Source organism: Candidatus Paceibacterota bacterium, assembly GCA_041666915.1.
Taxonomy (GTDB): domain Bacteria; phylum Patescibacteriota; class Minisyncoccia; order Phycocordibacterales; family PALSA-1337; genus C7867-002.
In genome coordinates this window covers 284,709-400,051 of record JBAYFZ010000001.1, presented here as the reverse complement: position 1 = coordinate 400,051, position 115,343 = coordinate 284,709, and the positions used below count along the sequence as shown (strand labels likewise).

The following is a 115,343-nucleotide window of genomic DNA, read 5'->3' as shown; positions in this document are numbered from 1 at the left end:
TCAAGGTAAAGGTTTGAAAGGTTCTATTGCTGGTTCTGAATATTATGTTGGTAATGTAAAACTCATCAAAGATTTGGGATTATCTTTTGACGTTTCCAAGATTGAACAATTTACTGCACAAGGGAAGACGCCAGTTATTCTTGCAAATAAAGAAAAAGTACTCGGCTTTGTCATGGTAGCAGATGAGATAAAACCACAATCCAAGCAAGCCATATCGGATCTTCATAAACTTGGTATCAAAGTAGTTATGCTCACTGGAGATGATGAAAAGGCTGCAAAATACATGGCAGGACTTGTGGGTATTCACGATGTTGTCGCTCATGTAATGCCAGAAGATAAATTGGCAAAGATAAAATCATTACAATCGCAAGGGAAAATAGTAGCAATGGCAGGTGATGGTGTGAACGATGCTCCAGCATTGGCTCAGGCCGATGTTGGTATCGCTATGGATACTGGTACTGATGTGGCAATAGAGTCAGCCGGCATCACTTTGCTTGGAGGAGATATCTCAAAGCTTGTGAAGGCAATAAAACTTTCAAAGATGACTATGAGAGGTATAAAACAAAATTTATTCTGGGCATTTATTTATAATGTCATAGGTATTCCTTTGGCAGCTGGTGTATTTTATCCAATATTTGGTTGGTTATTGAATCCAGTTTTTGCAGGATTGGCGATGGCATTTTCAAGTGTTTCGGTGGTGTCAAATTCATTAAGAATTAAAGCTAAAAAATTATAAAAATATGAAAGATTATAAAAATATGCAAAATAAATATAAATTCCATATTCACGGTATGCATTGTAATGCTTGTGTCCTTATGACAGAAAGTGAGCTACAAGATTTACCAAATGTTAGTTATGTCAAATCAGATCTTGGTAGCCATACAGTTGAGATTGCTGGAAATTTTGGTAACAAAACATTAGAACAGATTGCAGAAGAATTGACTGTACCGCTCAAACCTCACGGTTATACGGTTTCTGTAGAAAAATTGGTCAAAAAAGTGGATTGGTCTGATTTCAAGATAGCAGTACCAATAGCTTTTGGTTTTGCTGTTTTATTTGTTGTCCTGCAAAAGATTGGTCTCATCAATATGGTAAGTGCTGGAAATGTTACTTATGGTACAGCTTTTGTGATAGGTATTGTCGCCTCACTCTCTACTTGCATGGCAGTTGTAGGTGGACTTTTACTTTCTATGTCTGCAACATTCGCAAAAGAAGGTGACAAGATCAAACCTCAAGTAATGTTCCATATTGGTCGTATAGTCTCCTTTTTTATTCTCGGTGGAATCATAGGTGCGCTCGGTTCGGCTTTTACTCTCAATACTTCTGCAACGTTTATTTTAAGTCTGATTATTGGTATTGTAATGCTTGTTTTGGGTATAAATCTTTTGGATGTTTTTCCTTGGGCCAAGAGGTTACAACCATCAATGCCAAGATTCATTGCCAAACATGCTCATGGTGTATCAAAATTCAACCATACACTCACACCGCTTTTGGTAGGTACTGCAACATTTTTCTTGCCTTGCGGATTCACTCAATCAATGCAACTTTATACTCTTACAACAGGGAATTTTTTTACCGGTGGTCTCACAATGTTATCTTTTGCTCTAGGTACTCTTCCTGTCCTTGCTTTGGTAAGTTTCAGTTCATTTAGTATTAAAAATAGTTCAAAATCAGGAATCTTTTTCAAGAGTGCTGGACTTGTAGTTATAATGTTTGCATTATTCAATCTGATAAATAGTCTGGTTGTTGTTGGGATTATTCCGCCAGTATTCAATTTTTAGTACGTGTTAATATTAATACCATATGAAAGCAACCATTTTATCTATTATAGTCGCAGTTACCCTCATTGCAGGAGCTTTGTTATTGGTGAGAGGTGGTAATACGGTTACTTCAGGACAAGTTGCAACTAATGCAAATAATGTTTCTGTTATTGATGGAAAACAGATTATTGAAATAACCGCTAGAGGTGGTTATCAGCCTAGGAAAAGTATTGCAAAGGCAGGCATTCCTACTGTTATTAGGTTCAATACTAACGGGACTTTTGATTGTTCATCTTACGTACGTATTCCAAGTATGAATATTTCTAAAGCGTTACCACAGACTGGTTCTACTGATATTGATATTGGTGTGGGTAAGGTTGGTAAGCTTTCAGGAACATGTGGAATGGGTATGTATCCTTTTGAAGTTGAGTTTACTGTATCTCTTTAGTCTTGATACCCCCTAGGGGGGAGGGGGTATTAAAACTGAGAATTCGCCATCTACCGACTGGTGGAGCGAATCACGGTAACAAAAAAGCAACATTACATTAATGATGTTGCCTTGTCCCGCCTAACGTAACTTTTATCCGCCGTGACTTAGTACAGATCCTTCGGGAACCTTTTTCTCCTCAAGGAATTCATTACGATGTTCTCTTGCGAACCTCGCTGCTCCGCCAGTCATGGCGAATCTGATTATTAGCCACCCAGGATGTTGATCTAATTCTTGTTCGGTACAGTGATGTTCCTCACAAGTGCGCTGACGATTTTCTGGATCATGTATAGCTTGATCAAGCTCCGCTTTTCCTTGCAGTCTAAAGTTTAAAGTTTTCATGATAGACCTCCTTCCATGAAATTTTTTGTACAATTAACCGCTATGGGTAATATTACTCCTAATAGTAGGTACTTACTAGACCAAATGGTGGATAAATTACGAAAGAAGTCTGATGATAAGAGCTACCAATGCTATTACCAAAAGAGTGTGGATCAAGTTTCCACCAAAATTGAAGGTGAATCCTAGAAGCCAGAGAACAAACAAAACTATAATTAGTGTCCAGATCATATATTTATATTATTAATTAATAAACGAGAACCCTTTCCCATACAAAACTTTGAGCTTTTCTAGACCACGATGTACTTTTACGGCCAAGGCATTTTTAGTTTGTCCTGTCAGGAGTGACATTTCTTTGAGTGATAAATCTTGCACATAACGCATACGTATCACCTTTTTATATACTTCTGGAAGTTGTTTGATGAGAAGGATCGCCTTTTTGCCATCCAAGAAATTCACAAGATGTTCAGAATTGTCGTCACCGACTTCAAAGTCTTTTTCCAAGAGAGTATCTAATGAAGTAGCTTTATTCCTACGTTTACGATACTCATCAATTATTAGATTGTTCAAAATATGATAAAGAAAAGCTTTCATTATGTTAATTTTGCCTCCTTTTATGAGATATTTCCAAGTTTTCAAAAAAGTATCTTGCACCATGTCTTCGCCTACGGCACCGTCTTGTGTTTTGAAAAGGGCATACGAGTTGAGACCTTTATTGTAGTTATGGTGAGCTACGGTCAATTCCTTGTTTATTGATATTTTTCTTTCTATTGTCATATATATTGAGACGTATGTAATGACTTTTCATTACACAAATATTACAGAAGGCTGTAATAATAGGTAACATATCTATATTTTTAGGTGTGTAATGACAGTGGACGATCTTTTGTTCATTGCACAAGTATTACAGCAACTAGTAGGTATTTGTAACAAAAGTGTATCACATTTTTTGTTATTTGTTAAGATGTAATGAATAGAGTATTCCTCCGTCTTTATTAGTATGCAAACAGATAATAAAAAACAAATAGGATCAGATTTTTTTGAACGTTCATGGGAAGAAAGTTGGACGTATATAAAGACTGTAGTAGATGTTGTGCATGAGCCGGTTTTGATCTTGGATGCGGAATTCCACGTCATTGCTGCTAACTGGCCTTTTTATCAAATGTTCCACGTTGAACAAAAAGATACTGAAGGTAAGATTGTGTACGAATTGGGTAATGGTCAATGGAATATTCCAGCTTTAAAAAAGCTTTTGGAAAATATTTTACCAAAGCATACTTTTTTCAAGGGTTTTGAAGTGTCTCATTCTTTTCCTTTGATAGGTCAGAAAATAATGATATTGAATGCTCGTCAGATTCATGTCAAAAGGGAAAATACTTCTGAATCATTACCAGCAATCATACTTCTTGCTATAGAAGACGTTACGGATATGATGGATGTCGCCAAACAACTTGCAGATCATACGAATAAATTTGAGATAAAAATTACTGAGAGGACGTTACAAATGGATAGGCATATTTCTTCATTAGAGAAAGAGATAGGTGATCTTAAAAAGGGATATAAAATGTAGTTGTAATATTTTGTCTATAGAGACGGCATCTACTATGTAACAGTAAATAGCAGGTCGAGCTTTTTTATCATTTTATAAACAAATAAATAATACAAATATATGATTAATTTCCTCAAATCTAGTTTATTCGTTGGAGTTAGTTTAACGCTGATTATCGCTATGGCAATATTGGTCACCGCTCCACAAGCTAAGGCCTCAGAGTATCCAAATATCTTGGTAGGCCAAAATCTTACCGTTGGATCTCAAAATCAAAACGTTGTTGTCCTTCAAGGTTTGTTATCAGAGATGGGTTATCTTAATGTTCCCATTGGAATTCCATTCGGTTATTACGGTTCTCTCACTAGAGACGCTCTAGCCAGATATCAGGCTTCAAGAGGTGTCACTCCAGCTGTTGGATATTATGGTCCTATAACCAAAATAGCTATGCAGTCTGATTTCTCTTCACATGGTTGGTTATCTCTATTAGGTTGGTAAATCAGAGATAATGTACAAAGAAAGACCGCATACCTCATAGGTGTGCGGTCTTTTTGAAAAGGGAATTCAGGGCAGTATACTGCTGATAATATCTTTTAATCTGACGGGACTTTCATCCGCAGTCTTGCCGGAAAGTATGTTTTCGCTGATTATGAACAAACTACGGATAAAGAACAAAAGTGTTAAGACGACGAATAGTAGGGCAAAGAACCAGATCACCCAACTTTCCAAGCAGACACCTTCCATTCCACCTTCAATAAGGATTGAGTTTATTGTTGAGAGTATGAATAACCCAAAACAAGATACCGCTGAATATGTTACCGAACGGTAAAGGGCCGACAAACACAGTTTGAGAGAACCTTTCATTGAGTACCTTCTTTCTTTATTTGTTTTTGAAATTGGACTACAAAACAGATGTCCGTGTCAATTATAAGATATTGGGTGTTATTTGTCAATGGGCTATACGTATCTATTGACTATTTGCTATAACTATGCTAACATCAAGGGTAGAATGGTGTTTCTAGTAAGCGTTGCTTACGGAGTTTAAAACATCTAAATAGACAATCAAATTCAGTTTTTTAAAAATGAAAAAAACAGCATCTGATATTTTCGCACAATTTCGTGCGAAATTTCACAATCTTTATAACTTCGTGAAGACAGTTCATGAAGGTATAATCGCCTCTGGCAAGAGTACTCACGGTCATGGCCTTGACCATGATCTTACAGTTGCACAGTATGGAGCTAAGATCGCTCCAAATAAACGTGTTGGAGAGTTAGCGTGGGTTGCAGGACTCCTCCACTCTCTTGACCGTCATTTCTCTGCTGATGAGACGCGGAGATATGTTGAAGAGGGTTTGAGTATGGTCGCTCAACATTTCACCGCTGTTGAGATTCAGGAGATTAGAACGGCAGTGGAGGAACACTCCAAAATGAACCAAGACACTGACGGGATCGTTACGATGGTGATCAAGGATGCCGATCGGTTGGCGAATCTTGGCGCAATCAATCTGATTCGCGGTGGACAGCACCGACCATGCATACCGGCTTATATTCCGGAGACATTGGGTCAACTACATCCATTGTCAACATTCAGCCGACCGATGTCTTGCTTTGACGCCACGTTTTACAATCTTGAGTGGCGGGAAATGCTACGGCTACCGATGGCAAAGGAACTTGGAGAAAAGTATTTCCAATTCATCAAAGACTGGCAGGCCCTGGTGGTAAGTCAGGCTACTGAAGTGGGTCTCTATCCTTGGCCAAAGTAGGTCAGAATAGGTTGCGAGGAAAATATCATGAAAATCGTGCAGGACATACTGCGCGATTTTTTTTATTCAACCATAACCGCCGTTCCGTAACACAAAACTTCAGTCACTCCTTGTAAAAGCTCGGTAGTGTCGTAGCGGACACCGATGACTGCGTTGGTACCTTTTTCTTGGGCATGTTTCATCATGAGCCCGAAAGCTTCTTCTCGAGTTTTCTCACATAATTCTGTAAATAAGCTAATGTTTCCACCAAAAATCGTTTGTAATGAACCACCGACTGTACCAATAATAGATCTTGAACGAACAATAACCCCTCTTACTATTCCTAGATTTTTGACAATCTTTTTTCCTGGTAACTCAAAGGCTGTTGTTGTGTTTTCCATATTTTTTAAATAAATTAATTAATAATTACCCATCTTAAATCCTACGTATACCCCGACTATTCCGCCAATAGTAGTGAATAATACGGAAGACATGGAGAAAAGTCCTGCACCCCATAAGCTAGGTATAAAACCACCGATAGTTGAGCCTACGAATACCCCTATCCAGATCAATTGTTTTTGACTCATGGTCTAAGTATAGCAAATGATTTTTGATAAAAAAGTACCCCACCATGAGCACGGGCTCGTGGTGGGGAGTGATGGGGAAGAGTACCTATCCTTTGAAATGGTGGATTAGAACCATAATTGTAACTACAACACTGACGATTGCTATCCCAATTCCATATATGCACAGAGTGATTTTTTCACCGAAGAATGGTAATCGGAATAGGAGCATGTTCCAGTTGATGAGACTCATAGCGATGATGAAGGCGATGATTGCAAATTTGTTGCCACCATTACTCCATTCGCTTTTGAGGATCGGTCCAGCGGAAGTTCCTCCTGGGATCAATGCTCCAGCCAAGGCGGCTTTGATGATGCCCGCATTACCTGTGGTGGCGGAGCGGATAGCGTCGGGGTGTTTTGAATAAAAGGCCTCAATCTGTCCTGCTAGGATTGTAAACACTATTATCATTGGGAGAATTCTCCAGAAGAATTTAAAACCAATACCTAGACCATCTTTCAATAGTGTCATACCACCGATTTTGCCGTTAATTGCCATAAGTGCACCGCAAGCAATAATCAGAATACCGATATTTAAGAATGTCTTCATTAAATGTTCCTCCGTTTGTTATTTGTTGTTTTTTGTGAATATCAAATTGACTTGTTTCAGTATGATATTATATAGATATATAGTCAAATGTGATTGATTTGGGGATTTCATTATATAAAAAAAGAAACCCACCAGAACGGAGGGTTTCTCTGTTCGGGCGGGTTTGTGATACTACTGAGAGAATGATTTAGACTTGTGTTTTTGCTGAGCTTGTTGGATTGCCTCTTTCAGAATAGCGAGCATTTCTTCAGTAACTCCTGCTGGTGTACTCTCTTTCTTGTAGGTCACCGTGAAATTCTCACAGATCTTGATAGTACATTTATCCAAGAGCTCTGGGAATTCAATGCGTACAGCGCCCCAGAAAATGTTATGCAGCTGCCCGTGTCTCATGGCAATCTCGTTCCTGTCGGCCACGATTTTATCCATTTCCGCCGAGTGTTTTGCACATTTTTCGATGCGGGGGTTACCCTTTTTGTGCGATTCGGCATGTTCAGCCATTTTTTCTCTGATTTTTTGGTTGATACCGTTCAGGAGGTCTACCGATTTGCTGTATAGGTAAAACAATCTTTTCAGGTCGTTACTCATTACACCGACAGCCACTTCGCCTGAGGCCATTTTTTCCGTTTCAAGCTTTACCTTTGAGAGATTGACTTCGGCCGCTAACGCTATAATGCTTTTACTCATATCGTACCTTTGTATTCTATTTTGTTTTTAGTTTGTGCACTTGCTCAAAGTTACTTTGACGCAATTAGGAATATATTAGCACGTTAGTGGTATTTGTCAAATGGGAGAAAAATTTCATTATAAAAAAGAGAAACCCGTACAACAGGTTTCTGTGTGCGGGTTTCGTATGTTTTAGCGCGATGAAGGCGGGGACTCTGATATCACTTCTACAGCATCCACATTAACCCCTTAACCTTGAAGCGAGGAATAGTGATACGGCTACCATTACTATTCCAATCAACAGTATTAGTCCGATTACATATGTATCAAGGCGTATTATCGCGTGGAAGATCGCTAGTATCATGGACAAGAAACCGACCGCCACGAACATAATGCCAGCTTTTCCGAGGATTTGAGAAAACTTTTTCATAATCTAATCTTTCTTTTTTATTGAATAACTACTGGTACTACAGTATGACTTTCGGATTTGGTTGTCAAATGACGTAAAAGAAATAGGGGATTTATAAAAAAGAAAACCCGCCTCATGGTGTATACCACGAGATAGGTTTTTTGTTTAAATAATTTACTTCAAGAGCCTCAAAGCTCTAGAGAGATATTTTTCTGCTATATCCCAGTCAATCGGATCGAGAGGATTACCACTTGGTCGAAGTCTCCCTTGAGCATCAATGCTTAGATCAGGAAACATTTTGATGAGTGGTTCAATCATGAATAAGGTCTCATGGTTGAGGCCACCAGCAACGGTAATTCCAAGGTCTGGAAACTGCCTCTTGATTGCCGATATAAATGGAATGAGTCCCGTGGCGTCTATACAAATACCTCGTCCCATACTCTTGTCGAGCAAGACACGATGGATCACTCCTTCGTAATCCTTGAGTCGTTGAATAATCTCTGCAGGATTGTTGTTAGCTCCTTCAATCGCACCTCTGCCAATTTGAAGGATTACTTCAATTTGTTTTCGTGACGTATGTATAGCATCTGCGATTTGACCTGGATCTGGCCATGTCATGTCCAGTTGTACAGCATTGATACCGATACCGCCGTAACCGATTGCTCTAGACAGGTCACCGGAGAACCACACTTTGTTTTTATAGTCAGCATAATGGAGACAATTGTAAGTTTCACCAGAACCAAAGATGCTAGCAATCACCTCTTTTGGTGGAAAAACTTTTGACCATTCTGTTTCAATGTTGTTGAGCGTTTTACGGCTCATCATGACACCGACATGTAATTGTCGCCTGGAATCTTTAGGTTTTTGCTTGTGCATTATTCCGAGCATCCTTTGTACTTGCTCGAAATTGGTGAAATCGGTAATACCGATATAGGGAAGTAAGGGCATATAAGCTCCTTTCTTTGTTGAGTTGTTAAAGGACTATTGTGACTCTACGACTCTACAACAGAAAAGCGATTGAGGCAAGAAAAGTATTGGCGGATTCAATTTCCTGCTATTTGAGATATTTACCCGCAACACTCAGTGCGAAAGATGGAAGTATGATAAAGACACAAGTCATAAGTAATCTCATAATAAATTGGTTGACTGGGGCATTATCATTTTGTCCACCAAATAAGACCAAGCAAAGACCGACAATTCCGAAAGCTATTGAAGCACAGATGAAGATGCGAGTTGAAATTTTTTGCATGAATGATTATTTTAACGGATGAATAATTTGAATAATTTCTAGAATAAGATTGTCACGTATAAGTAGGTAGCAGACTATTTCAAATATGATTACAAGGGTAAATGCATATTTTGTTGGCATCTTTGAAGCGATCCATAGGCCAAGCATCATGAATATGATATCAGATAATGAATTGGCAATACTATCTCCAAGGTAACCTAGTGAAATTGTTGATTCTCTAAAACGGTTTATGATGATGCTGGAATTTTCAATAATTTCCCAAAATGATTCTATAAATACTGCGATTAGGAGTTTAGTTGAGAAAGTACTTTTTTTGAAATAGGGAATAATTGAAAGTAGGATCAAGAAAATTATACCGTGTGAAATGTGGGTCAAAGAATAAGCGTCAATAAGGTGTTGAGAATTGTGTATTGAATTTATATCAATTGACCAAATAGAAATATCGCCAGCTGGGCACCATAAATTGCGACCCATGAGAAGTTCAATGATTGCTACTAGGGCGAAAGTGCCAAAAATAATAATTTTGGAGTGTTTATTATAAAATTCTTGCATTGCTATAATTTTAACATATTAATGAGAAATTTTTATCGTGAGTTTAACCCTATTTCAGGTATAAAAAAACTCGTCTTCACCTGAAGACGAGCTATGGAAATTTTTGTGGCGTTACACTGCGGTGGTTTTCCTTCCACACGGTTTCTCTGGTTGTCTCCAGGTGACCTTGTCGGTCAGCGCATTTTTTCACGTCATGTGACGAACCCCCCTATGATCCAAAGAGAAATTCTCAAGTGGATCGCCCAGTCCATTCGTACTCGCTTTTTGTTCCGCCAGTAACAGTTATTTCTTACCCTTAATATGATGCTAGTTGCACATGCGCAATTCGCATAATAAGGGCAGAATATCGCTGTTACCTTTAAGACTACTTAGCTTTTCGAATTTTCCAGTTTGGAGGAGCAATTCTCCTTTCTTTTGCCGTTATGCCGTGTCAATAATGATAATCTTCACGGCGGGTTTTTGTACTAGATGTCCGTCTTTGAAGGACTAGGGTAGTATAGCATGTTGGTTGTTGTTTGTCAAGGATTGCGATTAGAGTGACAATTCAGGGTCTGGTAGGACATTTTTAGAACTTTTGGATGAGGTATGTTTTGGGTAAAAGAAAAACCCTCCATTTTACTGGAGGGTCAATCGCGCAGAAGTCTCAATGGTTGAATTTTTTTATTGCTTCAAGCATTTTTTCTTTTGAATTAGAAGCGCGGTCATAGATTGCAACCATAAATGGGTCATTAAGTCCCTGAAGCTCTCGGATGGTACGATCTTCAATGGTGTGTATGATGATTGGAAGCCGTGGGTCTTGTAGGCGTAACTTTTTGTATATAGCTACACCGGTATCTCTTCCACCATTTGTTTCCGATGATTTAAATTCACCACCATGAGCAAGTAGGTTGTCAGTAATGAGAAGGAAAGGTCTTTCGTCTTCTGGTTTTTCGAATGATTGAAGAACTTCTTTTGTGTTCCTACAAAATATCACTGTTAAACCAAGTTTTTCAATCATTTGAATACGATGAAGAGAAAAAATCTATCATTGTTCGCAAGTGCGACGTTTCTTCCTGATTTCATAATTTACCTTCGTTTTAATTTTGTTAGAGCAATTTAGACTTAAATTACATCTTTTAATCAATGTTGTCAACTTGGCTCCTAAAATTCCACTCTGAAGTGCAACACTTTCCGAACCTGAGATTATCATAACCACATTCTCAGACAGGGAATACATATAGAGGATGTACAATCAGTTATTGTTTATGAAAGCGATGAGAAGAAAAAAGAAACCCGCCGCGAACTGAAGCGATGGGCTTCGTGTTCGGGCGGGGGATTTATTTGGTAGCCAAGAGTTTTTCGAACTTTCGTCTCCATACTTTGCTATCTTGCCACTCATATCCTTTTGATGGAAGAAATACACTGATCTCCACTTTATCCTCCCTAGTCATACTATCGTTTCTTGTGCCGATAAGTTCTGGGAAAAGTTTCTCCAGAACAGGTTGAACACATGTGCTTACAGCAGTGTGGAAACCAGAGGTTGAGTAATAGTTGATTCCAGGAAAAAGTGTATGAAGGACGCCCATAGTGTTTGCGATTTTTGATTCCTCTTTTGTTAATAGTTTGTGAGGTTGGCCATTGATAAATGACCATATTAGTATTTTCTTGAATTTCATAGTTTTCATTTTCGTCCGTGACAGTTTCTTGTTTATCATAATTACTTTATTTAGGCAGATTGTTTGGACTGCCAGGGCTTCTTTAAGGCCACTATCCATGTATGTCAAAAAACTACTATGATTTTATCTAATCATAGTTAGAAACATGTGTCAATTATTTTTAGGTTGATTTGGAGTATGTTATAGATTATCTAAGTTCCATACAACTAAACCCTTTCAAGATTGACCGTTTTGTATTTACAGTCAACTATAGCCTTATAGTTAAATTTTGAAAGAAAGCTAATACCAGCGAGCGGCATACTGTCAGATATCAAAACATCGATGTAATTTTTCATGCCTTCCATCACGGCGAAAGCCAAAGCCGTGGGGACCTCCACGACTTGTCCGTTGGCTATACGAACATTTATGACACCTGTGACTTTCAGTCCCAATTCTTTTGCTATCTCTGGTGTGACTTGTAAATCACCGGTAAATCCTGTGTCCAAAATTACAAAAGGAGCCTGGACGGATTGACCCCAAGCTACAAGTACCGGAAAAAGCGGCATGTTTTCAGTAAAGACGCCTTTGATCATATTATTTGTATTCCAGAAATGACTTTGCCATCGTTTCTGCGACATCAAAACCGATTTTTACTACATAGAAGACTTTGTTAGGATGATTTTGTTTTGCGAGTACTACCGCCTCAGCACTAGTCTTTCCAAGATAAACCTTCTCGCTATCAACATCAATAGCCAAAAACTTACCCTTTTCCTTCGGATCATAGATCACTTTTATTTGCTCATATATAGTCTTTCCTTTTTCAGCGATTTTTTGGATGTCAGCTTTTTTTATGAGTTCCTCATTGTTTTGATTGTCGACCATAGCATTGATGAGATTAGATTGATAAGTTAACACTATTATACATCCACTGCAACATTTGTACACACAAGATTTATATTGTCGTTTTTCTTAAAATATACTAATATTTAGGTCTAATAAAGTTTTTATTAAAAGGCATAGAAACGAAAAATAATTGTATGAAAAAGACAAAATCAAAGCCAAAAACAAAAAAGAAAAATGCCGAATGGAAGGGTTTTGATGATTGTGCTATTTGTCAGGCGATGAAAAATGGGAAAGCAGATTCATTTGATGGTCTCATGGAAGCTTTTGACAAGCAGAATATTAAGAATGGACATATGGCTATGAGAGTACAAAATAAAAATGATCTTTACTATGATGCCATGGACGCACTGAATGTTGACGATTATGATTCTGCCGAAAAGATGCTACTAAAAGCAAAAGAAATGGATTCTGATTATGTACAGACGTATGTTGGGTTGGTTTCAGTTTACGGACGTCCGAAGGATAAAAATAAGGCGCTAGAAAATATTAAGATAGCTTTTGATAAAGTCTTGAAAAAGTTTCCAAAATGGCCCAAAAAGATAGAGTGGGGAGTTTTAGAAAATAGAGCCTATTTGAGAGCTATTCAATATAGGGCAGATATATATGGAGATGAAGGAGAAAAAGAAAAAGCTATTGAATTGTATAGGTTGTTGCTCAAATTAAATCCAAATGATAATCAAGGTGTTAGATACGTTTTATCTGGTATGTATGCTGGTATAAGTGGAGAAGAAGTAAATAAGATGTTTGACGAAGGCAATAAAAAGCAAAATTGGAATAAGTTAGAAAAACTAGTTGAAGTCCAAAATAAGAAATATAAGTTTTGGGATGAACCGAAAGATTAAATTACAATCTTATGCTTCCTGAACATGAGATTATCATAACCACATTCTCAGATAGGGAATACATGTAGGGGATGCACAATCGGTTGTTGTTTATGAAAGTGATGAGAATATAAAAAGAAAACCCGCCGTGAACGGAGGGTTTCTCTGTTCGGGCGGGTTACGCTCAATTGCGTGTCCGGTAAAATTTTACTTTCGCTCCATCTTCCGGATAGAAATAGTAGGCGGTATAGCCTGCTATGACAAGCGGAGAATTCGTCTCCATTGTCCAGTTTTTCAGGTCAACCGATGACTGGACTAGACACACCTCGTTCGTCTTGGTAGAGGTTACCAGGGTGCCGTTGCCGTAATCCGGGTCATTCTGGATCTTGAAGATTTCCAATGACACCTTCGAAGGTATTGGCTGATCGACGACGACCTCGGTTGCTATGATCGGCCACGCATAAGTGTCGGTCATAAGAGCGTTCCACGAAATCATATTCGTGAACACATTATTGTTGATGGCCGGATACCGTACGGTGGGATCATTTTGTCCCAAAGCCAAAATCAATTGGCTCATGAAGAAAATACCGACTAATATTGTTTTCACAAAGTTCCTTTTGTTAATGTTTCTGTTGTTCCGTGTAGATTATAGCATATGTAGGATATACTGTCAATATATATCTATTGAATTCTAGCCTGAAGTACTAATCTAGTGCACATATTGTTGATTTTCTTAGAATATGCTAATATTGTGACTGGATGTTAGGTTAAAACTAACTTCCAGCAACAATATGGATAATAAACCCACAAAAGGCGAATTTTTGGAGATCTTATTAAGATCACCCCAGACCATCTTTTCAACAAAGGATGTGGTTTTGATGTGGGGGGAACAAAATGAATCAGCGGCTAGGGTCCGTTTGAACTATTATGTAAAAGCGGAAAAGTTGATCAGAGTTCACAGAGGATTTTATGCTAAAGATAAAAATTACAATCGTTTCGAATTAGCAACTCGTATCTACACCCCATCATATATTAGCTTTGAAACCATTTTGACTCGTGAAGGGGTAAATTTCCAATATTACGGAAATATTTTCGTTGCATCATACATGAATCGAGAAATTACAATTGGTGATCAAAAAATTACTTTCGTTCGGATGAAAGATTACGTTTTGAGTAATTCAATGGGAATAGAACATACAAGTGGTATTGCCACCGCATCACGTGAACGTGCCTTTTTAGACCGTGTATATGTAAGCAAAGATTATCACTTTGATAATTTGCGTTCATTGGATTGGAATAAGGTGATGGAAATATTACCAATTTATAACAACAAGCGTTTAGAAAAGAAGGTAAAAGAATATCAAAAAATTATATGACATTAGATTACTCAAAACATAAGAATATCTTGTTACAGATCTTAAAAGATATCTATTCTGATACCTCTATTGCACCTTATTTGGGATTCAAAGGTGGTACCGCAGCTATGATGTTTTATGATTTGCCCAGAAACTCTGTAGATTTGGATCTTGATTTGTTGGATGAGACAAAAGAAAAGGACGTTTTTGAGAAAATAAACAAGATTGTAAGTAATTACGGCAAAATTACTGATTCATACATGCAGAGATTCAATTTAAAGAATGTTATCTCTTATGATACTAATGCTCAGAAAATTAAGGTTGAGGTGAATCGTCGCCAACTTGGCTCAAAGTATGAAATGAAAACATATCTCGGCATCTCAATGCTCGTAATGGTCCAAGAAGACATGTTTGCACATAAGTTGATGGCAATGTTTGAGCGAATCGGTAAGACAAGTCGTGATATTTTTGATGTTCAGTATTTTGCTAAAAATAACTGGCCTATTAACCGCAAGATTGTGGAAGAAAGATCGGGAGTTCCATATAAGGAAGCATTAGAGAAATGTATTGCCATGTTGGAGTCAATGGATAATAAACATATTTTAGATGGGCTTGGTGAATTGATCACTGATTCACAGAAGGATTCTGCTCGTGCAAAGTTAAAGACTGATACCATCTTTTTATTGAAAGTAATGCACGATAACGAAAAATAATTGTATGCCATCCCCGAACATGAGATTATTATAACCATATTCTCAGATAGGGAATACATGTAGGGAATTTACAATCAGTCGTTGTTTATGAAGGACATGAGGAAATAAAAAAGCCCGGAACCAAAGTGGTGGTTCCGGGCGAATTGACTCATGAAGTCGCGTACTTCATCGGGTGGAGACTAAGTACCACCAAACCTGTGGCGTGCAAGCTAGACATGCACATCGTGCCACTCTTTCTTTTGTGTCGGCAAAGTGCCCTCTGCCGGTGCTACTCGCAGGATCAGATAACTAACGAGCTTGCGCCGATGATGGGCTGAGCTTATGCTCAAGTGCCGACTTTTTTGATGTACCAAATCAACTGTTCGTTTAGGGGTATCTCCCGTTGACGGATACAAACCCCGAGAGCTAATTTACATTGCCTTTCGGCCGTATCGACAACCAGCTCACTTATCGTCGACTATGGTATCTTATCATATCCGTAGAGTTTGTCAAGTATGAATAGAACTGTTGGACGAGTTCAGAATTGTTAACTGGCAAAAAGTGGACAAGGAATTATTTTGTTTAAATCAAGTTTTATCGACAATCTGAATTTTTTCTTTAGGGATGTATCTGGCATAGAGCTTTGCTCTTCTTTCGTCACAAGCACAAAACCAATCTTTACCCTCTTTTTCCAATTGATTAATTATTTTTTCAAAAGCTGGCTTAAGCTCAATTATCGTAGAAAACGCTCCTTTGTTTGTAAGAGTATCCATCCATGAACTACCTTTTAATTCATCCTTTAAAGCAAAATTTACAGTCCACTTTCCGTCGATTTGTTCTGTTGCGAATACGATATATTCTCCGACGATAACTCCGATACTTTTATCACCATCTTCATCTTTAAATTCAAAAATATCATTGCTCTCGGCTGACAAGTTGGTCTCTGTGATTGTGTCTTCTAGACCTTCTAACATAATGTTTAAAAGTATATCATAAAAGTCAATATTGGCTCGCGCTGGCTTACGACTTTCGAACGATGGATTGTATAGCTAAGCCTGCGTGCATATAAATATATGAGCGACAAGAATATACAAAGTAAGAGAACAATGAATACACGGGATATGGTTATGATCTGGGCAGGTATGGTATTCGACGAGAAACTGCTTCGACAAAAGTATGGGCGTACCGGAAGATTCCCTAAATTTTCAACAGAAGAGGCTGTGTTGCTCACCAGAATCATCTTTTATAGACCATACAGGCGCCTAATATATGAACTAGTTGGCGCTCTTTATGATCAAGGTACAATTTTGTGTGCCAAGGATATGCGGAGGTTAAGGTTTCTGGAAGCGTATCTCACTTCTTGTAACGCTACACAAGCAGCAATTATTGCTGGTTATAGTCCCAAGAGTGCAAAACAGCAAGCTAATAGACTTCTTAAGACGATTGGTAATTACCGATTCTTGAGGCCGCAAGATGATAAATAAACGTATTAAAAATGTTTACTTTTGTTTACTTTTTGGCATCATAGATTAGTATATTTTTTCTATAAAAAGTGCTAAAGTTGACCACATAATGAAATCAGTTGCAAGTAGGAATGTAAAAATTGTTGTTTTCGTACCAGAAACCCATACCGATGTGGTTCGTGAAGCTATGGGTAAGGCCGGAGCTGGTAAGATCGGTAATTACAGTTTCTGCACCTTCTCCTCGAAGGGAACTGGTCGGTTCAGACCCGATGCGGGAGCGGATCCGCATATCGGCGAAGTTGGTAAATTTGAAGAAGTAGCCGAAGAAAGAATTGAGACCGTGTGCGCTCGTGAAAATCTTTCTGAGCTTGTTAAAGCAGTCAAAAAAATTCATCCATACGATGAGGTCGCCTTTGATATTTATTCTTTGGAAAATTTATGAAACCTCAAGAAATAAAAGAGGCCATACAGAGCTCGCACATAAATGTCCTAGTTGGGGCTGGTCTTTCAACACCGTTTTTGCCAATACTTGGTGATATTGAGACTCGTTTATCTAGCGAAAAAAAGAAATCTGAGCGGGTAAAGATAAAGAAGGAGTATTTTGAGAGAGTAATAATTCCTAATCTTGAAATTATTAGTAAATCAATAGCTAAAAAAGGCGATTTTGATACAACATGTAAGGCGTATAAGGATTTTTTTGAAATGCTTGCACGTATACTTTTGAAGCGCAAGAATACAATTCTCAGTAAGCAAGTTAACATATTTACTACAAACATAGATATACTGATGGAAACTGTTTTGGAAGATAGTAGTCTTGAATATAACGATGGTTTCAATGGTCGATTAAATGCTACTTTTAGCCTGAGTAATTTTAAAAAATCAATACAAAAAAGAAGTTTGCACTATGAGAATGTTTCAGAAATACCTTTGTTTAATCTTATGAAAGTCCACGGATCTTTGACATGGGAAAAGGTTGAAAATAAAATTCATTTTTCAAAGCTAGAACATTTCGATAAATCTTTGTTAAAAAAGGGACAACGAGCTTTTGAGGCTGGTTATGAAAGATTAGCAATAGTAAATCCAGAAAGGAAAAAACTTGAAGAAACGGTAATCGATGTAACTTACTACGAATTGCTCAGAATGTATTCAGGTGAACTGGAAAAAGAAAATACCGTTCTTTTTGTTCTAGGATTCTCTATGGAAGATGAACATATTCGAGAAATAACGATAAGAGCAGCAGAATCGAATCCTACACTAAAAATTTATGTGTTTTGCCACGGAAAGGATACGGATTCAAGTATGAAGACAAAAATGCAACTTGGAAAATTGAGGTATTCAAATATTGAAATCATTGAACCCTCAGATGATGAGCCAGCAAGTAGATTTAACCTAGAAAAAATCAATCAGTCGGTCCTCAGTGAAGTCTTAAATAGCATGAATCATGGAGACAAAGAGTAAAACAATTGAGCAAGAATTGATGCAAGAGTCGATTTTTATAATTGGCCGCGTTCTCTCAGTTGACGGTAGAATTGTTAGGGTAAAACTAAATAAAAATAAAAATCATTCGCATATTTTATTCGAAGGAAAAACTGTAAAAAATGTGTCTGTAGGTAGCTATGTAAAGATAGTAAAGGGTTTCGTGAGTATTATTGGAAAAGTTGAGGGCGAATTTACCTCTGAAGAAAAGTTTTTTAATAAAGAATACAACAAAGAAGAGACTAGGATAAATAGGGTTTTGCAATTGTCTCTCTTTGGTCATTTTGAAGGTAATTGTGTAAAGCAGGGTATAAAAGAAATGCCCTTGATCGATAATGAGTGCTATTTGCTAAATAGAGATGAATTTAATGTACTTCACCAGTTTTACAAAAAGGGTGACAAAACTATTGCGGTCGGCAGTCTAACAGAAGAGCCGTCACAAAAGATAAAGCTAGGTGTTAATAAATTGTTTGCCAGCCATATTGGTATTTTCGGCAACACCGGAAGCGGTAAATCAAATACACTTGCGAAAATATACACTGAGCTTTTTAAAACATTCTCAGATCAAGGTGATTTCAAAACCAAATCAGATTTTGTGATAATTGATTTCAATGGTGAATATACTGGTGATGAAATGATTACGAAAGACAAAGTGGTCTATGAGCTATCAACTGGTAAAAAAGGCAGTAAGAAAAAATACCCGCTTCCTAGAGAAAGTATTCACAAGACAGAAATCCTGTCTGTTTTACTGGAGGCAACAGAAAAAACACAAAAGCCCTTTCTCGATAGAGTTATACGTAATGATTATCTTGATGATAATACGACTTTTAATACTCGAGCTATTACAAGTATCGAAGATCTGTGTACTGGTGTTATTGATAAGAAGGATGGAAACCTTAGAGAAGGGGTAATCATCGAGCTTTTTAGAGACCTGATAAATCTTGTTACAGATGAGAAGAAGGATGATGTAATTGCACTTAAAAAAGATATTGAAAATAAACTACACTATCACTCCCTTACAAAGGAGTATTACTGGGACGCATCAAATGATGGCAATAATTACAACAATAAAAACCCTATATACGACACTCGACTTAAAACATCTGTGGATGCACTGGTCTTTAAGGCTGACGAATTTAGTAAGCTGAAATTGAAAATCGTTTTTAATTATTTTCATGAAATCGTAAAGGGATATTCAAACCAAGAACATATTGGACCATTAGTGGGCAGAATGTTCAGAAAGTTTGATATGTTGGAGAAACTGATTGATATTAAAGATAGCCCCGAATCAAAGAATCTATCCGTCATTTCTTTAAGAGATGTAAATATTGAGATGAAGAAGATTGTTCCGCTAATAATTGCGAAACAGTTGTACGAAAACAAAAAGGAGTCTGACAAAAAATCGCTACATATAATTATAGATGAGGCTCATAATATTCTCTCCACAATGTCTCAGCGAGAAAGTGAGACATGGAAGGATTATCGTCTAGAGACTTTTGAAGAAATTATAAAGGAGGGAAGAAAATTTGGTGTCTTTCTAACTATTGCAAGCCAAAGGCCTTATGATATATCAGCCACAATAATTTCTCAGCTACATAACTATTTTATTCATAGACTTATAAATGATAATGATATAAGCGCAGTAGAAAAAGCTGTCGCTTATCTTGATAAATTGTCATTTCAAAGCATTCCAATTCTTTCTGTGGGAAGTTGTTTTGTTGCTGGATTAGCTTCGGATATACCGGTTAAAGTCGATATTGAGCTTCTTGAGAAATCGAGACGACCAAATAGTGGTACCGTTGATCTTGAAGAAAGTTGGGTTACATCTAAGAGTAAGAACGATTAGTTTTTGCCTTGTTAAAATAGAAAAGTCCCCGTAATAAACGGTAGATATTTTTAGTTAGGTCTAATGATAAATTGATTTAATAGTTCTAGGTATTCCTTTTGTACCTCATCATTTACCCATTGTGGTCCAAGAGTGGATATTTTACCTTCATTTTTAATGATGTTACTACAGGAATCAAAATAGAAACCAGAAGGTGTGGCAAGAAACAATCTAACAAGTTTCCATTTCTTTTGAATTTCTCCTGCTAGCTCTAGTATAGCTTTATCGGTATGACCTGTTCGGTACTTGACTTCAACTAGAAAAACCTCACTTCTGTCATGAGATACAATTGCAAAGTCGGGAGCTGTTTTGATTGTATCAAAGACTTGAGGATATTTTGCCAAGTGTTGATACTGGACTATTTCGGGCAAAGTATTTTCATAACCGAAAGGTATCACAGTAAAGTGTCCAACCGTACGAAACATTCGTTCAAAGACAAGCTCAGTAATTTTTCCTTTAATAAGTTGTTCAGAGAAATCTTTTTCCGTTTGTATTTCATTGATCATAACCAATAGTATAATGCCAATAAAATCTTTAGTCCATTGTGACATTTTGAGACGCGTTTTTGTACATATTTAAAGCCAATAGGGCAGTTTTAAGTTTGACTTTTTATTATTTGTTAATCATAAAATTGCTATACACAGGTTTTATGCTTCCTTGACAAGCCGTTCGTAGTCTATAATATAATAACTCAAACACAAAAGCTCCCTTGCGGGAGCGGTTGTGTAAGAAAAACCACGTCAGGATTTTCTTGAAAATGCACTGGTAAAAGCCGGTGCATTTTCTATATCGATAGGAATCCAACGTCCAGAGATGGTTTCCCACAACTGTCCGTCACCGTACCTATCAACGGCGTTGCAGATCAACTTGAGACCGTCTTTTGACGGAAAGCAGATCTGACTTTTGTTTGTTTTCTGCATGGTATTGCAAAATCAAACTTCCTGGCGTTTCTGCCAGATAAGAGCTATCGACACTCTGCTTCTGCGGTATTAATTCCGCCAGAATCCGCACATCAATTCGTGATGTACAGATGAGGCGAAACAATACGCAAAAATTCCTTAGACCGGCACTCTTAACAAGAACTTCGAAAATAAATCCGATGTTCCCATTACTAGTGAACGCTAGCATGGGACATCACTGTCCCTGCTAGAGTACCCGTCTAAGGAATCTCGGGGATAACCGGTCGCTCTTGTGTGCTTGTTGTTCAGGCAAGCGAGCATGTGTTGTCAATTTCAACATTCACTATTGAATGTTGAGCAACATTATATCAACCAAATAGAAATAAAAAAACTGTGGATAGTGACTTACATCACATTTTTTCTTCGAGTTCAACCTTAAAGTCCATTCGAGGTTAAACAAGAATGGTAATTGGATTGTGCTTCTACGCTGGCGAGACTAAAGCTATCTGGAGAAGTTAAATCGGCATGAGGCGATAAATTTTCTTTTAATGTTGCACTGGTATAAAAACAATGTTTTTTAATTTGGCTTGGTCGCAACTGAAACCAATAAAAACCACTGATTATTAAAAGAATTATTATGGATAGATAAGCGTATTTCATAGCTTTATTATACACTATTATGTGGTGAAGGGAGACATGCATTACACGATTGTTAAAGAGCTGAATATTGGCATGGACGTAATAGAGTGGTATCCTAAACATACAACTGAATATGTATAAGTAGCCTAAACCAGAAATAAGTGATTTCTGGCATGGTGAAAAGTTAGTCAGATTAAGGACAAAGAACCCATCATGGGGTCGCCTTAATCTGCCATATCGGGAAACTGATATGAGGGGCTTCGGCCTCTACCCGTGGTGGGCTTTTTGTGTTTGTAAAATGATTTAAAATGTCTTCATTCAATGGTATAGGCACCATATATTATGGTGCGAGTAATAAGAAACCTGATGGTTCATATGTGGCCACCGAGTGGTTTATTATATTTTTTCTTCCAATCATACCACTTGATTCTTATCGATTATGGGAAGGTAAGACAGATCGATTCTTTTTAGGATTTTATAACAGTAGCAAGACTCAATATCAGAAACAGAAGGTCAACCTGGATAGAGCTCATGTTTTTAAAACATATTTTTATCTTTATCTAGCTATACCGTTTATTTTATTTCAGATATTTACAGGAGCTAGCGATCCAAAAATCTTATTGTTTACTATACCGATTTCACTAGTAGGACTAATTATTTTCATAAAAATTATAAAGATTAAGTACTTTGCAGAAAAAGAGATCGTAATTTGTAGAAAATGCGGCCAGCGACTAAGGGTGCCAGTCAATAAAAACCTATACGAAGATGTTAAATGTTCAACTTGCAAGCAGATAATTTACTAGGAAGTGTAATCAAATAACATGAAAAAATGCCCATTTTGTAAAAAAGAGATTCATGATAAGGCGATTAAATGTCCGTACTGCCTGCTTTCTTTAGTGGAAAGCATAGCAAATAATGCATCTAATCATTTTAGTGCTGTAAAAGAAACAGTCGAGAGCGACAAGTTTTATAAAGGTTACGAAGCAAAAATCAGACTGGTAAAAGACTATACCGCTATGGCCACAAGGTTTCTTAAAAAAGCTATCTTTAATAAATGTGTCGTAGTCGTTGCGGTGATAATTTTTATTGCTTGGGCTTATTCTGGCGATAGTGATTCAAACACCGGAGGAACCAAAATGCCATTGCCACAACCAACGTCATTACCTTCATTCATAACTCCGATTCAACATATCGACACAACGAAAATTGACCAACTTGGTAAGGAAGTAGAGTGTCTTCACATAGACACACCTACGGACAAATTAGACCCTACCACGAGAGCAAAGTGTGACGCCATGAAAGCTACCCAAGCTAAAATTAAAGCCTCATGTAGCGCTGGTGGCCTTATAAGCCTATTTGAACCGGATTATTGTACATGGCTTAACAAGTCTGACGAAGTATTTAATTCAACAACGACGGCACATCAACAATTTCTTAAGGACAGGCAAGCAGGTTTAACCGTCCCATATTCGCTTGATAATGGTTATGTGTTTAAGAAGGTTTCTAGTTATCTGGATGGTGATGGTCAACTCCTAATAAAAAACGGAACGAGCCATGACGCTGTAGCAAAATTGCTTCGCAACGGCACATCGATTTTCACAGTCTACGTCAGAGCTGAGAACACTTACACCATAACAAACATATCGGATGGAAAATATTTGCTTGCATTTATGCAAGGGGTGGACTGGGATACAGTAAATAAGACCTTCGTAAAAAGTGCTAACTCGCAGTCATTTGATGATATTTTTGATATTACAACAACGGAAGACAGTCAATACGTTAAATACTCAAAGTTTACCATTACACTCAATCCCGTGATTGGTGGTACTGCTGAGACGAGCTATATGGACCCTGCTCAATTCAATGCTTATTAAAAATTGGAAGAAAGTTTTGTAATAAGTACATATTTAGTTTTTTTGGATTAATCTTCTCTAGCTTAATAGTTAAATTATATTTATAAATGGAAGAAGTTGATAATAAATACATAGAGAATGCAATAAATCATCTTTCAAGTACAATTGGTGTTAAGGAATTTGTTGATCACCAAAAAATTATATCTTTAATTCTTTCAAAAAAGATAAAAGAAGCTATAAAGGAAATTGCAGGATATCTAGGTTTACCAATTGAAGTAAATTTGTCGTATGTACCAAAAGGATATAGTCCAAATACAAACGACGGATTCCGGAGCACTCATCTTGTAAAGACTGATTGGAGAGGTAGAGGTACAGGAGGTATCACAGCTCAGGTCTCTATCCCTGCAAACTTACCTTTCTACGGAACTTCGAGTATGATCAATTTTCCTATAAGCATTAGACTAAGTGAAAATTGTATTGAGAATCCATCGACACTAATAACTGTGATGGCTCATGAATTATCACATATCGTCCTATATTCATTGTTGCACAAGGAAAAAGATAATGAATTTTATACTGATATTACAGCAATGATGTTAGGGTTCGCTGATATTATGATGGTAGGAAGAAAGGTTGTGAAAACTTTTATTGACCACGAATATTTGTCTAGTCAAACAACTACACAGACAACCACTTACGGATATCTTTCGGATGATAATTTCTCTTTTGCTTATGGCTATATTAAAAATATCTTATCTATACATAAAGATAATAAAGTAAAACTTCTTAAGAAAATTGCAGAATTAAATAAAACTTTATATAAACAAAAAAAGAACTCTCTTATTTTAAGAGGTATCTTGGTTATCTTGATAAAAATCTAAACCAAAAAATATCACAAGAAGATGGTTATTGGTTGTTGATTTTTCATCAAGTTAATTATACTGATGATTTTGAATTGGTAATAGGAAGAATGGAGAAAGAGCTTAAGTGGTTTAATATCTCTGTATACAATATCAATCACTACGGTAATGCTTATGTTGAATATATGAAGAAAATTGAAAATCAGCTTAAGCCTATTGCAACCGATTTGAACTTAAATAATGATCGAGTCTGTGGATCTGTAATTATTCTAAAAAGATATGTTTCGATTTGTTATAGATTTCTGTCTTTCTTAAGGTTAACTTGGTAATGAGTGAAGCTTTGAAAATGTACTTAAAAGTAATATAAAAATCAATTTCTAGATAATAATTAAACAAATTTATGAGCAATAACACATCTAATACTCTTGGTCCCGATGAAAAAATCATTGATGCTCTGGATCTAGGAACGTTCAAGTTGACTCTGCGAGACTGGATTTTCGTCACAATCGCTATTTTGTTGCTATCTCTGTTCACGATGGTGCTAGTCAAGGAACTGATCTTATTAGTACCTAGTGCAAATGGTTCAATGACTTTAGTCGGGGGCATTTTTTGGATCGTATTCTCTGCGTGGCTTCTTCGAAGACAAATGAAAAAGTTTCGTGTCAATAAATCAAAAAGGTTTTTTAGAAACATGAAGATAATAGTTTGGATTGTTGCAGTGTTACCAACATTTTTACTATTAGTATCTGTTATTATATTTGCTTTAGGTGGTGGTTGGTCAACTAATGAAATATCAACACAACAAGGTATAACCCATGTGAGAGGTTACTATAATGACCCATTAGCTTTGATGCATGGGTATGCAGATCCACCCAGAAGTATTTCAATAAGATCAACTGCACAATGCAGAGATGGTACATTCAGCTTTGGTTTGAACCAAAGCAATTCATGCTCACACCGTGGAGGAGTATCTAGGTGGTTAAATAATTAAATGCCAAATATGTACGAATACGAAACCAGATACTATTCATATTATCGTGCAATTGTATATTTTATTATTTATTCTATAATCCTATTCTGGACAACCGGTATTACTTTTTTGAGTATTAGATCAATTTTCTATCTTCCGATCGGATTTGCATTAAGTGGGGCCGTTGCTGCAATGTTAATGTTTATTCAATATAGGATAGAAAAAAATTTGAGTCCGATTTTTTGGATATTTAACATTCTAATTGAAATTTTTGGGTATTATCTTTTTACTAAAGCATTATTCAACATGTTTTATATAGTATGATTATATTTGTAGTATCGAATAGATTACTAAGATGAGACATATCATTCGTTAACGATAAATTATATGACCTTCCACATCAAAGCTGAATACGCATGCCCGAAATGCTCTAAACAATATATACCATTCAAACGGGGTGTAGCGTGTTTTTGGTGCGGTTATGTTGACGATAATACCGAAAAATATCACGGCTTCCTCACTGATGTGCTGGTAAGTATGACCATCAATAAAATTAAATATGGACGCTATAGACCCAATGCGTGGTACGAAGGCTCTGTTGCAGATAGGGTCCAAAGCACTTGTTTCCATTTCTTTGATTGTCTAGAAAAAGAGAAGCCGGTCGATAAGTTGGCATTCTTGCATGAATATGTTGAAAAAATGCAAGTTGATACTGAACATAGCAGAGCGTTCATTGATGGGGTTCTTCTTGAACTATATAAACTCTATGCGGGGACGAAAAAGCCAAGACTTATACGTGGGAGGACACGTATTGGTAGAATGATTAGTAATTTATTGAAATCATATACTCATGGAAAATAACAAAGAACAAATCAAGGGTATTTAATAAAATGAACACATTATCATATAGAATAAATAAAGATGTTTTGTTTAAAGATCTCATTGCTAATAGCGGGGCTTTTGAAGTTGTGCTGGATGGCAATCCTCAGAGACGATTTTTTAACATTCAGGAATTTGAAAAAAGCCTAGAAAAAGATGGGTTTTATGAAATATGTCTCGGAAGATGTTTGATAAGTGCCTGTTGCGGTGTCTATGTAGAAGTTGTACATAGAGAAGATAAAGTAATTTGGAAAAGGTTTTTAGAAAATATGGATGGAGTTAGAGTGTCTGAAATACCAATTCGAATGCCAGATGGTAACGATGGATATGAGGTTCGTAATTTTCCATCTATGATAGGTAAACTAATAATATATCCTCCACTCGAGTTTAATAAAGAGGAATATGATAAGCTGGTTAAACAATTAAAAGCTCTACACATAGAAAACCTTGCAAAGAAATAGATTGAGACAAGTCTAATTTACGAAAGGATGAAAATCAGCTTAGATTATTCTTGGATAGTTTTCGAATAACTGTAATCAAATGAACAAAGATTTCAAAGCTCCATCATGGTGTCCAATTCCGCAATGTATTTTTGATGCTCGTATACGTGGCCACCTGTCGACGGAGTATGTAAATGTAACCTATAAATCTGAAATTGATGAAGGTCCGGGAATAGTATTTTGGGTCCACAGAAATAAAATCCTATCTGATGAGGAGACGAATAAGATAATTTACGTAGATTCGGGAGATATATCAGGTGGCTACTACGAAATCGATGGTAAGTGGATAGCATTCAGCCTGACTAAGTTCATAAAAACTAGAAATGACTCCGGAAATATCGTCTGGCATATCTTTGGAAGATGGTGCTCGGTCCCAGATGTGATAAGTGACGAAGGGGAGCTAATCAGCAGGTTTGAGGGTATTTGCATCCCATAGATATCTTCGTCGTATGCTTCAGGCTCTAAGGATTTAGTCGTTTTTTTATAGTCGCTCTAATTCTTTTGCGAGTGATACGCGGCGATTGCTGCGGCTTGTCCATCCAGTGTCGATGGATTGTCGTAATATGGACGTACGTTTTCCAAGTACGTCTGATAGGCTTTTTCGGCTTCCGCTTGGGACAGCTTGTGGTTCTTGACTAGAAGTTCCACTAGATCGCTCCCGTCCAGTTTCCTTATTTGTATTGAGTTTGTATTCATGCAGTCTAATGTTACTGCATTTACCACTTGTAAGGGCTAGTGTATCCTTTCTTTCCAGTATATGGGTTGTAATTGCCCTTGGTTGACCAATTATCAAGCCTGGTAGAGTTTGGTGACGTCTTGTAGTACGAACTTACGTAGGTGCCAGTAGAAGGCTTGTAGTAGCCACTAACTCTTGTTGTGCGAGCCTCGGCGTTATTGAAAGTAAATAGTAAAGCAAAAGCAAAGAATGTGATGAAGACTTTTTTCATGTTTTTATAGTTAAATTGACTTATTTATAATTTACAATATTTAATTTTAAATAGCAATACAACAAGATTGAATGTGCCGTCTTACATCTTTACAATCATTTGTTTGTATGATAGCTTTTTTCAAAACGGGTAATTTTTGGCTCTTTTAGGTAATTTTTGGCTCGTATTTAATTTTAATATATAACATCCATTTATTATGATAGGGAAACATACAACAATCTTTAAGGAAGTATTAATTTCAGAAATTGAATTAGATAGTAATCAGCCACGAAAAGAATATGGTAATCCATCAGAACAAGAAAAGCTTACTAGTTCTCTTAAGCAATTTGGACTTCAAGAACCGATAATGGTTACCCAGAAAGACGATAATCGTTACTTAATAATTGATGGGCATCGTCGTTATCTTTGTTTAAAAGGTCTGGGTGTAGAAAAAGCTATGTGTCAGATTTATCCAGATCTTGATGATGGAGAGTTAGAAATACGACGATATGAAAAACAGAATAACCGAAAAGGGTGGAAACCTATGGAAAAATCAAACTCCCTTCATAGAGCAAAGATAATGCTAGGACTTAAGAGTAATGAAGAACTTTCAAAACTTTTGAATCTCTCGAGGACAACTATTGCGTCGTCTCTTCAATTGAGAGAACAAAAATTAGATTATCTTGAGCTTATGGTTAAGTATGATCTTAAGGAAGTGTACCGGATGGAGTTCGTGAGATTGTGGCCAAAATTGAGAAAGATAAGAAACTTTGAGACGCCGGATATAATTAAAATACTCTTTGAAAAGGTTAAGCATCGTATTATTAAAAATGCTAAAGATTTTCGCAAGATACAGAAGATATTTGCCCGTGCCGCTGCCAATGAAGCCGAAATCTATAGATTTTTATCAGACCCTGATGCAACGGTAGCTGAACTTGATCGAGACACTATTCAATCGGATTTTTCTCTTCACATATTACAACTTATAGAAGAAGTAAAAAAGAAAAGGAAAAATGGTATCCCTTTTGATGAAAAAGAAAAGAATTTAATCACGGAACTTAAGAAGATTCTCTAGTATGCAATTTTTACAATCAAAACGAATATGGGTAGGAATTACGTATAACCGTCATTCTGCTGAAGATAAACAAGAAAATTCTGTTCCTATCCAAAAAGATCATCATGCACGTTTTGCTACAAAATTCGGTGGAGAAATTATTGATCATCTTGCTGATGAGGGTGTAAGTGGTTTAACGGCAAACCGTCCAGGTTTTCAAAGTCTTATGAAAGATTGGGTGCTTAATCCAAACGCACCCCACTTCGATTACATACTCGTATATGATGTTTCTCGTTGGGGTAGATTCCAAAACCAAAACGAAGCAGCTTATTACGAACATCTTTGCGAACAACATGGTAAGAAAGTTCTATACACAAGTAAGCCATTTCCAAGAGAGGAGCAAGAGATAACTGATAGTATCATTACGCCAATGGAACGTTGGATGGCCGCACAATACTCGCGACAATTGAGTGGTAAAGTTTGGTACGGTTGCATGAAGATTTCAAAAGATGGTTATTCTGCTGGTGGTACAGCCTGCTATGGTATGGTAAGGCTTCTTCTGGATGAGAATAAAAAACCTATACGTGAACTTAAAAAAGGTGAACATAAACAAATTAGTAATCAACGCGTTACATTTGCACCCCTTAATGACGAGACTACAGATGTAGTGAAAGATATTTTCGATATGTTTGTAAATAAGTGGCTTACCACAAGTGATATTGTCGATATTTTAAATGAGAAGAGTATTCCTTCTGCGAATGGTGGGGTATGGAGTAAAGGAAAAGTTAGTCATATTTTAGGGAATGAAGTTTATACTGGTACAAGACTTTACAATAAGACATCAGGTAAATTAAAGCAGAAGAAGGTAAAAAATCCACGAAATGAGTGGGCCATTGCTCCGAAAGCGTTTCCGGCTGTTATTGATGAGAAAATATTTTGGATGGCTCAAGATCGTCTCTTTTGGTCCACACCTTCGAGATGGAAAAAAGGTATTTATATGATACGTAAAGCACAGAATTTTGTTGAGAGAGAGATGAGAGAACTCCTTGTGAAAGAGGGTTTTAGTGTAGATGATGCTGAATCTAAAATAAAGAAGTTTCCTCTTGCTTATAGTGTTAATTCATATGAAGTCAATTCTGGTAAGAAGTCTACGATCTTTGTCATTGAAGAAGAAAAGAGGAGTTACGATAAAGTTTTTGCTGTTAGTATTACATTAGGTAAAAAAGAATTGATAGATGATGTTTTCCTTATACCGACAAATGTTTTTAATCAGTGCAATTTTGTTTTATTTTCAGATGACAATCAATATCTTGAGTATATTATTAAACCAGAAAATATTTATGAAAATATTATGCCTTTTGTTAAAAATATAAAAATATAATGAAAAAGCAGATACAGAAATATTGTAATAATAAACCACTTTTAAACTTAAATGATAGACATACAGCCATCTTTGAGTATAGGTATGGAGTAATTGACGGGATTAGACATACTCAAAAGGTTACGGGTAAGAAATTTAATATTAGCGATACTAGAGTTGCTCAAATTGAAGCAAAAATATGGTATAGATTAACTTTAATCTGAGGGCGCATCTTTCTTGAGGATTGGATACTTATCTGTTAGTATAATAAACATAGTGAATTCCATTAAGAGAAGAAGATAAACCGCAATAGCTGACAACCCAACTGGTTGTTGCTTTCTTGCGGTTTTTTGTTAGGTGTTATGCCTTCGTAGCTCAATGGACAGAGCAAGTCGCTTCTATCGGCAAGGTTGAAGGTTCGAGTCCTTCCGAGGGTACTGCTAGTTGTATTAAAGTTTGTACCCAATTGGTCGAACAGAAAGTAATGGTTTTAAACTAAAAAACTTCCTTTATTGAAGGAAGTTTTTTAGATAGATCTGGGAGGGCGGCAGTTCCTCCATTCGCTCTTCCTTCTAATGAAGGCGCGCGCCAGCTGGGCCTTTCTGGCGTCAGTATTCTTATATGTGATTATAGTATCAAAACCTGTTCTACTTATCAACGGAAAAGAATATAAAATATTATAGGAGTAAGAATAAGTGTGTATTGGATTATTTTGTATAATTGGCTTAGTTAAGCCATATTTAATTTTTATTTTAAACGTAAATGGCTGTTTTAGTATGATGGTCGTCAATGGTGAGTAAATCGTTCACACCATCATACACAAATGGTCGAAAATAATTCAAAATTAAATAATCAAGAAAATGACGTTATCGGATTGGCGTCGTTATTTAATCTACTCGCCGAGTTTGATTATGAGGATAAACAAAACCCCGGGATCAATACTGACACCTTAGTTTCGACCATTAAGGTATCAGTATTGGGTCCGGAACATAAAATCGTATGAGTAATAAACACCAGAGGGTAATTTATGGTTTGTTAGGTGATAAAATCGTAGCCTATCATGCTATTATTGCTAGAGCTTTAGGAAGTGTTAAGGCTGGAATACTAATTTGTCAACTTCTTTTTTGGGATGGTAAGGGAGCAGATAAATATTGGACATATAAAACTGCGGATGATTTATACATGGAGACTGCATTAACGAGAAATGAACAAGATACAGCGATTAGGATATGTAAGAATAAAGGAATTCTTGAAGTTAAATTAAAAGGTATACCCGCAAAAAGACATTTTCATATTAATAAAGAAAAATTAGTTGCTTTACTTTTAAGTTTCATGAATAGTACCAATCTTGTTTCAAGAAAAGCCGAGAACAGTGGTAGTGCTATATCAAAAACTACTTCATATAGCAAACAAATAAACAACACAAATATAGATATTCTTAATTACGGTAAGAAATATCTTAACAATAAATTTAAGGCCTAATAAATTTTTAGTAAATTAAGATAATATATAATTAATTAAACAAATGAAAACCGACTGCGTCATATATGCACGTGTATCATCTCGAGAACAGGAGGAAACCGGTTACTCTCTTGATGCACAAGAAAAGCTCTTGAAGGAATATGCAGGTAAAAGGAACCTTACAATATCAAAAGTTTTTAGGATCAGTGAATCAGCCAGTGGCAAGCAAATACGCCTTGTGTTTAACGAGATGTTGGAATATACAGTTAAGAATGATGTGAATATTATCCTCTGTGAGAAAATAGATCGTCTAACACGTAATTTGAAAGATGCTTCGATAGTTAATGACTGGATTCAGGAAGATGAAGCTCGTGAAGTGCACTTTGTGAAGGAGAATTCAGTAGTTAACAAGAATACCCGTGCTCACGAGAATCTGGTCTGGGATATGAAGATAGCTATTGCACGCTTCTACACCAACAATCTCTCAGAAGAGGTGAAGAAAGGTCAGAAGGAGAAAATCGCTCAGGGTTGGCTCCCATGTACGCCACCACTCGGATATAAGACTATTGGCGACAAGGGTCACAAAATACACGTCATAGATGAGGTCCGGGGACCGTTCATGAAAAAGGCTTTTGAATATTATGCTACAGGCAATTATTCATTGATGGCCCTAAGTGACAAGCTATACTCAGAGGGATTACGAGCAAGAAATGGTTGTCAGCTTGGTAAGTCCTGTTTACATGAGATACTAAAAGATCCTTTTTTCTATGGAGATATGATTTGGAAGGGAGTCTTGTATAGAGGTGGAAAACAGGAACCGTTAATATCTAAGGAACTGTTTGACTCAGTGCAAACAGCTTTGGTCCGGGACGGTGCGCCACATTATAAGAGGCGTCAGCATATATTCTCTAAGATGATTCATTGTGGAGAATGTGGCAGTACAATCTACGGGGAGGTCCAGAAAGGTCATATTTATTACTCATGTAAGCACTACAAGACTTGCTCACAGAGGTATTCGACTCGAGAAGAAGAAATTGAGAACTCGATCTTGTCTGTATTTAGAATATTTGAGGCAATTACACCTGTCGAAGCTGAGCAACTATATCAAAAGATCCGTGATGATCATAAAGGCGAATCTGAATACAAGGAGAATATGTTAAAAGCTCTTCAGGAACGCTATAACAGCCTACAGAAGCGATTGGACATACTTTATGATGATCACTTAGACGAGAAGATTACTAGGGACCGCTGGGAGTCAAAACAAGCGGAGATAATGTCTGAACAGGAAGGAATCCAATCACAAATTGCGAGACTCAAGAATGATGAGGTTAAATATTTCGAACGATACATTGATATTATTGACATAGCTCGAAGGTCCCGAGAGATTTATGAAAAAAGAAATCCAATGGAACGTCGAATGATTCTGAAGAAGATTTTTTCGAACTTAGTCATTAACAACGAAAAAGTGAGCTATACATTGGAGAAATCGGTGGAGATGATTGCTAAACGTGTTCAAGAGAAGATTGACTCAGAAAAGCTTTTCGAACCACAGAAAACCCTTGTCCAGAAAGGACAAAAGGGCGTTATTACGCCCCTTCATCCAGCTTTGCTCCGGAGACAGGATTCGAACCTGTGACCAATCGCTTACGTTTAATCCATTATTACTAATGGTACGGACTATATCATTCCCATATCGTGGCAATGCCACAGTTTAGGGACGAGGGGCTTCGCAAGAATTATTATATAAATAATTCAAGCTACTCCAAAATTGGATAGTCTCTACACCTTCCCACCATTTGGCGGGCTCGGCTCGGGATTGCCCACAATTACGTTTGGGGTTTCCCCGAATTCACCTCGTTATTCGATCTGCCTTTCGACAGAAAGCTGCATACTCTACAGGCGATCGCTCTACCGCTGAGCTACTCCGGAATGTATTAATAGACTTTCGTCTACGTTTCTTTTAATGTACTTACATGAGAAAATGTAGCACATCTAGCGACTGAAATCAAAAGCCATATCAAAATGTACATCCACGTAAAAGCCACTACAGGTGCTAATAAGGAAGAGATCAAGAAAATCTCGGCTGATCATTTTGAAATATCAGTCAAAGAGCCAGCTAAACAAAATTTGGCAAACAAACGTATAATTGCACTTGTTCAGAAGATGTATCCAAATACTTTGGTTAGGATCATCAACGGTCATCATTCTAGGAGCAAACTTATTTCCGTAGAAGAGAATGATTGATTATGCTAAAATTGATACAGGAATAGGAAAGAGTGTGAAAGAGATTGGTGCTGTGCGATTATTGCGATTAATATTTACCAATAGTTAATATTCAAAGACATGAAGATAAACATAAAAGTTACCAACATCACTCTTACTCCAGCTATTTCAGAATATGCCGACAAGCGTTTGCAAAAGTTTAATTCACTACTCGGCAATGATCCTACAGCTCTGTGTGATGTGGAACTAGCCAAGACAACCGAACATCATCAGAAGGGTGAGATTTTCAAAGCAGAAATTCACATCGTTGCCGTTGGTAAAAATGCTTATGTTAGTTCAGAGAGAAGTGATCTCTACACCGCTATTGATATGGCTCAAGAAGAAATGATGAATGAACTCCGTGTTGTCAAAAGCAAAAAAGTTTCTTTGCTCAGAAGGAGTGGTGCCAAGATGAAAGGTTTTGTAAAAGGTCTATGGCCTTGGGGTGATAAGGCTTAATTGAAAAAGTTGTAATGGACAAGAATTTCTTTAGTATGTCAGAAGCGAGACAGCCAGTAAATCAATGGCTTTGTATTGCTTTTATTTCTCTATTCTGTTTTTGGGTAGTCCTGTATTATTTTACAGAAAAAGCTTACATTCTAGGAGAATCTTATGTATCTTGGGATACTGTTTTTAGTAGTTTTTAAACTTAGTTTTACTCAATTTTTGTAACCACGAAGGAAGTCTTCGTATGCCATCTCTTTTGCGCCCTCAGGAATTACTTTCTGAATTTTCAATTGACCATCACTGAAACTTGCCTCAGTTATTTTTACACGGATTTCTTTGTCTTGCCCTGAGCCGGTCGAACGGGCGGTATGCTTCATGAAGAAATACGCTTTTGGCCATTCGTGGTAGGCTTGGATTTTTCTAAAATTGGTATAAGCGTCACCGGAGAGGTCAATTAACCCATCTTCTTTTGTAATCTTTTTTGTATATGTAGCAATGGAATGATCCTGTTCTTGCTCTTTGATTTCTCCCGCTATCCATTTTGGTAATATTTCTGCAAATAATTTTGCTCCTTCGTCCGCCATCATTGCTTCGTATTTTTCATAAATAGGCCATTCGGTTACCACAACTTCTTTCTTTGCTACGATTGGGCCGTGGTCCATCTCCTCATCTATTCTCATGATAGTCACACCAGTCTTTTTATCGTCATCCAACATTGCCGAAGGTAATGGGGAAGGTCCACGATATTTTGGTAATAGAGAAGGGTGGATGTTGAGGGTTTTTCTTGAAGGTAAGTCTATTATTACCTTTGGAATTATTTTGCCGTAAGAAGCGACTAGGAAAACTGGACATTTTTCTGAACCGTCCGTATTTTTATTTAATTTAATCAATTGATCTACGAATTCCTGATTCAATTTGGCTGGGTCATAAACAGGAATATTTTTTTCATTGGCCCATTGTTTGACCACGTTGGCTGTTATGATTTGTTTTCGTCCAATTGGTTTGTCTACCGTTGTTATGATGTATGAAGGGATCAATCCTTTACGAAAAAGTTGCTCGAGAACTATTACCGAGAAACGTGAGGATCCGAAGAAGGAGAAGGGGGTGGGCATAGTTTTTTGTTTTGTCATTCCCGCGAAGGCGGGAATCCAGGATTATTACGAATGGAAAGTTTGTTAAATGGTTTTTAAATACATGCTATTTATTGTGGTATTATCCTGGATTCCCGCCTTCGCGGGAATGACATAAAAAGCGGGAATGACAACATGTCCTTACTTCCTCTGCATCTCTGCTATCTCCTCCTCCGTCATCTCCCAAACTTCCTTTGCTTTATCTATAAAGAGAACTCCATTCAAATGGTCAATCTCGTGTTGGAACACTTGAGCCAAAACTCCACTGGCACCACGCTCTATCTTTTCTCCTTTTTCATTGTAGGCGGTGATGGTGGTGCGGACAGCTCTACGGACTTTGCCATACAACCAACGGACTGATAGGCAACCTTCTTCAACATCTTTCTTTTCTTTGGAGAGTTTTATTATTTCAGGATTGATGAAGACTAGGTCGGTAACGCCGTCACCTTTGAATGACTTATCAGCTTCTTTGAGTAGTTTGCCAGAGACAACGAATATTCGGAGATTTACACCTATCTGTGGGGCAGCGATAGCGACACCATCTTTTTGTAATGCCATAGAGGCACTCATATTCTTTATAATTTGAGCGATTTTTTCTCCGCCAATATCAGCCAAAGGCACATTCTTTGCCGTTTCTCGTAAGACTGGGTTGTCTCTTTGGACGATGTCTTTCATTGGGAAACTATAACAGAGAAATGATAGATTGCAAAATGAGGTTTTGAATTATAACAAACTCTCAGGATTAACTTTAACCGCTACATTTGGTGGCAATGACCTGAGTTTTTTTGCTAATTCATGATCTGGCCAAGCATGTGAAGCGATCTTCACGAGTCCGTGAATGATAGATTTACCACGAACAGTTGAAGTGAAAGCGGGGAAAATGTCTATCTCATGGGGTTCTAGGAATTTGGCAACATCGGCCATGGCGTTGGCGATAGCATCTTTCTTGCCTTCAATCGTGATCTTTACGAGTATAGAAAAAGGAGGATATTCAAACTGTTTACGTTCTTCCAAAGTCGCTCTGTAAAAGTCACTTAGATTTCCTTTCAGACCAAATTCAAAAACTTTTTGTTCAGACTTGCGAGTTTGGACTAATATAGAGCGTGTTGCTTGGGCACGTAGACGAACTAGGGTATACATTATTTTTTCTTGGATGCGAAAATCTGGCAGACTAAAAAGGGAATCCAGAGAGACGACAGCGACGTGGTCAACTTTATCATTATAATTTTGCATAGCCATCTCGGTACCTAGAAGAATATTGCCGGGTTTTGATTTGAATTTTTCCAAAGCTTCGCGAACTTGTTTGTCAGTTTTGGTTGAATCCGCATCTATTTTTATAATATCAACATCTGGAAAAACAGCTTTGATCTGTTCATATACTCTATCTATACCAATACCGAGTGGTGTGAGACGCCAACTGTCGCAGAATGTACAATTTTCATCAGCACTTCTCCTGTCTCCGCAAATGTGACACATAAAGAAGTTTTTACCAGTTTCTGGTGAGGTGTGTAGTACGACGGTTGCTTTGCATTGTCTGCACATTACAATATTCCCACAATCATCACAGATAGTGAGAGGAGCAAGACCTCGGCGTACAGCGAAAATGAAGAGCTGGGTATTTTCTTCGGTATTTTGTCTGATGAGAGCTTCCAATTCTGTGGAAAGAATTTTGAATCGGGGTTCGGGTGCTTTCGTTGAAGAATTAGAATCGCTTGAATCTATGTTAGTGGAGAAAGTTGAATCGGTTGAGAGATTTGGATTTCTTATTTGTTTTGAATTTGACGGAAGGGGTCTCATATCTATTAGAATATCTCTAGCAGAAGAAATGGAACGCCATTTGAAAGGTGAACCTTCTTCTATTCTTTCATTTTCCACAGCGTGTAATGTTTCTATGCGCAACATACTGTCAGCTAAATAGACTATCTGCTTGTTTCCTTTGGCGATGATGGAAAGAGCGTGACGAATATCTAGATATGGAGCTTTTTGTGATATCCAACCACGACCATTTTCTTTTTCTATGATCACAGTTCGTATATCACTGCGTGGCAAAATAGAAAATGAACCAGTTGAAACGATGACGACGGGATGCTCGGTTTCAGCTATAGCTTTCCAAGTATCAGCAACATTCTTTTTCGTTAGACCACTATGAAGTTTGAAGATGTAACCCTCAATACCTTTTTCAACTGCAGAAAATACTCGTTCGCAATCTTCAATAGTTGGTGCGTATATAGCGATTGATTTTTTCAAAGCAAATTCTTGTCTGATGAGACTGCGCCATGAACTCATCCTATCTGGATCATCACCTTGCACTGCCAAAATTTTCTCATTTCCTTTTTGGAATGTTTTTTGCTCTTTGTCGGCTGGAATAGAGAAGCTAGGTTGTGATGGTAATGGCGGAGCGATCTTGTTTGCGTTTTCTAATATGAGATCAGAAACCATTGTGTCTATGATAGCTCCTGCTGTCGTAGCATAATATTCTGCCAAAATCTTACATGATTCTATGAAAGAAACAGGGAAGAATGCGGTTGCTTTTATCTTATCTACTTTGCGAATCTCAAAGGAAGCTCTCTTGATGTCGGTTTTCAATTTTTCACCTAGTTCGGATTTGATGACAATAGCGAAAATGCTTTTTCTCTGTAATGGTACGGAGACAATAGCACCTACTGGGACATCTGAGGAAGTGAAATATAGAAGCTCATCAGCTATCTTGGAACGTGATAGTGGGATGACGGTGATGATGTTCATGGGTTATTTATAGCATGGGTTGTCTCTCATTATTACTATTGACAAACACCGTAATATGGTATATACTTGTATGAGCAATTATAGGGTTCTTTTACAACCTATTTGCGAACAAAAACATAAACAAAAAGCTGACTTGTTATGAGTCGGTAAGAAAGGAAGTTGACTATGAAAATCATACTCAATGGTACGTTGTTAAACTATCTGCTCGAGAAGCTCGACCAGATCGTGAATACTGAATCTCAGCATGAGATTCGTGTCCTGAAAGACCTCCTTGCGAAGTTGAAAAGTAAGGAGGCGGATACCTGGTGGGAAATGCTCAAAAAGTTCCTTCGTAAGGAACCTTGTTGGGTGGCTGATACGATTCAGGCTGTTAAAGATATAATCGTGACTTATGTTGTGGATTGCACTTTGTCTCTTGAAGAGATGATCAAGGCTGGTGATTACTACCCAGTCAATTCTAATATTACGAAGGAAAATTTTCCTATCAAGAGTACTGGTGCGGATGAGTGGGAATTTAAAATATTCCACTTCGATCTAACAATCTCGTCGGAAGATGCTGTTAATGGTATTAGAGCCGACGATACGGTTAATCCTTGGCAACCTGCGAATATTGAGCATCTACTTGTGTATGGGAAATATAATCCCAAAAAACATCGAAAGCTTTCGATTGTTGGTCTGGGCTCCGTTGGCTTGGTCGATGGCCACCGCCGCGTTCCGTGCCTCAGCGAGGATGATTCCAGGCGCGTCCTCTACCTCGGTTGGTGGGACTTTGACTGGCTTGCCTCCTGCCGCTTCCTCGGCGTTCGTAAAAAGGTCTCTAAGTCCTTGGGTACTTGTATCTAGGGTGTGTCCTTGGAAACTTGGACACTTTGGCTCTTGGTCTCATCTCGCATACTCATTGGGTGTGCGAGATTTTTTGTTGGTTAATTAATTATTCAATTTGTGAAATACTCATAAAAAGTTTAGAATAGCAGGGCATGAATACAAAAGAATCTTTTATCATAGAAGGGCTGGCGGGGGAGAAAAAGCTCAACGGCACCGTGGAAATAAACGGCGCCAAGAATTCTGCCTTGAAAGCAATGGTGGCATCGGTACTTTTCGATGGTCCAGTTGTCTTGAATAACATTCCAAATACTGACGATATCCATACAATGACCGAAGTCTTGAAGAAACTCGGAGCTTCTGTTTCTTGGCAGGGTGATAGCGGAAGCAAGACTCTTTTGATTGACGCTTCAAACTTCAAATCTACCGATATAGACATTGGCCTAGCAAAGACCATGCGAGCTTCAGTTGTTCTCACTGGACCACTACTCGCCCGTTTTCATAAAGTAACTTTTCCAGCACCGGGTGGTTGTGTCATCGGTGCAAGACCTATTGACCTCTTCACTAGTGGTTATGAGAAGATGGGTGCAAGTGTGACGCTCAATGATTCCAATTGTCTCTATGATATGAAGACGACCAAGTCTTTGAATGGTACAGAAATATTCTTTGAAAAGATTTCTGTCGGTGCTACCGAGACTTTGATGATGACCGCCGTTTTGGCAAAAGGCAAAACTGTTCTGAAAAATTGTGCCATGGAGCCAGAGATAGGCAATGTCGCTATGTGGCTCAATGAATGCGGTGCTAATATAAAAGGAATAGGTACTTCTACTCTAGAGATAGAGGGAACTGCCGGCAAACTCCTTTCTCCAAAAAAACCTTTCGTTACTATTCCAGATCGTATTGAAGCTGGTAGTTTCCTAATTCTTGGAGCTTTGTGTGCAAAGGATTTGGTCATAAAAAATTGTTGCCCTGAACATTTGGAGTCAGTCATTTCTGTTTTGAAAGATTCTGGTGTGCCTATAAAAACCACGGTTGGTAAAGATGGAAAGGTTGGAGAAATTATTATTTATAATAATTATGCGAAAAATTCTACCTTCAAACCTTTCAATGTTAAGACTCAAGAATACCCCGGTTTTCCTACAGACTTACAAGCTCAGATGGTTACATATCTCACTCAAGTTTCAGGAGAGAGTGGTGTCTTGGAAACTATTTTTGAAGGACGATTCAAATATGTTGAGGATTTGATCAATATGGGTGCAAACATTATTTCTATGAACCCAAGAGAAATTTTGGTAAAAGGTCCTACGCTACTTCGCCAACTGCCAGATGATGAGGAATTAAATGCTCACGATATTCGTGCTGGCTTTGCTGTCGTGCTCGCCGCTCTCGTTGGTGAAGGTAAATTTAAGGTCAATAATATTCATCTTATAGATAGAGGATACGAAAAGTTGGAAGAGAAGTTGAAAGCTTTGGGGGCGGATATTAGAAGGTAATTTTCCGGATGTGTGACATCAGGTTGACAGCATCTTATTTAAGATGTAAATTTTTGTTATCAAAGTAGTTCTTTGAAATATTACCGAAACCCTTCTATCGTTGAAGGAGAAACGTAATAGAATTAGAAAGAGAAAAATATGACGACGACTAAACAGTCTCATCAGATAATGGCTACGTTGGCGACAAATGTAGATTGGACTAAGGTTCAATTTGAAAGAGCTAATCTGCAGGAACAGCTAATTCGTAATTCGGTTGAAGCGGCGAAACAGTTTACCGATTTCCTCAATAATGGCGCCAGACTTCCTTTTGTTGAGCCGAGAATTCTCACTATTGATCGTTCTAAACCATTTGATCCCAATAGATTTTCTGTTAAGTCTGGATCTACGTATTACACCCAAAAAGGGTGGACCATCTGGAAAGGTCCGCTGGACGGCGATGGTCTAGATGGTGAAGAAGAACAAAATTCTCACTCGATAGTTTTAAAGGAAATTGACGTTAGTAAGGTTAAATTAGTGTTAGTAGATGGAAACGTCATTAGGGGTAATGCTAGGTTTTATCGTCTTAAGAAATATAATTATATTTGTCTTGATATTAAAATCCTCCAAACTCTTTTAGAGAATCAGCAATTTATTCCATCTCAATGGAAAAAAGAAACTAATGATGAAGTTACACTTATAACTTTTGATGGAACTATCCTTCGTAGTCCAGAAGGTCTAAGTCATGTCCTTGTGTTGTGGTGGTCTGATTCTACTTGGAGTTCAGGTCTTCGCGAAGTCAAAAGAAGTTGGTATGGAAGAAATTCCTTATCAGCCGTACTTGTAAATTAACATCTCATTTCCCGCTAGGTCCGACCTAGCGGGAAATTTATTTTGTGCTAACATCAGCCCTATGAGTATTTTTTCTCCGAAATTGGGAATTGATCTAGGTACGGCTAATACTTTGGTCTTTTTGCCTGGTAAAGGCATAGTCATGAACGAACCTTCGGTAGTCGCTGTTTCTCAGATAGACAAAAGAGTTTTGGCAGTTGGCAATGAAGCCAAAGAAATGATCGGTAGAACTCCAGACGACATCATCGCTTATAGGCCAATGAGAGATGGAGTCATTGCCGATTACCACATAACTGAAGCAATGTTGCGATATTTTATTGATAAATCTCTTGGAAAATTTTCTTTATTTAGACCAGATGTGATCGTCTCTGTTCCGGCTAGTATCAGTTCCACCGAGAGACGCGCTGTCATAGAAGCCGCCATCCGTGCTGGTGCCAAGAATGCTTATGTTGTAAAGGAACCAGTTTTGGCTGCTATCGGTGCTGGCATACCGATCCAAGAAGCAAAAGGTCATATGGTTGTAGATATTGGTGGTGGTACTACCGATGTTGCTGTTATTTCTCTTGGAGGCATCGTCGCTTCAACTTCAGTCAAATGTGCTGGTAATAAGATGGATGTTGCTATTACCGATTATATTAAAAAGACTTTCAATCTTGCTATTGGTGACCACATGGCAGAAATTATAAAAATTACTATTGGCTCAGCTGTGCCTCTAGATCAAGAACTTTCTATGATGGTAAAAGGACGTGATTATATTTCTGGTTTACCACGTTCAGTTGAGATCAAAACTAATGAGATAGTCAAAGCTCTAGCAACACCTTTACGAGAAATGATCAAGGCTGTTCGCGATGTTCTTCAAGAGACTCCTCCAGAATTGGCATCAGACATCATTGATCAAGGTATTACAATGACTGGCGGTTCCTCTATGTTACGCAACCTTCCTGAACTTGTCTTTCGTCGCACTGGTGTCAAAGCCCAGTTGGCTGATGAGCCTTTGCTTTGTGTTGTGAAGGGAACTGGCATTGCTCTAGATCATTTGGATGTCTACAAAAAGGCGATGATTTCAAAGAGGTAGTTTATCAAGGTCGCACCTTGATTCTGCTATAATACCCCCATGTCTCCTTCTTTTTCTATAAAATCACTTTCTCATCACGCGTATTGTTTGATAGGTGGAGATTCTGTCAGGGATCAGCTCGTAGTTATCTTGAATGAAGAGCACTCCATACCAATTCATGGCAATTCTGATTTGTTTCAAAAAAGATATGAGAATTTTACTATTGACGATGCTCGCGAATTGAAATTGGCTCACGAAATGCGACCAATACAAAATGAGGGTAAAAAAATTTTTATTATTACCGCTGACAATATAAATGTTGAAGCTCAAAATGCTTTACTCAAATTATTAGAAGAGCCTGCTGAGTATGCTCATTTTTTCCTCATAATCCCGGGGTCTCATCTACTTTTACCGACGGTCAAGTCGCGTCTTTCATTTGTTGAAATGATTCAGGGAAAAGGTGGAAAGAGTGGAGGGAATTCCGGTAATGATTCTGAAGTCACTGCTGACGCAAAGAAGTTTGTCAGTCTCAATCCTGCCAAGCGATTGGAAATGGTCAAAAATCTTTTGGATGAAATAACAAAAGAAAAAAAGACCAAGCAACATGCTATAAATTTCCTTAATGCAATTCAAGAAGAAGTCTATAAGAAAAAAGGTGTGGCAGGGAATTTGGAATCTTTGATTGCTACAGAGACAGCTAGGAAATATGTCAGTGATAGATCGCCTTCGTTGAAGATGTTATTGGAATATGTGGCATTGAATATCTAAGTGCAAAGTGAAAAATGCAAAGTGCAAAGTTGTAGTTATTTAGTGAATAGTGATATATGCTATAATGCAATTACTATCAATTAATCATTAAACCTATGGCCTACGATTTCAATCCGTTCAAAAAACAGCTCGCCAATACCGAAGAATGGCTCAAGAAAGAATTTACTCAGATTCGTACTGGTCAAGCATCGCCTCAGATTCTAGATGGAGTCAGGGTAGAGATTTACGGTGCTCCTATGAGTATAAAGGAGTTGGCTAGTGTCACTATTGAAGGCGCAAGGACGTTGCGTATTTCTCCTTGGGAAAAAGGTCAGACGAAGGATATTGAAAAGGCTATTACTGTCGCCAATCTAGGAGTTTCAGTAGTTGTAGATGATCAAGGTCTCCGTGCCATGTTCCCAGAGCTCACGGCAGATCGTCGTAAAGATGTTGCCAAGTTGGCCAAGGACAAGCTTGAAGAAGCCAAGAAACAAGTTCGTGGTCATCGCGATACTATTATCAAGGATTTGCAAGCCAAGGAAAAAGACGGTGGTTATGGTAAAGATGAAATCTTCCGTTTGAAAGGCGATACTCAAAAATTGGTTGATGATCTCAATAAAAAGTTGGAGGAACATTTTAATAGAAAAGAGAAGGAAGTGTTGGGATAATTGTACTGTGTCATTCCCGCGAAGGTGATTTAGCAAAATCATGTCGTATGGACCGGTGAATCCAGGATTATTACGAACAAATAATTAATTCACCATGTGGTAAACATGGATTCCCGCCTTCGCGGGAATGACAACGCAAGAAATTAGTAATTAAAAATTAGAAATTCATTTCTCTATGCTAACCGCCATAATCTTCCTCCTCGTCCTCGCAGTCCTCATCTTCGTCCACGAACTCGGACATTTCCTTTTTGCTAGATGGAACGGTATCAGGGTTGATGAATTCAAGATTGGTTTTGGTCCAAGGATTCTGTCTTGGGGAAAAAAGGAGACGAAATATGGTCTAAACCTTATTCCTTTTGGTGGTTACGTGAAGATTCATGGAGAAAATCCTGATGAGGAATCTATTAGTGGTTCTGATAAAGATAGGAGTTTTGTTAATAAAAAAGGTTGGCAACAGATTATGGTTTTGGTTGCTGGTGTTTTATTTAATTTTATTTTTGCTTGGGTTCTTTACATTATAGTTTTTATTTCTGGTGTGACTGCAGATCCTCAAGGTTTTGAAAGATATTCTTCTGATTTCAAGAATGAAAGAGTAATGATAACTCTCGTATCTCCCGGTTCTCCAGCAGAAAAAGCTGGTTTGAAAGTTGGAGATGTCATCGGTGACATAAAGGGAAGTAATGGAGAAAGTTTTTCTAGCATGGTCGTATCTGATGAACCATTTTCAAATTCTTCTATAACTAGTATTCAAGATGTAATAAATTCAAGCAAGGGAACTCCAGTTCTCATGACTTACAAGCGTGCCAATAATCTCGCGACTACTACCATAGAACCAATCGCTGGAATTGTAAAAGATAAATATGCTATCGGTATTGCCATGAGTGGTGTCGTTGATATAAAACTTTCTTTCTTCTCTGCGATTTATGAAGGTGCTCACTATACTCTCATAATGATTCGTGATACTGCCGTTGGTCTTTATAATTTTATTGCAAATATTTTCAAAGGTGATGCAAATTTCTCAGACGTTTCTGGTCCTATTGGTATTGCTGGCATAGTGGGCGGTGCTGCTGAACTAGGTTTTACTTATCTACTTATGATCACAGCTTTGATCTCCATTAATCTTGGAGTTATTAACCTCATTCCTTTTCCAGCTTTGGATGGCGGAAGAGTCTTATTTGTTATTATTGAAGGGGTTATCAGACGCAGACTACCGCCGAAGTATTCCAATGCGGTCAATGCTGTCGGTTTTGTTCTCCTTATGATACTTATGGTAGTTGTAACTTATAAAGATATTGCTAAGATGTTTAAATAATTTTGTTGTCATTCCCGCGAAGGCGGGAATCCAGTGTGTTACCATTGGGTTAGCGATAACTATTTATCCGTAATAATCCTGGATTCCCGCCTTCGCGGGAATGACACAGTGAGTTATAATAATAAAATGAAACAATCAAACTTATTTACAAAGACTCGTCGTGAAGCTCCAAAAGATGAAGTCTCCAAGAATGCCAAGTTGCTCATCAGAGCTGGATTCATCAACAAAGAAATGGCTGGAGTATATTCTTTTTTGCCATTGGGACTTAGAACATTAAATAAAATTATCGGTATTATTCGTGAAGAAATGAATGCTATCGGTGGACAAGAAGTTCATCTCACTGCTTTGCAAGATAAAAAAACTTGGGAAGCTACAAATCGTTGGGATGATGCTGTTGTAGACAATTGGTTCAAGACCAAACTCAAGAATGGTAGTGAAGCAGGTTTGGCATCAACACACGAAGAGCCTTTAACTTCTCTAATGAAGGATCATGTTCGTTCGTTTAGAGATCTACCACAAGCAGTTTATCAATTTCAGACTAAGTTTCGTAATGAAGAGCGAGCCAAGTCAGGTATCATGCGAGGAAGGGAATTTCTCATGAAGGATTTGTATTCTTTTAATGTTGATGAGAAAACTCATGATGAGTTCTATAAAAAAGCTCAAGCTGCTTATGTGAGGATTTTTGATAGGGCAGGTCTAGGTAACGAAACTTATATGACATTTGCCGCTGGAGGCTCATTCTCAAAGTACTCTCATGAGTTTCAGACAATTACCGATGCTGGTGAGGATACTATTTATGTTCATGATGGTAAACGGATGGCGGTAAATAAGGAAGTTTTAAACGATGAAGTCTTAAAAGATTTGGATATAAAGAGGTCAGATCTAAGGGAAGTAAAAGCTGTTGAAGTGGGCAACATTTTTAATCTCGGCACAAAATTCTCATCTGCTCTTGGACTTAATTTCACAGACAAGGAAGGGAAAGTCGCACCTGTTATTATGGGTTGTTATGGTATCGGTTTGCCACGACTTATGGGTACTATCGCTGAGATTTGGTCTGATGAAAAAGGATTGGTCTGGCCAGAATCAGTCTCACCATTTGCGGTGCATCTCATAGCATTATTTAATGAATCTGGAACCGTCAAAACTACTGCTGATGAACTCTACAAAAATCTAACTGCAAAAGGTATTGAAGTTCTCTATGATGACCGCGATTGTGGTGCTGGTGAAAAATTCGGTGACTCCGATCTTATAGGTATTCCTCGAAGATATGTCATCAGTGAAAAAACTCTCAAAGATAATTCTATTGAAGTTAAGGATAGGAGAACAGGGAAGGTTCTAATGGTGAAGGTGGAGAGTTTGTAGGGTGAGAAATAATTTAGATAAATAGTTTTCCGTAAATACGGTCTAGTTTTGTACCAAAGATATGGTGTTTTTTGTTACTTCTAATTTATTAATTAACTTTTATCAATATGGATCTACAAGAATTTAAAAAACAATATGTTCAAATAGAATTGGGTATTACTTCTGATTTCGGCAGGATTTTTACATTCATAGATTTTGGAAATGTGAATCATTGGTTTGAAGAAGATAAGCAAACATATGAATATGTTGCGCTAGCGGATGATGAAAAATTGGTTGTGGATTTAGAAAAATTACATGAATTTGTTCAACTATTTTCCGACAGCGAACGTTTTTATTATGGTTATGATCCACAAAATGCTGGTTCATTCGGTTTTATTCGTGCCACAAGGGAAATTTTTGGTAAAAATAAAGTGTTTACAAAACATATTCAAAAAATTAGACATTATCTAAATGAGATTGATACATTAAATAATACCCGAAATATTTATACAGATAGAAAAGGAATTTTTGTATATATTCCAAAATGTAATTTTGATGTTGAGATTAGTGTTGATGCGATTAAATTACTCGATCATTATGATACGTTCTGTTTATTTTCTGGTGACGCAGATTTTGTTCATTTAGCCAGATTTTTGAAGGGAAAAGGAAAGAAAGTGATACTTATAAAAGGTGGCAATATCACTCATCAATTAAAAGAGGTGTGTAATTTTGTTATAAATGCACAGGATATAAAGAAGTATATTTCGGTTGTAAAAAAGCAAAAACCTGGTATTAAACCAGGTCTTGCGGATCGTAAACCCGAATCCTCGGGCAGGACGATCTTAGAAGGATCGTAATTGAATAATAACGCCATCCGTCTAAAATTGCAATATTGTGACTAATTGATATCCCTTTACTTAATAGTTGACTACCACCGTCTTTCTGTATTAGTATAGGACATACATACTTGGCGCATTTCTTCGTTGTTTCGTTCGTTTGCTCCTGCGCTGTATATAAAAATACAGCTTGGTCGCAAGCCTCACTCACGTCTCGAAATGCATCCAAGTCTGTATGTCCTAAAATATTATGCCTCCACTCAATAAACTAACAACAAAAGCCAGAGAAGCATTGCGTAGAGCCCATGAATTGGCCATAGAAAGGGGACAAAACCACGTCAATCCTGTCCATTTACTATGCTCGCTCATACTCCAAGAAGAGAGTATGGTTGCTTCTATTTTGGATAAGCTTGAAGTGGACACTCCCATGCTTACCGATGTCGTCTTGGAACATATAGAAGCCCCAGAGGGTTCCAATGTCCTTTCTCCTTCATATCAGATTTACCTCACTCCAGATTTGGCTCAGATTTTGGACAACTCTGTGAAGGTTGCAACTGTTCTCAAGGATGAGTTTATTTCAACCGAACACATCTTCCTTTCAATATTTGATATTCCTTGCATGGCAAAAGATATCTTGAATAGATTCAAGATTGAGCGCAATGCTGTCGCAAAGATTGTAGAAGAGATTAAGACCAATCCACCTTCAAAAAACGGTGAACCAAAAAAGTTCAGAACTCTTTACAAATATGCTCGTTCTCTCACCAAACTCGCTCAAGAAAATAAACTTGATCCTGTCATTGGTCGTGATGCAGAGATCATGCGTATCATCCAGATCCTTTCTCGTCGCACAAAAAACAATCCTATTCTCATTGGTGAAGCCGGTGTTGGTAAGACCGCTATAGTAGAAGGTTTGGCTTTGCGTATGGCACAAGGTGATATTCCAGAATCATTGAAAGATAAAGAGCTCGTTTCTCTTGATCTAGGTTCTCTCATTGCTGGTACAAAATATCGTGGTGAATTTGAAGAGCGTCTCAAAAACATTTTGAAAGAAGTAGAAAAGTCCGATGGCAAGATCGTTTTGTTCATAGATGAAATCCATACCATCGTTGGTGCTGGTGCATCAGAAGGTTCTATGGATGCTTCTAACATGCTCAAACCTGCTTTGGCTCGCGGAGAACTCCGTGCTATCGGTGCGACGACATTGAAAGAATATCAAAAATATATAGAGAAGGATCCAGCTTTGACTCGTCGTTTCCAACCAGTTTTTGTCAATGAACCAAGTATTGATGATGCTATCGCCATTTTGCGTGGATTAAAAGAAAAGTATGAATTGTTCCATGGTGTTCGTATTACAGACGACGCCATCGTTGCAGCTGTTACTTTGGCTAGCCGTTATATCACTGACAGATTTTTGCCAGACAAAGTCGTTGACCTCATAGACGAAGCTTCTTCTTCTTTACGTATTTCTCTAGAAAATATGCCACCACAATTGGAAGAGACTCGTCGCAAGATTATGCGTTTGGAAATAGAGCGCGAAGCTTTGAAAAAAGAAACCGAGAAATCTGCAAAAGCTCGTATGGCTACTATTGAAAAAGAAATTGCTGATCTCAAAGAAGGTACTTCGGAACTTGAACTCAAATGGACAAATGAGAAGGTAACTATCACGGATATAAAACGTATCAAAAAGGAGTTGGAAGCTTTGCGTATAGAAGGTGAAGCGGCTGAAGCTCGTACCGATCTTGCCAAAGCGGCAGAGATTCGTTATGGCAGATTGCCAGCTTTGGAAAAAGAATTGGAGCAAAAAAATAAGCGCTTGAAGAAACTCCAATCATCAAGAAGGATTCTCAAGGAAGAGATTAATGCCGAAGATATTGCTGCGGTAGTTTCTCGTTGGACAGGCATTCCAGTTTCTAGAATGTTGGAATCAGAAGCGGTAAAGCTTACTAGAATGGAACAAGAATTAGAAAGACGCATCGTCGGTCAGAATGAAGCTGTCAAAAAGATTTCAGATACTATTCGTCGTTCACGCGCTGGTATCGCTGATCCAAATCGTCCTATTGGTTCATTTATTTTCCTTGGTCCTACCGGAGTCGGTAAAACTGAACTTACAAAAGCTTTGGCAGAATTCCTTTTCAATGATGAAAAATCTCTCATTCGTGTAGATATGTCAGAGTTTATGGAGAAACATTCTGTTTCCAAGCTCATTGGTGCGCCTCCAGGATATGTTGGTTATGATGAATCTGGTGGTTTGACCGAAACTGTTCGTCATCGTCCTTACTCGGTCATTCTCTTTGATGAGATAGAAAAAGCTCATCCAGAAGTTTTCAATGTGCTTCTACAAGTTCTAGATAATGGTCGCCTCACAGATTCCAAGGGACGTATCGTCAATTTCCGCAATACGGTTATCATCATGACTTCTAATATCGGTGCTCAACATATTGAGAAGATGGAGAAGCTCGGTTTTGCCAAAGAAACCGACAATCGTGATCGTGACAATTATGAAGAAGCCAAAAATAAGATCAATTCAGCTTTGAAAGATTTCTTCAGACCAGAATTCTTGAATCGTGTAGATGACATAATGATTTTTGATATTTTGTCTCGTGAATCTATAAAGAAGATTGTGGAGATACAGGTTGGCGAAGTCGTTAAACGTCTTGTTGATAAAAATATTGATCTCATCCTCACTCCAGCTGTTTATGATTATTTGGCAAAAGAAGGTTACAACCCTCAGTACGGTGCTCGTCCTTTGAAGCGTCTCATTCAAAATAAGATATTGACTCCAGTCGCCAACCTGCTCATTGCCGAGGAAGTGACGAAGGGTGGTCGCATTACTGTTGATTACAAAGCTGATAAGTTTAGTTTTGAAGTTAAGAAGAAACAAAAGGGTTCAAATCATATGGTTATGCAAGAAATGGTAGGACAGGGGAAATAATAATGATTTCAGGGTGTTTTTTACGGTATTTTTAGGTACTTGACATTAAAATCATAGTGTGCTAAGCTTTGTCTCAGAATGATTTAGAAAGTTTAACTTGTATCACGTAATAACGTGGAGTTAAACTGATTATTCTGAAAAACAACCAAATAAAAGGCCTCATATGAATGGACCTCCGAAAAACGCAACGTGCCAGTCCGGAATTAATTTCAACCTCAACCTCAACGTCTCCGTCGGCATCGGCGAAGATCGTCCGGCCAGCTAAGTGCCAGATGGTTTAGCAGATAACTAACCGTTAGTGTTCACACAGGTTGTGTGGATGCTAGCGGTTTTTTGTTTGTGGATTGCTTGACATTTTGCATATATAGTGCTATCATTGTGTTAGTATAGTTTTTTGACATTTTCTTTTGAATTGACCACATCTTTTAGGGCTTACTGAGTCTTGAAAGATGTGGCCAATAACGGAGCCACAGAAAACAATGTAGAAAGATTATTGTATGAGATGGTTTAGAACTTTTCTTTTAAGTGCGGTGATGGTATTTGCGTTTGCGTCGATGGTCATGATTATGACATTTGCGGTGTATGTTGATAAATGTAAATCGCCAAAGGTCACTGAAACACGTGCTGGTAATACGATGTACTGGGCAGAAGAAGTTTATGGAGCAACTGTCGTAGAAGTGCTGACTCCTACAGGAACCAATTTTATTACCCAGATAGTGAAGGTTCTCGACGGTGATTCAATTGGTGGTTTTGGTAAATATGTCGCCATCTCTTCTGTTGGTGAAAAACTTGCTGTGGGTGATACTGTTCAGGTGGCAAGATTCACGTATAAAGAGGAATTGGGTACTTATCAGACGGTGCGTGTTGCTCAAAAGAAAATCAAGAATTAACCCAACTTTCGAGATTGAATGTAATCTCGGCCTCACAGCAATGTGGGGCTTTTATTTTGCTCATTTTCATGTTAATATCCACCCACTATGCCCGCATCAAAAAGACCAAAAATAGTCGGTGAAGACAAGATCATAGTCAAAGGAGCAAGGACTCATAATCTCAAGAATATCACGGTTGAGATGCCTAGAAACACAATGATCGCTATCACTGGTCTTTCTGGTTCAGGAAAATCTTCTTTAGCTTTTGATACCATATTTGCAGAGGGACAACGTCGTTATGTGGAGTCACTTTCTGCTTATGCCCGCCAATTTTTACATAAAATGCAGAAGCCTGACGTTGATGAGATCACCGGACTTTCCCCAGCCATTTCCATTGACCAAAAGTCTCGTTCCAATAATCCTCGTTCTACCGTTGCTACCATAACCGAGATTTATGATTACTTACGCGTTCTTTTTGCTCGTGTTGGCAAGCCTCATTGTCTCGTTTGTGATCGTCCCATCAACCGTGTTTCCAAAGAAGAAATCATGGAAACTATTTTGAATACTGTTACTACTCGTGTTTCTAAAGCAAAAAAAGTTTATGGTGTAGATATTTCTGATGCAAAGATTCGTATTTATGCTCCGGTCGTTCTTGGTCGCAAAGGAGAATATTATCAAATGCTTTACGATATGCTCAGTAAAGGTTATGAACGTGTTCGTATTGATGGTGTTGTCCATAAACTTCGCGATCAGATTATTCTTGATAAAAATAAGAAACATGACATTGACGTTTTGGTTGATGAAATTTTCGTTAGTGAATTCAAACAAACCCGTTCGACAAGCTCAGGACAAACAAAAGATACCAAACAAGCTGATAATGCTCGTGAGAGATTGTCTGAAGCTTTGGAGAGGGCTATTCAAGAAGCTGATGGTTTGATCAGAGTTGAGTATCCTGGCGCAAATGAAGTCCTCATGTCCGTAAAATTCATGTGTCCTTACGATGGTTTTTCATACCCAGAGATAGAGCCTAGATTATTCTCATTCAATTCACCTTACGGTGCTTGTTCTGCTTGTAATGGTCTCGGAACAGAAAGTATTTTTAGTGACAAACCTTGTCTGACTTGTAAAGGTGCTCGTCTTCGTGATGAAGCTCTGCATGTCATCGTAGACGGAAAAAATATCGTTGAAATTACGGGAATGTCCATAGAAAAAGCCGTAGTATATTTCAAAGCTATTAAACTTTCTGAATCAGAAAAAGAAATTGCCAAAGTCGTTTTACGTGAGATATCCGATCGTCTTTCATTTATGGTAAATGTTGGTATTGAATATCTGACACTAGATCGCCGTGCCCATACTCTCTCTGGTGGAGAAGCTCAACGTATTCGTCTAGCTTCACAGCTCGGTTCTGGTCTCGTCGGTGCTTTATATGTACTAGACGAACCAACTATCGGTCTGCATCAACGTGATAACGACAGACTCATCAATACACTCGTCCGTCTTCGCGACCTCGGTAATACTATTATCGTTGTTGAGCATGACGAAGATACAATGTTCGCTTCTGATTATATGATAGACATCGGTCCTGGAGCTGGCGTTCATGGTGGTAAAGTCGTCGTTTCTGGATATCTTGATGAACTTTTGACTGCCAAGAAAAATACTTCTAATTCAGCAACCTTGGCATATCTTCGTGGTGAAAAAGTTATTCCTTTTTCTACATCTCGCCGTGAACCAAAAGGTAAGATCATGATACGTGGTGGTCATGTTTTCAATATAAAAAATATGGATGTTGATATACCACTTTCTTGTTTGAATGTCATAACCGGTGTTTCTGGTTCTGGTAAATCATCACTCATGTATGAGATTTTATATCGCAACCTCCAAGCTCGTTATGAGGCTCGTCTTCGTTCAAATGAACTTATCAACTGCAAGAGTTTTTCTGGTTCAGAATATATTGGTCGCGTGATTCTCATTGACCAATCGCCGATAGGAAGGACTCCTAGATCCAATCCTGCTACATATACCGGATCATGGACACATATTCGTGAGCTTTTTGCATCTGAACCAGAGGCACGTGCTCGTGGTTGGAGTGCTAGTAGATTCTCATTCAATAGAGCTGGTGGTCGTTGTGAGGCTTGTGAAGGTAACGGTGAAATTGCTGTAGAAATGCATTTCTTGCCAACCGTTTATGTTACTTGCGACGTCTGTAATGGTAAACGTTTTATGAAGGAGACTTTGGATATAAAATATCGTAAGAAAAATATTCATGAAGTTTTGGAATTGACCATAGAAGAAGCTTTGGAATTCTTCAAAGATATTCCAGCTGTAGAAGATCGTCTCCAGACTTTGCTTGATGTAGGTTTGGGTTATGTCAAACTTGGTCAATCCGCTACGACTCTTTCTGGCGGAGAAGCTCAACGTGTCAAAATTTCTTCTGAACTCTATCGTGCCCATATGCAAAAGACTATTTATCTTTTGGATGAACCAACAGTTGGTTTGCATTATGAAGATGTGAAAAAACTTATAGAAATACTTACGAAGCTTGTAGATAAAGGTAATACTGTTGTAGTCATTGAACATAACCTTGATCTCATCAAGAATGCTGACTATGTCATAGATATTGGTCCTGAAGGTGGAGAAAAGGGAGGTAACATCGTGGCTCGCGGTACTCCTGAGGATATTGCTAATAATGAGAAGAGTTATACTGGAAAATATTTGAAGAAGGTGCTTAAAATAAAATAAAGGATCATTGTTAACTAAGATAAAATAAAACCGCACATCAATTTTTATCAATGTGCGGGTAGTTCTATTGCGTTATCTGTGCCCTTAATAGCTCTTTTTCTCTTAGGGCATTAATGATATCCGTTGTGTTCAAAGCTTTATCCACCCAGGGTAGATTCATGTTTTGAATAGCGACATCATCCAGGGCACCACTTACAATCCAAACTTCGGCTGATGTCATATTTTTTAATGTGGTTATGAAATCCGTCGTCGCCATTGCCTGAATGATACTTAGTTGTATTATTACCAGATCTGGCTTGGTTAATACTAAAAAGGCTAGAATATTGGCGCTCGCATCTTCAAAATGTAGGAATTCATGTTCTGGTTTGATGATTTTTCCTATACTTTGTCGCATTTCACCCATTCTATGTATCATTATAATCTTCATTTTTCCTTTGTTGTTGAGGTTGAAACTATCTGTATCAAATGATATCTTATATATTATGAAACGTCAATACCTAGAAAAACTCAAACTGCCGGAATCTCCCGGTATCTATATATTCAGGGATTATCGTAAACGTCCTCTATATATAGGTCGTGCCACCTCTTTGAAAGATCGTACAAAGAGTTATTTTAGTAATGATCTTATTGAAACCCGTGGGCCACGTATTGTAGATATGGTCACAAAAGCCAAATCTTTGACATGTGAGGTGACTGGTTCAGTCTTGGAAGCAATCATTTTGGAAAGTGCTCTCATCAAGCGTTATCAACCTATATACAATGTTGATGAAAGAGATGATAAGAGTGACCAATATATAGTCATCACCGATGAGTCGTGGCCAAGAGTTTTTTTGGTTAGAGCTAGGGATTTGGAAAAATCAATTTTTGATGGAACTATTGAATTTAAAATATTAAAATCATTCGGTCCTTTTACTGATTCTGGTCTTATAAAAGAAGCTTTGAAAATCTTACGCAAAATGTTTCCTTTTAGAGATAAAAAATCTCACGATCCTAGACATGAAGCTTTTTATCAAGCTATTGGCCGTTCACCAGAAAGAGATAGTGATGGCGCAAGGAAAGTCTATTTGCAAACGATCAGATATCTCGTCTTATTTTTTGAAGGTAATACAAAAAAGTTGCGTAGAAGTATTGAAAAGAATATGGAAATTGAAATCAAAGAACTTCGTTTTGAGGAGGCTGGTCATTCCAAAAGATTGCTCTATGCTCTGGATCATATAAACGACATTGCTCTTATAAAAAAGAGAAATGAATCAAATAGCGATAATTCTTTGAATACAAATGGAAAAGAATTTCGTATTGAAGCTTATGATGTGGCTCATATTTCTGGTACCAACGTTGTTGGTGCTATGACGGTCTCTGTAAATGGACAATTGGCAAATAGTGAATATCGCAAATTTAAAATATCAAAGGAAGCGAATAATGATAATGCCGGTCTGGCTGAAATTTTGGAAAGAAGATTGAATCATTCGGAATGGACTTATCCAGATATTATCGTTGTTGATGGAAATGAAGTTCAAATGCGGACAGCTGAAAATCTTTTGAAAGTAAGGAGGATAAATATTCCTGTAATTGCTGTTACAAAAGACGAACATCATAAAGCAGACAAGTTGATAGGGAATCAGGATCTAATTGATAAGTACGAAAAAGACATTATTGCTTTGAATGCTGAAGCACATCGTTTTGCTATCAGATACCACAGACTAAGAAGGTTGAGAGTAATTATTAGGAAATAACCAATAATCAAACACCAATAACCAAAATGCCACGATGGGTGGTTGGTTATTGATTATTGGTGTTTGGTTATTTCTAACCCCTCTTTACTTTTATCTATGGTTATGCTAGTATACTACCGGAACCGCTCGAGACTTGCGTCAAAGAACTTTCCTCCCGGTCCATAAGACATCCTTTGTACCTCCAACTGGATGTCGACCCTTGACCCCACTACTTCTTCGCGCGAAGTTGGTGGGGTCTCTTCTTTTACGATACAATGTAGGTATGCCAAATATTCTCACACGTGTAGGTGTTCTCCGAGGTGGACCTAGTTCGGAATACGAAGTCTCCATGAACTCTGGTCTTGCTGTCATTAAAGTTATTCAAGATAATCTCGGACACAAATATCAAGTTCATGATATTTTCATAGATCGTAATGGTGCTTGGCATATAGACGGTGTACCTGTTTCAATAAACGGACTTCATCATAGGATAGATATAGCTTTCAACGCTCTGCATGGTACATATGGTGAGGATGGTAAAGTCCAACATTTACTAGAAGCTCATGGCATACCTTTTACTGGTTCTGGTTCGGTTGGTTCAGCTATGGGTATGAATAAGGCTATTTCAAAAAAGGTTTTCAAAGATCATGGTATCAAGAGTCCTCACTGGATTGAGATTCCTTCAAAAGAAATAAAAAACAATTCTGAGGGTTTGGTAAAGCATCTTTTCAAGTCATTCGTCTTACCTGGAGTGGTCAAACCAACTTCTGGTGGCTCATCTGTGGGAGTTTCTATTATTCGTAGTTACGATGAATTGGCCTCAGCTTTGGAGAGAGCTTCTCACTATAGTCCATCAGTTATTTTGGAGGAATATATTTCTGGAATAGAGACAACCTGTGGTGTCATCCAAGGTTTTCGTTCACAAGAATTATACGCTTTGCCACCAGTTGAAATCCGTCCTTTTACAGATTTTTTTGATTATGACGCAAAGTATGCAAATAAATCTCATGAGATAGTGCCAGCCACTTTTTCTAATGAAACGAAAAGGGAAGTTGAAGAGCTGGCTCGCAAGATTCATCAGGCTTTTGGTTTGAGACATTATTCTAGATCAGATTTTATCATTCATCCAAAGAGAGGAATTTATGCTCTGGAGGTCAACACTCTCCCAGGTCTTACAAAAGAATCTCTTGTACCAAAAGCCCTTCGTGCTATAGGTAGTGATTTACATGAATTGGTGGATCATCTTTTGGGGTTGGTGAGGAAGCACTAGTATCTATATGAAGAAAACCGTCCACCTTATAGTGAACGGCTTTTTGAGATTTTTAGATTAGGCTTGTGAGATTTCTTTTGAGACTGTCACGAGTTTGAACCAGCGTTTTGATATGATTTCGTAATTTAGAACACCGAATATTGCACCGACGATACCTCCGAATAGAGCATTACCAGAATAGTATCCGATTGTTGCTCCGATCATCGCGTCTGTCATGCACAAGATACGAATATCAGAGTGAATGAGCTTGAATGTACCCCACACAACTTTCAATGAGATTTTTGCGGAGACATAAATAACTACCGCAGAAAATATTAACGATACCAAGACTATAACTACTGGTGCCACTATTGGGGCTAAGCAAATATAAACAAGTCCAGAGATGAGAAATGAATTAGAATTTTTAATAAGATCGTTGCGAGATTTAGTCCTATTATTACGAGCTTTCAATCTCCAGAGGAGAGATATTAACAAGAATATTAGCCCTATCACAATAATATTAATGTTTAAGAAAATTAAACCATTTAGTTCTTTTCCTTCAAGAGAACGAGGATTAAGATAATTTAATTGGTTATTTTGTAACAAGTTGTTCCATAGAATAAATGTTGATTCTATGGACTGAATAGCTGAGGCAAGTAATGATATCAGTAAGAAAGATCCTATAGATAAAAAGGTCGTTAGACCTATAATTTCAACTATAGATTCTCTGTCTTCAAAGAATGCCTTTGTAGCAGTCTTTATCTCGGATAGATTTACCCATACCTTTTTTACTGCGCAGGGGATTTCATCCAGATTGTAACTGATATAACCAACCATACCACCGATGAGAACACCGATCCACCAAACATAGTGGAATTGAAGTGCTACCAAAGCGCCAATGAAGGCACCCATAAAGCATGCCAGCGCTACCTTGACTGAATTGTTAATGTTCATAATTAACTTTCCTTTTTGTTGTGCTAGTTGACTAGCGGTTTTTGTCTTTTTTTATTCTATAATACTTATATATAATGTGTCAATATTTTTCCTAGATTGGAAAATTTGATGTACTCATAAAGCAGAAAAGCCCCTCAGGGCTTTTCAAGATTACCTATGCTTCGGTGACGGCACACGCCACTTAACATGTAATAGTCTCAGCGTAGGATTTACATCAGTGGACCTGAGCGGGCTCGAACCGCTTGCCTCCGCTTTGCAAAAGCGGCGCTCTACCAGATGAGCTACAGGCCCTCGTACTGAACCAATATAGTAGCTTAAAATAGAAAAAAAGTAAATTTATACGATTATTTGAACTTATTTAATTGGTTCAATTTATATAACAAAAAATCCCGAGGAATACTCGAGATTTTTTGTTCGTGATTACGATAGATTACATTTGTGGAGCTGGAGCAACCTTGTCACACTCTTTGCATGACTTCTTGTGAGAAAGAAGGATGACAATTGTTGCCAAACCGACTAGAACGTATACGAGGTTTTCCAACCAAGAGATACTTCCTAGGATAAGGGTAACAATGTTCCAGTTACCGCCGAACCATGAACCAACTCCGACTAGGAGCCAGTTCAAACCTCCGATTACTAAGAGCACAAATGAAACGCCATGTAATGCTTTCATGTTATTTGTTATTACTTGTAATTGATAATACCTCTACAATTATAGCAGGATTAGGAAATCAAATGTCAACTGGTTATACACAGGGGGTACTATTTATGATAGGATTTTCTGGTAAGTAATTTTGGGCCATTAGCTCATCTGGTAGAGCGCACCCATGGCATGGGTGAGGTGGCCGGTTCGAGTCCGGCATGGTCCACAAGATTGCACTATTGCCAAAAATAGATTAGTATATCGTGCTATGGAAACAGTTACAGAGTTATTTTCGGCCTTATGGGAGGTTTGGAAGGAAATGTTTAAGATCCTCAAGGAATGGTTGCCAAGGGCATTTTTTTTCATACTCTGGATTTTTTGTGGAATCATCATATTGCCATGTGTCTTTGTCGCTGGTAGTTTGTATCCAAAATGGACTGAATGGGGTGAGAAATTGTAGAAATTAGCGATCCGCTCCACCAGCTGGCGGACGACCTCGCACGATTAGCTGAAAATGATATTAACGATTATAATTCCAATATGGAAATAACACCCAATAAAACTATAGCTCCTCTCGCTTTGCATCCAACTATCTTTGTAATTTTTGGTATCACTGGTGACCTTGCAGCTAGAAAACTTTTACCAGCTCTTTTGGCCCTATTCGTAAAAAAGCTTTTACCACCACGCTTTGCTATTGTCGGATTTTCTAGAAGATCTTTCAGTCGTGAAGAATTCCGTGAGCTCATTAGAAGTAAGATGAATATTCATCCCGGTCAGTTCAATGAAGAAGATGTCAAACACTTTCTGGATCACATGTCGTATGAGCAAGGTTTTTTTGATTCAGCAGTTGCATATAGCAGGTTGGCTGAGAAATTGAAATCTATAGATGACAACTGGGGTCAATGTTCCAATAAACTTTTTCATCTTTCAGTTCCACCAAACCTCTATGAAGGTATTTTGAAAGATTTGGCCAATTCTAAATTAACTCTACCTTGTGATGATAAAAGTGGTTGGACGAGGATTCTCATAGAAAAACCTTTTGGTAATGATATTGCCACTGCACGTTCATTGGATAAACTTCTAGGAAAACTTTTCAAAGAGGAACAGATCTTTCGTATAGATCATTATTTGGCAAAAGAGGCTTTGCAAAATATTATTGCTTTTCGTTTTACCAATCCGATTTTCTTGCCAATGTGGAATAACAAATATATAGACAAGGTTCACATCAAACTTTATGAAAAGATGGGCATGGAAGGTCGCGGTCCTTTCTATGACCCTATCGGTGCTCTCAAAGATGTCGGTCAAAATCATATGCTTCAGATGTTGGCACTCATCACTATGGATGAACCACGTTCGCTCAAGGCCAACGATATTCGCAAAGAAAGAGTAGCTGTTCTCAAAGCCTTGAATAAGATGACACCAAGACAGGTCTCTACAAATGTCTTGCGTGGTCAGTATGAAGGTTACAAAAATGAGGCAGGTGTTTCTCCTACATCAACTACAGAGACATATTTCCGCATCGCTACTTCTATAAACAATCCTCGTTGGAAGGGAGTTCCTTTTTTCTTGGAAAATGGCAAAGCTTTGCAGGAAGCCAAGACCGAGATTGATGTCTATTTCAAAAATGGCAAGAAATGTTCCATCATCACTCCAGAAGGTGAAAGGAAGACTTGTCTGGAAGATCAGAATATTCTGACTTTTCGTATTCAACCTGATGAATGTATCAAGATAAAATTCTTCGTAAAGACACCTGGTTACAATTTTGCTACTGAAGCCAAGACTTTGAAATTCAAATATTCTGATGTTCCTAGTTTCAATGTTATTCGTAATGATTACGAACGTCTTCTCCACGATGCTTTCATTGGTGACCAGACACTCTTTGCTTCCACAGCAGAAATCATGGCTTCATGGGAATTTGTAACGCCTATTTTGGAGAATTGGGGGAAGTTACCGTTGAAGGTTTATGAGAAAGGAGCGAAGGAGGTTATATAAAGTCGCGTCATTCTTGCGTGTGTGTCATTCCCGCGAAGGCGGGAATCCATGGTTACCACAAAGTAAAGTAACTGTTTGTTCGTAATAATCCTGGATTCCCGCCTTCGCGGGAATGACGCAACGTAATAAAACTTTGCATTTTGCACTTTGCACTGTAAACTAAATCCCATGTCCTTATCCATCGGCATCGTAGGTCTCCCAAACGTTGGCAAATCAACGCTTTTCAATGCGCTTACAAAGAAGAGTGTGCCAGCAGAGAATTACCCATTCTGTACAATAGATCCTTCGGTGGGCGTCGTGGCAGTGCCAGATGAACGTCTTTGGAAACTCTCAGCTTTCTCTAAGTCAGCAAAGACTGTACCTGCAGCGGTTGAATTCGTGGATATTGCAGGTCTTGTCAAAGGTGCTTCAGAAGGTGAAGGATTAGGCAATCAATTTTTGTCGCATATCCGTGAGACGGACGCCATCGCACAAGTCGTCAGGATTTTTGAAGATGATAATGTCATTCATGTTGACGGGAAGATTGATCCACTCAAAGATATTGAAGTTATAAATCTGGAATTGGTTTTAGCTGATATTCAGACTGTAACTAAACGCAAAAATACTCTTGGTAAAGAAGTAAAGGCTGGCAAAAAGGAAGCTATTATTGAAATGGGACTTATTGAGAAATTACTTCCAGCTCTGGAAGCGGGGAATTTGGCTTCAACCATCAAACCTGATGAGTACGAAGAACCATTTTTGAAACAACTTTGTTTGATTACAGCAAAGCCTTTCTTGTATGTATTAAATAAAAAAGCGGGTTCAAAGAATTTGGATGAATTAAAAGATGAGAGGTGGAATAGGTTGATGAAGTTTTTGAAAGATAATGATTCTGGTTTTGTTATCGTTGACGCTGGTATTGAACATGAATTAAAAGATTTTGATGATAAAGAGAAAAAAGAGATGCGACAAGCATTGACTGGTAAGGGGAATTCATCCACAGAAGACTTAGCGAAGGAGGATGGTATAGACGCACTCATTACCAATGGTTATAAAATCCTTGGACTTATAACCTATTTCACGACTGGAGAAGATGAGAGTAGGGCTTGGACAATCAAAAAAGGTTGGACTGCGCCTCTAGCTGGTACGGCTATTCATACTGATTTCAAAGATAAGTTTGTTCGTGCTGAGGTTATTGAATGGGATACATTACTCAATGCGGGTTCATACGCTATAGCTAGAGAGAGAGGTTTACTCAGAACTGAAGGGAAGGAGTATGTGGTCAAGGACGGGGATGTTGTGGAGTTTAAGATCTAGACTTTTTCTAAAACGAAAACCGCTGGGCGAACCATACGGTTTTAGGATCTGACTGGCTTCACCAAATGAGTTTGACCCAAGGTGTTGCCATGATGACGATTGCTGCTATACCAAGCAGGACTATCATCACGAGACAAAACTTCGCACCATGTTTGTAGGTAAGTTGCATGTCACACCTCCTTTCTACCTGAAATAGTAGCATTAATATGCTAGATAGTCAAGTTTAGAAGATGGAGGTCTCATAGAGTTTAAGATATAACACCACCATCTTCTAAGGCCAAAGTGAGGAAAAACTAGGCTAAAAACAAATAAATCGAACGTAAGCGCACAGAAAAACTGTGTGCTTTTTGCATATCAGTAACTCGTCTAAAAAGGTCGAAAATTTATTAGCAAAATTAAACGATTATGAAATCTACATCGAAGTTCAAACCAGCCACAAACAGAGACACGATCCACTCAAGCTTTCATGGATACTTGCACATCTCGTATCCCGAGCTTGTGGATAAGTTGGGGATGCCTCATGACCGTACTCAAGAGGGAGAATGGCAGTCCTCTGATGAAAAGACTCGGGTTGAATGGGCTTTCAAGTCGACAAACAAGAAACGCCCAATGGTTCTAACCATATACGACTACAAAGAATATCGTCCGATCCACGAGGTAAACCAGTGGCATGTCGGGATAAAAGGTGACGCTCACTTGGTAGATCTCTTGTTTAAGGAAAAAGGACTCTATCCTCAATCCCTCGATATTCGAAAGAAGTGTAGGTAATCAAAATCATTGTCCCAAAAGGGATCAGCCAAGGTACATGGCAGATGCTAGCAATGAAACAAAAACTAAGAACCACTCGAGTCGTTACTTATCGAAGATATGGCATACCAGCCTTAATACTCGAAGGTAAATGGCTCACAGAAAAATATCGATTGATCATAGGTGATCTAGTCGATATCGATTATCAACCTAAAGAGATTCGATTGAAGAAGAATGTGCCCTTTAGCCGAGAGAGACAAATACAGCTCAAGGAAAAAGAGGAACTCAGAAAGCAACGAATCCAAGAATCATTAAATGACACCATCACAAGAAAAAATGAAAACTTTGTCGAGGGAGGCGGTGAAGTTAGTGAAGGATAAAGCACCAGCAATTGTTGATGAACAAATCCTCGCTCACATGCTCGACGAAGTAGCGGAATTCACCGGAGACATCATGGGAAAGCTGACCAATCTCGATGCCGAAAACGAGAAAGCAATCGTAATGGCACACGGAATTATTCGTGACGGATTGTTCACAGAAATCATGAGTCAGATTAACAAAACGATGTTAGCAGAGGCTGACAAAAGAATTACTAAGTTATTTAAAAAATAAAAGACCCCCGACGAGGGAGTCCTTATGACAGATACATAGTATCAAGAAACCCTTCGTCGAGTCAAGCAAAAATTATGCAAACACAAGAACGAAGTCACGTTCCGATCGCAACAAAAGAAGAAAACTTCTTCACGGCCATCGGAAACACAAAGCCCTACTTCAAGGCGGCATTTGAAGGAGAGCCAGGTACAGGTAAAAGTTGGTCTGCCGCATTAGTAGCAATCGGTCTTCACAAGAAGATCGGAAGTAAGAAACCAGTAGTGCTCATTGATACCGAGAAAGCTGCAAAATTTCTTGTGCCTCTTTTTGAGGAACATGGGATTACTGCAATGGTCAGAGAGACACATTCACTAGCTGATTTGGTAACAGCAATGAAGCTCTGCACGGAAGGTTATTCCGATGTGATGGTAATCGACAGTATCACTCACATCTGGATGGATTTCCAAGAGGCGTACAAGCGCAAGCTCAACCGCCAAACATTTCAGATCCAGGACTGGATGGCAATCAAGTCCGACTGGAATAGAAACTTCTCGATCCCAATGGTCCAGTCGCCGATCCACATCATCGCCACAGGGCGCGTGTCGGACCGAATGGAGCAGGAAGTAGATGAGGATGGTCGCAAAGAATTTACTAAGACAGGAGTAAAGATGCAAGCGGAAAAGAATGCAGCATACGAATTCGATGTCTTGGTACTTATGGAACGACACGAACTCATTCAAAGCAAAAAGCGTGAGGTTTGGCGACAAGCAACGGTCCTCAAAGGGCGAGGAAATCTCCTTGATGGAAAGGTCTTCAAAAACCCAACCTACGAGGACTTCGCACCAGCAATCGAGGCAGTCATCAAAAACCCCGTAATAGCCCGTTTTAGCCCCACGGAGAGGGATGCCGGAGAGCTGATCCGAACCGAGGAAGACAAGCGTAAATGGGTCCTTGAGAGAAAACGATGGCTTGAGGAGATAGAGGGATATCTAGTATCAGTCTGGCCAAGTAGTGGTGCTCAGGAAAAGAAAAACAAAACTGATGCACTTGAGTATGCCTTCCAGACAAGAAGCTGGTCAGCGATTGAAGCAATGCGACCAGATGTTCTAGAAGATGGATATGCAAGGGTTCAGGAATTTGTTCAAAAGAAGATTGCCGAAACAAAAAACGAACTTCCGCCTGAACTAACGCCTGACCAGAAGTTTGATAAGGAGCTCAGAGATTCAAAGGTCGAGAAGCCAAAGAAATCAACAGCAAAGGCTGGAGAAAAGAGTGGCAAGTAAAAACTAAGTAGCTTGGCCACTGACTCAGCCCTGATCGCAGTGGTATGAGGGCTGAGATCGGGGGCTAAGCCCTCAATAACCAGAGAAGAAACATCGAGCAATCGATGCTTCTCTCTCTTCAAAAAACTATGGACGACCAAAAACAAAATTTAATACCAAACAGTTCGCAGATTCCAAATATTATTTTGGATCTCGTTCTTCCTCGAATCTCTGAGGCGGAAGCTCGATGTTTACTTTACATATGCAGGCGCACTTTCGGATTCCATAAAGACGAAGACAATATAAGTTTTTCTCAGTTTGAAAATGGTATCAAGACTAGCCAAGGTAAACGCCTAGATTTTGGTACTGGATTATCTAGACCCTCAGTAAACTCCGCTCTTCAAAATCTTATCAAGGTTGGAGTTATTTCTGTACAGCAACGGTCCAAAGGAAATCGCTACAAATTAAACCTGCATATGGATGTGGATAAAGTAGTAAACGAAATTAACCAGTTAAGAGAGTTAACCAAAAGTGGTAAACGCTCTTTACCAAAACTGGTTAAAAGATTTAACACACAAAACCTAGAGAAAAAAGAGAAACCTAGTATTAGGCATCCTGTGGATAACTTCAAGGAACGCATAGGGGAAATCACAAGACACATGAGCATTAATAAAAATAACTATTAAAAAAATGAAGAAAACAATTCAATTCACTATAAAAGGGAATCCAGAAGATATTTATGGTAATCCGGTCCCTTACGTTCGTGTAGTTGGTAGAGCTTTGTGGCTTCCAGGAGCAAAGAAATACCACGCATGGAAAAGTTATGTCCGTAGATGTTTCTATAAAGACTACCCAGAATTTGTAATGTGCGATGGTAAACAAATTCTCCTAGACGATCAACCACTAACAACTACTGCATCAGAAAAAGCACGAATGGATATAAAGATTTACTGGATGAATGGACTGCACGCCGACCCTGACAATGTCTTCAAGGGTATCGCTGACGCTCTATTCAAAAACGATAAATTTCTAGATGGTAGTTTCGAGTCTGATTATGCGCCAGATTCAAAAGGTCGAGTAGAAATAAGTATCAACATTAATGCCTGATGAAGTATCTAAGCTTATTCTCCGGCATTGGCGGATTCGAGCTCGGAATACACAACGCATATGTGGAAACAGCTAACGGAAAGAAGAACAGAAGAAGCCAAGCGCTTGAGAAGACTGGGTGTGGTAAAGGATACAAGAAATCTCAAAGCATTGGTCCCGAGAGAGGACGATCTGGCAAACACGATCACCGCAGCAGCTCACGACAAGAACCGCTTACTTGTGCGGGTTACTCGGAAATCGACAAGTACGCAGTCGAAATCTACCAGAGGCATTTCCCAGAACATAAAAATTATGACGACATCACAAAAATCAAACCAAATAAGCTACCCGACTTCGATCTACTGGTCGGAGGATTTCCGTGCCAAGCTTTCTCAATTGCTGGAAAAAGGAAGGGCTTTAAAGATACACGAGGAACGCTGTTTTTTGACATTGCACGCATTCTCCGAAGTAAAAAGCCAAGACTATTCCTTCTGGAAAACGTCAAAGGACTGCTATCTCATGACAATGGCAGTACTTTCAAGATCATCATCGCCACGCTTACTAAACTGGGGTACGACGTTCAGTGGCAGGTGCTTAACTCTAAGAATTTCGGAGTCCCTCAGAATCGGGAGCGCGTGTTCATTGTTGGACATCTTAGAGGCACGACCCGACCGAAAGTATTTCCTTTCACCGAAAACAACAGCGAGGATATTGTCCTACCAACCATCACGACACGTGTTACCGCAGACTCGAACGGAACTTATGTTGGTAAAAGATCGCCACGTCAAATCATAGGCGGTAGCCAGGGAAACCGAGTCTACGATCCGAAAGGAATTTCAACCACGATCGCAAGCCAGGCAGGAGGACTCGGGGCAAAGACAGGCTTGTACGCAGTGGGCGGACTGCAAGCCCACCAGAAACCACGAAAAGATGGCATTTCTCCGACAGTCACACAGGCGGCAGGAATGGGCGGAGGTCAGACACCGATAGTCTGGTCCAAGAAGATAAAGATCCGCAGACTCACACCAACGGAATGTGAACGCCTCCAAGGATTTCCTGACGGATGGACTGAGGGAATAAGCGACACGCAAAGGTACAAGTGTCTCGGCAATGCTGTGACCGTTAATACGGTCCAAGCGATTGTCCAAAAACTCCTATGAAAGCAAAACATCGATGCTACAAACTATCTCCCCAAAAGTTAAAAGAGATCCGTAAATCTTTTGAAGATTATGGGTGGAAAATTAAATGGATATCGGTGTTCTATCGGATATACCACAGTACGATTCACTACCACGTCAGATCGAAAGGATGGGTGAGAAAAGTAAAAGTTAAAACTGTTCTGCCTGACAAAGTTGCAAAGGTTTACAGCAAGGCAAAGAAGACAAAGTATCTCCATATTACTTACAGAGATACAAAACAAACAAAGAAAAAGTTGGTCGAGGGTTCGTACGAGTACATTCGCAACTTAGCAGAGCAACAACGTCACAAAAATTGTCAGCATATTCGATGGATAAAAAGATGTAGCTTTTGCGGAAAGATCCTTGAATCAGATTCGATTAATCATCAACAAATTTAATAAACATGACTAAAGATAAAAATAAAATAAAAAAACAAGAACCGAATCCATTGAGCTTGTCGGCTCGGTTTCTTTCAGCACGTCCCGACTTTGTCGGAGCGTGGATCATTGGAGCTCATAGCCTGCTTCCTATTTTCAAATCCGAACATAAAGAAGCTATCACTGCATACCTTGAAACGGTCCAGGGCGAATTCTTCGCAGCCCTCCGGCATCACTGGGAAAAAAGGAATGTTGATCAGCGCATGACCTACACATTCGGCACAATATGCAGAAATCGAAAAGGCGATGAGAGGCTTGTCATCGGAATACTCGCACAAAAGAGTGGCAAGCCTGCATACGAATACATCGACGACAACGGAAAAGGCGGAGCATGCAATGAGTCGAGCATGATCAGTTGGATGGAAAAAATATAAATATATGCAAATCACTGACATAAAACCATACAAAAATAATGCCAAAGAGCATCCTGTCGAACAGCTCACCAAGCTCGCCGCAATCGTGAAGGAGGTAGGCTGGAGACAGCCTGTAATTGTGAATCAGCAAGGTGTGATCGTTGTAGGTCACGGAAGATTTGCGACATGGGAAAAATACAAAGACGAGCTGAAGCCGATATGGATCATGGACGACATCGGAAAAAATGTGTTTGGCGGTCCCGAGACAGCTCCTCTCACTGAAGCACAAGAGACTGCCTACAGATTAGCGGACAACAAGCTCAATGAGAGCGACTGGATCATGGGACTAGTCATCACTGACCTAAAGTTACTGCAAATTGCAGGCTTCGACATAACAATCACCGGCTTCACCAAAGACCTGCTTGTTGAAGACGATGAGAAAGATGATGTCGTGCCTGAAACTCCTGTAGAGCCTAAGAGCAAGATAGGCGACGTGTATCAGCTCGGTCCGCACACGATCGCATGCGGAGACTCAACCGAGGAAGAATCATGGAAGAAAATAATGCAGGGCAGAAAAGCTGATTGCGTTTTTACTGATCCGCCATACAACGTCAATTATTCGGGGCGTGGCGAGAATACCAGCCAGAAAATTCTCAACGACAATATGGCAGATGTGGCATTCGATACATTCCTCGAAGCCGTGTTCGCTCGGATAGCCGAGTCTGCAAAAGGCGGAGCCGGATGGTACGTCTTCCACTCAACCTCAACGCAGGCGCAGTTTGAATCAGCTCTGAAGAAGCAGGGAATGTCGGTCCATAACCAACTCATATGGAATAAGCCAACGGCATCTATGGGCTGGGGAGATTACCGATGGAAGCATGAGCCGTTCTTCTACGTTTCAAAGGAAGGAGTGAAAGCTGTCTTCTACGGGGATCGAAGAAATCATACGGTCCTGAACTTTCATGACAGCGATCAGAAGATTCTCAACTGGGCGAAGCGACAGCGTAAGCTCGAGACAGAGGGAAAGCTCACGATATGGACGATGAAGCGTGATCGAGTGAGCGAATACAAGCATCCGACTCAAAAGCCAGTGGAACTCATCACTTATGCACTATTCAATAGCTCAAAGGTCGATGACCTGATTGCCGATCCGTTTCTTGGAAGCGGAAGTACTCTCATTGCCTGCCACAAAACGAGCCGAGCGTGTGCAGGCATTGAGCTTGATCCGAAGTTTGTGGATGTAGTGGTTCAGCGATGGGTCGACTACACCGGAATCGAATCGATCATTAAAAACGGTCAGCCGGAAAACTGGCTAAAAACGACACATGAATAATCAAGAAAATAATAACGATAAACCGCTCCTGATACCGCCTGTAACAGGGCAAGAACAGGTGAAGCAGGACATCAAGTCCGATGTCGTTCCACCTGATACATCAGGAAAAGATCAGGTAAGGGATGATTCTGGTCGCTTCAAGCCAGGCTTTTCAGGAAATCCCACAGGTCGCCCGTCAGGAATAAAACAGCTCACGCACAGGGTACGAGAAAGGCTTCTCGCCCTTGAAGCAAAAGATGAGTTTGGCAATCCACTACCGCTTGAAGAAGCTCTTGCGCAGAAGATTGTAAAACTGGCGATTGAAGGCGATCCGAAAATGATTCAGCTCGTATGGGCATATCTCGATGGAAGACCACCACAGCACATTGATCTAACAAGCAAGGGCGAGAGACTTGCCGGCACAATGCTCGTCACCGATGAAGACGATCTTCGTATAGAAGAATTGTTCGGATTCAGAAAATTACTGCCGTCAAAAACAACATCACAAGAAAATGGAAACGATAAACGACCAACTACTGGAAGTAGCATCTCCGATCAACCAACAGGGAATCCAATTCCTCAAGGGGAGCAACATAGCGGCGCGTACGAAGGCACTGCGTAGGCACTTCGGCTACTTTGTCACTTATTATCTCCAGCATTATATCTGGAGCGAGTTTGCGTCGTTCCATTACGACATGATGAGGGATGTGCATGACCTCCTTGATTTCAAAGTGAGAGAAGTCGCATGGTTTATGTTCGGCGAAAGTGCAAAGACGAGTTTTGCTAAGGCGCTTATTCTTTACATGATCGCCTATGAGATAGAGCCGTACATAAACGTCGATGCTTTTGATAGCACCAACTCCGAACGTATCCTTTTTGACGTTGTCTGGGAGCTTCAAACCAACAGTCGCTTCATCAATGATTTTGGTGAGCTGTACAACGTGAAGCGTTCAAAGGATCAGATAACTCAAAAGCGCGTAAAAGATTTCGTCACCAATCCCAAGAAAGATGAATACGGAAGGATCATAAAAGCAGGCATCCGTGTTGAAGCACACAGCACACAAGAAAGCGTGCGAGGTCGAGTGCATGGAGCGATGCGCCCAGGCTTCGTCTTGCTCGATGATTTTGAAACAAAGAAGACACTAAGAAGCGAAGCGGCAACAAGTCAGGTACGCATGCACATCCAAGAATTCAAGCGAGGTCTCGACTCAAAACGTCGCAGGGTTATGTATCTTGGAAATATCCTGAGCGAATACGGAAATGTACAAAGTACGATAGAGCGTGCCAAGCATGATCCTGAACTCAAGGTTCGCATCGTCCCGATTTGCCAAGGAACGCTCATGTCCGGATTGCATACACCATCGTGGCCGCAAAGATGGGTGATGACCGATGCCGAAGCGGAAGCTACAAACAAAACAAGCATTGATGCGAAAAGAAGATCTATGTGGACACCAGAAGAAGGCGACATGGACTTCCAAGCGGAAATGCTTTGTCAGCCGATAGATGAAATGAAAGCCCTCTTTAAGCGAGAGTGGTTTATGCCGATCTCATGGGAAGCTCTACTTGAAAAGAAACTTGCGGCATACGTCACGATCGACACACCGAGCAGAAAAGAAGATGGCGTAGTAACCGCAGGCGGAGACTTTGTCGGCTTCTGCATCAATTGGATCGACCGAGAGGGAAAGTGGCATCTGAAAGCTTGGAGAGAGAAACTCGGTCCCACTGGAATCATTGAGAAAATGTTCGGCATTTATAATTTTCTTATACAATCAGGCACGCCTCCTTTGAAGATGGGATGGGAAGATACTGCATTCACTCGTGGGCTTGAGCCGATGCTTCGACACGAACAGAGAGTGCGGCAAACTTTCCTACCTTTGACGTGGCTCAAGCATGAGGGTCGATCAAAACAAGATCGCATTCGCACCGGACTCTTGTACCGCTACGAGACCAGGAGCGTGTATCACCTGCAAGGCGAATGCAAAGACCTTGAAAACGAGCTCGTGCGTTTTCCCGATGCCGATCATGACGACATAAGCGATGCGACAGCGTATCAAAGCGATATCGCACGACCTGCCGGAACGGAAAAGCCCCGAGATGCCCGACCTGAACGCTTGATCGACACTCCATATGGAAAAGTGAAACCTGCATATGAAGACGAACTGGTGGATGAAGGTCCGCAATATCCAGACATCGGCATTTGATTGCACACACTTTTTCACATTTTTTTGTATCTACACTTAAATAATCATGTCGTTAGCGCACTATAAAACCCGAGACACACTCGCATCACAATCCCTCAAGGAGATTGATTATTCATATCGCTATAAGAAAGCACGAATGTCTTCGTGGAATAAAAACGAAGACATGATGAATCCCGATCGTGCCAATCCGAGTGTGACTTCTCCATATGGCGGTAGTACTTATCAGCAGGCAGGCGATACGAGAGCCCAAGTTCCACTTTTCAAGATGCATGGCTTTGTGCATACGATCCTCTCAAAAATAGACAGCCCTCTCACATTTAAATACGTCAAAGGTGAATCTGGAGACATGAAGAAGGCAGATTTGATGAATGCGATCAGAGACAAGGACTCAAAAGTCGGACGTTGGAATTTCAAAGACCTGATGGGAAAGCGCGATGCGGCGATTTATGGTCGCACCATTTATTTATATCTCACCAGAAACGACAAAGGAATTTATAAAAGCCTTTTGAATTTGATAGATCCGAAAGACTTTCTCATTGATCCTGATGTTGGCGGTTTATGTACTGAAGAAGAAGATGGAAGCGGAGTCGAGAAAGCTTCATACCTTGGATGGTGGAATACGAAACTCACACGAGCTCAGCTCACACAAGGTGTCAAAGATGGAATCTACTACAAGAAAGTCGTGGAGGGTTTGCTTGATGGTGGAGGCAATAACACAGCAAAGACTCAACAGGATCTTGATAAAGACAATCGAAAGATCAATGGAGCTCCCCGAGAGCGTTTCAAAAACGAGAATCAATTTGTTTTTTACACATGGATAACGACAGACGAGAATGATGACCGTTATTATTTGGTACTAACTCCATCCGGCGAATGCATTCGATGTGAGCCTTGGAAAGATATCCGAAAGAGCGAGAAGTATCCGATATGGACATGGGCGGCATTCCCAGATCCTCGTGAATTTTGGACACCATCTTACTGCGATTATGCCCGAGGTATATTCATGGCGCAGGAAAAGAGCATCAACCAGTCGCTCGACAACTCCGAACAGATCAACCGACCTCAGACTGCCGTGAACGTTGATTATGTTCGCAACCTTGCACAGGTACGCTATCGAAAAGACGGCTACATTGAAATCGAAGGCAATATCGACGTAAACAAGGTGCTTCAGACACGACAGACTCCTCCGATACAAGGTCCGTTCTCGGTGTATGACAAGCTCGAGACAATCGTGGAATCTGAAAGCGGAGTTACTTCAAGTGTCAAAGGTACGAGCGATGAAGATACGCTTGGAATTTACGAGGGAAATCTTGAGCAAGCAGGTGATCGTTTCGGACTTTTGAATAAAAGCTATGCAGAGGGTTACTATCGCTTCGCTGTTTTGCACAAAGAGGGTGTGATGCAGGATTTGAAAAAGAAAATGGCTGTCAAGATCGTAGGCTCAATGGGTCTTGAGATAGAAATGGTGAGTGCAAGAGATTTGAAACCATTTCAAGACGACTATGACATCCTCGTTGAATCAAGCATCGCTGAAGCCCAGAGCAATCTTGCTGACAGCAAAAACAAGCTCACATTTCTCGGCGCTTACAAAGGTGATCAGAATATAAATCAAAAAGTCTTATTCAAAACTCAAGCGGTCATCGCAGGAATCGAAGACGATACAGTGAACAGTCTGCTTGATTTGAGCGACTACTCTTATTCCGAGGTTATTTCAAAAGCTGAAGAAGTGTTCCAACTTCTCATTGCAGGTCGCAAAGTTCCTTTCTACAAAGATGCCAACACAGCGTATCTCCAAAGACTCATCGATAAGTCTGACAAGTTTGATCACGAACTCTCTTCCGAACAGCATAACGCAGTCTTTGCATACATCGACCAGATCGTTCCGATTGTGGAGCGAAATGCTGCACGTTCGGTGATGTCGCAAGTTTCCAAAGAAGGCTTGATCAGTGGTACAGGGCGCGGAATGGTCGATGGAGCCGCACTCGATAACCCTGATCTTGCAGCAAATGGAAAAGTCGCGCTTGGCGATCCTGCCACTCGGACGGCAGAAACGGCTGCGCTTACAACGTAGCAATTATTATTTAATTTAATCAATAAAATTATGTCAGAATCAAACAATGTAAAGTTCGTCGAAGCTAACGGCAAGTGGCTATGGAAGCGTTACGACGAACAAGGATCGGTTATTTTTAGAAGCCCAGAATTCGACACAGAGCGACAGGCTCGTGAAGATTACAATATTAATGGCGGACAGCCACAAGCTCCTGCACCTGATGTCGAATCTCAAGAATCTGTTCCGACAGGAACGGAGACAACTGCTCCCGTAGCTCCAACAGCTCCGGAGTCTGCTGATGCAGGAAACACCTCTCCTGAAGGTGGACTAGATGCGGGGTCGGCATCAAGTCCTGATGGTATAGGAACGAATTAATATCTCGTTGTCATACCATGCCAGCATTTACTTATAAAATCGAGAGGAAAGCTAAGGATAAAGGCGACTATCGAATCACAAAACATGGGCAAGTTGCTGAATTTTCTCTGCGAGAAATGGCTCGCAATATTGACCAGATCAAAAAGCAGGCGAGGGAAATGGAAGCGAACGCAAAGCTTCAGAATGCCCTGGCAGAAAATATTCGTCGCGCAAATCCCGAGCTTGTCGCATACATCAAGAAGCTATCGCCAAAAAAGCGATTCGCTCTCACCATGCTTGCGATGCAGGAAAACAAAGCTAAGCAATTCAAGGATCAGGAATTGCAGGCGAAAAGTATTCTCCGAACGCTTGAAAAGGAAAATACGCTGGTCCGTAAACAATTAAAACTATGAGTGAACAACCAGACACACAAGCAGATCTCACTGGTCCGCACGACGCGGCACAGGAATTAGATCAAGAAAAACAACAGGCAGAGGAAGCCGAAGTTGAAGAACTCAATAAAGCCATTGATGTATCGCAAGATTTAATCTCATGGTCTAGAACTCCTGCCGGCAAAGACACCATTGATCGTCTTCAGAATGAATCTCGTAAGGCAATGAATGAACTCTTTGCGGTTCTTCACGATAGCCCCGAGCTTGGCAAGTTGATATCGGTCATTGCTCGCTTTGAAGCCTCTGTGCAAATGCTCAGACGTTTTATAGGGGCGGATGAAGACTTGGATATCTTGCTCAACGAGCTTGCACGAAAGCGGCCTAGTGCCTCGGCGGATTTGGCAAAATAAAGAAAAGATAAAGAAAAAGTAAAGGAATTATCAAGAAAAAATCATCGGTTAACCGGTGATTTTTCTTTAATTGATTGCACACACTTTTTCACATTTTTAGTGCTACACACTTATAAGCATAGAGGGGCCAACCTCTTATTAATAAAAAGGTAACGGCGCTAATGCTCTGCGTTTCAATCGAGCATCAATGGGGCGAAAACCATTGCATAAAAACGTAAACAATTATGAACAAACAAAATCATACGGAAGCCGCACCCGCTGACGACAAGTCAGGAAAAGCCGCAGGGGAATCTCAGCCAATCGATAAGAACGGCAAGAAAGATTCAGACAACCCTACAAATGGTCAATCGATTGCACAGATTGCAGAGGGAGAAGGGTCAAAGCCAGGCGATTCGAAACCACGAAGGAATCGGGCAGAGATCGAGAAAGATGAACTCCTTGACGATCTCAAGAAGGAGAATCGTGAGATGAAAAAAATGATCCGAGATGAGGTCATTCCTACCATCAAAGATTTGCAGGAGCAGATCAAGAAGGGAGGTTCGCGCGGAGCTGACGCTAAAGACGAAATCGAAGCGCTCATCGAAGGAAGTGCAGATCCCGAGTTTACTCGAAAGCTTGCGAATGCACTCCTCTCAAAGTCCAAGAAGCAATTCGAGGACGAGTACCTTTCAGACATCAAAGACATTAAGTCCAAGACTGAAGCCCAGTCAAAGGAGATCAATGCCGCTCAGATTGCAGGAGCAATCTCGAAAGAGTTTGACCGAGTAATTGCCGAAAACCCAGAGCTAGGAAAGATCGCCAAAAAAGAAGCCGTCAGGAAGTACATCATGTCGAGCGAGGAAAACCTCAAACGCACGATGGAAGACATCCTCGAGGAACTCTATGGCGATGCAGAAAAGCCTGAACCAGGAATGGAAGGCTACAGCTCGCAGGGAGGTAATCATCCAAAGGAACCGGATTACACCAAACCTACGGATGAGGATCACAAGCGCATTGCTGAATCCCGAGAAAAGGGCGGTAAGGAATTTGATAAGTATCAGGAGAGCCTGATCGATCGCCTTACCCAGCGTTCACGTCACAAGAATAAGTAGTTGATATCTGAGAGGGTAAATTTATTCACTTAATTTTATTCCTCTTATGTTAGCAGTATTTAAAGAACAGTTCGACAACGCCTATCAGGCTGTGTTCGACAAGGTACTCGTTGCGATGGAGATCGCAAACACGCGCCTTGAAAAAAAGCTCGACTACGGTGCGAGCGTAAAGCGTGTGAAGTATTCTCTTGCGCCAATTCGTGTTCGTAACATCACGATTGGAGTAAACCGAACCATTGACCAGCTCAATGACTCCGGCGAAACCTTACTCGTGAACAAGAACAAGGGTGCAGACTTCCGTGTCTCGAAGAAGGAAATGATTCAGGCTGGTCCCTTGAATCCTGCCGAGACAATCGGTGCAGAAGTTGCTAAGAAGCTCTCTCGATACATTGATGCCGATGTGTTCGCTCAGGTTAAGAATGCTCAGCAAGCATTCGATACCGGCGACCTCACCACAATGACATCGAACGGAACTCCGATCGTTCTCTCCACTACAAACATTCCTCAGCTTTTGGCTCAGGGTCGTGCGAAGTTGCGCCGAGCGAATCAGGATCTCACCAATCTTGCTCTTGTTATCGACAGTTATGGCGGATCGGTGATTGAGCAGTACGTCATGTCGAAAAACATTGATCTCGCTGCTGCCGCATTCAAAAACGGATATGCGGGTCCCGTGGGCGGTGCGGAGCTTTATCTCTCCGAGAACCTTCTCGCTGAAGCGATCATCACGATGGCAGCAAATCCATCAGCTGGCGAGACATTCTCGATCAACGGCTTCGTGTACACATTCGTGGCCGCAATTGGTGCTACGCCAGGTAACGTGCTTATCGAAGCAGGCGTTGATGCCACTCGAGACAACCTGATCGATGCGATTCACCAAACTACTGGCACAGCCGGTACGAAGTACGTCGCATGGACTGACGTTGATCCTGGTTATGACCAGTCAAACTGGGTAGATCTTCAGCTTGCTGCTGTCGACAACGATACGACTGATCAGATCACTATTACTGGAACTGGTTCAGGTCGCCTTGTATTTGGTGGAAACGCTACCTACACGCTGACCAAGAACCTCATCCACTCTTACTACGGTAAGAAGGGTGCGATAGACGTGGTTATTCAAGACACTGCCGAAGTCGAAATGGTCGACGATCCGTATCAGCGAGCAAAGATCATTCGATCCGATGCTATCTACGGAATCTTCACCTTTGCCGACGGTAAGCCTCAATATCTAGACGTTCAAGTTCAGTCTTAAGGATTCCGCTGACCTCAGCTCACGCTGGGGCTCAGTGGCAGAAGTAGAACTGCTAATGGACTACTTCTGCCACTGGGAAGCATAAAAAATATGGCAACACCACTTACAGGACAACAAATCATAGAACGCTTCGAGCTTTATACAGACGACACAACTGATCTGTCGAGCGATGAGGAGCTTATTCTTGCGAATGACAAACTGCGTCTCATTTACATGGAACAGCCGTGGGAATTTCTACGAAGAAAAAAGACTGGTGTAGTTGAAAGTGATGGAAAGATTACTGTACCAGCTGACTTTGACGAGTTGATGGAAAACTACAGCGAAGATCAGAATGAACCTATTCTCAAAGTCATTTTTATAGGAAGCCAGAGAAGCCCTTATTACTTTGTGCCAATGGGACAGAGAAATGCCAATCAATTCTGCAATGTTTGTTGGATAGATCCATCGGATGGAAAAATAAACTTTGCACAAAGCCCAGGTGCAGGAGCTTCGTATGAATTTGATTACAAAACCAGTCCTGATGACATTGCAGTCGGCACGTCTCCCAAGTTGCCACCTGAATATCATCCAATGATTGTCTTTTCGATGCTTATTGATGAGGAAATTATAAAGAAGTCTGAAAAGGCTCGCAGCAATATGCAGGACAATGCGGTCCAGTACCAGCGTTACATGAAGAATATGAAGCTCCGAGATGCCAGATTTAAACTCGTCTAATTTATGGCAGATCATGAAATCAAAAAATTTGCATCGGGAGTACATAATCGTGAAGATAACGAGGATACTCCAAAAGATAGTGCTAGAGACTCCCTCAATTGGGTGACCATTGATGGGAAGCTTGAACTCGCCAGAGGGAAGGTGACAGTCGGAAGCGAGGGTGCAGCAGGTTCATGTCCTGCAATTCATGTCGGATACAAAGCAAATGGTACAGGCATTCTTTGGAGAAAAGTAGCGACAGCCATTCAGTATCTGAATGGCACTACTTGGATAGATGTCGTCACTGGTCTCAATCCAAACGATATCTACATTTTTACAAACTACAGCTCACTGACCGGGGCATGGACATTTGCAGGCGGTCCTGGAGGATTATTTAAATTTGCTAACGCAAATCCCAGCAACTTTATTCAGCTTTATACTACGACTGACTTTTTCTGCGGTTTTCCTCTGATTGACAAGGCTCGCATGTATCTCTGGGGCATTGCAAAAGATGCGACAGCACTTTATCGAAGTTATGTTGACGTACAGCGCGACGGCACAAGCTTTACACAAATATCAAACGAGAATGTCGGAAGTGGAAACGGATCACAGACAATATTCACTGGCACTCTTCTATTTAAGTCAGGTCAGCCGAAGCGAAACTGCGGACTCGTAACTATCAAGTGTACTGACGGTGGAGGTGAAATATTTACTGATGATAAAAATGGAAACCTTAAGGGAACTGCTGGAGGCGTAGGAACTATAAATTACATTACAGGTGCATGGAGCGTCACTTTCGTAACCATACCTTCAGCCTCAGCGAATAATATCAAGGCAGACTATGTCTGGGAAAATAGTACAAGCAAAGGGGTTGCAGATTTTACTTACAGCGCATCTCGTCTTGCGGGTGAAGGTGACGTAATCCGTCAGGATGAAGGTGGTGATGCAATCCAACAGCTCGTGATTGGTATCGATGGAAACTACTACTCACTAAAAAAGCAAAGTGCGTATCAGCACAAATACACTGACGATGATAAGACATTTAACAACCAGGTGGTCCGAAGAAATATTGGTGTTCTTACACGAAAAAGCTCAGTCACAACTGGCCGAGGTGTCGTTTTTATAAATACCGCAAACCCAGATCGCCCTCAACTCACGGTTCTCGAAAAGAATCCTCTCGGCGATGACATTCTTGCGACTGAACTCATTCCACATTTTGCATGGGAGAAATTTGATTATTCGGATGCGGTGATGGAAACCTACGGACAATTTATTGTCCTCTCTTGTCGCGCCCAATCAAGCATTGTAAACGATCGCACTCTCGTTATCGACATAGTAAAAAATACTGTGGACATCTCAAACTACGGAATGAAAGCACTCATCAAGGATTCTGGTGTCCTCTATGGCGGAAGTCCCCACACTCAAACTGTCTATAAAATCCTGAATGGCTTCGATGATGATAGTTATGTAATCCAAAATAACTGGGATAGCAAATATGAGACTTATGGTGTTCGACGACTCAAAAAATACCGTCGCTTGCGTTATCGAGGCGAAATAGATCCTGCTCAGTATGTAGAAGTATATGCCGACTTTGATGGCGCCGGATACGCTCTTGTTGGAACGATTCGAGGCGATGGAACGTACGTTAACCGATCAAGCCCATCAAGTGTGGGAACGACGATGATCGGTGAAGCGGCTATCGGTGGCGATGGTGCAGCTCAGGTATACCCATATGAGCTTCAGATAAAAGCAATGAAAATACCCAAATTTAGACGAAGAAGTATTCGATTTGTAGCTAAAGGTATCGGGTACGTGAGCATTATGGAATCGATAGATTGGGACATCCTGACCTATGAAGACAAACTACCAAAAGTCTATAGACAAAAGGAACATGTGAGCCTAGATGGCAAAGATGTGGATCAATGATTGCACACACTTTTTCACATTTTTTAGAGTAAATAATTAAACCATGTCGAGCAAACTCACAAAAGTAATCGCAAACTTCGAAACATCACTTGCTACAAAGCTTGCAAGCGGTGCTACTTCAGGAGCTCTAACTAGCATCACAGATAAGAACGGCGTAAACCTGCCAGTAGGCAGATATTGCATGATTATCGACCGAGGAACTGGTGATGAAGAGCATCTCTTGTTTGACCTCTCAGGTACAACTATGACTAGTATTTTCAGTGTTTCGAGACAAGGTGTCCAAACCGCCGGAGTCCAAAACTTAAACGGGCATAGAGCTGGATCAAAATGCTATCTGACAGATTTCGTGAACCTCAAAATCATTGTTGATATCCTAAATGGTGATGATACTCTCGATTCCACAAAGCCAATTAAATACGATGCAGACCCTGCTTTTAATGATTCAAAACAAGTCGTTTCGAAAGGATATGTAGACACTAATCTTGCAGGAAAAGCATCGACAAACGGCAATAATACTTTTTCAGGCAACAATAATTTTATCAATTCACCAAATGTTCCAAATGCGGTGAGTGCATCACAGCCCGTAACACTTTCTCAGCTCATGGCTGCAGCTCTTTCTGGTATTCAAGCGGGACTTGAGTATGTCGATGTTGCGATAAATGCAGATGGCAGCGTGAGGTCTCTTCACGACAACGTGAACGGAAAGACCTTCGTGTTCGAGTATGACGACAATCAACTACTTCGAAGCATCTATGACGGAGTGAAGAAATGGTCAATTAGAGATGTCGAGGGAAGGATCACAAGCATTATCCATTAATTAAATTTTTTACCATGATTAATTTACAAGTAGATCGAAGAATAGATAAAACAACAACCGTAAAGGGCCAACAGATTTCTCCGCTTCCAAGATATGTGGAGTGGAATAAACCCGGACTCTTTCTGTGGCCAGCAATTAAAGCACAAGGGAAGTTGACACTTCAAAATCAGCCGACAGCCGGCGAAACCATAACGATAGGTACAAAGACCTACTCCTTTGTTGCAAGTCTTGTCACCAACACGGACGGCCAGATCGTAATCGGTGGAAATGTTGCAGCAACTCGTGCCAATGTTATGGCAGCAATAAATCTCTCAGGTCTTCCAGGAAGCCAATATGCATCAGCAACCTCTCTCAATGGGGATGTGGAGGCGACTGCTATTATTGGTAATGACGTTATTGTCACCGCAAAAGTCGGTGGTACTTCTGGCAATTCAATCACCTCAACTTCGACCCTTGTATCTCCGAATGCCTTTGATGCGGCGACACTCGGAACCTATCGAGCAGGTGCTGTAGCAAGTGACGCTGATTCAGTAATCATGCCAGCTTATCGAGGCGCGTTCAATACTTCTACTGGACAGCAGTACGCCAACCGAGAATTATGTTATATCGGCCGAAGCTCGTGGGACGGAGATGAGGATCGGGCGTTCGGTATCCAGCAAGACATCGTTCGAGAATTTCCTGATGGAGATTATTGGATTAGTGCAGGTGCTACAAGAAAAATGTGGTCTCCAAATTTTCTTGAACGTCGTATTAGGACTGTCAAAACTATCTCGGTGTACACAAAACTTCGTGATATTGAAAGTCAAATATTGTCGTCTCCATTTGCAAAAAGCACTGGTAATGCCGTATTCAAAACTCTTGAACTTGATTCATCTCGCTTCATTGCTTTTTATCGTCAGCAGGCAGGTACAACTGGAATCTATGCGGTGGTGGGAAATACAAATGTGAATGGGACGATTACTTGGGGTGCGCCACTTCTCATGTACACAGTCGACTGGTACAACGATAACTTCGATGCAGTAGTTATAAACACTGACAAAGTTTTGATGGCGCTTCCAAATGGTGCGTCAAATTATATTCACACAGCAGTTCTGACAATTTCTGGAACCGGTATAGCTCTTAATACGCCGGTCCAGATTGTAGCTATTGCTCCAAGTTATAAACAGCTCGTAAAAGTAGGGACCGACAAAGCCATCATTGCCTTTGAGACTGGTGGAGCGATTAACCTTTACTGTATTTCAGTATCGGGAACGGTCCCGTCTTACGGATCACTTGCAAGCATTGCTTCCACATCAAAACCTCAACTTGCGCCAAACGGAACGGATAAGTGTCAGATTGCCTACATCGGCTCAGGTGGATGGTACTCGGCTGTGGTGACGACTTCAGGAAGTACAATTACGGTACAAGCAGGTGTGCAGATTAGTTTCGACACAAATTATTCGTATCGATATCAATTCCTGCATCAACTCACAACAGACACATTCGTATTCTTTGCTCATTGGGGTACGGTGCAGTTTCAAGGACGTGATCGTCAGAAGTTCGGTCTTCTCAGCATATCGGGAACGAACACGACTCTTGCAAGCAGCAGCTATTATCCCTCTGATCAATGGGGTAACGGCCTTATGTACGTCAAGCCGGTCGATGCGACCAGTTTCTATGTCTATCGCTACGAAAGTACTCGAATCTCAGGGGCAAAAGTAACTCTGATCAACGGCATACTCACGACCACAAATATGATGTGTAGGGGCATCGGATGGAATGAAAATCTCGGCGAAGCACCGATCTATCGCCGCCAGCAATATCAAAGTTTTCCGCAAATTGGCGATCCTATAAATTGCAACGGAGTCACATTCTTTATGACTACTGATAACCATGCAAATGGGTCGATTGCGGTATTCAGCGACAAGCCATTTAGTTTTGATTTGTACAACGGAGACGATCTTGTTGGAACCTTCACGAAGACTGATCCAGGCTTCATACAGAAAATTGTAGTCGACCTTCCAATAAATAAAGAAGAATTCGGACTGAAGATAAAAAGCAACGACAGCGTGTCTCGGGTCGCAATGATCGATCACATGTTTCTAGCGGTAGATTAGAAAACAAATGAATTCCTACACGATACAATACGGCGATACCTTAAGCGGAATCGCATCAAAGACAGGAAAAAGCATCCAGGAGCTGATGCGTCTAAATCCGTCTATCACTGATCCCAACAAAATATATGCTGGGCGTACTTTGTCGTTAGGAACTTCAGTGGCTCCAACGCCAGCACCAGCTCCTGCCACAACTCCAGCTAAGCAAACCATAGCTCAGGTAGCAAAGGTGACGGTCCCGACGTATGTCGAAGATAAAACTGCCACTCAGATCGGTAATAACTACAAATCGCAGGCCACTCAAAGCATAGACGAGGAAGCGATCAGGGCTGCCACAAGATCACGTATTCAGGGGCAAATCGACGCTATAAATGCCGCTGTGAGCGATCAAATTGCCAATTTCAGGAATACCACAGGCAAGAACCGCCAAGGGCAAAGTTACGCCCTTGCGGCAGCCGGCGGTCGAATCGGAAGTGCTACAGGCGAGTCAGAATTCCAGACAACTGAAAATTACAACAATCAGGAAGAACAGACGTATCGAAGTGAAGCGAATGTAAAAATCTCCTCTCTTCTTGGTGCGGCAACTCGTGATGCACAAAGCGAAATTGAGGCAAAGCGTGCGGCAATCAAAGAGGGTGCGGATAAATATTTTGAATTCTTGGACAACCAAGGAAAACAAAAGAGAGATCAGGTCAGCGCATTCATTAAAAACATGCTCGCACTCGGAGTTGATCCAACAGAACTCAGCGATTCTGATTTTGAAAAACTCCAGGATCAATACGGTTTCAGCAAGGATCAACTGATCTCACTTTATAGTGATGCCAAAACTCAAAAAGCTACTGCCGAACAGGAATCTGCAAAATCAGCCGCAGATCTTGAAAAAACAAAAGCTGATGCAGAAAAAGCAAAAAATGAAGTCAATCAATTTGAATTAAGCGAAGGCGAAGGTCGCTATGTTTACGATCCTGCAACAGGCACTGCTAAGCTCGTAGCATCTCGTGCAAAAACATACGCACCTGGCACAACTGGAACGCCTGGCACAACTCTAGGATACGATGATCCGAATTACACACTTGATGCAATCCGTAAATCGAAAGGTGGCAGAGTAATGACTCAGGGTGAACTCAAACCAATCACTGATATTCAAACAATCGTAAGTCAGGCGGATACCATCACAAGTCTCATTAATAGTGTCGATACCGGTCCAATCGTCGGCATTATCAAGAGTAATAACCCATACGACACTAAAGCGCAGCAGATGAAAGCGGCGATCACTGCAATCGTGCCAAAACTTGCTCGTGGAGTCTATGGCGAAGTAGGTGTGCTTACAGATGCTGATATTGAGAACTATTCGCGCACAATCGCAAATCTTCGAAGTACGACAGATGTGAATAAGGCAGTCATGGCAATGACGCTCGACATTGCAACGCGATCACTTGCAAGCCAGCTCAACTCAATGGCTGCTGGTCAGCGTGATGTGTCTCGATTTGAATCTATTTATACCGGTCTTAATGCCAAAGCGACTTCATTGAAATCAGAATTGGGATATGGATCGAGTCCGACTTCTTCAGCTCAGCCCTCGACTTTCACAAGTAAAAGCGGTCAGTCATATAACCTCCCGAATTAATATGCTTACCAAAGAACAAATTGAGGAAAATATAAATGCACTTGAAAGCCAGGGTGCGAGCCACGATGAAATTCAGGAGTGGCTTGATTCTTTGCCCAAGCAATCAGCGACCGTGGAGTCTCCAAAGAAAGATGGAGTATTTAAAAAAATAGGCAAGGCTCTTATTTCGAGCGAGCTTAAATTCGGGAAAAGCATAGCCGATGCTCTACCCTCGTTCGTTCCTGGAAGTGCGGCATGGACAAATAAACAGAATGAGGAGCTCATGAAGCAACATGAGGATATCGCTAATAATCTCTTGAAAACAATCAAAGAAAAGAAAGCTCGAGGTGAGGATACAACTCGCTTGCAGGAAGCACTTCAACAGCATCTCAAAGATACTAGCAAGCCACCGATCGATATAAATGAAACAAATGCGAGCGTGAATAAAAGTGCCAAGCAGATATTCGGTGAAGGTCTCGGAGTAGCAACAGACATCGCATCTTTTGGAACTTATGGCAACGCAGCAAAAGGAGCGAAGACAGGCAAACTTCTTGTATCAGGAAAAATGAGCGGTGTTCTTGCAAAGGCATTACCGGAAGGCGCATCAACAGTCTTCCAAAAAACTGTACCTACCGCTACATCAAAACTTGCAGCATTCGGGAAAGGTTTTCTTGAGGGTACAAAGACTGCGGTCCCGATTGGCGCAGGCTATGGAGCTTCAGCATCAATGCAAGCTGATGAGGATATTCCTACTATTTTGAAAAAATCGCTTACAAGTGCAGGCGTGTCTGGTGTAATTGGTGGCACGCTTTCAGGTTTTGCAAATATGAGAAATGTAAGTCCTGAGACTTTGAAAAAAGAGGCGATCGAAAGCTATAAGCGAGGCCTCAATGCCACAAAGGAGAAATATAAAGAGCAGGCCGACAAGATTATTCCTGATCTTCTTGATGAGAAGACATGGGGTACAAAGAAACAGCTTATTAAAAAAGCAGAGAGTGGAATCAGACTCTCGAACGATGAATATGCAAAGCTCGGAGAGCTTCAAGGAACTGTCGGTACAGATGGATTGCTACAAAAAATTGATGACGAGATAGGGAATTACTCACAAGGTGGTCGAGCATTCACGGAAAAGACAAATGCTATTCAAACCACCATCGACAACCATCTCAAAACTGCCGCACAGATTATCGATGATCCGGCAATGGCAAAACAGATTAAGAAAGCCGGGGGTGTTTCTGCGATCATTGCCGATTCAAAGAAAAACATTGTCGATCAGCTCCGTCACAACGGAATAAATGATATCGGAGATCTTATCGACAATCTCGATCTCTCCAAAATGGACAGCCTCGACGAATATAGTCGAACACTTAAGCATGTGGTCGCTGAAGCGATACCGCAAAAGCCAATCTCAGTTAACTCCTCGAGAATTAATCAGCTCAAGAAGCTTCGTGCCGATATCGAAGCCCTGCACCTCTATAACCAGCCTACGAGTGCTTATCAGCAGGATCTTCGAGAACTTGCCCAGGATTACGGCGATGTTGTCTATGAGACTCGAAAGAGCTTGAAGACAGTCGACGACAACGGCATGCTCTCGCAAGTACGAAAGGTCGATGGGGCAATTAGAAATCTTCTCAACACAAATAATCCTGATTACGAGAAGATCAACAAAGCCTACACCCTGAACTCAAGACTCTTCGATATTCTCGATGAGACTGCGAAGCGTCGAGAAGCTCGCCCTCTTATTTCATGGTTCAACACAGTCGTGGGAAGTAGCGGAGCAACGGCAGGCGGTACTGCCGGAACGTTTATCGGCGGTCCCGTCGGCACAGTCGTCGGATCACTTACTGGCGGAAGCGTGGCAGTCGGACTTACATCGCTTTTGAATAGCACTTGGTACAACACACTCCAGGCCGTTCAGAAAGCGAAACTGGCAGAAAAGCTGATGGAGATCGGTAGTTTGAACACTGCAAAGTACTGGGTTCAGATTTTGAACTCTCAAGGTGTGAAAGGGGTCAACCAATTCCTAAGTACGCCAAAAGAACAGCTAGACCAGCAGTCACCAGGAACGCAAGAATAGCCCCTATAACAATACCAACCAATCCGAGGTATGCACCGCCGATAAATATGAAAACGAAAAGCAGAATACAAATCAAAACATAGTACATAAACACTATGTACCCATAGAAAAAGAATCAAAGCAAATATCCTTCAACCAAAGCATCATGGAAAAGAGAATCGAAAAAATCGAAGATCAAATCAGAGAAATCAAAGACAATCACTTGAGCCATATTCAAGAGGATCTTGCTGTTGTGAAGACAAACCAGGAGTGGATCATGAAATTCTTCTGGATCGTCAGCTCGGCATCAATCGCTGGTCTGATCACTGGAATTATTAACCTAATGATCAAATAAATTTATGAACATACCATTTCAGCAGACTCCAAACTATGTAGCCGGTCCCACAAAGAAGGGTGTTATTGTCCTTCATTTCACCCTTGGCTCATATCTTGGGGCGGTGAGTTGGCTCATGAACGCCAATCGGACGAACCGATCGTCATCTCACTTTGTGATTGGACGAAAAGAAGGAGAAATTACTCAACTTGTGAAAATAACTGACATTGCATGGCATGCAGGCGTAATCAGTAACCCAAACGATCGAGCTAAGCGAGTGATGAAAAAGAATCTAGACAGCTCGTGGGTAAATCCGAATCAGTACACGATCGGAATCGAGCTCGCAGCCGGATATGACGTGGATCAAGATGGTGTGGTCGAACCAAACGAGAATGACATTACAGAGTGGCAATACCAACAGCTTACCGAGCTCGTAAAATCTTTTGCAAATAATCCTGATACGGCATTCGTGCTTAATGAAAAAAATATCATCATTCACGGCGACATTGCCTATTACAAAGAAAAGCCTGAGATTGTTCGTTCAGAACTTCTCAAGCGACTCTTTCCAGTCCCACCGGTAAGTAAAGAGGGAATCAAGTCTCAAATTATCAGCTTACTTAATCAACTTTAAACGTATGCAAATATATCAATCAGCATCAAAATTAGTCTTCGTTTTACTTACTATTACGGCATGTGCAGGCTTTGTCATGGGAAAGCTACCAGTAGATCAATTCATGATCCTCGCCATAGCCGCATCATCGTTCTACTTCTCAAATAAGGGTGACAATACTCAACCTTTTGCCGGAAAGTAATCAAGATAAATCAACAAAACCTATAACTTAACAAAGTACTAGGTTTTTTGTTGTTGCCTAGACTTCCCAAAAAGCTTCCGGTATGTTCGTGTGTGTTTATAAATAAGGCTTATGTAAGCAGGTTTTTGCAGGCCTTTAGTAAAAACAAATTAAATGATAAAATATAACCAATGACTACACAGCAAGCTATTAAGGAAATACAATCAAAGTTTGATGTAAATGCTATTTTTGCACATAGAGCGTTTCTTCTTGCCGATAAAACAAATCTTTTTGACGATGTTGCAAGAATTATTTCAGAAAAACCAAAGCCTTTTATAAAGTGGGTGGGCGGCAAGCGTCAGTTACTTGCACAATTTCGTGGATTAAATTTATATCCCCCAGAAAAGTTTGATATTAAGACAGGAAAATATTATGAACCATTTGTCGGTGGTGGTGCTGTGTTTTTTGACCTTCTTCCAGCAGAAGGATACCTATCTGATTTAAATAAAGAGCTTGTTACAACCTATAATGTCATTAAAAACGATGTTGAGAAATTAATTGTTGCACTCAAGAAGCATGATATTGATAAAGATTATTTTTTGAAGATTCGTGCGCTAGATTGGAAAACACTTAATGATGTTGATGTTGCTTCTAGATTTATCTTTTTGAATCGAACTTGTTTCAATGGAATGTACAGAGTGAATAGTAAAGGTGGATTTAATGTCCCTTACGGCAAACATACTAATCCTTTGATTTGCGATCAGGATAATTTAAGAAAGGTTTCCAAGGCACTACAGGACATTGATATAAAGCACCAAGATTACAAAGCGGTACTCAAGACTGCAAAAAAAGGTGATTTTATATACTTTGATCCTCCATATTATCCAGTAAGCAAGACGGCATCGTTCACATCGTACACAGCAGAATCATTCCTTGATAAAGAACAAATAGAACTCAGAGATACGTTCCTAGAATTGAATAAGCGAGGTTGCTACGTAATGCTCTCGAACTCAGACACGCCATTCATAAATAAGATTTATTCAGGTTTCAAAGGTATACGAATTAACAAGGTTGAGGCTGGCCGAGCCATTAACTCAAAAGGATCAGGTAGAGGAAAAATCACCGAGGTTCTCATAACAAATTACTAAACATGAAAAAAGATTTTAATAACTTAATAACAACATTCAAAAGCTCAATTAAAACTTGGGATTATTTCGTCAATTGGAACAAGGTATTTTCTAACAGTTCAGAATTAGAGATAGCTCTAAATAAGCTTAACTACCTGCTCGGTAAGGAAAATTTAAAAGAGGAATTTGTAAAACTATATAGCTCAAACCCAGACATAATAAAAGCTCTACCTGTTCTATTAGCGGTTAGAGAAAACAAACTAGAAATATTTGATAAGGCTACAAAGAACTCCGAATTCTTCGATTTTTCTGGTAAAGAAAAGGATGCTGACAAATATTTTGAATTCCTAAGCAAATCAGGTCTTGCAAAACTATTTCAAAAAGACGGTATAAAGAATCTCGTTGATTATGTTATGGGCGTAGAAGTCGGTCTCGACAGTAATGGTCGTAAGAATCGTGGCGGTACTCTGATGGAAGAAATAATAGGAACATTTCTCACTGATTTTTGTAATAAAAATGGATATGAATGTCTTGCACAGGCACGTCCTAGTGCGATAAAGGCTAAATGGGGTTTTGATATAAAAGTAGACAAGTCAGAAAGAAGCTTTGATTTTGCAATTTATAATACAAGCAATAAAAAGCTTAAATTATTTGAAGCAAACTTTTACAATGGCGGTGGCTCAAAATTAAAAGCTGTTTGTGGAGAATTTAAAAGTCTAAATGATGAACTGAAGTCTCAGGATATTGATTTCATCTGGATAACTGATGGATTAGGCTGGAACACAACCAAGAGACCACTTGAAGAAACATATAACCATAACGAGTATGTATTCAACCTAAACATGCTCGAATCCGGTGCGCTAAATGAACTAGAATGGTAAATACCCATGGCAATAAAGAAAGCTACAGAATTAAAACTGCACCCGGAAGAATTCGAACTAGAATGTACAACGGTCTGGGCTTTTCCTCGTCGTGGTAATTGGGCAACTCATACATCAGATTGGCGGGGTAACTGGTCCCCAGAAGTAGCTCGAAATCTCATTCTTCGATACTCAAAAGAAGGTGATGTTTTACTTGATTCAATGATTGGTGGTGGTACTACAGCAATTGAGGCAAGGATTCTGAATAGAAATATTATTTATTCTGACGTGAATCAAGTAGCACTTGATCGTACAAAGAAATCTCTAAATTTTAAGGTTGATAATAAAGCGTGGCAAAGAGGATTCAAGTGGGATTCACGTAACCTATCAAAAATAAAAGATAATACTGTAGACTTCGTACTCACTCATCCACCATATGTAGATATCATTAAGTACAGTGAAGGAAAGTTAGTAGACGACCTATCAAACATTAGTGATATTGATGTCTTTTGTGATGAGATGGAAAAAGTTGCAAGAGAATTTTATAGGGTTCTAAAACCCGGCAAGTTTTGTGCAATCCTTATGGGAGATACGAGGCGAAAAAAATTGTACCAGCCACTCGCATACAAAGTGATGGATCGTTTTTTGAAATCAGGATTGCTTCTCAAAGAAGACATCATAAAGAGACAATTCAACTGTAAAGCTACTGGATTCTGGGTTACAAAATCAAAGGAATCAAATTTTTTGCTAATAATGCACGAGCATCTATTTGTGTTTCAAAAAATCTAAGAATTACTACTTTTGAGTAGTCTGGGAGTCGGTGAATAAAAAGTTAACATTGCACGCCATTAGTGCTATAATTATTTTTATATGGAAATCACTTTAAATGTCACAATTAGCTTTATTATAGGTCTGACGTTGGGAGGTGTTGCAATGCATTTTTACTGGGTTAAGAAAATCCAAAAGACGAAGGGTGATAAGTCACCAAACGTTATGGGCGATCGAAACTCAGTAAAATATTAATGGCAACAAATATTGATCAAAAAACCATAGGCGGCCAGTCACCAATAATTTTTGGAAATGACAATAAGGTTGAATATGGGAATAAAGTAAAGCTTGCGAATGAAGTGAATACAATGCTTCAGGTGATTAATCTTATTCCTGAAATTGCTCGCGAAAGAGGTGTTACACCCGATCTGATTGATTACCCAAAGGATTTTTTCAAAAAAATTGAGGAGCGTTTTGCTGAATATAAAGACACGCTTAAATCTAGATTCGGAAATTTGCATGTTCTATATCGGAGCTCATACGATGAGGCTAAGAACAATTCGGGTATAGATGAATTTGCCTACGAAGAACTCTGCAGTTATTTAAGGAATCTAAGCTTGCAAATACTTTCTGAGAAGAAGAACAATCCCGTAGACGCATTGAATTCCTTATGTAAATTATTTGCAGATAAGTTTGAAAATAGTGCAGAAAAAAGTTTTAGTTCTGAGGCTGTCGAGTATTTTTTGTATAAGCAGCTGATAGAGTGTAACGTTTTTCCAAACCCACTCGAATAAATATATGACAAGCAATATTTTAATATCACAAGATCAGGATATAAAAGACTCAAGCGTATATGCTGGTTATTTAGTTTTGAAAGAGTTGAAAAACCAGGAAAGGATTTCTATTTTCGATCTCTATGAAATTTTGAAGCAAAGTGGTAGACAATTTAATTATAGTAATTCAATGTATGCTCTAATTTTTTTGTACATGAACGGACTAATTGATTTTGATGAGCCATATATTTATCGCATAAAATAATGATTACAATTCGACGATTATCATTTGAGCCAAAAGAATTCAACAAAAAGGAACTTAAATCCATAGAATTTGACCGTGGCTTGAATTTTATTGTTGGAGAAAAATCTGAGAACATAGAAAATAAAAAAGAACGAGAAAAGATGAATGGTGTGGGTAAATCATTGCTTATCGAGGCTATAAATTATTGTTTTCTTAAAAGGGCAGATGAAAGTAGAATCACAAAAATACCTGATATTAGTCTCAATCCAAAAATATACATATGCTTAGATATAGAAGTTGAGTCTAAAAATCGAATCAGAAAAGTTACAATCAAACGCAATCGAGTCGAGAATGATCCAATTATTATTGTTGTCGACGATGATGAAAAAACCTTTGATAAACTTGAAGAAGCAAAGAAATATTTGTCGTACCTCCTTCTTGATGACACCAATCCTGATAAGCCATCCTTCAGGAGCCTGCTATCAATTCTCATAAGAGAAGAAGACAGCCTATATAGCGATATCTTGAAGCCACACCGGAGCTCTTCAGTCAGTTCCTTTGAGGATTTACTAAAGCCACATTTTTATCTTTTTCAAATCAATTTAGATATTATCGAAAAAATAAAAAAGGTTTCCCAAGATCTAAAAAATGTATCTAAAACTACTGCAGATTTGAGGCAGGACTTTAGAAATGCTGGAATTGAGGTAAAAGAGGTTGCTTCTCACATAAATGAGCTGAAGGACAGTATAGAAAAGCTTAATTTGGCCATCGAAGAGTTACATCCATCAGAGGGGATGGTGCAACTGAAAGATCGCCTTAACGATCTTCAAATTCAGCTTGAAAAGTTAGTGACTACAAAAGCAAGCAAGGAATATCTAGTAAAAAAGATAAAATCTCTTCCACAGCTTGAGAAAATAAATACAAAACAGGTTCAAATCATATACAATCATTTTAAGACCGGGCTTGGTGATATGGTTCAGAAGTCATTCGATCAGGTTGTTGAATTTAAAAAACAAGTCGACGATTTCCAGAATACGCTAATGGGTGAAAAACTTAAGGAGCTTAATGTTGAGATTACTGCAGTCGATGAACAAATTTCAAGAATTGATAATGAAATAGCAAAAATCTACTCCAAGACGGAAGCAAAAGAAGTCATAAATGGCATTAAAGAAGCCGTTAAACTTGAGCGAGAAAAAAACATGGAGCTTGAGAAGCTTTCCCAAACATATGAAATATTGCAGGCTAAAATATCCCAACAGAAGTCCCTTAAAAAGAAGAAGGAAGGTTTAATTGAAGAACTCGAGCAGACAATCTTTAAAATACAATCTACAGTATCTGCATTCGAAGATGATTTAAAGAAAATGCATGACTATATAGCGGGGAACAAGCACTGTCAGTTTCAAATTAATGTTAACGAATCTTCTGCTAGTTTTGTTGAATTTGATTATAGAATCAAATTGGATGGAAGCTCCGGTATTAATCGGATAAAAACATTCATATACGACACATTGCTAATGGTAAATAAAATCACTTCTGAGAGACACCCTAAATTTCTCATACATGACAATATTTTTGCATCTACTGGTCGCGATGATATGGTTCGTTCTCTCAATTATCTTTTCAACCTTTCAAAAAAACATCAATTCCAATACATCCTAACTATTAATAAGGATGAATTTGAAAGCATTCAAAAAGATTTTGAATTTGATATAGAAAAAGTTAAGAAGGCTGAGTTTACAAGAGCAAAGCCTTTCCTCGGCTTCGAGTATTCAGAGCTATAAAACTGGACAACGCCTCTATTTCGTAGTATTATCTTTTAATTAAAGGAAATGCCGATATTTAAGATAAATCAAAGAAAGGCGAACCAACTCAGTCTTAAACGTGATGGTTTTGGAAATGAATTTGAACTTCGTGATTTTTTTGCTGAAAATTTGGAGGAAATTCTCGGGGTAAGATTTCTTGCAAAGGAATACCAAACTACTGACGGAAGGATTGATACACTTGGTATTGATGAAAACGATTCTCCGGTCATTATCGAATATAAATGGAAAGAGAACGAAGAAGTGCTAGCTCAGGGTTTGTTTTACTTGAACTGGTTACTTAAAAATAAGAAGCATTTTGAACTTCTGGTAAAAGATCGTCTTGGTGATAAAGGTCATGTGAGCTGGGATCAGCCGCGTGTGATTTTAATTGCTCAGGGATTTGATAGATATATAAAAGCTGCGGTCCAGACAATGTCTAATGTTGAATTGAAAACCTATACTTTATACGATGGAGACGTGCTACATGTAGAACCTCAGTATAGTCCTATGCCAGAGAAGACAAATGGGAAGAAAGCTCAATCTATTGAAACGGGAAAAGAAGAATACAATCTTTCCTATCACACTGGAATCACGACTCCGGAAATGCAGAAAAAGTTTAACGAAATCCGTGATTTGATTCTGAAATTGGCGTCTGTTGAGGAAAAACTCGGACAAAAGACTGGTATTACTTACCGCACCACAAAAAGCTTCACGAGATTTGAGTTTAGAAAGACTTGGATTCAGGTGCTACTTAGAGATCCAAAATATCCGAGCGATGAGCAGAAGATGGTCAAAGATATAACTAGCAATGAATGGGGATATAGTGGGATGGTAAAATTTGATATCGATACTGACGTAAATTATCTTTTTGATTTAATTAAGGAATCCTATAATTCGACATTGTAAGATTATTGACACAACCTATTAATTATGTTAGGTTGTGCTCAGATTCCATAGGCTGAAAGATTGCCTTAGGAACACGCGGCGCGTTGCCGCAAGGTCATTGAAATCGCTGGTTTATCCAGCAAAGGAGCAAGTCATATGGTCCATAAACGCCATGCAGGATTCGTGGTGGGCAGAAATGCTTCTCGCGACAAGCCGGTCTGGAAGGTGCGGGTCAAAGATCAGCAAAGCGAGCACGACGGACAAAAATTTGTCGTCGCTTCAACACGTAACAACTTTGAGCTTGCTCAGGGTCTGAACGTTACCTTCCTTGTTGGCTCTCTGGATGGAGAGCAAGGTCAAAAAGTGCTTCGGGCGGTTGACGTCTGCCTGAAGGACTAGTCAAAACCACGTCAAGAAAGTCAAGAGGTCAAATAATGAAGACTGGAACCATTGTTGCGTTCCCGCAACGGAGTCTACGAGGCGAAAGTCTCGCTGGACTCAAGACCACTCGTCTCCGTATCAACGGTGACGCATGTGTCGGTGTTCAAATGGAAGACCTTGGTGAACTCTGCGAGATTCTCGGCGTGGCCAAAAGCCAAGTCACGAAAGTTCGAACGGATTACCAAGGCGTCTATCTGGGACATTTCAGCCAAAACGGTCATACGAGCGCCAAAGGGAAACCCAAAGCGAACTCACAAGACATTCTGAAGCGCAAATACATGGAGCTCTGCGGCTACAACCGCAAGGCCGAGCGTGTGCGCGAGCTGAAGCAGGAGACTACGAAGTTGCGTGCAGGTATTGAGAAATGCCAAGAACAGCTAGTAGGTTTCCTTCGTCGCTTGGAAGAAAAACAGCAACAGCTACAAGTTGTTGCTGGGACTGATGAAGCTTCACTTGCTCGGTTCGGTGACGAATTTGAGCAACTGATGAAGCATCCAGACATCGAGCGACTAGAGGTTGTCGGCAAAAAAATCGTGGCTTATACCGGTCCCATTTTCATAAACTACCGACAGGTTGATTATGACATTGGCCGGTTCAAGATCGCGATCGATTCTGTCGGCAAGGATGGGGCGGTGAGAATGATGAATCTTACTCGCACCCCGGATGGCTATCACCATCCACATATTGAAGCGTACGGCGTGCCTTGTCTCGGCAATATCCAAGAGGTTCTGCCTCACATGATTGCGGAGCACAAATACGCTGCAGCTGTATCGGTATGCATCCAGTACCTCAAGAGCTATGAGTGCTCAGATCAGTATCGTCCGTATTCGGAAATATTCAACTGGCCAGTTGCCAAAAAGAAGAAGGGAGGTAAGCGGAATGAAAACGCCGAATCATAAATACCAGATGGGTGTGGTTTGTGTTTACACGAATCGCGGCACATCGGGGTATACCGGCAACGACGGTAAACGCTGTCGTATCACCCGCCTCAAACCTCCCGAAGAATGGGCACAGGGAGAACCGGAGTACGTCATCCAGTTCCTGGAAGGGAACGGCGGCTTCGGAGTCCGAGAGTGCGAACTTCAACAAACCAAGAAAGGAGCAAAACGTGAAAAATCAGTCTGACATCTACACCGGTCCAGGCTTTGCCGAAGAAGCAATAAAGCCGTTGGTTCCGCATGAGGCGGAAGCGAAGATCGAAGTGATGACCGAGATGCAAATCCCGACCATTCTTCTGTCTCTCGAGGCGTACACCGATACGCACTACATCATGGAAGCTGCGGGCAATGACGAGGTGGGGTGGCTTGGCACCGTTCAAAAACTGGACGGCGACAGGTATCTCATCGGCAAAGTGTTCCTCTTCAACCAACAGGTGAGCGGAGCGCACTGCGAATTCGATCAGGGGAGCATCGGCAAGTTCTACACGGACATGCTGAAGCAGGACCCCGCGAACAAGTCGGTCCTCAACTCCATGCTTTTCTGGGGGCATCTGCACCCGGGAGACATGACCGAGCCGTCGGGCCAGGACGATGAACAGATGGAGCTCTTCGCTCATAATCCGTTCTTCATTCGCGGCATCTTCACTCGAGGAGGCAAGTGCGTCTTCGATTTCTTCGACTATACGCAGAAGGTGAAGATCACCGACTGCCCCTGGCTTATGCACCTCGGAGACGATACCCGTCGCAAGACGATCGCCGACGAGATCAAGGCCAAGGTCAAGAACGGTTCATTCCATTCGAAAGGAGGGGGATATGGCGGCCGCAAAAAATAAGCCGACAAGCGAACCTGACTACTGGCGACAGCTCGACATCTTCGCCCCGTCAAACTTCAAGAAACCAATCACGGTGATCGGCGTCGGTGCAACCGGCTCCTACATCGTCTGGCTCTTGGCCAAGATGGGGTGCAAAGACATCACGGTCTATGACTTCGATGAGGTGGAGAATCACAATCTGCCAAATCAGGTCTTCGGACTTGCGGATGTCGGAAAAAAGAAGGTCGACGCGCTGGCTAAGGCGGTCGAAGCCGGCACCGGCATCAAGATCAAAGCGGTCTCCAAGAAGTTTACAAAGGGATCGCTGAAAGGAATCGTTTTCGTGCTCACCGACACAATGGAGAGCCGCAAGACGATCTGGGAATCGTCTGTCCGCTATCAGCTCAAGGTTGACTTGATGATTGAGACACGGATGGAAGCCGAAGGCGGTCGCATTTATGCGATCAAACCAGCAATGCCAAATCAGATTGCGGCGTATGAAAAAACGTTGTATTCTGATGCTGAGGCGGAAGAAAGCCCCTGCACGAGGCGAGCAATCGCTCCGACAGTGGCAACTCTCGCTGGCATGGCGGTGTTCACAATGATCAACTTTGCGAATAACAAAAAGTTCGCGAACGAGGCGATCGTTTCGCTCTCGCCGCTGATCGTTCTCAGCAAGAACTACTAAACCTCTGAACCTTGAAAGGAAAATACAGTGAAAAACAGAATGAATCAGTTGGCGGCGACTGCTGAACGGCCGCATGTGGAAGTGTTGGATCGGCCCGAGACGACAAATCTCCCCGATTGCACAGTCATCCAGAAGGACGCCATTGCGAGCGTGGGCAAGATCCCTGGAGAAATCCAGGAGGTCCCGCTCACGAAGAAAATCACGATTGGCGCACTCTTCGCAGTCATCGGCATCAAAAACTTGGAACGTTGCGAGATTCAACGCAACGGCCAGGAAGCCAGTGTCGATGACATCGTCGAATCCGGCGATACGATCCTCGCGATCGCAAAGATTCGCGGTAATTAGTTCCTTGGTCCATAGAATGGACACACGGGCGGTAACTTTGGAAACAAGGTTACCGCTCTTTTTTATGGTATAATAGTAAAAAATATGACAGATGAAGAAAAAAATGGAATATGGTCTGAGTTAGAGCAAAAGTCTCCAGACTTGCTCAAGGTGTTTTTGTCGCTCAAGAATGAAGACGAGCTCAAGGCTTTTTTCAGAGATCTTATGAGTGAAAGAGATCTTCGTGAATTTGCTATGCGTTGGGAGGTTGCAAAGAAACTAGATGCAGGTGTTCCATTTTCTCAAATACAAGAAGAATCAGGTGAGTCTCCAGTAACGATCACAAAAATTAATCGTTGGCTGAAAGAAGGTTGTGGAGGCTACAAAATGATGATCGACAGAATGAAAGGTGAGCAAAAATAATTAGTATTCTGTTACTATTTCATATAAACTAGACATGGTGTGTTCTTTCAATGTAGTCACTTAAACAACCATAAAAAAGGAGGTTCCTATGCAATCTGCCAATTCGGCACTTGGTCAGGGAACCTGCGTGGTTTCCTTTGACGTAGCAAACAGTATTCAATCATTCCGCTCAAAGGGTCTCCTGGTCCCAAGCCAAGAAGATCCGATGTTTGAGCAACTGCGCCAGAGTCTTCTCGAAAGGGTAGTCAGAGCGTTAGGAAACGTCACGATTTGTCCTATCGATAAGAATGAGCTCAGAATTAATATCTGGGAGCAAGTTCATGGTCGTATTGCTGGTAACAACCGGCACGCAGTCCTGGTCACATGTTCCGAAATGTCTGACCTGAATTCCGGTGATGAAAAACTGAACCTAAGCATTAACCGACTGTTTGATACGGACGGAAAAATGCTCGGGTACGGTCCCCGTCCTGGATTTGATTATTTGGATCGTCAGTTCGATGAGCTGGCTAGGAAGATTTCTTATCGTCCAGTAATTCTGGCTAAGGAAGGAGTGTTCAAGGGTAACACTTGCCTTTATATTCTTAAGGAACTTGAAAATCGAGGTGTTGAAATTGCAACTGTTATCCTTGGATTCTGTGATAACGGAGCAAGGACTGTCATTCAGCCAGCATTCCAAGGCGAGCTCGTAATTGTTCACGCCTTTGAGAATCTAGTCGAATGGATCGCTGATCGAGACCTTATTCCATTCATGCCAGGATGCGGACGTGTAGTTGGTGAACCTAAAGCTCACAGCTTTGCACCAATTCAGACAGTCGAAGGACATAGTTGTGCATTTCCATATATCTTGCCATTCGGCATGATTGAGAAATGGACAAGTCTGCCTACCGACAACGCTCGAGAGTTATCCGCCTTCTTTCTAGAGATGGCGATTAGCCTCTTTGATCGTATAGGAAGGGATACGGGACGTGAAATCATGGTAGGAGAGCTCCTGGGAAGGTATCCTAGGGTATCAATGCCTGTAAATGTGGGTGACAAGACCACTCCGCAGTATCGGAATGTGGGCGTGGTGAGTTTCCTCGAACAAATGCGAGAAAGAATCGCATAAAACTGTCGCATCGCCTAAGAAACGGTGCGACTTTTATTTTTTATGTTCAAAATACCCTTATTTTGCTTGACATTTTGACTATTTTCATTTTACAGCACTACAAAATAGAAAGTCCTTCTTGACAATAGCTAATCACTACACTAGGATGTAGTGCACAACCGAATATGAACCCATTGTCCCGAGAGGGATTAGGCTATTGAAACAGCCTGATGCTAGCAATGGACTTGACCTGAGCATTTATCTTGCTAATTCATGTAGGGATAGTAAGATGATAATGCATATCCGAAAGGGTATGTATCCCAAGCTTGGGAATGACGTAAGCCGATTAATTCATTAAGAAGCTGACGTCACCAAAAGTCCACTTTGACTAGCATCGAGTGGACTTTTTGGTTGACTAATATGCTATTCAAAGATGCTATAGATGAATTTACAAATTGGCGCACGTTTAAGATAAACGGTACCACTACCAGAGGCAATGACAAAGACCTTCGTCTTTTTTGCCTATTTTTGCGTAACCCACAGATTGAAGACATCACGTTAAATAACATGATGGAATATTTGAATTTAATGAAAGAGATCGGATGGTCGCATAATAGCTTCGTTTCAAAATGCATGGCATACAAGAAATTCTTCGAATTCTGTAACCTCAGAGGTTGGAGGGTCCTCAACGAAAACTTGATACCTATTCCTCAGAAGGAATACAAGATACCTCGAGTTGCGACTCAGGAGGAGTACAAAAAATTGCTCAGTGTCATTCCTCAGAATACTGATCCTAGAAATGTAAGAAACGAAGCAATTGTGAGATTGCTCTGGGATACCGGTGCTAGAAACGGAGAAATTATGGCACTTGATATGGATGACTTGGATCTTGTAAACAACAAAGCACTTATTAAAACTGAAAAGGCAAAAACTCGTAGACCATTACGAGAAATTTTCTGGACTGAAGAAACCAGCAAGGCGATTCAGAAATGGATTGAAAGACGAGAAAGATTCAAGCGTGGAAATGTCCTGCGTGATCCTAATGCATTATTTATATCAATCCATAACTCTGGTGCAAACAAAACTAGGGGATACAGATTCAAACAAAGCGGTGTTTGTGAAATGCTTCGAGGCTATTCCAATAAAGCAGGTCTTGAAAAGAATATGAATGCTCACTCAATGAGACATTACATGGGTAGAAATATTATAGAAAAGGGAGGATCGAACTCTGACGTCACAAATATTCTCGGTCACTCCTGTATTGAGAGCTCAATGGTTTACACAATGATGTATGGAAAACAGGCTGAACAAAGATATCGTAAATTTAGAGGAAAATAGGCCTTTGTGAAATAAGAAGCACTTGGTATAATTACCTGGTGAAGAACAAGGCAGCACAAGCGCTCGGTAAAAAGGGCGGTCAGAAGACCAAGAAAAAGTATGGTAAAAAACACTACCAGACTATTGGTCGTTTGGCTGCAAAAGTGAGGTGGGGAAAACACAAGCCAAAGGAGCTTGCTATGTAACAACCGCTTGGTATAATCCTTGTTGTAAGCAAATTGAAAATTTAACAAAAAAGGCTTGCTCGCCTACTAAGGCCGTAAAAGGGCATTTGTGGGCTTAATAGACGAGCAAACTGGCGTTTACGCCGATTTATAGGGCTATTTTAACAATATAGCCCTCGTGTTGAGAAGATGGTACTGTCATAGAGTTTAGGATATAAGAAACTGGACAGAGCGTAAATTAGACGGTAATGTGCCATATAGTTCAACCTTAACCAGGAGTTCTTATGATTGGACCTATAGCAATACATGTTCATCTGATGAATCAAGGTGTTCCGTCCTCCACAATGGCGGATTTGCCTGGGTTTATCTGGTTTACAATCATCCTTGTTGCGTTCACTTATCTCGGAGCACTTGCGTGCGCAAAAATTGCACACAGCACTGAGTAGGTCGAAAACGACACGGAAAACCCCACCATCTAGCGAAAGCAGAGGTGGGGTTTCAACTTTATGGAGACGGTAGTGTCATAGAGTTTAAAATCTAAAAATTAGAACGTAGAACCAGCCATCCTATTATTGGTAAGATGTTAAAGATTGCCAAGAGAAAAAATATGATACTGACAGCGTATCTTTTCTTAAGTCGAATATATTGAACCCCTGCGTAAGTATATCCGATTAAAAACAGAACAAGGATTATAAACCACAAATTAGGACTGATGGCAGAAATTTCAGAAGATAGGGCGTGGATCGCAATGTTAATCAAAATTACGATACTGAATATGAAATATTTCATACTAGTATCATAACATATGACGAAGATGGTAGTGTCACGAAGTTTAGGATAAAAAAATACACCACCCAGAAAGATCGGGGCGGTGTAAGTACACAGGAAGCTTTGAAAGAGTAGGCGTTGGCCCAGAATACTGACTTAACAGCGACACTTTTAAAGCTTGATCTGCAATGGAGCTCTAGAGTTATTGTATCACAAAATCACCCCCCTCCCGGGGGAGGGGGATCAAATCTGTAGTTGATACCCCTAGGGGGTATCTGAATAGGGTTTAAGGTTTATGGAAATCTAGGTAAAAGGAAAGAGGTCAGTGATCTCGAGATTAAAATAATCTGGATCAGTAATTTGACACCACCTACAATCTCATTGTAACCTAAAACTAAACTGCTCTTTAAAAGAATTGGACTATCCAATCGCTTGAGGTATAAAATCTCGAGTCCTATGAGTAGTGGAAAGTATAGATGAAAAAAATCAGAAGTTGGAATCAGACGTTGTTTAGTTGGAATCTGACTGAAGGTTTGAGAGAGGGTTTTCGCACTGACCTTGTAGTTCTCACTGACCTTGTAGATAATGTCTCTGGTCATGTAATTAGGCTCAAGGCTATTCAGATAAAATCGGAGATGGGTCGTATGGTCGAACTTTCTATTTCATTGGACGGAGAGATTCCACGAGAGATTTTTGAGAGGATTAATTCCAGGATCTTCCAGTTACTTTTTGAGGAATTTGAGAAATCTATGTATTATGAGGCTGCTGTTCGTCGTCATCATATAAAAAAATCAGATCTCAACTGGACATTGGAAATTCCACGAGGAAAGCATTTTTGTGAATTTGCAGTTGACCTCGGTTACAAAGTCATCAAGGCTTTTGGAATCTCCACTCACAAAGTGGACCTTCCCAAGTTCACTTTTCAACAAGTCACCCATGTATTCCATAAAGGAGAATGGATGTCGCTCGACGATTACTATTGGAGAAATTTTGTCTTTAGTCCCAAATAGCGTCACAACCCCACTTAGTAGCGAAAGCGAACAGTGGGGTTTTCCTTTTGAAACATTCTTCATTTTGAGCTATGATTCTCGGATATGAAGAAGACTAATTTTCTACAAACTACTGCTCAGTTTCTCATTTTTTCAACAGAAAATGGTGATCCTAAAGTCGAAGTCCGTATAGAAGGAGAAATGATTTGGCTAACCCAGAAGTTGATAGCTGAGCTTTTTGATACTACACCACAAAATATCACGCTTCATTTGAAGAATGTTTATGAAATTGGTGAATTAGTGAAGGATTCAACTTGTAAGGATTTCTTACAAGTTCAAAATGAAGGAGGGAGAGATATTGAGCGTAGTCTAACCTATTACAATTTAGATGCGATTATTGCAGTAGGGTATAGAGTAAATTCTAAAAGAGCTACACATTTTCGTATCTGGGCAACACAGGTGCTTCGTGAATTTATTATTAAAGGGTTTGTGCTTGATGATGAGCGTTTGAAACAGGGTAGAAAGTTATTTAATGCAGACTATTTTCAAGAACTACTTGAACGCGTTCGCTCAATTAGGGCGAGTGAGCGTCGTATCTACCAACAAATAACAGATATTTTTGCTGAATGTAGTGTTGATTACGATAAAGATTCCAGTATCAGTCATGAGTTTTATGCAATGGTGCAGAATAAATTTCACTTTGCAATTACTGGTAAAACTGCTCCAGAGATAATTTATAATAAAGTAGACTCTAAAAAACCACATATGGGTCTTTTGACGTGGAAGAAATCACCAGTAGGTAGAATCTTACAATCTGATGTTATCGTTGCAAAAAATTATTTAGAAGAAAACGAAATTAAGAAGTTAGAACGAACGGTTGTAGGTTTTTTTGATTATATTGAAGGTTTGATTGAAAGAAGCAATACATTTACGATGAAAAAATTTGCTGAAAGCGTAGATAAGTTTCTTTCTTTTAATGAGTATAAGATCCTTGATGGAAAAGGACGTGTTTCTAAAGCCGATGCTGATTCAAAGGCAATTTTTGAATACAGGGAATTTAATAAGCACCAAAATATTGAATCTGATTTTGATAGAGAAGTGAAAAAGATAATTGGGGCTAATAATTGAACCACAAAAATAAATCACATTTTCCTTTTGAAACATTCTTCATTTTGAGCTATGATTCTCGGATATGAAGAAGACTAGCCAAAAAACCAAAAAGACAGCCGTAAAGGTTGCAAAGAAGGTGACTGCGAAAGTTTCGGTTTACGATTCTGCTAAGATAGAGAAAAAGTGGCAAAAGAAGTGGGAGAGTTCCAAGGTTTTTAGATCTAAAGAAGATAATAAGAAACCGAAATATTATGTGCTAGATATGTTCCCATATCCATCTGGTGAAGGTCTCCATGTTGGTCATCCAAAAGGTTATATAGCTACCGATATCATTTCTCGTTACAAGAGAATGGCTGGATATTCTATCCTTCATCCAATGGGATTTGATGCTTTTGGTTTACCGGCAGAGAATTATGCTTTGAAAACAAAAACCAATCCAGCGGATTCTGTTAAAAAGAATGTAGCTAGGTACAAAAAACAATTGGAAATAATGGGTTTTGATTACGATTGGTCACGTGAAGTTAATACTACTGATCCAAAATATTATAAGTGGACTCAGTGGATATTTTTGCAATTGTTAAAAAAGGGTTTGGCTTATGAATCGTTTGAACCTATCAATTGGTGTCCTTCTTGTAAAACTGGTTTGGCAAATGAAGATGTAGAAGATGGTCACTGTGAACGTTGTGGTACGTTGGTGGAGAAGAAGCCTATGAGGCAGTGGGTTTTACGTATTACTGATTACGCAGAGAGATTGCTCAATGATTTGGATGCTAAGAAAAATCTTGATATACCACTTCTTGATTGGCCGGAATCAATAAAGATCTTACAGAGAAATTGGATAGGAAGAAGTGAAGGAGCAGAGATAAAGTTCAAAATTAAAAATCAAGAATCAAATATAAAAAATGACGATACAATAGACGTATATACAACTCGTCCAGACACATTATTTGGTGTGACTTATGTTGTTTTGGCACCAGAGCATAAGTTAGTGACAGAATTTTTGAAAAATATTGAGAATCGTCAAGAAGTAGAGGATTATATAAATAAAACCAAGAAACAGACTGATATTGAACGTACGGATGCTGGTAAAGAAAAGACTGGTGTTGAGTTGAAAGGTGTCAAAGCAGTCAATCCTGTCAACAATGAAGAGGTTCCTGTTTGGATAGCGGATTATGTTTTGGCTGAATATGGTACAGGAGCTGTCATGGCAGTACCAGCACATGATGAGAGGGATTTTGCTTTTGCAAAGAAGTATGGGTTACAGATAAAACAAGTTATTGCACCTTACGCTACTAATAGCGAAGGAAAAGATCATGTTAGACCAGATAAAGAAACCGTTAAGAGAAAAACGATTTACGCTCTTTTATTAGATGAGAAAAATGATAGGTTTTTGTGTTTGGATTGGGAGAAGTTTAATTGGCATTCGGGGATAATTGGAGGAGTTGATGATGGTGAATCATATAAAGATGCTGCTGCTCGTGAAATAAAAGAAGAAACAGGATACATTCATATTGAGTATGTAAAAGATTTAGGTATGGAACAACATAATCATTTCTTTGCTGCTCATAAGGATGTTAATAGGTATGCTTTTGGGCAAGGCGTACTTTTTAGATTATTGGATGAGGAAAAATCAATAGTAAAAGAAGAAGAAGTTGTCAACCATAAAACAGTTTGGATAAAAAGAAGTGATATGAAGACTTGGTTGAATCTTTCTGCTTTTGAATTGATGTGGAATGCTTATATCTCCAACTCCAATTGTTTTACTGGAGATGGAAAACTTATCAATTCCGGCAAATTTGACGGTAAATCTTCCGGATCAGTTAAGAAAGAAATAACAGAATCGGTTGGTGGACAGTGGGTTACAAAATTCAAATTACGAGATTGGGTATTCTCTCGCCAACGTTATTGGGGTGAACCAATACCAGTCATTCGCTGCGAAAATTGTGCTCTTATAAATCCTGAAGGAAAAGGCATTGTTCCTGTACCAGAAAAAGATCTTCCTGTCATTTTGCCAAGAGTCAAATCTTATGAACCTACAGGAACAGGAGAGTCTCCACTCGCTACTATTTCAAAATGGGTAAATGTAAAGTGTCCAGTCTGCAAAGGTTCAGCCAAAAGAGAGACCAATACTATGCCACAATGGGCGGGTTCCTCTTGGTATTATTTGAGATATGAAGATCCAGAAAATAACAAAGTTCTCGTTGACCCAAAAAAGGAAAAGTATTGGTCACCAGTTGATGTGTATGTAGGTGGAGCTGAACATGCTACTCGACATCTTATTTATGCTCGCTTTTGGCATAAATTTTTGTATGATATCGGCGTGGTTTCCAATATAGAACCATTTTTGAAACTTCAACATGTCGGTCTTATCATGGGGGAAGATGGTAGAAAAATGTCCAAACGTTTTGGAAATGTTATCAATCCTGATGAAATAGTTGGAAATTACGGAGCCGATTCCCTCAGACTTTATGAGATGTTTATGGGTCCTTTTGATCAACAGATTGCTTGGAGTACATCTAGTATAGTTGGTACTAGGAGATTCATTGAACGTGTTTGGAAACTTCGAGAAAAGGTTGATACGAAGGGGAAACTGGCACAGCCCAAAGAGTGCGCAGACGTGGATGCGATTATCCATAAAACTATAAAGAAGATCACTGACGATATTGAAGCAATGCGTTTCAATACAGCTGTGAGTGCTCTTATGATCGCCATAAACGAATTGGAAAAATCTGTTTCTATTAGTCGCAAACAGTACGAAACTATACTCCAGTTGCTCGCACCATTTGCTCCACATTTTACTGAAGAACTATGGTCCTTACTTGGTAACAAGAAATCAATACACGTCTCACCATGGCCCGTATATGACCCCAAAAAGGTGGTGGAAAATGAGGTTACTATCATGGTTCAGGTTAGTGGGAAGATTCGCGGTTCATTCACAGCTCCGACCGATACAAGTAAAGAAGATATAGAAAGACTAGCCAAAGAAGTTCCAGAAGTTAAGAAGTGGCTGGAAGGGAAGGAGATTCGTAAAGTTATTGTAGTCCCAAATAAGCTCGTAAACATAGTTGTTGCCTAAGTATTGACAAAATACCCCCCAAAGTGTTAATGTGAGCATATCAGTTTAGTTTTGTATTTATAGTAAATCCACACATGATTGACTTTAATACAAGAGAATGATAAAACAATAAGAGTAATTTCAACTTATTTATTAATTAAAAAATATGGCCACATCAACCATTTCATTCAAGCCCAAGCAGACCGTAAAGAGACTACTTTCGTCTCTACCTGACCGTGCTCGTGAAGTTATCATTTATCGTTACGGTTTGGGTAAAGATGTGAAGCGTATGACTCTCGATGCTATCGGCAAGATTTACGGTATTACCCGTGAACGTGTTCGTCAGATTGAGAACTACGCTCTTTCCAATATTCGCAAATCTGATGACTACACAAAGGAAAAAGCAGTCTTCAGTGAGATTGAAACTCTACTTCATTCTCTAGGTGGTATCGTCGTTGAGGATGATTTCCTCGGACATGTTTCAAAAGACAAGAGTCTACAAAACCATGTCTTCTTTTTGCTAGTAGTCGGAGAACCTTTCCGTAAGATGAAGGAAGATGATGAATTCCGTCATCGCTGGCATGTAAATGAAGCTCTTGCCAAAGAAGTTGAAGGAGCTCTCCGAAAATTGTATTCCAACCTCAACAATCAAGACCTACTCCCAGAATCAGAAATGGTCAACAAATTCCTCGGTCACTTAGAAGATGTTTCTGAACGTTATAAAAATCAAGAAGTTGTAAAGCGCTGGTTGCAGATCTCAAAAGCTATTGGTAAAAATCCACTAGGCGATTGGGGTGTCTCAGCTTCTCCAAATATCAAAGCAAAGGGTATGCGTGATTATGCATTCTTGGTTATTAGAAAGCATGGTTCACCTATTCACTTCCGTGAAGTTGCAAAACAGATTACAACTATGTTTGATAAAAAAGCTCACGTTGCTACTACTCACAATGAGCTCATCAAAGATCCTCGTTTCGTACTAGTCGGTCGTGGTCTATATGCTCTAGCTGAATGGGGTTATGCACCAGGAGTTGTCCGTGATGTCATCCGTTCAGTCTTGGTCAAAAATGGTTCAATGTCTAAGGAAGAAGTTATTGATAAGGTAATGAAAGAAAGATACGTAAAGGAAAATACCATTATCGTCAACCTCCAAAATCCAAAGTATTTCAAGAGAGATAAAGATGGTAAGTATTCACCAGCAGGAGAAAAGGGAAAAGCCTAACATATAAAAAACATCCCGTGTTGGAAACAATGCGGGATGTTTTTTAGTGCAAAATGATGAGCGTAATCATCTAGTTAAAAGTGAAAAGTGCAAAATGCAAAGTTTTAGTGAAAAGTTATTAAGTTCCTTAACTATTCACTAATAACTACAACTTTGCATTTTGCACTTTTCACTTTGCACTAAACCATACTTTGCACTTATAGCCTCTTGCCCTCTCTCTCTGCTATAATATACCCATGCCTATAGATGTAACAGCTTCTTCTGTACTCCAGTCATTCCAAACGACCTTCATTCCTCAGTCTATCCAATTCATTATCGCTCTTGCGCCAATCGCTCTTGTATTTCTTTTGGGTGATATTTTTTGGAGACTTTGGGTTGATTATATCCGTGGTAAAAACTTTTTGAAAATAAAGAAGACATTACTGGAACTCAAATTACCAAAGGACACTTTCAAGTCTCCAAAAGCTATGGAAGTCTTTTTGAATTCACTTCACAATACTGCAGATGGTAGTAAATACAATCAATATTGGAAAGGTGAAACTAGACCATGGTATTCACTTGAACTTATTTCAGTAGAAGGTGTTGTTAAATTCTTTATTTGGACTGAGGATGCTCGTAAGCAAGGTGTGATGTCGGCCTTATATTCTCAGTATCCTGAGATAGAGATAAAAGAGGTTGAAGATTACACTAGATCAGTTCATTTTGATCCAAAAGAAATCCGTATTTGGGGTGCTGAATTTAAGTTTACTCACAAAAATGTATCTTATCCTCTGAAAACTTACGTTGATTACGGATTGGACAAAGATCCAAAAGAGGAGTTCAAAGTTGATCCAATGCTACCGTTGATTGAATTCCTCGGAAGTGTGGGTCCAAATCAACAAGTTTGGATGCAGATTCTTATTCGTGCTCACGTCAAAGATAAAATTAAAAAAGGAAAGCTCTTTGAACTCGGTGATTCATGGGAAGATGAAGCAAAAAAAGAGGTTAATGAAATAATGAAACGTGATCCAGATACGAAAATAGCTGGGACAAAAGATGAAGCGTCAGGGTTTACAAAAATGCCAACTATCTCTGAAGGTGAAAGAGAAGTTATTACAGCTATTGAAAGAAGAATAACCAAATTGCCTTACGATGTCGGTATTAGATTTTTGTATATAGCCAAAAAAGATATATTTAATACCCAATTTGCTGTTGGGGGTATCATTGGAAATATGAAGCAGTTTAATGCTGGGCATTTGAACGGTTTCAAACCAAATGGAGATAAGTGGCATCCTAGACTTGGTGATCCGTGGCTTGATTATAAAGATTGGAGACGTAATAGGTATGGAATGTTGGCTTTGATGGCTTACAAACGTCGTTCATACTTCTACACACCTTTTGAAGCAAAACCTTTGATTATGAATACCGAAGAGTTGGCTACGATTTATCACTTCCCAGGATCGGTTGCACAGACTCCAAACTTGGATCGTGTTCCTTCCAAGAAAGCACAGGCACCAGGCAATTTGCCGATTTAGTCGTCGAAGCTCGCCAGAGCGAAGGCGACTTTATGTATGTTAAAGATATATGTTAAAGATTTTTTCCAAAAAACTTATCATCACTACTTTGGCTGTAATCACAGTTATTATTTTTGTTGGAATCTATGCTTCTATAGCGCCAAAAGATTTTCCTACAGATAGAACTATTATCACGGTAAAATCAGGACAATACTTATCTCAAGTTGCTGACAATTTGACTAAAAATAATATTATAAAATCACCTACACTGTTCAAAATTTTTGTAGTATTACTTTCTGGTCATCGTAGTGTAAAAGCGGCTGACTACCTCTTTGATGAACCACAATCAGTTTTGAGGGTTGCTTACAGGTTCATAAATGGTATTCAAAATCTACCTAAAATAAAAGTTACTATTTACGAAGGTAGTACTGCCAAGAGTATTGGAGAGACTATTAAAAAAAGTATTCCAAAATTTGATTTGCAAACTTTTTTGGTGCTAGCTAAGCCTTATGAAGGTTATTTGTTCCCAGATACGTATTATTTTTATGAAAATGTTAAACCGGATGATGTTGTAGCCCAATTGCGTGATACTTTCAATCAAAAAATTAAAACAGAGTTACTTGCTATTCAAGCTTCGGGGAAGTCTTTGGAAGATGTTATAAAAATGGCTTCTATTGTAGAAAAAGAAGCTTCTAGTACTAAAGATAGAAAGATTATCGCAGGAATATTGTTACAGAGGATAAAGATCGGTATGCCGTTACAGGTTGATGTACCGTTTTATTATGTTCTCAATAAAAAAGCTGGCGAAGGCATAACTTTGGCTGATCTCGCTATTGATTCACCTTATAATACTTATAAACATACTGGTTTACCACCAACGCCTATTTCTAATCCCGGTCTTGATTCTATTGAAGCGGTTTTGACGCCGACGAAGACAAATTATCTTTTCTATTTATCTGATAGTAAGGGTGGTATGCATTATGCTGTGGATCATAATGGTCATCTTGTGAATAAGGACAAGTACATTCCGTAGATTTTGTGTTACTATTCGAAAGATGAAAAAAGGGGTAAAAAAAGGAAAAGTCTTTGTTGGCCTTTCTGGTGGGGTTGATAGTTCTGTATCTGCCGGCTTACTGAAGCGGGCAGGTTTTGATGTTACGGGTGTTTTCATCAAAGTTTGGCAACCAGATTGGATAGAATGTAATTGGAAGGAGGAACGTTTGGAAGCAATACGAGCAGCTGCTCACCTTGATATTCCTTTTGTTACCTTGGATCTGGTCAATGAATACAAGAAGGACGTCATTGATTATATGGTCAAAGAATATTCTGTTGGTAGGACTCCAAATCCTGATGTGATGTGTAATCGTTACGTAAAATTTGGTGCTTTCTCAAAATGGGCTTTGGAACAAGGTGCAGATTTCGTTGCTACAGGTCATTACGCACAGGTACTACAAAGTGGTGACGCTAATTCCAATTATTCACTACTTGCTGGTACAGACAAAAATAAAGACCAGTCGTATTTTCTTTGGACTCTGAATCAAAAAGATTTACAACATATACTTTTTCCAGTCGGTCATCTCACCAAGCCAGAAGTTAGAAAATTGGCTTTGAAATTCAAATTACCAAATGCAGAAAAGAAAGATAGTCAGGGTTTGTGTTTTATTGGTAAAGTGGATGTAAAGGAATTTTTGTCACATTATATAAAATCCACCTCTGGAAATGTTTTGAATGAAAAAGGGGAAATTATAGGAAATCATCCTGGTGCTTTGTTATTTACAAAAGGTGAACGTCGAGGTTTTACTTTGACGGTAAAAACACCCCATGATGCGCCGTATTTTATTATTGATAAAGATGCAGAACAAAATACCATCACGGTTTCTAATAAAGATGAAAGTGGGATATTACCAAGTACTGATAAACAAATAAGGATTGGTTCTATGAATTGGGTTAGTGGAGAAATGCCTGAAATAGGTAGACCTCTACAAGTTCGTGGCCGTTATAGACAACCACTTCAAAATGCAAAGATCATTTCCGCGAACATTTCCGAAGCAGTTATAGAATTTGAAAGACCACAGGATTCTCTATCCTCGGGGCAATCCTTGGTTATTTATGATGGTGAGAAATGTCTTGGTGGCGGTGTGATTATATAGTTGCGTCATTCCCGCGAAGGCGGGAATCCAGTGTGTTACCACTCGATTTACTAGTTTATGGTTCGTAATAATCCTGGATTCCCGCCTTCGCGGGAATGACGCAACAACAAGATGCTTCCGCTTCCTTTTTCATGTACAATATCGTCATGAACCACTTAATTTCTATTACAAAGTCAGATGGCACAAAGCAATTATTCGAAGAAGAGAAGCTTGTAAGTTCACTTAGACGTGTTGGGGCTTCACCGGAAGCAATTGAAGACGTTGCAGATGAGATCGGTAAAGAGATTGCAGATGGCATGACAACCTCCGAGATTTATAGGAGAGCTTTTGCTTTGCTTCGCAAACATTCTATGCCAGTTGCGGTGAAATATTCTGTAAGAAGAGCAATGACCGAACTTGGACCAGACGGTTTTCCATTTGAGAAGTTTGTAGCCAGAGTTTTCAAAATGTGGGGATATGAAGCCGTTACAGATCAGGTTGTCTTGGGAAAATGTGTGGAACATGAGGTGGATGTCATTGCTTGGAAAGACAATTCTCTAGCTATGGTTGAAGCAAAATATCACAATGAATTTGGTTTGAAGTCGGATCTCAAAGTTAGTCTTTATGTCAAAGCTAGATATGATGATATTTCAGAAAATGAATATGACTATGGTGGAGTAAAAAGAAAACTTACTGAGCGTTGGCTTATAACCAATACCAAGTTTACTGATAAGGCTATCCAATATGGTGAATGTAATAAGATGAAATTGCTTGGTTGGAACTATCCAGATCATGGCAATCTACACGAATTGATTTTTGAAAATAGTTTACACCCTATTGCTTGTCTGACTACACTTACTCGCGATCAAAAGAGAGAATTGGCTGGTCAAAATGTTTTGGTCTGTCTGGATCTCGTAGGTAATCCGGGAGTTTTGAATTCAATAGGTGTAAAGGCAGAAGATCAGGAAAAAGTTTTGACTGAAGCACAGATTGTTATTGAACAAGCGAAATAAGGGTAGATTGATGATTAAGTATTAAAGAATTTGTTGCTAGTAATTACTTAATTTCTAATTTTTAATTACTAATTTCTAAGAAATGACTAAGAAAGGACGAATGAAAGAAATTGAAGAAAAAATTCTTAACCTCAAAGAATCTCCTCTTTACGAATACCGTACAACCAACGGTTTTTTTCCTGTAATAGGTGAGGGAAGTCATGATGCTGAAATAGTTTTTATAGGAGAAGCTCCGGGTAGGAATGAAGCCAAGACAGGTAAACCTTTTTGTGGAGCAGCGGGAAAAGTCTTGGATAAGCTTTTGGAACATGTAAAAATTAAGCGTGAGTCTATTTATATAACTAATATAGTCAAAGATCGTCCTCCAGAAAACCGTGATCCAACGCCAAAGGAAATAGAGATTTACGGACCATTTTTGGATAAGCAAATAGAGATCATTCAACCAAGAGTGGTAGTTGCACTCGGTCGTTATGCTATGGGCTATGTTATGGAGAAGTTTGGTTTAGGATCACAATTGGAACCGATAGGCAAAGCTCATGGGAAGTCTTATAAAGCAAAAGCGAGTTATGGCGATATAGATATGGTGGTGTTGTATCATCCTTGCGTTGCTGTTTATAACCCGAATAATCTGGGTAAGCTCAAGAAAGATTTTGAGGTGCTTATCGGCTAGGTTGGTTATCTGACCGTATGATATTTCAAGATACAGAAATATATTGTATAGTAAAGTATCAATAAAATTCACTAACCACTATGTATCTCGGACTTAATACATATTCACATGATAGTAGTGCTTGTCTTATAGATGAGAACGGAAAAATTATTGCTGCGGTAGAAGAGGAACGTTTTACCAGTAAAAAGCATGAGGATGCCTTTCCTGTGAATTCAATCAAATATTGTCTCAAAGAGGCTGGAATCACTTCTCAGGATATAAAAGGTATAGCCATAGCATGGCATCCAAGAGAGATGTTGTTCATGAGAATGATCAAGGAATTTATCTTTGAATATCATGTACCGTGGAAAGTGTTCAAAAATAGCTTGAGAAAATTCTGGAAGTCACTATTCCTCAAGAGTGATTTTGAAAAATATATTGGGAAGCTCAATACTAATGTGGCTGTAAGATATTATAAACATCACCACGCACATGTCGCTTCAGCATTTTATGCATCAGGATTTGATGAGGCTACATTTTTTACACTTGATGGTAGAGGAGAATACGAAGTTGGTATTTGGGGAAAAATTGATTATAAAAATGGTGTTAATCAAATTGGATCACTTCACCATCCTAATTCTTTAGGGAATCTTTGGGGTGCCGTAAGTGAATATTGCGGGTTTTTACCTGGGTGGGCGAAAGCAGGCACGACGATGGCCTTTGCGGCACTTGGCAGACCAAAATATATGAAAGAGTTTGAAAAAATGATTACATTTAAACCAGAAAATGACTCGAATTGGTTTGTTACAGACACTAAGTATTTTGATAATCGAGATGGAGCTGGACATGTTACGCCAGTGTTTGAAGATTTTTTCGGTGAAAAGTCTTGCGAACATGGACAAGATAAAGAAATCCATAGGGATATTGCTGCAACACTACAGGTATTTACAGAAAAAGTTATTCTTGAAAAATTAGCAGAAGTGTATAAGCGCACCCAGCAATCAAATTTAGTTATGGCTGGCGGTGTTTGTCTAAACTCGGTTGTTAATGCGTTGATTTTAGAGAAAAGTGCATTTAAAGATTTATTTATTCAACCCGCTTCACATGATGCTGGTTTGTCTATTGGATCTGCCTATCTATTACAGCAAGAGTTTAATGTTGGAAAAAAGCCAGGTCAGATGCGCAATGCCTATCTTGGCCCAGAATATTCTGATGATGAAATCATAAATGCTTTAGGGCTTCACAAAGATGAAGTCTCATTTACGAAAGAAGATGCGATCCATGAAAAAGTAGCAACATTACTCAATAATGGAAAGATTGTAGCGTGTTTTCAAGGTAGACTTGAGTATGGTCCTAGGGCACTTGGTTCACGAAGTATTCTTGCACCAGCTGTTGAAAATAGCATGGTTGAAAGACTTAACAAGATAAAACAACGGGAATCTTTCAGACCATTTGCGATCTCTATTCTTGAAGAATACAAAAATGATTGGCTGGTTCATGGTTACATATCACCGTTTATGCTTATTGTTGAATCAATTAAATCAGACCTTAGAGAAAAAGTTCCAGCAGCTCAACATGTTGATGGTACCGTAAGAACACAGACAATAAATGAAAGCGACAACGGTTTATATTTCAAATTATTGAGAGCGTATCATGCTTTGTCTGGTACACCTTTGTTTATAAACACATCTTTCAATATCAAAGGTAGACCAATTGTACTTTCGCCGGATGATGCATTAAAAGCGTTTCTTGAGGTTGATATTGATGTATTAGCGATTGGGTCGTATCTAGTCTCGAGAAAATAATTAGAGATATAGTGGTGTTGTATCATCCTTGCGTTGCTGTTTATAACCCGAATAATCTGGGTAAGCTCAAGAAAGATTTTGAGGTGCTTATCAAGGTGCAACACCTCTAAGATGGAATAGCTGGCGTACAATAGAAAACGTCTCCATGGTAGAGACGTTGGTGATTTGTTCTCAGTGTGGAGTTACCAATCTCCCCACCTGTATATTCTTATCCTCCGTTAAAAACGGCTCTTCAGAATATTCGAACTACACGGAGTAGTATAGTGTTTGATAATGTCCATGTATGCAAACACTAATTGCGTACGCTACTAACTTAAGTAAAACAAGAAAATATTGTAAAGTCAATTTTGATAGGTTCTATGGAGTTTAGTGTGGTGGATAACTAACAAATATGGCCCAACTGATTTGTAGAAGTCATATTCTCAATTCAATAGTGAATTGAGGAACCAACAGATCACGATTAAACTCTTATGCAAAGCTTATAAGTGTCATTTGGCTCTAAATATGGACATTTAATACTTTAAAGTAGTTTTTAAAAGTTTTTGAATAAAATTGCTAAAAATCTTTCACACTAAACTCCATAGAACCTTTTGATAAATAAAAACTCCATCATTGAGATGGAGTGAAAAAGATGAATGCATTGAAAGTGAGCTGTTTCCGACCAGCCTTTGACAACTGGAACCGAGTTGGTAACTCCTGTACGCTAACGGAATCACCAAAGTCGTTGTGTGAACGCATAACAACGTTCTTGTGTTGCGCCTACTACGTTCCAAGAATCAAATTACTACAGATTCTCGCGTCTTACGTTCCTGACGCCAGCACTAACAATGCATTCACTAGAAGTAGTGTAAATTATCATTACATTTAAATCAAGTGAGCTTGTCTGGCAGTCTGCGTTTAGAACTTGGATGAGACTCTATTAAAAGACCCTCGGTTTTATATCTGAGGGTGTGTATCTGTATTTCAGTATTTAGGATTATTTGTGCAAATGTCGCCTCAAGGACTTGTTTTTTGAAAGATGCTCCATTACAGACATTGAGCCTGTCTCAAAATTGAGTGTTATCTGTGTTTGCAGTCGGGCCTTCCTATTCGGTATATTCTGCCAACCCCATTGTAGGAAGAAATCCGTTGCCAGTTTACTATGTAAGTCTTGTTTAATGTTCATAACATATTCTTTCTGTTGACTATTTTATCATAAGTTCTTTGATTGTGTATTTAATGAAAAAACCACCAGTTTATCGGTGGTTTTCATGATCTAAATTTTAATCATGAGTTACTGTGAGTTACAGTATTCTAGTGCATCGTCAAGTCTTGAATCCATTTTTTTAATTTCATCAGGATGAAGTCGTCGAGCTTCTTCCAATAACCTCCCTAGATTCACTTTATCTGGTATTGGAGCCTCTGCCAGTCGCTTGTTAATTTCAGTGACAACGGATTCGGGTTCATATACTTTGCATCGCTCAACGAACTCGACAATTCGCCTATTGTACTTTACTGGTATATCATTCATACGCAACGCACCTCCTTTCTATGATTATTATATACTCTTTTTATTTTTATATCTATTTACTTTTTCATTATTTGATCTCAGAGACACCCGCAGTAATTTGGGTAAGCTTAAGAAGGATTTTGAGGTGCTTATCAAGGTGCAACCTTGATGGTCTTTGTGTTATATTATTAATATCATGAATGTTGACCAGAATTTAGTAGATGCGGCAATTAAATTGCTGAAGAGTAAATTTCCAATTGGATCTGGTGGAGCGGCTGCAATGTATACAAAAAGTGGAAAGGTTCT

General features: G+C 39.6%; 124 protein-coding genes and 3 tRNA genes (2 of these 127 cut by a window edge). 101 read left to right on the top strand and 26 right to left on the bottom strand.

The genetic code is table 11. The annotated features are described in order from the left end of the window. The 3 genes in view from WCS89_02255 to WCS89_02245 are tightly spaced (at most 22 nt apart) and all read left to right on the top strand, a layout consistent with a single transcriptional unit that may run on beyond the window. On the top strand, nt 1-736 hold the end of the coding sequence (locus WCS89_02255) for a heavy metal translocating P-type ATPase (protein ID MFA6554308.1). The gene continues 1,610 nt to the left of window position 1, outside the view; only the last 736 of its 2,346 coding nucleotides appear in the window; the start codon falls outside the window, past its left edge; the stop codon is at nt 734-736. A gap of 4 nt (nt 737-740) precedes the next feature. Beyond that, the gene (locus WCS89_02250) at nt 741-1,781 is read left to right on the top strand and encodes a sulfite exporter TauE/SafE family protein (protein ID MFA6554307.1); all 1,041 of its coding nucleotides are present in this window, start codon (nt 741-743) and stop codon (nt 1,779-1,781) included. A 22-nt stretch (nt 1,782-1,803) separates the two neighbouring features. Then, nucleotides 1,804-2,208: a cupredoxin domain-containing protein gene (locus WCS89_02245; protein MFA6554306.1), complete on the top strand. Its 405-nt coding sequence runs from the start codon at nt 1,804-1,806 to the stop codon at nt 2,206-2,208. Nucleotides 2,209-2,340: 132 nt separating this feature from the next. Here the strand turns inward: WCS89_02245 and WCS89_02240 are convergent, their stop codons facing one another. From WCS89_02240 to WCS89_02230, 3 genes are all read right to left on the bottom strand, one after another. After that, nucleotides 2,341-2,589 (bottom strand): hypothetical protein, encoded by a 249-nt coding sequence (locus WCS89_02240; protein MFA6554305.1) that lies wholly within the window; start codon nt 2,587-2,589, stop codon nt 2,341-2,343. 96 nt (nt 2,590-2,685) lie between these two features. Next, nucleotides 2,686-2,817 carry a lmo0937 family membrane protein gene (locus WCS89_02235; protein ID MFA6554304.1) on the bottom strand — a complete coding sequence of 44 codons (132 nt, stop codon included), beginning with the start codon at nt 2,815-2,817 and terminating at the stop codon, nt 2,686-2,688. A gap of 12 nt (nt 2,818-2,829) precedes the next feature. Next, nucleotides 2,830-3,363, bottom strand: a complete 534-nt coding sequence (locus tag WCS89_02230) for an RNA polymerase sigma factor (protein MFA6554303.1) — start codon at nt 3,361-3,363, stop codon at nt 2,830-2,832. Nucleotides 3,364-3,586: 223 nt separating this feature from the next. Between WCS89_02230 and WCS89_02225 the strand changes: the two genes are divergently transcribed. The 4 genes from WCS89_02225 to WCS89_02210 all read left to right on the top strand — a co-directional run bounded on the left by WCS89_02225 (nt 3,587) and on the right by WCS89_02210 (nt 5,895). Then, the gene (locus WCS89_02225; GenBank protein ID MFA6554302.1) at nt 3,587-4,156 is read left to right on the top strand and encodes a hypothetical protein; all 570 of its coding nucleotides are present in this window, start codon (nt 3,587-3,589) and stop codon (nt 4,154-4,156) included. 99 nt (nt 4,157-4,255) lie between these two features. Then, entirely contained in the window at nt 4,256-4,630 is a 375-nt protein-coding gene (locus tag WCS89_02220) for a peptidoglycan-binding domain-containing protein (GenBank protein ID MFA6554301.1), read from the top strand. A 151-nt stretch (nt 4,631-4,781) separates the two neighbouring features. Beyond that, the gene (locus tag WCS89_02215) at nt 4,782-4,961 is read left to right on the top strand and encodes a hypothetical protein (GenBank protein MFA6554300.1); all 180 of its coding nucleotides are present in this window, start codon (nt 4,782-4,784) and stop codon (nt 4,959-4,961) included. A 253-nt stretch (nt 4,962-5,214) separates the two neighbouring features. Continuing rightward, nucleotides 5,215-5,895 (top strand): HD domain-containing protein, encoded by a 681-nt coding sequence (locus tag WCS89_02210; protein ID MFA6554299.1) that lies wholly within the window; start codon nt 5,215-5,217, stop codon nt 5,893-5,895. Between the two features lie 62 nt (nt 5,896-5,957). On the opposite strand, the gene WCS89_02205 is transcribed toward WCS89_02210, so the two are convergent. The 11 genes from WCS89_02205 to WCS89_02155 all read right to left on the bottom strand — a co-directional run bounded on the left by WCS89_02205 (nt 5,958) and on the right by WCS89_02155 (nt 12,433). Continuing rightward, nucleotides 5,958-6,275, bottom strand: coding sequence for a YbjQ family protein (locus WCS89_02205; GenBank protein MFA6554298.1), 318 nt, complete (start codon nt 6,273-6,275; stop codon nt 5,958-5,960). 18 nt (nt 6,276-6,293) lie between these two features. Next, nucleotides 6,294-6,461, bottom strand: a complete 168-nt coding sequence (locus WCS89_02200; GenBank protein MFA6554297.1) for a hypothetical protein — start codon at nt 6,459-6,461, stop codon at nt 6,294-6,296. Nucleotides 6,462-6,546: 85 nt separating this feature from the next. Next, a complete protein-coding gene (locus WCS89_02195; protein ID MFA6554296.1) occupies nt 6,547-7,044 on the bottom strand; it encodes a hypothetical protein in 498 nt (165 codons plus the stop codon). A 171-nt stretch (nt 7,045-7,215) separates the two neighbouring features. After that, entirely contained in the window at nt 7,216-7,728 is a 513-nt protein-coding gene (locus tag WCS89_02190) for a hypothetical protein (GenBank protein MFA6554295.1), read from the bottom strand. A 562-nt stretch (nt 7,729-8,290) separates the two neighbouring features. Beyond that, the gene (locus WCS89_02185; protein MFA6554294.1) at nt 8,291-9,064 is read right to left on the bottom strand and encodes a hypothetical protein; all 774 of its coding nucleotides are present in this window, start codon (nt 9,062-9,064) and stop codon (nt 8,291-8,293) included. Between the two features lie 106 nt (nt 9,065-9,170). Further along, nucleotides 9,171-9,365 (bottom strand): hypothetical protein, encoded by a 195-nt coding sequence (locus tag WCS89_02180; GenBank protein MFA6554293.1) that lies wholly within the window; start codon nt 9,363-9,365, stop codon nt 9,171-9,173. A gap of 6 nt (nt 9,366-9,371) precedes the next feature. After that, entirely contained in the window at nt 9,372-9,917 is a 546-nt protein-coding gene (locus tag WCS89_02175; GenBank protein MFA6554292.1) for a DUF2585 family protein, read from the bottom strand. A 643-nt stretch (nt 9,918-10,560) separates the two neighbouring features. Further along, on the bottom strand, nt 10,561-10,914 hold the full coding sequence (locus tag WCS89_02170) for a hypothetical protein (protein MFA6554291.1): 354 nt from the start codon (nt 10,912-10,914) through the stop codon (nt 10,561-10,563). Between the two features lie 319 nt (nt 10,915-11,233). Next, nucleotides 11,234-11,611 carry a hypothetical protein gene (locus tag WCS89_02165; GenBank protein MFA6554290.1) on the bottom strand — a complete coding sequence of 126 codons (378 nt, stop codon included), beginning with the start codon at nt 11,609-11,611 and terminating at the stop codon, nt 11,234-11,236. A 167-nt stretch (nt 11,612-11,778) separates the two neighbouring features. Continuing rightward, nucleotides 11,779-12,144 (bottom strand): hypothetical protein, encoded by a 366-nt coding sequence (locus WCS89_02160; GenBank protein MFA6554289.1) that lies wholly within the window; start codon nt 12,142-12,144, stop codon nt 11,779-11,781. A 1-nt stretch (nt 12,145) separates the two neighbouring features. Then, nucleotides 12,146-12,433: a hypothetical protein gene (locus WCS89_02155; GenBank protein ID MFA6554288.1), complete on the bottom strand. Its 288-nt coding sequence runs from the start codon at nt 12,431-12,433 to the stop codon at nt 12,146-12,148. Between the two features lie 155 nt (nt 12,434-12,588). Here WCS89_02155 and WCS89_02150 point away from each other — a divergent pair, with 155 nt between their 5' ends. Next, on the top strand, nt 12,589-13,296 hold the full coding sequence (locus WCS89_02150) for a hypothetical protein (protein ID MFA6554287.1): 708 nt from the start codon (nt 12,589-12,591) through the stop codon (nt 13,294-13,296). Nucleotides 13,297-13,459: 163 nt separating this feature from the next. Here WCS89_02150 and WCS89_02145 read toward each other — a convergent pair whose 3' ends face one another. Further along, nucleotides 13,460-13,882, bottom strand: a complete 423-nt coding sequence (locus WCS89_02145) for a hypothetical protein (GenBank protein MFA6554286.1) — start codon at nt 13,880-13,882, stop codon at nt 13,460-13,462. A 184-nt stretch (nt 13,883-14,066) separates the two neighbouring features. Here WCS89_02145 and WCS89_02140 point away from each other — a divergent pair, with 184 nt between their 5' ends. Continuing rightward, complete coding sequence (locus tag WCS89_02140) at nt 14,067-14,651, top strand: type IV toxin-antitoxin system AbiEi family antitoxin domain-containing protein (protein MFA6554285.1); 585 nt, start codon at nt 14,067-14,069, stop codon at nt 14,649-14,651. Further along, the gene (locus tag WCS89_02135; GenBank protein ID MFA6554284.1) at nt 14,648-15,343 is read left to right on the top strand and encodes a nucleotidyl transferase AbiEii/AbiGii toxin family protein; all 696 of its coding nucleotides are present in this window, start codon (nt 14,648-14,650) and stop codon (nt 15,341-15,343) included. The genes WCS89_02140 and WCS89_02135 overlap by 4 nt, the downstream gene beginning before the upstream one ends. 566 nt (nt 15,344-15,909) lie before the next feature. Here WCS89_02135 and WCS89_02130 read toward each other — a convergent pair. Continuing rightward, nucleotides 15,910-16,296: a hypothetical protein gene (locus tag WCS89_02130; protein MFA6554283.1), complete on the bottom strand. Its 387-nt coding sequence runs from the start codon at nt 16,294-16,296 to the stop codon at nt 15,910-15,912. 99 nt (nt 16,297-16,395) lie between these two features. Here WCS89_02130 and WCS89_02125 point away from each other — a divergent pair, with 99 nt between their 5' ends. From WCS89_02125 to WCS89_02110, 4 genes are all read left to right on the top strand, one after another. Next, nucleotides 16,396-16,806 (top strand): terminase small subunit, encoded by a 411-nt coding sequence (locus WCS89_02125; protein ID MFA6554282.1) that lies wholly within the window; start codon nt 16,396-16,398, stop codon nt 16,804-16,806. 88 nt (nt 16,807-16,894) lie between these two features. Then, nucleotides 16,895-17,227 (top strand): hypothetical protein, encoded by a 333-nt coding sequence (locus WCS89_02120; GenBank protein MFA6554281.1) that lies wholly within the window; start codon nt 16,895-16,897, stop codon nt 17,225-17,227. Next, on the top strand, nt 17,224-18,243 hold the full coding sequence (locus tag WCS89_02115; protein ID MFA6554280.1) for an SIR2 family protein: 1,020 nt from the start codon (nt 17,224-17,226) through the stop codon (nt 18,241-18,243). Before WCS89_02120 ends, WCS89_02115 begins: the two co-directional genes overlap by 4 nt. Beyond that, nucleotides 18,227-20,107 (top strand): ATP-binding protein, encoded by a 1,881-nt coding sequence (locus tag WCS89_02110; GenBank protein ID MFA6554279.1) that lies wholly within the window; start codon nt 18,227-18,229, stop codon nt 20,105-20,107. Before WCS89_02115 ends, WCS89_02110 begins: the two co-directional genes overlap by 17 nt. A 50-nt stretch (nt 20,108-20,157) precedes the next feature. Here WCS89_02110 and WCS89_02105 read toward each other — a convergent pair whose 3' ends face one another. Further along, nucleotides 20,158-20,652, bottom strand: a complete 495-nt coding sequence (locus WCS89_02105; GenBank protein ID MFA6554278.1) for a hypothetical protein — start codon at nt 20,650-20,652, stop codon at nt 20,158-20,160. 1,340 nt (nt 20,653-21,992) lie between these two features. Here WCS89_02105 and WCS89_02100 point away from each other — a divergent pair. The 7 genes from WCS89_02100 (at nt 21,993) to WCS89_02070 (ending at nt 27,182) form a co-directional block, all read left to right on the top strand. Beyond that, nucleotides 21,993-22,487 (top strand): hypothetical protein, encoded by a 495-nt coding sequence (locus tag WCS89_02100; GenBank protein ID MFA6554277.1) that lies wholly within the window; start codon nt 21,993-21,995, stop codon nt 22,485-22,487. A gap of 18 nt (nt 22,488-22,505) precedes the next feature. Beyond that, nucleotides 22,506-23,558, top strand: a complete 1,053-nt coding sequence (locus tag WCS89_02095) for a hypothetical protein (protein MFA6554276.1) — start codon at nt 22,506-22,508, stop codon at nt 23,556-23,558. Between the two features lie 86 nt (nt 23,559-23,644). After that, entirely contained in the window at nt 23,645-24,418 is a 774-nt protein-coding gene (locus WCS89_02090; protein MFA6554275.1) for a hypothetical protein, read from the top strand. Between the two features lie 379 nt (nt 24,419-24,797). Further along, entirely contained in the window at nt 24,798-25,388 is a 591-nt protein-coding gene (locus WCS89_02085) for a DUF3761 domain-containing protein (protein ID MFA6554274.1), read from the top strand. 366 nt (nt 25,389-25,754) lie between these two features. Next, nucleotides 25,755-26,228, top strand: a complete 474-nt coding sequence (locus WCS89_02080; GenBank protein MFA6554273.1) for a hypothetical protein — start codon at nt 25,755-25,757, stop codon at nt 26,226-26,228. A gap of 29 nt (nt 26,229-26,257) precedes the next feature. After that, nucleotides 26,258-26,707, top strand: coding sequence for a hypothetical protein (locus WCS89_02075; protein ID MFA6554272.1), 450 nt, complete (start codon nt 26,258-26,260; stop codon nt 26,705-26,707). 79 nt (nt 26,708-26,786) lie between these two features. After that, nucleotides 26,787-27,182 (top strand): hypothetical protein, encoded by a 396-nt coding sequence (locus WCS89_02070; GenBank protein MFA6554271.1) that lies wholly within the window; start codon nt 26,787-26,789, stop codon nt 27,180-27,182. A 280-nt stretch (nt 27,183-27,462) separates the two neighbouring features. Here WCS89_02070 and WCS89_02065 read toward each other — a convergent pair whose 3' ends face one another. After that, a complete protein-coding gene (locus WCS89_02065) occupies nt 27,463-27,693 on the bottom strand; it encodes a hypothetical protein (GenBank protein ID MFA6554270.1) in 231 nt (76 codons plus the stop codon). Nucleotides 27,694-27,889: 196 nt separating this feature from the next. Between WCS89_02065 and WCS89_02060 the strand changes: the two genes are divergently transcribed. From WCS89_02060 to WCS89_02025, 8 genes are all read left to right on the top strand, one after another. After that, nucleotides 27,890-28,747 carry a ParB N-terminal domain-containing protein gene (locus WCS89_02060; protein ID MFA6554269.1) on the top strand — a complete coding sequence of 286 codons (858 nt, stop codon included), beginning with the start codon at nt 27,890-27,892 and terminating at the stop codon, nt 28,745-28,747. Between the two features lies 1 nt (nt 28,748). Then, nucleotides 28,749-30,107 carry a recombinase family protein gene (locus tag WCS89_02055; protein MFA6554268.1) on the top strand — a complete coding sequence of 453 codons (1,359 nt, stop codon included), beginning with the start codon at nt 28,749-28,751 and terminating at the stop codon, nt 30,105-30,107. Between the two features lie 343 nt (nt 30,108-30,450). Beyond that, a tRNA-Arg gene (locus WCS89_02050) sits at nt 30,451-30,523 on the top strand. A 562-nt stretch (nt 30,524-31,085) separates the two neighbouring features. Continuing rightward, nucleotides 31,086-31,568 (top strand): hypothetical protein, encoded by a 483-nt coding sequence (locus WCS89_02045; protein ID MFA6554267.1) that lies wholly within the window; start codon nt 31,086-31,088, stop codon nt 31,566-31,568. A gap of 43 nt (nt 31,569-31,611) precedes the next feature. Continuing rightward, entirely contained in the window at nt 31,612-33,183 is a 1,572-nt protein-coding gene (locus WCS89_02040; GenBank protein ID MFA6554266.1) for a recombinase family protein, read from the top strand. A 386-nt stretch (nt 33,184-33,569) separates the two neighbouring features. Next, a complete protein-coding gene (locus WCS89_02035; protein ID MFA6554265.1) occupies nt 33,570-33,791 on the top strand; it encodes a DUF167 domain-containing protein in 222 nt (73 codons plus the stop codon). 99 nt (nt 33,792-33,890) lie between these two features. Next, nucleotides 33,891-34,268 (top strand): ribosome-associated translation inhibitor RaiA, encoded by a 378-nt coding sequence (raiA, locus tag WCS89_02030; protein MFA6554264.1) that lies wholly within the window; start codon nt 33,891-33,893, stop codon nt 34,266-34,268. Nucleotides 34,269-34,282: 14 nt separating this feature from the next. Further along, nucleotides 34,283-34,456 (top strand): hypothetical protein, encoded by a 174-nt coding sequence (locus WCS89_02025; GenBank protein ID MFA6554263.1) that lies wholly within the window; start codon nt 34,283-34,285, stop codon nt 34,454-34,456. Nucleotides 34,457-34,468: 12 nt separating this feature from the next. Here the strand turns inward: WCS89_02025 and fmt are convergent, their stop codons facing one another. The 3 genes from fmt to WCS89_02010 form a co-directional block, all read right to left on the bottom strand. Then, on the bottom strand, nt 34,469-35,386 hold the full coding sequence (gene fmt, locus WCS89_02020) for a methionyl-tRNA formyltransferase (protein MFA6554262.1): 918 nt from the start codon (nt 35,384-35,386) through the stop codon (nt 34,469-34,471). Between the two features lie 141 nt (nt 35,387-35,527). Next, nucleotides 35,528-36,061: a peptide deformylase gene (gene def / locus WCS89_02015; protein MFA6554261.1), complete on the bottom strand. Its 534-nt coding sequence runs from the start codon at nt 36,059-36,061 to the stop codon at nt 35,528-35,530. 48 nt (nt 36,062-36,109) lie between these two features. After that, nucleotides 36,110-38,131 carry a hypothetical protein gene (locus WCS89_02010; protein MFA6554260.1) on the bottom strand — a complete coding sequence of 674 codons (2,022 nt, stop codon included), beginning with the start codon at nt 38,129-38,131 and terminating at the stop codon, nt 36,110-36,112. A 165-nt stretch (nt 38,132-38,296) separates the two neighbouring features. On the opposite strand from WCS89_02010, the gene WCS89_02005 reads away from it, so the two are divergent. The 12 genes from WCS89_02005 to uvrA all read left to right on the top strand — a co-directional run bounded on the left by WCS89_02005 (nt 38,297) and on the right by uvrA (nt 53,772). After that, nucleotides 38,297-38,974 carry a hypothetical protein gene (locus WCS89_02005; GenBank protein ID MFA6554259.1) on the top strand — a complete coding sequence of 226 codons (678 nt, stop codon included), beginning with the start codon at nt 38,297-38,299 and terminating at the stop codon, nt 38,972-38,974. 134 nt (nt 38,975-39,108) lie between these two features. Then, the gene (gene murA / locus WCS89_02000; protein ID MFA6554258.1) at nt 39,109-40,446 is read left to right on the top strand and encodes a UDP-N-acetylglucosamine 1-carboxyvinyltransferase; all 1,338 of its coding nucleotides are present in this window, start codon (nt 39,109-39,111) and stop codon (nt 40,444-40,446) included. A gap of 138 nt (nt 40,447-40,584) precedes the next feature. Then, nucleotides 40,585-41,274 (top strand): hypothetical protein, encoded by a 690-nt coding sequence (locus WCS89_01995; GenBank protein MFA6554257.1) that lies wholly within the window; start codon nt 40,585-40,587, stop codon nt 41,272-41,274. Nucleotides 41,275-41,335: 61 nt separating this feature from the next. Continuing rightward, nucleotides 41,336-42,349 (top strand): rod shape-determining protein, encoded by a 1,014-nt coding sequence (locus tag WCS89_01990; GenBank protein ID MFA6554256.1) that lies wholly within the window; start codon nt 41,336-41,338, stop codon nt 42,347-42,349. 39 nt (nt 42,350-42,388) lie between these two features. Next, nucleotides 42,389-43,096 (top strand): hypothetical protein, encoded by a 708-nt coding sequence (locus tag WCS89_01985; GenBank protein ID MFA6554255.1) that lies wholly within the window; start codon nt 42,389-42,391, stop codon nt 43,094-43,096. A gap of 95 nt (nt 43,097-43,191) precedes the next feature. Beyond that, nucleotides 43,192-43,743: a ribosome recycling factor gene (gene frr / locus WCS89_01980; protein ID MFA6554254.1), complete on the top strand. Its 552-nt coding sequence runs from the start codon at nt 43,192-43,194 to the stop codon at nt 43,741-43,743. Nucleotides 43,744-43,918: 175 nt separating this feature from the next. Then, nucleotides 43,919-45,055 (top strand): site-2 protease family protein, encoded by a 1,137-nt coding sequence (locus tag WCS89_01975; protein MFA6554253.1) that lies wholly within the window; start codon nt 43,919-43,921, stop codon nt 45,053-45,055. Between the two features lie 126 nt (nt 45,056-45,181). Continuing rightward, complete coding sequence (locus WCS89_01970) at nt 45,182-46,417, top strand: aminoacyl--tRNA ligase-related protein (protein MFA6554252.1); 1,236 nt, start codon at nt 45,182-45,184, stop codon at nt 46,415-46,417. A gap of 107 nt (nt 46,418-46,524) precedes the next feature. Beyond that, entirely contained in the window at nt 46,525-47,253 is a 729-nt protein-coding gene (locus WCS89_01965; protein MFA6554251.1) for an NYN domain-containing protein, read from the top strand. Nucleotides 47,254-47,482: 229 nt separating this feature from the next. Then, nucleotides 47,483-50,164 carry an AAA family ATPase gene (locus WCS89_01960; GenBank protein MFA6554250.1) on the top strand — a complete coding sequence of 894 codons (2,682 nt, stop codon included), beginning with the start codon at nt 47,483-47,485 and terminating at the stop codon, nt 50,162-50,164. A 560-nt stretch (nt 50,165-50,724) separates the two neighbouring features. Beyond that, nucleotides 50,725-51,054 carry a hypothetical protein gene (locus WCS89_01955; protein MFA6554249.1) on the top strand — a complete coding sequence of 110 codons (330 nt, stop codon included), beginning with the start codon at nt 50,725-50,727 and terminating at the stop codon, nt 51,052-51,054. Between the two features lie 87 nt (nt 51,055-51,141). Next, on the top strand, nt 51,142-53,772 hold the full coding sequence (gene uvrA / locus WCS89_01950) for an excinuclease ABC subunit UvrA (GenBank protein ID MFA6554248.1): 2,631 nt from the start codon (nt 51,142-51,144) through the stop codon (nt 53,770-53,772). A 64-nt stretch (nt 53,773-53,836) separates the two neighbouring features. On the opposite strand, the gene WCS89_01945 is transcribed toward uvrA, so the two are convergent. Further along, nucleotides 53,837-54,199: a hypothetical protein gene (locus tag WCS89_01945; GenBank protein ID MFA6554247.1), complete on the bottom strand. Its 363-nt coding sequence runs from the start codon at nt 54,197-54,199 to the stop codon at nt 53,837-53,839. A 55-nt stretch (nt 54,200-54,254) separates the two neighbouring features. Here WCS89_01945 and WCS89_01940 point away from each other — a divergent pair, with 55 nt between their 5' ends. Together WCS89_01940 and WCS89_01935 are read left to right on the top strand one after the other, a co-directional pair. Further along, the gene (locus WCS89_01940; protein MFA6554246.1) at nt 54,255-55,505 is read left to right on the top strand and encodes a GIY-YIG nuclease family protein; all 1,251 of its coding nucleotides are present in this window, start codon (nt 54,255-54,257) and stop codon (nt 55,503-55,505) included. A gap of 262 nt (nt 55,506-55,767) precedes the next feature. Continuing rightward, complete coding sequence (locus WCS89_01935; protein MFA6554245.1) at nt 55,768-56,754, top strand: D-alanine--D-alanine ligase; 987 nt, start codon at nt 55,768-55,770, stop codon at nt 56,752-56,754. Nucleotides 56,755-56,811: 57 nt separating this feature from the next. On the opposite strand, the gene WCS89_01930 is transcribed toward WCS89_01935, so the two are convergent. The 3 genes from WCS89_01930 to WCS89_01920 form a co-directional block, all read right to left on the bottom strand. After that, nucleotides 56,812-57,687, bottom strand: a complete 876-nt coding sequence (locus tag WCS89_01930) for a hypothetical protein (protein ID MFA6554244.1) — start codon at nt 57,685-57,687, stop codon at nt 56,812-56,814. 218 nt (nt 57,688-57,905) lie between these two features. After that, nucleotides 57,906-57,978 (bottom strand) — tRNA-Ala (locus WCS89_01925). A gap of 139 nt (nt 57,979-58,117) precedes the next feature. Further along, nucleotides 58,118-58,360 (bottom strand): DUF378 domain-containing protein, encoded by a 243-nt coding sequence (locus WCS89_01920; GenBank protein MFA6554243.1) that lies wholly within the window; start codon nt 58,358-58,360, stop codon nt 58,118-58,120. 123 nt (nt 58,361-58,483) lie between these two features. On the opposite strand from WCS89_01920, the gene WCS89_01915 reads away from it, so the two are divergent. From WCS89_01915 to WCS89_01635, 57 genes are all read left to right on the top strand, one after another. Next, a tRNA-Ala gene (locus tag WCS89_01915) sits at nt 58,484-58,556 on the top strand. Between the two features lie 314 nt (nt 58,557-58,870). Then, nucleotides 58,871-60,322, top strand: a complete 1,452-nt coding sequence (zwf, locus tag WCS89_01910) for a glucose-6-phosphate dehydrogenase (GenBank protein MFA6554242.1) — start codon at nt 58,871-58,873, stop codon at nt 60,320-60,322. Nucleotides 60,323-60,490: 168 nt separating this feature from the next. Continuing rightward, on the top strand, nt 60,491-61,618 hold the full coding sequence (gene ychF, locus WCS89_01905; protein MFA6554241.1) for a redox-regulated ATPase YchF: 1,128 nt from the start codon (nt 60,491-60,493) through the stop codon (nt 61,616-61,618). Nucleotides 61,619-62,131: 513 nt separating this feature from the next. Continuing rightward, nucleotides 62,132-62,386, top strand: a complete 255-nt coding sequence (locus WCS89_01900) for a hypothetical protein (GenBank protein ID MFA6554240.1) — start codon at nt 62,132-62,134, stop codon at nt 62,384-62,386. Nucleotides 62,387-62,439: 53 nt separating this feature from the next. Further along, nucleotides 62,440-62,745: a hypothetical protein gene (locus WCS89_01895; protein MFA6554239.1), complete on the top strand. Its 306-nt coding sequence runs from the start codon at nt 62,440-62,442 to the stop codon at nt 62,743-62,745. Then, a complete protein-coding gene (locus tag WCS89_01890) occupies nt 62,735-62,977 on the top strand; it encodes a hypothetical protein (protein MFA6554238.1) in 243 nt (80 codons plus the stop codon). Before WCS89_01895 ends, WCS89_01890 begins: the two co-directional genes overlap by 11 nt. 74 nt (nt 62,978-63,051) lie before the next feature. Continuing rightward, nucleotides 63,052-64,239 carry an AAA family ATPase gene (locus tag WCS89_01885; GenBank protein MFA6554237.1) on the top strand — a complete coding sequence of 396 codons (1,188 nt, stop codon included), beginning with the start codon at nt 63,052-63,054 and terminating at the stop codon, nt 64,237-64,239. Nucleotides 64,240-64,367: 128 nt separating this feature from the next. Continuing rightward, entirely contained in the window at nt 64,368-64,904 is a 537-nt protein-coding gene (locus WCS89_01880) for a replication protein (GenBank protein MFA6554236.1), read from the top strand. A 4-nt stretch (nt 64,905-64,908) separates the two neighbouring features. After that, nucleotides 64,909-65,325, top strand: coding sequence for a hypothetical protein (locus WCS89_01875; protein ID MFA6554235.1), 417 nt, complete (start codon nt 64,909-64,911; stop codon nt 65,323-65,325). Then, a complete protein-coding gene (dcm, locus tag WCS89_01870; protein MFA6554234.1) occupies nt 65,325-66,464 on the top strand; it encodes a DNA (cytosine-5-)-methyltransferase in 1,140 nt (379 codons plus the stop codon). The genes WCS89_01875 and dcm overlap by 1 nt, the downstream gene beginning before the upstream one ends. Before the next feature lie 421 nt (nt 66,465-66,885). After that, a complete protein-coding gene (locus WCS89_01865) occupies nt 66,886-67,293 on the top strand; it encodes a hypothetical protein (GenBank protein ID MFA6554233.1) in 408 nt (135 codons plus the stop codon). Between the two features lie 4 nt (nt 67,294-67,297). Beyond that, entirely contained in the window at nt 67,298-68,605 is a 1,308-nt protein-coding gene (locus tag WCS89_01860; GenBank protein MFA6554232.1) for a site-specific DNA-methyltransferase, read from the top strand. Next, a complete protein-coding gene (locus WCS89_01855; protein MFA6554231.1) occupies nt 68,598-69,206 on the top strand; it encodes a DUF5681 domain-containing protein in 609 nt (202 codons plus the stop codon). The genes WCS89_01860 and WCS89_01855 overlap by 8 nt, the downstream gene beginning before the upstream one ends. Further along, nucleotides 69,097-70,785, top strand: coding sequence for a hypothetical protein (locus tag WCS89_01850; protein ID MFA6554230.1), 1,689 nt, complete (start codon nt 69,097-69,099; stop codon nt 70,783-70,785). Before WCS89_01855 ends, WCS89_01850 begins: the two co-directional genes overlap by 110 nt. A 46-nt stretch (nt 70,786-70,831) precedes the next feature. Then, a complete protein-coding gene (locus tag WCS89_01845) occupies nt 70,832-72,856 on the top strand; it encodes a hypothetical protein (GenBank protein ID MFA6554229.1) in 2,025 nt (674 codons plus the stop codon). Nucleotides 72,857-72,886: 30 nt separating this feature from the next. Beyond that, on the top strand, nt 72,887-73,210 hold the full coding sequence (locus WCS89_01840) for a hypothetical protein (GenBank protein ID MFA6554228.1): 324 nt from the start codon (nt 72,887-72,889) through the stop codon (nt 73,208-73,210). A gap of 17 nt (nt 73,211-73,227) precedes the next feature. Next, nucleotides 73,228-73,602: a hypothetical protein gene (locus WCS89_01835; GenBank protein ID MFA6554227.1), complete on the top strand. Its 375-nt coding sequence runs from the start codon at nt 73,228-73,230 to the stop codon at nt 73,600-73,602. Then, on the top strand, nt 73,599-73,991 hold the full coding sequence (locus WCS89_01830) for a hypothetical protein (GenBank protein ID MFA6554226.1): 393 nt from the start codon (nt 73,599-73,601) through the stop codon (nt 73,989-73,991). The genes WCS89_01835 and WCS89_01830 overlap by 4 nt, the downstream gene beginning before the upstream one ends. A 224-nt stretch (nt 73,992-74,215) precedes the next feature. Then, the gene (locus WCS89_01825; protein ID MFA6554225.1) at nt 74,216-75,082 is read left to right on the top strand and encodes a hypothetical protein; all 867 of its coding nucleotides are present in this window, start codon (nt 74,216-74,218) and stop codon (nt 75,080-75,082) included. A gap of 46 nt (nt 75,083-75,128) precedes the next feature. Then, entirely contained in the window at nt 75,129-76,331 is a 1,203-nt protein-coding gene (locus WCS89_01820; GenBank protein MFA6554224.1) for a hypothetical protein, read from the top strand. Between the two features lie 90 nt (nt 76,332-76,421). Beyond that, complete coding sequence (locus WCS89_01815; GenBank protein MFA6554223.1) at nt 76,422-77,045, top strand: hypothetical protein; 624 nt, start codon at nt 76,422-76,424, stop codon at nt 77,043-77,045. A gap of 3 nt (nt 77,046-77,048) precedes the next feature. Continuing rightward, complete coding sequence (locus WCS89_01810; protein MFA6554222.1) at nt 77,049-78,950, top strand: hypothetical protein; 1,902 nt, start codon at nt 77,049-77,051, stop codon at nt 78,948-78,950. A 43-nt stretch (nt 78,951-78,993) separates the two neighbouring features. Next, on the top strand, nt 78,994-79,767 hold the full coding sequence (locus tag WCS89_01805; GenBank protein MFA6554221.1) for a hypothetical protein: 774 nt from the start codon (nt 78,994-78,996) through the stop codon (nt 79,765-79,767). Nucleotides 79,768-79,781: 14 nt separating this feature from the next. Then, on the top strand, nt 79,782-81,863 hold the full coding sequence (locus WCS89_01800; GenBank protein ID MFA6554220.1) for a hypothetical protein: 2,082 nt from the start codon (nt 79,782-79,784) through the stop codon (nt 81,861-81,863). 7 nt (nt 81,864-81,870) lie between these two features. Continuing rightward, nucleotides 81,871-83,487 carry a LysM domain-containing protein gene (locus WCS89_01795; protein ID MFA6554219.1) on the top strand — a complete coding sequence of 539 codons (1,617 nt, stop codon included), beginning with the start codon at nt 81,871-81,873 and terminating at the stop codon, nt 83,485-83,487. A 1-nt stretch (nt 83,488) separates the two neighbouring features. After that, nucleotides 83,489-85,543 (top strand): hypothetical protein, encoded by a 2,055-nt coding sequence (locus WCS89_01790; protein MFA6554218.1) that lies wholly within the window; start codon nt 83,489-83,491, stop codon nt 85,541-85,543. A gap of 145 nt (nt 85,544-85,688) precedes the next feature. Continuing rightward, complete coding sequence (locus tag WCS89_01785; GenBank protein ID MFA6554217.1) at nt 85,689-85,877, top strand: hypothetical protein; 189 nt, start codon at nt 85,689-85,691, stop codon at nt 85,875-85,877. Between the two features lie 4 nt (nt 85,878-85,881). Continuing rightward, the gene (locus tag WCS89_01780) at nt 85,882-86,487 is read left to right on the top strand and encodes an N-acetylmuramoyl-L-alanine amidase (protein MFA6554216.1); all 606 of its coding nucleotides are present in this window, start codon (nt 85,882-85,884) and stop codon (nt 86,485-86,487) included. Nucleotides 86,488-86,491: 4 nt separating this feature from the next. Beyond that, nucleotides 86,492-86,668, top strand: a complete 177-nt coding sequence (locus WCS89_01775) for a hypothetical protein (protein ID MFA6554215.1) — start codon at nt 86,492-86,494, stop codon at nt 86,666-86,668. Between the two features lie 170 nt (nt 86,669-86,838). Beyond that, nucleotides 86,839-87,795 (top strand): DNA adenine methylase, encoded by a 957-nt coding sequence (locus tag WCS89_01770; GenBank protein ID MFA6554214.1) that lies wholly within the window; start codon nt 86,839-86,841, stop codon nt 87,793-87,795. 2 nt (nt 87,796-87,797) lie between these two features. Next, the gene (locus WCS89_01765; GenBank protein ID MFA6554213.1) at nt 87,798-88,655 is read left to right on the top strand and encodes a type II restriction endonuclease; all 858 of its coding nucleotides are present in this window, start codon (nt 87,798-87,800) and stop codon (nt 88,653-88,655) included. A gap of 6 nt (nt 88,656-88,661) precedes the next feature. Then, nucleotides 88,662-89,423 (top strand): DNA methyltransferase, encoded by a 762-nt coding sequence (locus WCS89_01760; GenBank protein ID MFA6554212.1) that lies wholly within the window; start codon nt 88,662-88,664, stop codon nt 89,421-89,423. 81 nt (nt 89,424-89,504) lie between these two features. Continuing rightward, complete coding sequence (locus tag WCS89_01755; GenBank protein MFA6554211.1) at nt 89,505-89,657, top strand: hypothetical protein; 153 nt, start codon at nt 89,505-89,507, stop codon at nt 89,655-89,657. After that, nucleotides 89,657-90,196: a hypothetical protein gene (locus WCS89_01750; protein ID MFA6554210.1), complete on the top strand. Its 540-nt coding sequence runs from the start codon at nt 89,657-89,659 to the stop codon at nt 90,194-90,196. The genes WCS89_01755 and WCS89_01750 overlap by 1 nt, the downstream gene beginning before the upstream one ends. Before the next feature lie 243 nt (nt 90,197-90,439). Next, entirely contained in the window at nt 90,440-92,200 is a 1,761-nt protein-coding gene (locus WCS89_01745; protein MFA6554209.1) for a DUF2326 domain-containing protein, read from the top strand. A gap of 48 nt (nt 92,201-92,248) precedes the next feature. Further along, complete coding sequence (locus tag WCS89_01740; GenBank protein MFA6554208.1) at nt 92,249-93,127, top strand: endonuclease NucS domain-containing protein; 879 nt, start codon at nt 92,249-92,251, stop codon at nt 93,125-93,127. Nucleotides 93,128-93,262: 135 nt separating this feature from the next. Then, nucleotides 93,263-93,505 (top strand): hypothetical protein, encoded by a 243-nt coding sequence (locus tag WCS89_01735; protein MFA6554207.1) that lies wholly within the window; start codon nt 93,263-93,265, stop codon nt 93,503-93,505. Nucleotides 93,506-93,654: 149 nt separating this feature from the next. Further along, a complete protein-coding gene (locus WCS89_01730) occupies nt 93,655-94,446 on the top strand; it encodes a hypothetical protein (GenBank protein ID MFA6554206.1) in 792 nt (263 codons plus the stop codon). Beyond that, nucleotides 94,427-94,672 carry a hypothetical protein gene (locus tag WCS89_01725; protein MFA6554205.1) on the top strand — a complete coding sequence of 82 codons (246 nt, stop codon included), beginning with the start codon at nt 94,427-94,429 and terminating at the stop codon, nt 94,670-94,672. The genes WCS89_01730 and WCS89_01725 overlap by 20 nt, the downstream gene beginning before the upstream one ends. Beyond that, nucleotides 94,656-95,318, top strand: coding sequence for a hypothetical protein (locus WCS89_01720; GenBank protein ID MFA6554204.1), 663 nt, complete (start codon nt 94,656-94,658; stop codon nt 95,316-95,318). Before WCS89_01725 ends, WCS89_01720 begins: the two co-directional genes overlap by 17 nt. Then, a complete protein-coding gene (locus WCS89_01715; protein ID MFA6554203.1) occupies nt 95,299-95,985 on the top strand; it encodes a ThiF family adenylyltransferase in 687 nt (228 codons plus the stop codon). Before WCS89_01720 ends, WCS89_01715 begins: the two co-directional genes overlap by 20 nt. A gap of 39 nt (nt 95,986-96,024) precedes the next feature. After that, nucleotides 96,025-96,330, top strand: a complete 306-nt coding sequence (locus tag WCS89_01710) for a hypothetical protein (GenBank protein ID MFA6554202.1) — start codon at nt 96,025-96,027, stop codon at nt 96,328-96,330. An 84-nt stretch (nt 96,331-96,414) separates the two neighbouring features. Further along, nucleotides 96,415-96,732, top strand: a complete 318-nt coding sequence (locus WCS89_01705) for a YerC/YecD family TrpR-related protein (GenBank protein MFA6554201.1) — start codon at nt 96,415-96,417, stop codon at nt 96,730-96,732. A 373-nt stretch (nt 96,733-97,105) separates the two neighbouring features. Continuing rightward, nucleotides 97,106-97,837, top strand: a complete 732-nt coding sequence (locus WCS89_01700) for a hypothetical protein (protein ID MFA6554200.1) — start codon at nt 97,106-97,108, stop codon at nt 97,835-97,837. Nucleotides 97,838-98,236: 399 nt separating this feature from the next. Then, nucleotides 98,237-99,154, top strand: a complete 918-nt coding sequence (locus tag WCS89_01695; GenBank protein MFA6554199.1) for a tyrosine-type recombinase/integrase — start codon at nt 98,237-98,239, stop codon at nt 99,152-99,154. Nucleotides 99,155-99,192: 38 nt separating this feature from the next. Then, entirely contained in the window at nt 99,193-99,339 is a 147-nt protein-coding gene (locus tag WCS89_01690; GenBank protein MFA6554198.1) for a hypothetical protein, read from the top strand. Nucleotides 99,340-100,056: 717 nt separating this feature from the next. Then, nucleotides 100,057-100,221: a hypothetical protein gene (locus tag WCS89_01685; protein ID MFA6554197.1), complete on the top strand. Its 165-nt coding sequence runs from the start codon at nt 100,057-100,059 to the stop codon at nt 100,219-100,221. A gap of 341 nt (nt 100,222-100,562) precedes the next feature. After that, nucleotides 100,563-101,096: a hypothetical protein gene (locus WCS89_01680; protein MFA6554196.1), complete on the top strand. Its 534-nt coding sequence runs from the start codon at nt 100,563-100,565 to the stop codon at nt 101,094-101,096. Nucleotides 101,097-101,180: 84 nt separating this feature from the next. After that, nucleotides 101,181-102,203: a virulence RhuM family protein gene (locus WCS89_01675; protein MFA6554195.1), complete on the top strand. Its 1,023-nt coding sequence runs from the start codon at nt 101,181-101,183 to the stop codon at nt 102,201-102,203. A 64-nt stretch (nt 102,204-102,267) separates the two neighbouring features. Beyond that, on the top strand, nt 102,268-105,261 hold the full coding sequence (leuS, locus tag WCS89_01670; protein ID MFA6554194.1) for a leucine--tRNA ligase: 2,994 nt from the start codon (nt 102,268-102,270) through the stop codon (nt 105,259-105,261). A gap of 145 nt (nt 105,262-105,406) precedes the next feature. Then, complete coding sequence (locus tag WCS89_01665; protein MFA6554193.1) at nt 105,407-106,459, top strand: sigma factor-like helix-turn-helix DNA-binding protein; 1,053 nt, start codon at nt 105,407-105,409, stop codon at nt 106,457-106,459. Between the two features lie 236 nt (nt 106,460-106,695). Next, the gene (locus WCS89_01660; GenBank protein ID MFA6554192.1) at nt 106,696-107,973 is read left to right on the top strand and encodes a hypothetical protein; all 1,278 of its coding nucleotides are present in this window, start codon (nt 106,696-106,698) and stop codon (nt 107,971-107,973) included. Nucleotides 107,974-108,022: 49 nt separating this feature from the next. After that, nucleotides 108,023-108,985, top strand: coding sequence for an endolytic transglycosylase MltG (gene mltG / locus WCS89_01655; protein MFA6554191.1), 963 nt, complete (start codon nt 108,023-108,025; stop codon nt 108,983-108,985). 22 nt (nt 108,986-109,007) lie between these two features. Beyond that, nucleotides 109,008-110,102 carry a tRNA 2-thiouridine(34) synthase MnmA gene (mnmA, locus tag WCS89_01650; protein ID MFA6554190.1) on the top strand — a complete coding sequence of 365 codons (1,095 nt, stop codon included), beginning with the start codon at nt 109,008-109,010 and terminating at the stop codon, nt 110,100-110,102. A 95-nt stretch (nt 110,103-110,197) separates the two neighbouring features. Further along, nucleotides 110,198-111,094 (top strand): ATP cone domain-containing protein, encoded by an 897-nt coding sequence (locus tag WCS89_01645; protein MFA6554189.1) that lies wholly within the window; start codon nt 110,198-110,200, stop codon nt 111,092-111,094. An 82-nt stretch (nt 111,095-111,176) separates the two neighbouring features. Continuing rightward, nucleotides 111,177-111,764, top strand: coding sequence for a uracil-DNA glycosylase (locus tag WCS89_01640; protein ID MFA6554188.1), 588 nt, complete (start codon nt 111,177-111,179; stop codon nt 111,762-111,764). Nucleotides 111,765-111,844: 80 nt separating this feature from the next. Continuing rightward, the gene (locus tag WCS89_01635; protein ID MFA6554187.1) at nt 111,845-113,548 is read left to right on the top strand and encodes a carbamoyltransferase C-terminal domain-containing protein; all 1,704 of its coding nucleotides are present in this window, start codon (nt 111,845-111,847) and stop codon (nt 113,546-113,548) included. Between the two features lie 1,273 nt (nt 113,549-114,821). On the opposite strand, the gene WCS89_01630 is transcribed toward WCS89_01635, so the two are convergent. Beyond that, nucleotides 114,822-115,058, bottom strand: a complete 237-nt coding sequence (locus WCS89_01630; protein ID MFA6554186.1) for a hypothetical protein — start codon at nt 115,056-115,058, stop codon at nt 114,822-114,824. Between the two features lie 175 nt (nt 115,059-115,233). Between WCS89_01630 and WCS89_01625 the strand changes: the two genes are divergently transcribed. After that, a protein-coding gene (locus WCS89_01625) for a cytidine deaminase (protein MFA6554185.1) crosses the window boundary here: on the top strand, nt 115,234-115,343 show its 5' portion. Its footprint extends 298 nt past the window's final position; the window shows 110 of its 408 coding nt (coding positions 1-110); the start codon lies at nt 115,234-115,236; the stop codon falls past the right edge of the window.

Bases quoted from the DNA above. Each gene is read 5' to 3' on its own strand.
- WCS89_02250 (MFA6554307.1), top strand. From the start codon at position 741: ATGAAAGATTATAAAAATATGCAAAATAAATATAAATTCCATATTCAC.
- WCS89_02245 (MFA6554306.1), top strand. From the start codon at position 1,804: ATGAAAGCAACCATTTTATCTATTATAGTCGCAGTTACCCTCATTGCA.
- WCS89_02240 (MFA6554305.1), bottom strand. From the start codon at position 2,589: ATGAAAACTTTAAACTTTAGACTGCAAGGAAAAGCGGAGCTTGATCAA.
- WCS89_02235 (MFA6554304.1), bottom strand. From the start codon at position 2,817: ATGATCTGGACACTAATTATAGTTTTGTTTGTTCTCTGGCTTCTAGGA.
- WCS89_02230 (MFA6554303.1), bottom strand. From the start codon at position 3,363: ATGACAATAGAAAGAAAAATATCAATAAACAAGGAATTGACCGTAGCT.
- WCS89_02225 (MFA6554302.1), top strand. From the start codon at position 3,587: ATGCAAACAGATAATAAAAAACAAATAGGATCAGATTTTTTTGAACGT.
- WCS89_02220 (MFA6554301.1), top strand. From the start codon at position 4,256: ATGATTAATTTCCTCAAATCTAGTTTATTCGTTGGAGTTAGTTTAACG.
- WCS89_02215 (MFA6554300.1), top strand. From the start codon at position 4,782: ATGAACAAACTACGGATAAAGAACAAAAGTGTTAAGACGACGAATAGT.
- WCS89_02210 (MFA6554299.1), top strand. From the start codon at position 5,215: ATGAAAAAAACAGCATCTGATATTTTCGCACAATTTCGTGCGAAATTT.
- WCS89_02205 (MFA6554298.1), bottom strand. From the start codon at position 6,275: ATGGAAAACACAACAACAGCCTTTGAGTTACCAGGAAAAAAGATTGTC.
- WCS89_02200 (MFA6554297.1), bottom strand. From the start codon at position 6,461: ATGAGTCAAAAACAATTGATCTGGATAGGGGTATTCGTAGGCTCAACT.
- WCS89_02195 (MFA6554296.1), bottom strand. From the start codon at position 7,044: ATGAAGACATTCTTAAATATCGGTATTCTGATTATTGCTTGCGGTGCA.
- WCS89_02190 (MFA6554295.1), bottom strand. From the start codon at position 7,728: ATGAGTAAAAGCATTATAGCGTTAGCGGCCGAAGTCAATCTCTCAAAG.
- WCS89_02185 (MFA6554294.1), bottom strand. From the start codon at position 9,064: ATGCCCTTACTTCCCTATATCGGTATTACCGATTTCACCAATTTCGAG.
- WCS89_02180 (MFA6554293.1), bottom strand. From the start codon at position 9,365: ATGCAAAAAATTTCAACTCGCATCTTCATCTGTGCTTCAATAGCTTTC.
- WCS89_02175 (MFA6554292.1), bottom strand. From the start codon at position 9,917: ATGCAAGAATTTTATAATAAACACTCCAAAATTATTATTTTTGGCACT.
- WCS89_02170 (MFA6554291.1), bottom strand. From the start codon at position 10,914: ATGATTGAAAAACTTGGTTTAACAGTGATATTTTGTAGGAACACAAAA.
- WCS89_02165 (MFA6554290.1), bottom strand. From the start codon at position 11,611: ATGATAAACAAGAAACTGTCACGGACGAAAATGAAAACTATGAAATTC.
- WCS89_02160 (MFA6554289.1), bottom strand. From the start codon at position 12,144: ATGATCAAAGGCGTCTTTACTGAAAACATGCCGCTTTTTCCGGTACTT.
- WCS89_02155 (MFA6554288.1), bottom strand. From the start codon at position 12,433: ATGGTCGACAATCAAAACAATGAGGAACTCATAAAAAAAGCTGACATC.
- WCS89_02150 (MFA6554287.1), top strand. From the start codon at position 12,589: ATGAAAAAGACAAAATCAAAGCCAAAAACAAAAAAGAAAAATGCCGAA.
- WCS89_02140 (MFA6554285.1), top strand. From the start codon at position 14,067: ATGGATAATAAACCCACAAAAGGCGAATTTTTGGAGATCTTATTAAGA.
- WCS89_02135 (MFA6554284.1), top strand. From the start codon at position 14,648: ATGACATTAGATTACTCAAAACATAAGAATATCTTGTTACAGATCTTA.
- WCS89_02130 (MFA6554283.1), bottom strand. From the start codon at position 16,296: ATGTTAGAAGGTCTAGAAGACACAATCACAGAGACCAACTTGTCAGCC.
- WCS89_02125 (MFA6554282.1), top strand. From the start codon at position 16,396: ATGAGCGACAAGAATATACAAAGTAAGAGAACAATGAATACACGGGAT.
- WCS89_02120 (MFA6554281.1), top strand. From the start codon at position 16,895: ATGAAATCAGTTGCAAGTAGGAATGTAAAAATTGTTGTTTTCGTACCA.
- WCS89_02115 (MFA6554280.1), top strand. From the start codon at position 17,224: ATGAAACCTCAAGAAATAAAAGAGGCCATACAGAGCTCGCACATAAAT.
- WCS89_02110 (MFA6554279.1), top strand. From the start codon at position 18,227: ATGGAGACAAAGAGTAAAACAATTGAGCAAGAATTGATGCAAGAGTCG.
- WCS89_02105 (MFA6554278.1), bottom strand. From the start codon at position 20,652: ATGATCAATGAAATACAAACGGAAAAAGATTTCTCTGAACAACTTATT.
- WCS89_02100 (MFA6554277.1), top strand. From the start codon at position 21,993: ATGTCTTCATTCAATGGTATAGGCACCATATATTATGGTGCGAGTAAT.
- WCS89_02095 (MFA6554276.1), top strand. From the start codon at position 22,506: ATGAAAAAATGCCCATTTTGTAAAAAAGAGATTCATGATAAGGCGATT.
- WCS89_02090 (MFA6554275.1), top strand. From the start codon at position 23,645: ATGGAAGAAGTTGATAATAAATACATAGAGAATGCAATAAATCATCTT.
- WCS89_02085 (MFA6554274.1), top strand. From the start codon at position 24,798: ATGAGCAATAACACATCTAATACTCTTGGTCCCGATGAAAAAATCATT.
- WCS89_02080 (MFA6554273.1), top strand. From the start codon at position 25,755: ATGACCTTCCACATCAAAGCTGAATACGCATGCCCGAAATGCTCTAAA.
- WCS89_02075 (MFA6554272.1), top strand. From the start codon at position 26,258: ATGAACACATTATCATATAGAATAAATAAAGATGTTTTGTTTAAAGAT.
- WCS89_02070 (MFA6554271.1), top strand. From the start codon at position 26,787: ATGAACAAAGATTTCAAAGCTCCATCATGGTGTCCAATTCCGCAATGT.
- WCS89_02065 (MFA6554270.1), bottom strand. From the start codon at position 27,693: ATGAAAAAAGTCTTCATCACATTCTTTGCTTTTGCTTTACTATTTACT.
- WCS89_02060 (MFA6554269.1), top strand. From the start codon at position 27,890: ATGATAGGGAAACATACAACAATCTTTAAGGAAGTATTAATTTCAGAA.
- WCS89_02055 (MFA6554268.1), top strand. From the start codon at position 28,749: ATGCAATTTTTACAATCAAAACGAATATGGGTAGGAATTACGTATAAC.
- WCS89_02045 (MFA6554267.1), top strand. From the start codon at position 31,086: ATGAGTAATAAACACCAGAGGGTAATTTATGGTTTGTTAGGTGATAAA.
- WCS89_02040 (MFA6554266.1), top strand. From the start codon at position 31,612: ATGAAAACCGACTGCGTCATATATGCACGTGTATCATCTCGAGAACAG.
- WCS89_02035 (MFA6554265.1), top strand. From the start codon at position 33,570: ATGTACATCCACGTAAAAGCCACTACAGGTGCTAATAAGGAAGAGATC.
- raiA (MFA6554264.1), top strand. From the start codon at position 33,891: ATGAAGATAAACATAAAAGTTACCAACATCACTCTTACTCCAGCTATT.
- WCS89_02025 (MFA6554263.1), top strand. From the start codon at position 34,283: ATGGACAAGAATTTCTTTAGTATGTCAGAAGCGAGACAGCCAGTAAAT.
- fmt (MFA6554262.1), bottom strand. From the start codon at position 35,386: ATGACAAAACAAAAAACTATGCCCACCCCCTTCTCCTTCTTCGGATCC.
- def (MFA6554261.1), bottom strand. From the start codon at position 36,061: ATGAAAGACATCGTCCAAAGAGACAACCCAGTCTTACGAGAAACGGCA.
- WCS89_02010 (MFA6554260.1), bottom strand. From the start codon at position 38,131: ATGAACATCATCACCGTCATCCCACTATCACGTTCCAAGATAGCTGAT.
- WCS89_02005 (MFA6554259.1), top strand. From the start codon at position 38,297: ATGAAAATCATACTCAATGGTACGTTGTTAAACTATCTGCTCGAGAAG.
- murA (MFA6554258.1), top strand. From the start codon at position 39,109: ATGAATACAAAAGAATCTTTTATCATAGAAGGGCTGGCGGGGGAGAAA.
- WCS89_01995 (MFA6554257.1), top strand. From the start codon at position 40,585: ATGACGACGACTAAACAGTCTCATCAGATAATGGCTACGTTGGCGACA.
- WCS89_01990 (MFA6554256.1), top strand. From the start codon at position 41,336: ATGAGTATTTTTTCTCCGAAATTGGGAATTGATCTAGGTACGGCTAAT.
- WCS89_01985 (MFA6554255.1), top strand. From the start codon at position 42,389: ATGTCTCCTTCTTTTTCTATAAAATCACTTTCTCATCACGCGTATTGT.
- frr (MFA6554254.1), top strand. From the start codon at position 43,192: ATGGCCTACGATTTCAATCCGTTCAAAAAACAGCTCGCCAATACCGAA.
- WCS89_01975 (MFA6554253.1), top strand. From the start codon at position 43,919: ATGCTAACCGCCATAATCTTCCTCCTCGTCCTCGCAGTCCTCATCTTC.
- WCS89_01970 (MFA6554252.1), top strand. From the start codon at position 45,182: ATGAAACAATCAAACTTATTTACAAAGACTCGTCGTGAAGCTCCAAAA.
- WCS89_01965 (MFA6554251.1), top strand. From the start codon at position 46,525: ATGGATCTACAAGAATTTAAAAAACAATATGTTCAAATAGAATTGGGT.
- WCS89_01960 (MFA6554250.1), top strand. From the start codon at position 47,483: ATGCCTCCACTCAATAAACTAACAACAAAAGCCAGAGAAGCATTGCGT.
- WCS89_01955 (MFA6554249.1), top strand. From the start codon at position 50,725: ATGATTATGACATTTGCGGTGTATGTTGATAAATGTAAATCGCCAAAG.
- uvrA (MFA6554248.1), top strand. From the start codon at position 51,142: ATGCCCGCATCAAAAAGACCAAAAATAGTCGGTGAAGACAAGATCATA.
- WCS89_01945 (MFA6554247.1), bottom strand. From the start codon at position 54,199: ATGAAGATTATAATGATACATAGAATGGGTGAAATGCGACAAAGTATA.
- WCS89_01940 (MFA6554246.1), top strand. From the start codon at position 54,255: ATGAAACGTCAATACCTAGAAAAACTCAAACTGCCGGAATCTCCCGGT.
- WCS89_01935 (MFA6554245.1), top strand. From the start codon at position 55,768: ATGCCAAATATTCTCACACGTGTAGGTGTTCTCCGAGGTGGACCTAGT.
- WCS89_01930 (MFA6554244.1), bottom strand. From the start codon at position 57,687: ATGAACATTAACAATTCAGTCAAGGTAGCGCTGGCATGCTTTATGGGT.
- WCS89_01920 (MFA6554243.1), bottom strand. From the start codon at position 58,360: ATGAAAGCATTACATGGCGTTTCATTTGTGCTCTTAGTAATCGGAGGT.
- zwf (MFA6554242.1), top strand. From the start codon at position 58,871: ATGGAAATAACACCCAATAAAACTATAGCTCCTCTCGCTTTGCATCCA.
- ychF (MFA6554241.1), top strand. From the start codon at position 60,491: ATGTCCTTATCCATCGGCATCGTAGGTCTCCCAAACGTTGGCAAATCA.
- WCS89_01900 (MFA6554240.1), top strand. From the start codon at position 62,132: ATGCCTCATGACCGTACTCAAGAGGGAGAATGGCAGTCCTCTGATGAA.
- WCS89_01895 (MFA6554239.1), top strand. From the start codon at position 62,440: ATGAAACAAAAACTAAGAACCACTCGAGTCGTTACTTATCGAAGATAT.
- WCS89_01885 (MFA6554237.1), top strand. From the start codon at position 63,052: ATGCAAACACAAGAACGAAGTCACGTTCCGATCGCAACAAAAGAAGAA.
- WCS89_01880 (MFA6554236.1), top strand. From the start codon at position 64,368: ATGGACGACCAAAAACAAAATTTAATACCAAACAGTTCGCAGATTCCA.
- WCS89_01875 (MFA6554235.1), top strand. From the start codon at position 64,909: ATGAAGAAAACAATTCAATTCACTATAAAAGGGAATCCAGAAGATATT.
- dcm (MFA6554234.1), top strand. From the start codon at position 65,325: ATGAAGTATCTAAGCTTATTCTCCGGCATTGGCGGATTCGAGCTCGGA.
- WCS89_01865 (MFA6554233.1), top strand. From the start codon at position 66,886: ATGACTAAAGATAAAAATAAAATAAAAAAACAAGAACCGAATCCATTG.
- WCS89_01860 (MFA6554232.1), top strand. From the start codon at position 67,298: ATGCAAATCACTGACATAAAACCATACAAAAATAATGCCAAAGAGCAT.
- WCS89_01855 (MFA6554231.1), top strand. From the start codon at position 68,598: ATGAATAATCAAGAAAATAATAACGATAAACCGCTCCTGATACCGCCT.
- WCS89_01850 (MFA6554230.1), top strand. From the start codon at position 69,097: ATGGAAACGATAAACGACCAACTACTGGAAGTAGCATCTCCGATCAAC.
- WCS89_01845 (MFA6554229.1), top strand. From the start codon at position 70,832: ATGTCGTTAGCGCACTATAAAACCCGAGACACACTCGCATCACAATCC.
- WCS89_01840 (MFA6554228.1), top strand. From the start codon at position 72,887: ATGTCAGAATCAAACAATGTAAAGTTCGTCGAAGCTAACGGCAAGTGG.
- WCS89_01835 (MFA6554227.1), top strand. From the start codon at position 73,228: ATGCCAGCATTTACTTATAAAATCGAGAGGAAAGCTAAGGATAAAGGC.
- WCS89_01830 (MFA6554226.1), top strand. From the start codon at position 73,599: ATGAGTGAACAACCAGACACACAAGCAGATCTCACTGGTCCGCACGAC.
- WCS89_01825 (MFA6554225.1), top strand. From the start codon at position 74,216: ATGAACAAACAAAATCATACGGAAGCCGCACCCGCTGACGACAAGTCA.
- WCS89_01820 (MFA6554224.1), top strand. From the start codon at position 75,129: ATGTTAGCAGTATTTAAAGAACAGTTCGACAACGCCTATCAGGCTGTG.
- WCS89_01815 (MFA6554223.1), top strand. From the start codon at position 76,422: ATGGCAACACCACTTACAGGACAACAAATCATAGAACGCTTCGAGCTT.
- WCS89_01810 (MFA6554222.1), top strand. From the start codon at position 77,049: ATGGCAGATCATGAAATCAAAAAATTTGCATCGGGAGTACATAATCGT.
- WCS89_01805 (MFA6554221.1), top strand. From the start codon at position 78,994: ATGTCGAGCAAACTCACAAAAGTAATCGCAAACTTCGAAACATCACTT.
- WCS89_01800 (MFA6554220.1), top strand. From the start codon at position 79,782: ATGATTAATTTACAAGTAGATCGAAGAATAGATAAAACAACAACCGTA.
- WCS89_01795 (MFA6554219.1), top strand. From the start codon at position 81,871: ATGAATTCCTACACGATACAATACGGCGATACCTTAAGCGGAATCGCA.
- WCS89_01790 (MFA6554218.1), top strand. From the start codon at position 83,489: ATGCTTACCAAAGAACAAATTGAGGAAAATATAAATGCACTTGAAAGC.
- WCS89_01785 (MFA6554217.1), top strand. From the start codon at position 85,689: ATGGAAAAGAGAATCGAAAAAATCGAAGATCAAATCAGAGAAATCAAA.
- WCS89_01780 (MFA6554216.1), top strand. From the start codon at position 85,882: ATGAACATACCATTTCAGCAGACTCCAAACTATGTAGCCGGTCCCACA.
- WCS89_01775 (MFA6554215.1), top strand. From the start codon at position 86,492: ATGCAAATATATCAATCAGCATCAAAATTAGTCTTCGTTTTACTTACT.
- WCS89_01770 (MFA6554214.1), top strand. From the start codon at position 86,839: ATGACTACACAGCAAGCTATTAAGGAAATACAATCAAAGTTTGATGTA.
- WCS89_01765 (MFA6554213.1), top strand. From the start codon at position 87,798: ATGAAAAAAGATTTTAATAACTTAATAACAACATTCAAAAGCTCAATT.
- WCS89_01760 (MFA6554212.1), top strand. From the start codon at position 88,662: ATGGCAATAAAGAAAGCTACAGAATTAAAACTGCACCCGGAAGAATTC.
- WCS89_01755 (MFA6554211.1), top strand. From the start codon at position 89,505: ATGGAAATCACTTTAAATGTCACAATTAGCTTTATTATAGGTCTGACG.
- WCS89_01750 (MFA6554210.1), top strand. From the start codon at position 89,657: ATGGCAACAAATATTGATCAAAAAACCATAGGCGGCCAGTCACCAATA.
- WCS89_01745 (MFA6554209.1), top strand. From the start codon at position 90,440: ATGATTACAATTCGACGATTATCATTTGAGCCAAAAGAATTCAACAAA.
- WCS89_01740 (MFA6554208.1), top strand. From the start codon at position 92,249: ATGCCGATATTTAAGATAAATCAAAGAAAGGCGAACCAACTCAGTCTT.
- WCS89_01735 (MFA6554207.1), top strand. From the start codon at position 93,263: ATGGTCCATAAACGCCATGCAGGATTCGTGGTGGGCAGAAATGCTTCT.
- WCS89_01730 (MFA6554206.1), top strand. From the start codon at position 93,655: ATGGAAGACCTTGGTGAACTCTGCGAGATTCTCGGCGTGGCCAAAAGC.
- WCS89_01725 (MFA6554205.1), top strand. From the start codon at position 94,427: ATGAAAACGCCGAATCATAAATACCAGATGGGTGTGGTTTGTGTTTAC.
- WCS89_01715 (MFA6554203.1), top strand. From the start codon at position 95,299: ATGGCGGCCGCAAAAAATAAGCCGACAAGCGAACCTGACTACTGGCGA.
- WCS89_01710 (MFA6554202.1), top strand. From the start codon at position 96,025: ATGAATCAGTTGGCGGCGACTGCTGAACGGCCGCATGTGGAAGTGTTG.
- WCS89_01705 (MFA6554201.1), top strand. From the start codon at position 96,415: ATGACAGATGAAGAAAAAAATGGAATATGGTCTGAGTTAGAGCAAAAG.
- WCS89_01700 (MFA6554200.1), top strand. From the start codon at position 97,106: ATGTCTGACCTGAATTCCGGTGATGAAAAACTGAACCTAAGCATTAAC.
- WCS89_01695 (MFA6554199.1), top strand. From the start codon at position 98,237: ATGCTATTCAAAGATGCTATAGATGAATTTACAAATTGGCGCACGTTT.
- WCS89_01680 (MFA6554196.1), top strand. From the start codon at position 100,563: ATGAAAAAAATCAGAAGTTGGAATCAGACGTTGTTTAGTTGGAATCTG.
- WCS89_01675 (MFA6554195.1), top strand. From the start codon at position 101,181: ATGAAGAAGACTAATTTTCTACAAACTACTGCTCAGTTTCTCATTTTT.
- leuS (MFA6554194.1), top strand. From the start codon at position 102,268: ATGAAGAAGACTAGCCAAAAAACCAAAAAGACAGCCGTAAAGGTTGCA.
- WCS89_01665 (MFA6554193.1), top strand. From the start codon at position 105,407: ATGGCCACATCAACCATTTCATTCAAGCCCAAGCAGACCGTAAAGAGA.
- WCS89_01660 (MFA6554192.1), top strand. From the start codon at position 106,696: ATGCCTATAGATGTAACAGCTTCTTCTGTACTCCAGTCATTCCAAACG.
- mltG (MFA6554191.1), top strand. From the start codon at position 108,023: ATGTTAAAGATTTTTTCCAAAAAACTTATCATCACTACTTTGGCTGTA.
- mnmA (MFA6554190.1), top strand. From the start codon at position 109,008: ATGAAAAAAGGGGTAAAAAAAGGAAAAGTCTTTGTTGGCCTTTCTGGT.
- WCS89_01645 (MFA6554189.1), top strand. From the start codon at position 110,198: ATGACGCAACAACAAGATGCTTCCGCTTCCTTTTTCATGTACAATATC.
- WCS89_01640 (MFA6554188.1), top strand. From the start codon at position 111,177: ATGACTAAGAAAGGACGAATGAAAGAAATTGAAGAAAAAATTCTTAAC.
- WCS89_01635 (MFA6554187.1), top strand. From the start codon at position 111,845: ATGTATCTCGGACTTAATACATATTCACATGATAGTAGTGCTTGTCTT.
- WCS89_01630 (MFA6554186.1), bottom strand. From the start codon at position 115,058: ATGAATGATATACCAGTAAAGTACAATAGGCGAATTGTCGAGTTCGTT.